The 86905-nt window shown below is 57.6% G+C and carries 77 protein-coding genes and 5 tRNA genes; 59 read left to right on the forward strand and 23 right to left on the reverse strand.

The genetic code is table 11. The features are described 5' to 3' along the window. Positions 1-64: 64 nt before the first annotated feature. Positions 65-140: transfer RNA gene (locus AB6V08_RS19420), tRNA-Trp, on the forward strand. Positions 141-238: 98 nt separating this feature from the next. On the opposite strand, the gene hdfR is transcribed toward AB6V08_RS19420, so the two are convergent. After that, positions 239-1060, reverse strand: coding sequence for an HTH-type transcriptional regulator HdfR (gene hdfR, locus AB6V08_RS19425; RefSeq protein WP_368544454.1), 822 nt, complete (start codon positions 1058-1060; stop codon positions 239-241). A gap of 118 nt (positions 1061-1178) precedes the next feature. On the opposite strand from hdfR, the gene AB6V08_RS19430 reads away from it, so the two are divergent. Then, positions 1179-1517 carry a DUF413 domain-containing protein gene (locus tag AB6V08_RS19430; RefSeq protein WP_368544455.1) on the forward strand — a complete coding sequence of 113 codons (339 nt, stop codon included), beginning with the start codon at positions 1179-1181 and terminating at the stop codon, positions 1515-1517. 29 nt (positions 1518-1546) lie between these two features. Here AB6V08_RS19430 and AB6V08_RS19435 read toward each other — a convergent pair whose 3' ends face one another. Continuing rightward, positions 1547-3067 carry a YifB family Mg chelatase-like AAA ATPase gene (locus tag AB6V08_RS19435; protein WP_368544456.1) on the reverse strand — a complete coding sequence of 507 codons (1521 nt, stop codon included), beginning with the start codon at positions 3065-3067 and terminating at the stop codon, positions 1547-1549. Positions 3068-3409: 342 nt separating this feature from the next. Between AB6V08_RS19435 and ilvL the strand changes: the two genes are divergently transcribed. The 7 genes from ilvL (at position 3410) to ilvA (ending at position 9960) form a co-directional block, all read left to right on the forward strand. Beyond that, on the forward strand, positions 3410-3508 hold the full coding sequence (gene ilvL / locus AB6V08_RS19440) for an ilv operon leader peptide (RefSeq protein ID WP_023620831.1): 99 nt from the start codon (positions 3410-3412) through the stop codon (positions 3506-3508). Positions 3509-3594: 86 nt separating this feature from the next. Further along, positions 3595-3645, forward strand: coding sequence for a peptide IlvX (gene ilvX / locus AB6V08_RS19445; RefSeq protein ID WP_368544523.1), 51 nt, complete (start codon positions 3595-3597; stop codon positions 3643-3645). A gap of 2 nt (positions 3646-3647) precedes the next feature. Further along, complete coding sequence (gene ilvG, locus AB6V08_RS19450) at positions 3648-5294, forward strand: acetolactate synthase 2 catalytic subunit (protein WP_368544457.1); 1647 nt, start codon at positions 3648-3650, stop codon at positions 5292-5294. After that, positions 5291-5554 (forward strand): acetolactate synthase 2 small subunit, encoded by a 264-nt coding sequence (gene ilvM, locus AB6V08_RS19455; protein WP_234674738.1) that lies wholly within the window; start codon positions 5291-5293, stop codon positions 5552-5554. The genes ilvG and ilvM overlap by 4 nt, the downstream gene beginning before the upstream one ends. 18 nt (positions 5555-5572) lie before the next feature. Further along, positions 5573-6502 (forward strand): branched-chain-amino-acid transaminase, encoded by a 930-nt coding sequence (ilvE, locus tag AB6V08_RS19460; protein WP_368544458.1) that lies wholly within the window; start codon positions 5573-5575, stop codon positions 6500-6502. Between the two features lie 60 nt (positions 6503-6562). Continuing rightward, on the forward strand, positions 6563-8413 hold the full coding sequence (gene ilvD / locus AB6V08_RS19465; protein ID WP_368544459.1) for a dihydroxy-acid dehydratase: 1851 nt from the start codon (positions 6563-6565) through the stop codon (positions 8411-8413). Between the two features lie 2 nt (positions 8414-8415). After that, positions 8416-9960, forward strand: coding sequence for a threonine ammonia-lyase, biosynthetic (gene ilvA / locus AB6V08_RS19470; RefSeq protein ID WP_368544460.1), 1545 nt, complete (start codon positions 8416-8418; stop codon positions 9958-9960). A gap of 11 nt (positions 9961-9971) precedes the next feature. On the opposite strand, the gene ilvY is transcribed toward ilvA, so the two are convergent. Next, on the reverse strand, positions 9972-10862 hold the full coding sequence (gene ilvY / locus AB6V08_RS19475; RefSeq protein ID WP_368544461.1) for an HTH-type transcriptional activator IlvY: 891 nt from the start codon (positions 10860-10862) through the stop codon (positions 9972-9974). A gap of 153 nt (positions 10863-11015) precedes the next feature. Here ilvY and ilvC point away from each other — a divergent pair, with 153 nt between their 5' ends. Continuing rightward, a complete protein-coding gene (gene ilvC / locus AB6V08_RS19480) occupies positions 11016-12491 on the forward strand; it encodes a ketol-acid reductoisomerase (protein WP_368544462.1) in 1476 nt (491 codons plus the stop codon). Between the two features lie 89 nt (positions 12492-12580). On the opposite strand, the gene ppiC is transcribed toward ilvC, so the two are convergent. Beyond that, a complete protein-coding gene (gene ppiC / locus AB6V08_RS19485) occupies positions 12581-12862 on the reverse strand; it encodes a peptidylprolyl isomerase PpiC (protein ID WP_368544463.1) in 282 nt (93 codons plus the stop codon). Positions 12863-12947: 85 nt separating this feature from the next. Here ppiC and rep point away from each other — a divergent pair, with 85 nt between their 5' ends. Next, positions 12948-14972: a DNA helicase Rep gene (rep, locus tag AB6V08_RS19490; protein ID WP_368544464.1), complete on the forward strand. Its 2025-nt coding sequence runs from the start codon at positions 12948-12950 to the stop codon at positions 14970-14972. Between the two features lie 51 nt (positions 14973-15023). Here rep and gppA read toward each other — a convergent pair whose 3' ends face one another. Beyond that, positions 15024-16508 (reverse strand): guanosine-5'-triphosphate,3'-diphosphate diphosphatase, encoded by a 1485-nt coding sequence (gene gppA, locus AB6V08_RS19495; protein WP_368544465.1) that lies wholly within the window; start codon positions 16506-16508, stop codon positions 15024-15026. A gap of 5 nt (positions 16509-16513) precedes the next feature. Next, positions 16514-17782 (reverse strand): ATP-dependent RNA helicase RhlB, encoded by a 1269-nt coding sequence (gene rhlB / locus AB6V08_RS19500; RefSeq protein ID WP_368544466.1) that lies wholly within the window; start codon positions 17780-17782, stop codon positions 16514-16516. Between the two features lie 144 nt (positions 17783-17926). On the opposite strand from rhlB, the gene trxA reads away from it, so the two are divergent. From trxA to AB6V08_RS19585, 17 genes are all read left to right on the forward strand, one after another. Next, positions 17927-18256 carry a thioredoxin TrxA gene (gene trxA / locus AB6V08_RS19505; RefSeq protein WP_014072297.1) on the forward strand — a complete coding sequence of 110 codons (330 nt, stop codon included), beginning with the start codon at positions 17927-17929 and terminating at the stop codon, positions 18254-18256. A gap of 340 nt (positions 18257-18596) precedes the next feature. Beyond that, positions 18597-19856 carry a transcription termination factor Rho gene (rho, locus tag AB6V08_RS19510; protein ID WP_001054528.1) on the forward strand — a complete coding sequence of 420 codons (1260 nt, stop codon included), beginning with the start codon at positions 18597-18599 and terminating at the stop codon, positions 19854-19856. A gap of 241 nt (positions 19857-20097) precedes the next feature. Continuing rightward, on the forward strand, positions 20098-21201 hold the full coding sequence (gene wecA / locus AB6V08_RS19515) for a UDP-N-acetylglucosamine--undecaprenyl-phosphate N-acetylglucosaminephosphotransferase (protein WP_368544467.1): 1104 nt from the start codon (positions 20098-20100) through the stop codon (positions 21199-21201). 12 nt (positions 21202-21213) lie between these two features. Further along, positions 21214-22260: an ECA polysaccharide chain length modulation protein gene (wzzE, locus tag AB6V08_RS19520; RefSeq protein ID WP_368544468.1), complete on the forward strand. Its 1047-nt coding sequence runs from the start codon at positions 21214-21216 to the stop codon at positions 22258-22260. Positions 22261-22318: 58 nt separating this feature from the next. After that, positions 22319-23449, forward strand: coding sequence for a non-hydrolyzing UDP-N-acetylglucosamine 2-epimerase (gene wecB, locus AB6V08_RS19525; protein ID WP_368544469.1), 1131 nt, complete (start codon positions 22319-22321; stop codon positions 23447-23449). Further along, positions 23446-24708 carry a UDP-N-acetyl-D-mannosamine dehydrogenase gene (gene wecC, locus AB6V08_RS19530; protein WP_368544470.1) on the forward strand — a complete coding sequence of 421 codons (1263 nt, stop codon included), beginning with the start codon at positions 23446-23448 and terminating at the stop codon, positions 24706-24708. Before wecB ends, wecC begins: the two co-directional genes overlap by 4 nt. Then, a complete protein-coding gene (rffC, locus tag AB6V08_RS19535) occupies positions 24705-25382 on the forward strand; it encodes a dTDP-4-amino-4,6-dideoxy-D-galactose acyltransferase (protein WP_368544471.1) in 678 nt (225 codons plus the stop codon). The genes wecC and rffC overlap by 4 nt, the downstream gene beginning before the upstream one ends. A gap of 4 nt (positions 25383-25386) precedes the next feature. Then, complete coding sequence (gene rffA / locus AB6V08_RS19540) at positions 25387-26517, forward strand: dTDP-4-amino-4,6-dideoxygalactose transaminase (protein ID WP_368544472.1); 1131 nt, start codon at positions 25387-25389, stop codon at positions 26515-26517. 1 nt (position 26518) lies between these two features. Further along, the gene (wzxE, locus tag AB6V08_RS19545) at positions 26519-27769 is read left to right on the forward strand and encodes a lipid III flippase WzxE (protein ID WP_368544473.1); all 1251 of its coding nucleotides are present in this window, start codon (positions 26519-26521) and stop codon (positions 27767-27769) included. After that, the gene (locus AB6V08_RS19550; RefSeq protein WP_368544474.1) at positions 27766-28845 is read left to right on the forward strand and encodes a TDP-N-acetylfucosamine:lipid II N-acetylfucosaminyltransferase; all 1080 of its coding nucleotides are present in this window, start codon (positions 27766-27768) and stop codon (positions 28843-28845) included. Before wzxE ends, AB6V08_RS19550 begins: the two co-directional genes overlap by 4 nt. Continuing rightward, positions 28842-30194: an ECA oligosaccharide polymerase gene (gene wzyE, locus AB6V08_RS19555; RefSeq protein WP_368544475.1), complete on the forward strand. Its 1353-nt coding sequence runs from the start codon at positions 28842-28844 to the stop codon at positions 30192-30194. Before AB6V08_RS19550 ends, wzyE begins: the two co-directional genes overlap by 4 nt. 11 nt (positions 30195-30205) lie before the next feature. Beyond that, positions 30206-30946 (forward strand): lipopolysaccharide N-acetylmannosaminouronosyltransferase, encoded by a 741-nt coding sequence (gene wecG / locus AB6V08_RS19560; RefSeq protein WP_368544476.1) that lies wholly within the window; start codon positions 30206-30208, stop codon positions 30944-30946. A gap of 197 nt (positions 30947-31143) precedes the next feature. Then, complete coding sequence (gene thrP, locus AB6V08_RS19565) at positions 31144-32529, forward strand: bifunctional threonine/serine APC transporter ThrP (protein WP_368544477.1); 1386 nt, start codon at positions 31144-31146, stop codon at positions 32527-32529. A gap of 102 nt (positions 32530-32631) precedes the next feature. After that, positions 32632-32708, forward strand: a tRNA-Arg gene (locus tag AB6V08_RS19570). Positions 32709-32775: 67 nt separating this feature from the next. Next, positions 32776-32851, forward strand: a tRNA-His gene (locus AB6V08_RS19575). A gap of 20 nt (positions 32852-32871) precedes the next feature. After that, a tRNA-Leu gene (locus AB6V08_RS19580) sits at positions 32872-32957 on the forward strand. Between the two features lie 43 nt (positions 32958-33000). Next, positions 33001-33077 (forward strand) — tRNA-Pro (locus tag AB6V08_RS19585). Positions 33078-33587: 510 nt separating this feature from the next. Here AB6V08_RS19585 and AB6V08_RS19590 read toward each other — a convergent pair. From AB6V08_RS19590 to hemC, 5 genes are all read right to left on the reverse strand, one after another. Beyond that, the gene (locus tag AB6V08_RS19590; protein WP_368544478.1) at positions 33588-34790 is read right to left on the reverse strand and encodes an MFS transporter; all 1203 of its coding nucleotides are present in this window, start codon (positions 34788-34790) and stop codon (positions 33588-33590) included. Positions 34791-34959: 169 nt separating this feature from the next. Next, a complete protein-coding gene (gene hemY, locus AB6V08_RS19595; protein WP_368544479.1) occupies positions 34960-36159 on the reverse strand; it encodes a protoheme IX biogenesis protein HemY in 1200 nt (399 codons plus the stop codon). 2 nt (positions 36160-36161) lie between these two features. Continuing rightward, complete coding sequence (hemX, locus tag AB6V08_RS19600) at positions 36162-37355, reverse strand: uroporphyrinogen-III C-methyltransferase (protein ID WP_368544480.1); 1194 nt, start codon at positions 37353-37355, stop codon at positions 36162-36164. Positions 37356-37376: 21 nt separating this feature from the next. Beyond that, a complete protein-coding gene (hemD, locus tag AB6V08_RS19605; RefSeq protein WP_368544481.1) occupies positions 37377-38117 on the reverse strand; it encodes a uroporphyrinogen-III synthase in 741 nt (246 codons plus the stop codon). After that, on the reverse strand, positions 38114-39055 hold the full coding sequence (gene hemC / locus AB6V08_RS19610; protein ID WP_368544482.1) for a hydroxymethylbilane synthase: 942 nt from the start codon (positions 39053-39055) through the stop codon (positions 38114-38116). Before hemC ends, hemD begins: the two co-directional genes overlap by 4 nt. Positions 39056-39403: 348 nt before the next feature. Here hemC and cyaA point away from each other — a divergent pair, with 348 nt between their 5' ends. Further along, a complete protein-coding gene (gene cyaA / locus AB6V08_RS19615) occupies positions 39404-41947 on the forward strand; it encodes a class I adenylate cyclase (RefSeq protein WP_368544483.1) in 2544 nt (847 codons plus the stop codon). Positions 41948-42038: 91 nt separating this feature from the next. Here the strand turns inward: cyaA and cyaY are convergent, their stop codons facing one another. After that, positions 42039-42359, reverse strand: coding sequence for an iron donor protein CyaY (gene cyaY / locus AB6V08_RS19620; protein ID WP_368544484.1), 321 nt, complete (start codon positions 42357-42359; stop codon positions 42039-42041). A gap of 135 nt (positions 42360-42494) precedes the next feature. Between cyaY and lptM the strand changes: the two genes are divergently transcribed. From lptM to corA, 8 genes are all read left to right on the forward strand, one after another. Continuing rightward, positions 42495-42698, forward strand: coding sequence for an LPS translocon maturation chaperone LptM (gene lptM / locus AB6V08_RS19625; protein WP_368544485.1), 204 nt, complete (start codon positions 42495-42497; stop codon positions 42696-42698). Between the two features lie 35 nt (positions 42699-42733). Further along, a complete protein-coding gene (gene dapF / locus AB6V08_RS19630; protein ID WP_368544486.1) occupies positions 42734-43558 on the forward strand; it encodes a diaminopimelate epimerase in 825 nt (274 codons plus the stop codon). Next, complete coding sequence (locus AB6V08_RS19635) at positions 43555-44262, forward strand: DUF484 domain-containing protein (RefSeq protein ID WP_368544487.1); 708 nt, start codon at positions 43555-43557, stop codon at positions 44260-44262. Before dapF ends, AB6V08_RS19635 begins: the two co-directional genes overlap by 4 nt. Next, positions 44259-45161, forward strand: coding sequence for a tyrosine recombinase XerC (gene xerC / locus AB6V08_RS19640; RefSeq protein ID WP_368544488.1), 903 nt, complete (start codon positions 44259-44261; stop codon positions 45159-45161). Before AB6V08_RS19635 ends, xerC begins: the two co-directional genes overlap by 4 nt. Continuing rightward, positions 45161-45877 (forward strand): 5-amino-6-(5-phospho-D-ribitylamino)uracil phosphatase YigB, encoded by a 717-nt coding sequence (gene yigB / locus AB6V08_RS19645; RefSeq protein ID WP_368544489.1) that lies wholly within the window; start codon positions 45161-45163, stop codon positions 45875-45877. The genes xerC and yigB overlap by 1 nt, the downstream gene beginning before the upstream one ends. 77 nt (positions 45878-45954) lie before the next feature. Beyond that, on the forward strand, positions 45955-48117 hold the full coding sequence (uvrD, locus tag AB6V08_RS19650; RefSeq protein WP_368544490.1) for a DNA helicase II: 2163 nt from the start codon (positions 45955-45957) through the stop codon (positions 48115-48117). A gap of 149 nt (positions 48118-48266) precedes the next feature. After that, on the forward strand, positions 48267-48323 hold the full coding sequence (gene ysgD / locus AB6V08_RS19655; RefSeq protein ID WP_212743980.1) for a YsgD/CorL family protein: 57 nt from the start codon (positions 48267-48269) through the stop codon (positions 48321-48323). A gap of 149 nt (positions 48324-48472) precedes the next feature. Continuing rightward, entirely contained in the window at positions 48473-49423 is a 951-nt protein-coding gene (gene corA / locus AB6V08_RS19660; protein ID WP_020882881.1) for a magnesium/cobalt transporter CorA, read from the forward strand. 76 nt (positions 49424-49499) lie between these two features. Here the strand turns inward: corA and rarD are convergent, their stop codons facing one another. Beyond that, complete coding sequence (rarD, locus tag AB6V08_RS19665; RefSeq protein ID WP_368544491.1) at positions 49500-50396, reverse strand: EamA family transporter RarD; 897 nt, start codon at positions 50394-50396, stop codon at positions 49500-49502. A 51-nt stretch (positions 50397-50447) separates the two neighbouring features. Beyond that, positions 50448-50915 carry an acyl-CoA thioesterase YigI gene (yigI, locus tag AB6V08_RS19670; protein WP_181621388.1) on the reverse strand — a complete coding sequence of 156 codons (468 nt, stop codon included), beginning with the start codon at positions 50913-50915 and terminating at the stop codon, positions 50448-50450. A 165-nt stretch (positions 50916-51080) separates the two neighbouring features. On the opposite strand from yigI, the gene pldA reads away from it, so the two are divergent. The 3 genes from pldA (at position 51081) to rhtC (ending at position 54552) form a co-directional block, all read left to right on the forward strand. Then, the gene (pldA, locus tag AB6V08_RS19675) at positions 51081-51950 is read left to right on the forward strand and encodes a phospholipase A (RefSeq protein ID WP_368544492.1); all 870 of its coding nucleotides are present in this window, start codon (positions 51081-51083) and stop codon (positions 51948-51950) included. A 90-nt stretch (positions 51951-52040) separates the two neighbouring features. Continuing rightward, positions 52041-53870 (forward strand): ATP-dependent DNA helicase RecQ, encoded by a 1830-nt coding sequence (gene recQ / locus AB6V08_RS19680; RefSeq protein ID WP_368544493.1) that lies wholly within the window; start codon positions 52041-52043, stop codon positions 53868-53870. Positions 53871-53931: 61 nt separating this feature from the next. After that, the gene (rhtC, locus tag AB6V08_RS19685; protein ID WP_368544494.1) at positions 53932-54552 is read left to right on the forward strand and encodes a threonine export protein RhtC; all 621 of its coding nucleotides are present in this window, start codon (positions 53932-53934) and stop codon (positions 54550-54552) included. On the opposite strand, the gene rhtB is transcribed toward rhtC, so the two are convergent. Continuing rightward, on the reverse strand, positions 54549-55169 hold the full coding sequence (gene rhtB, locus AB6V08_RS19690) for a homoserine/homoserine lactone efflux protein (protein ID WP_368544495.1): 621 nt from the start codon (positions 55167-55169) through the stop codon (positions 54549-54551). The two genes, rhtC and rhtB, sit on opposite strands and share 4 nt — an antisense overlap. 109 nt (positions 55170-55278) lie before the next feature. Here rhtB and pldB point away from each other — a divergent pair, with 109 nt between their 5' ends. From pldB to AB6V08_RS19705, 3 genes are all read left to right on the forward strand, one after another. Beyond that, complete coding sequence (gene pldB / locus AB6V08_RS19695; protein ID WP_368544496.1) at positions 55279-56271, forward strand: lysophospholipase L2; 993 nt, start codon at positions 55279-55281, stop codon at positions 56269-56271. Positions 56272-56296: 25 nt separating this feature from the next. Beyond that, the gene (gene yigL / locus AB6V08_RS19700; RefSeq protein ID WP_368544497.1) at positions 56297-57097 is read left to right on the forward strand and encodes a sugar/pyridoxal phosphate phosphatase YigL; all 801 of its coding nucleotides are present in this window, start codon (positions 56297-56299) and stop codon (positions 57095-57097) included. Between the two features lie 82 nt (positions 57098-57179). Continuing rightward, positions 57180-58079, forward strand: coding sequence for a carboxylate/amino acid/amine transporter (locus AB6V08_RS19705; RefSeq protein ID WP_368544498.1), 900 nt, complete (start codon positions 57180-57182; stop codon positions 58077-58079). Here the strand turns inward: AB6V08_RS19705 and metR are convergent. After that, complete coding sequence (gene metR / locus AB6V08_RS19710) at positions 57967-58920, reverse strand: HTH-type transcriptional regulator MetR (protein ID WP_368544499.1); 954 nt, start codon at positions 58918-58920, stop codon at positions 57967-57969. The two genes, AB6V08_RS19705 and metR, sit on opposite strands and share 113 nt — an antisense overlap. Before the next feature lie 235 nt (positions 58921-59155). Here metR and metE point away from each other — a divergent pair, with 235 nt between their 5' ends. Beyond that, positions 59156-61417, forward strand: a complete 2262-nt coding sequence (gene metE, locus AB6V08_RS19715; protein WP_368544500.1) for a 5-methyltetrahydropteroyltriglutamate--homocysteine S-methyltransferase — start codon at positions 59156-59158, stop codon at positions 61415-61417. Between the two features lie 7 nt (positions 61418-61424). Here metE and AB6V08_RS19720 read toward each other — a convergent pair whose 3' ends face one another. The 4 genes from AB6V08_RS19720 to AB6V08_RS19735 form a co-directional block, all read right to left on the reverse strand. Further along, a complete protein-coding gene (locus tag AB6V08_RS19720; protein WP_368544501.1) occupies positions 61425-62261 on the reverse strand; it encodes a PRD domain-containing protein in 837 nt (278 codons plus the stop codon). Positions 62262-62284: 23 nt separating this feature from the next. Next, positions 62285-63748 carry a glycoside hydrolase family 1 protein gene (locus tag AB6V08_RS19725; protein ID WP_368544502.1) on the reverse strand — a complete coding sequence of 488 codons (1464 nt, stop codon included), beginning with the start codon at positions 63746-63748 and terminating at the stop codon, positions 62285-62287. Next, the gene (locus AB6V08_RS19730; protein WP_368544503.1) at positions 63748-65559 is read right to left on the reverse strand and encodes a beta-glucoside-specific PTS transporter subunit IIABC; all 1812 of its coding nucleotides are present in this window, start codon (positions 65557-65559) and stop codon (positions 63748-63750) included. The genes AB6V08_RS19725 and AB6V08_RS19730 overlap by 1 nt, the downstream gene beginning before the upstream one ends. 180 nt (positions 65560-65739) lie before the next feature. After that, positions 65740-66546 (reverse strand): dienelactone hydrolase family protein, encoded by an 807-nt coding sequence (locus AB6V08_RS19735; RefSeq protein ID WP_368544504.1) that lies wholly within the window; start codon positions 66544-66546, stop codon positions 65740-65742. A 260-nt stretch (positions 66547-66806) separates the two neighbouring features. Here AB6V08_RS19735 and udp point away from each other — a divergent pair, with 260 nt between their 5' ends. The 9 genes from udp (at position 66807) to tatD (ending at position 75993) form a co-directional block, all read left to right on the forward strand. After that, entirely contained in the window at positions 66807-67568 is a 762-nt protein-coding gene (gene udp, locus AB6V08_RS19740; protein WP_368544505.1) for a uridine phosphorylase, read from the forward strand. Between the two features lie 1415 nt (positions 67569-68983). Next, positions 68984-70441: a DNA recombination protein RmuC gene (gene rmuC, locus AB6V08_RS19745; RefSeq protein ID WP_368544506.1), complete on the forward strand. Its 1458-nt coding sequence runs from the start codon at positions 68984-68986 to the stop codon at positions 70439-70441. 66 nt (positions 70442-70507) lie between these two features. Continuing rightward, complete coding sequence (gene ubiE / locus AB6V08_RS19750; protein ID WP_368544507.1) at positions 70508-71263, forward strand: bifunctional demethylmenaquinone methyltransferase/2-methoxy-6-polyprenyl-1,4-benzoquinol methylase UbiE; 756 nt, start codon at positions 70508-70510, stop codon at positions 71261-71263. Positions 71264-71276: 13 nt separating this feature from the next. Next, complete coding sequence (ubiJ, locus tag AB6V08_RS19755) at positions 71277-71882, forward strand: ubiquinone biosynthesis protein UbiJ (RefSeq protein ID WP_368544508.1); 606 nt, start codon at positions 71277-71279, stop codon at positions 71880-71882. After that, positions 71879-73519 carry a ubiquinone biosynthesis regulatory protein kinase UbiB gene (ubiB, locus tag AB6V08_RS19760; RefSeq protein WP_368544509.1) on the forward strand — a complete coding sequence of 547 codons (1641 nt, stop codon included), beginning with the start codon at positions 71879-71881 and terminating at the stop codon, positions 73517-73519. Before ubiJ ends, ubiB begins: the two co-directional genes overlap by 4 nt. 76 nt (positions 73520-73595) lie before the next feature. Continuing rightward, positions 73596-73850, forward strand: coding sequence for a Sec-independent protein translocase subunit TatA (gene tatA / locus AB6V08_RS19765; protein ID WP_368544510.1), 255 nt, complete (start codon positions 73596-73598; stop codon positions 73848-73850). A gap of 3 nt (positions 73851-73853) precedes the next feature. Then, positions 73854-74396, forward strand: a complete 543-nt coding sequence (gene tatB / locus AB6V08_RS19770; RefSeq protein ID WP_368544511.1) for a Sec-independent protein translocase protein TatB — start codon at positions 73854-73856, stop codon at positions 74394-74396. A 2-nt stretch (positions 74397-74398) separates the two neighbouring features. Beyond that, positions 74399-75169, forward strand: coding sequence for a Sec-independent protein translocase subunit TatC (gene tatC / locus AB6V08_RS19775; protein WP_368544512.1), 771 nt, complete (start codon positions 74399-74401; stop codon positions 75167-75169). Between the two features lie 41 nt (positions 75170-75210). Beyond that, positions 75211-75993, forward strand: coding sequence for a 3'-5' ssDNA/RNA exonuclease TatD (gene tatD / locus AB6V08_RS19780; protein WP_368544513.1), 783 nt, complete (start codon positions 75211-75213; stop codon positions 75991-75993). On the opposite strand, the gene rfaH is transcribed toward tatD, so the two are convergent. Beyond that, positions 75990-76481, reverse strand: coding sequence for a transcription/translation regulatory transformer protein RfaH (gene rfaH / locus AB6V08_RS19785; protein ID WP_368544514.1), 492 nt, complete (start codon positions 76479-76481; stop codon positions 75990-75992). The two genes, tatD and rfaH, sit on opposite strands and share 4 nt — an antisense overlap. Before the next feature lie 170 nt (positions 76482-76651). Here rfaH and ubiD point away from each other — a divergent pair, with 170 nt between their 5' ends. Both ubiD and fre read left to right on the forward strand, forming a co-directional pair. Beyond that, positions 76652-78157 carry a 4-hydroxy-3-polyprenylbenzoate decarboxylase gene (gene ubiD, locus AB6V08_RS19790; RefSeq protein WP_368544515.1) on the forward strand — a complete coding sequence of 502 codons (1506 nt, stop codon included), beginning with the start codon at positions 76652-76654 and terminating at the stop codon, positions 78155-78157. A gap of 30 nt (positions 78158-78187) precedes the next feature. Then, a complete protein-coding gene (fre, locus tag AB6V08_RS19795) occupies positions 78188-78889 on the forward strand; it encodes an NAD(P)H-flavin reductase (protein WP_368544516.1) in 702 nt (233 codons plus the stop codon). 166 nt (positions 78890-79055) lie between these two features. On the opposite strand, the gene fadA is transcribed toward fre, so the two are convergent. Both fadA and fadB read right to left on the reverse strand, forming a co-directional pair. After that, positions 79056-80219, reverse strand: a complete 1164-nt coding sequence (gene fadA, locus AB6V08_RS19800; RefSeq protein ID WP_368544517.1) for an acetyl-CoA C-acyltransferase FadA — start codon at positions 80217-80219, stop codon at positions 79056-79058. A gap of 9 nt (positions 80220-80228) precedes the next feature. After that, complete coding sequence (gene fadB / locus AB6V08_RS19805; protein WP_368544518.1) at positions 80229-82418, reverse strand: fatty acid oxidation complex subunit alpha FadB; 2190 nt, start codon at positions 82416-82418, stop codon at positions 80229-80231. A gap of 190 nt (positions 82419-82608) precedes the next feature. Here fadB and pepQ point away from each other — a divergent pair, with 190 nt between their 5' ends. The 4 genes from pepQ to hemG are packed head-to-tail and all read left to right on the forward strand — an operon-like array spanning position 82609 to position 86603. Then, a complete protein-coding gene (pepQ, locus tag AB6V08_RS19810) occupies positions 82609-83940 on the forward strand; it encodes a Xaa-Pro dipeptidase (RefSeq protein ID WP_368544519.1) in 1332 nt (443 codons plus the stop codon). Then, positions 83940-84554: an IMPACT family protein gene (locus tag AB6V08_RS19815; protein ID WP_368544520.1), complete on the forward strand. Its 615-nt coding sequence runs from the start codon at positions 83940-83942 to the stop codon at positions 84552-84554. The genes pepQ and AB6V08_RS19815 overlap by 1 nt, the downstream gene beginning before the upstream one ends. Before the next feature lie 40 nt (positions 84555-84594). Next, a complete protein-coding gene (trkH, locus tag AB6V08_RS19820) occupies positions 84595-86046 on the forward strand; it encodes a Trk system potassium transporter TrkH (RefSeq protein ID WP_368544521.1) in 1452 nt (483 codons plus the stop codon). An 11-nt stretch (positions 86047-86057) separates the two neighbouring features. Further along, the gene (gene hemG, locus AB6V08_RS19825) at positions 86058-86603 is read left to right on the forward strand and encodes a menaquinone-dependent protoporphyrinogen IX dehydrogenase (RefSeq protein ID WP_368544522.1); all 546 of its coding nucleotides are present in this window, start codon (positions 86058-86060) and stop codon (positions 86601-86603) included. Positions 86604-86905 lie beyond the last annotated feature (302 nt).

The following is an 86905-nucleotide window of genomic DNA, read 5'->3' on the forward strand; positions in this document are numbered from 1 at the left end:
CCGTTCCGCCACTTATTAAGACATTAAGCCTGCTCAACAAGCAGGCTTAATGGCAAGAAAATTTAGGGGCGTAGCTCAGTTGGTAGAGCACCGGTCTCCAAAACCGGGTGTCGCGAGTTCGAGTCTCTCCGCCCCTGCCATATATAATCCTTTGCTTCGGCAAAGGATTTTTTTTGCCTGAAATTTGGCGATTTTCCCCACTCAAAATAGCTACCCGCGTCCTTGCGGGTGATGAGTATCAATCCAACATGCTGATTTTAAGCAGATCTTTTATCTGTGATTGCTTGTCGCTGTTCTGCAACCAGATTGCGTAGAGCGGTCTTGAAAGCGTTGTGGAGTCGGTAACAGTGTGCAAATCAGGCTTGCTATCCGCCCAGCGGGTAGGTAGCCAGGTGCAACCTTTCAGGGAAGAAAGCTGCTGGCAGGCAATCTCCGCTGAGCTTGTCGTCAACTGAGGAACATCATCACTGGCGATCAATCCGACCTCGTGCTGCTGGAAATCAGGGCCCCATTCCAGGCGCAGATAATTAAGATCGGCCTTCATGGCTGAAGGCTCTGCGGCATAAAGGCCAAGGCTGAACTGCCCAACGATCTGGCTGCTAAATTCGTCCATTTTGGGGGCCTCTGTCGTGATCAGCAGATCCAGCTGTCTTTCATGCAATTGCTTAACCAAAGACTGGCGTTGCGCAATCCTCGCCTCAAACTGCAGATGGCTGTGCGAGCGGTACAGGCGCGTAAGCCATTGACTGAGCATACATTCCCAAAGCGATGAGCTGGCCCCTATCGAAAACTCGTTGTGCCTTGAGGTATGCGCCACCTCTTTACGCGCAGCTTGCCAGGTATTCATCAGGGTTTCTGCGTAGGGCAAGAGCTTCTCACCGGCAGGGGTTAAGCGAATATTGTTGCGATGACGGGTAAAAAGATTCACACCCAGCTGATTTTCCAGCTGGCGAATACGAAAACTAACCGCTGACTGCGTCAGGTAAAGGGCTTCCGCTGCTCGCCCGAAGTGGCGCGTCCTGCTCACTTCAAGGAAAGTTTTTAGCAATTCCGTATCCACATCTTTCTCCGCAAAATTATTTGTCGTTATGATTTAAATGTTTTGTTTTACACTCTGTCAAGCGTAACTAATACTCCGCGCCATAAATAGCTCGGCCAAAGAATTAGGAGCGTGTAGGATGGCGGAAAGCTTTACGACGATGAATCGTTTTTTCGACAATAAAAATTATCCACGCGGGTTCTCTCGCCATGGTGACTTCACCATCAAAGAGGCACAACTGCTTGAGCGTCATGGTTATGCCTTTAACGAGTTGGATCTGGGGAAACGTGAACCAGAAACGGAAGACGAAAAACAGTTTGTTGCCGTTTGCCGTGGCGAGCGTGAGCCGGTATCTGAAGCTGAACGTGTATGGGTGAAGTATATGGCGCGTATTAAGCGTCCTAAGCGTTTCCATACTCTGTCCGGTGGTAAGCCGCAGATGGAAGGTGCTGAAGACTATACCGAGTCTGACGACTAAAGATGAAGAAAGGGGCTAAGGCCCCTTTTTTACGCCAGCATCTTTTGCAGATGCAGCAGCAAGCGATCTATGGCGCGATAGCTAAGAGCCTCTTGCAGGTGTCGCCTTTCAATTCCCGGACAGCCTTCAATATCAGCAATCGTTCTGGAAACTTTCAACAAACGCTGCCACGCCCGTATTGAAAGTCCGAACCTTGCCAGCGTTTCCTCAAGCCAAACGGCATCTCCGTCTTCCAGCCGGCAGAATTGTCGAATCTCAGCATTATCAAGATGTGCATTGAGTTTGCTCTGGCGCTTGTACTGTTTCCCCTGGGCTTTGATGACCCGTTCACGCACCTCTACTGAGGATGTTCCCTGTCCATTGTTCTGGCTGAGCAGGCCCGGCGGCGGAAGGGGGATCTCCAGGGATAAATCGAACCGGTCGAGAAAAGGGCCGGAAAGCTTCCCAAGGTAGCGCAGCGTCTGCTCGGGCGAGCAGCGGTTATGATTGCCCTGATAATGACCCGTTGGGCTGGGATTCATGGCGGCAACGAGCTGAAACCTTGCCGGGTAGCTAATTTTGGCGCGCGTGCGAGAGATATGAATCTGCCCTGACTCAATAGGCTCCCGCAGCGCATCCAGCACGCGCCTTTCAAACTCAGGCAATTCATCAAGAAAGAGTATGCCGTTGTGCGCCAGCGAAATTTCACCGGGAGCGGGTATGCTCCCTCCGCCGACCATGGCGGTGAGCGAGGCGCTGTGGTGCGGCGAACGAAAAGGCCGACGCCGCCACTGCTTATGCAGCGACGTTGAGCTGACGAGGCTGAAAATAGCGGCGCTTTCCAGCGCCTCTCGATTATTCAAGGGCGGCAGCAGGCCGTTTAGCCGACTGGCCAGCATGGTTTTGCCCGTACCCGGTGGGCCAATCAGCAGCAGGTTATGCCCACCTGCGGCAGTGATCTCTAAGGCTCTCTTACCCTGCTCCTGGCCGATAATATCGCGGAGGTCGTCCTGGCTATCCGGCAAAATAACGTCAGCCTCAAGCGGTTCTTCAAGCTCATGCCGTCCTTCAAGATAGGCACAGACCTCCTGCAGGTGGCCCGCAATCAGGCACCCTTTTTCCGCTATGAGGCTTACTTCGGGAGAATTTTCATTTGCCACAATGATTTGTCTCCCGGCACTTATGGCTTCCAGTGCACCTGAGATCGCGCCGGGAACGCCTCTTAATGCGCCTGTGAGCGCGAGTTCACCGACGAACTCGTACGAGCCTAGCCTCGTGGTGTTCAGCTGCTCTGAGGCGGCGAGAAGCGCAATTGCGATAGGTAAATCATATCGCCCACCTTCTTTGGGCAAGTCAGCCGGAGCGAGATTGATCGTGATCTTCTTTGCGGGGAAGGTATAACCGCTATTGATGATCGCGCTGCGCACCCGATCTCTCGCCTCTTTTACCGTGGTCTCAGGTAGCCCTACGAGCGTGAGCCCCGGCAGTCCATTACTCAGATGAACCTCAACCGAAATCAGCGGCGCCTTTACCCCAATCGCGGCGCGGGTGTAGACAACAGACAGTGACATGCGTACCTCCTTGTCCTCTGACTATGCCATCGCAGAAGTTGGCGGATGAGTGCTTTTTTAACGATTTACGAGGCCTTTTCCCGTTTTTTAGGCGCGCAATGTAAACGTTGCATAACCCCGGAAGCGGCGTCGCAAAGCGTGAAAAAGCCTCGTTTGGCCTGTTTTAGCGGCTGTAAAAAAATGAAAAATATTCATTTTCTATTTTCCTCATATAAAACAATGATTTTTAGAAAAATCATTCGCAGGCTAAACATCCGCGTCATAAAAAAATCTTGTGTTTGGTTTAAAAACTGTGATAACTCTTTAGGCATTCCTTCGAACAAGATGCCAAAAGAACTGACAATGACAGCCCTTCTACTAGTGATTAGCCTGGTCGTGATTAGCGTGGTGGTGATTATTATCCCACCGTGCGGGGCTGCACTTGGACGAGGAAAGGCTTAAAAATCAAGCCTTAACGAACTAAGACCCCCGCACCGAAAGGTCCGGGGGTTTTTTTATGACTAAAAAACTAAAACGAGGAGCAGAGAATGGCCAGTAGCACAAAATTCTGTTTCTCCCGATTTATGACGGGGAACTAACTATGAATGGGGCACAGTGGGTTGTACATGCGTTGCGCGCACAGGGAGTCGAAACTGTCTTCGGTTATCCGGGGGGCGCAATTATGCCGATTTACGATGCACTGTATGACGGCGGCGTGGAACACCTCTTGTGCCGACACGAGCAGGGCGCAGCGATGGCGGCGATAGGCTATGCGCGTTCTACCGGAAAAACCGGCGTTTGCATGGCAACGTCTGGCCCGGGTGCGACCAACCTGATCACCGGTCTGGCCGATGCGCTGCTCGACTCCGTGCCCGTTGTTGCCATCACCGGCCAGGTCGCTTCGCCGTTCATCGGTACCGATGCGTTCCAGGAAGTGGACGTGCTCGGCTTGTCGCTGGCCTGCACCAAGCACAGCTTCCTCGTTCAGTCCCTCGAAGAGCTGCCGCGCGTGATGGCAGAAGCGTTCGAAGTCGCAAACTCTGGCCGTCCTGGCCCCGTTCTGGTTGATATTCCCAAAGATATCCAGGTGGCAATGGGCGATCTGGAGCCGCATTTCTCCACCGTCGAAAACGCTGACGCTTTCCCTCATGCGGAAGTGGAAGCGGCGCGGCAGATGCTTGCCGAAGCGCAAAAACCGATGCTCTACGTCGGCGGCGGCGTGGGGATGGCGCAGGCGGTTCCGGCGCTGCGCGAGTTTATCGCCGTCACGCAAATGCCTGCGACCTGCACCCTGAAAGGGCTGGGCGCGGTGGACGCTGACTACCCGTACTATCTGGGCATGCTGGGGATGCACGGCACCAAAGCGGCAAACCTCGCCGTTCAGGAGTGTGATTTGCTGATTGCCGTTGGCGCTCGCTTCGACGACCGCGTGACCGGCAAGCTGAACACCTTCGCGCCGAATGCCAAAGTCATCCACATGGATATCGACCCGGCGGAAATGAACAAGCTGCGTCAGGTACACGTTGCGCTGCAGGGCGATCTGAACGCTCTGTTGCCTGCTTTGCAGCAGCCTGTGGACATCAATGAATGGCGCCAGCACGCCGCGGATATGCGCGTTGAGCACGCCTGGCGCTACGACCATCCGGGCGAATCCATCTACGCGCCGCTGCTGTTAAAGCAGCTCTCCGACCGCAAACCGGCGGATTGCGTGGTGACGACCGATGTTGGTCAGCACCAGATGTGGTCGGCACAGCATATGACCTACACCCGCCCGGAAAACTTCATTACCTCCAGCGGCTTAGGGACGATGGGCTTTGGCCTGCCTGCGGCCGTGGGCGCGCAGGTGGCTCGCCCGAACGACACCGTCATCTGCATCTCCGGTGACGGCTCGTTCATGATGAACGTTCAGGAGCTGGGCACCGTGAAGCGCAAGCAGCTGCCGCTGAAAATCGTGTTGCTCGATAACCAGCGTCTGGGAATGGTGCGCCAGTGGCAGCAGCTGTTCTTCCAGGAACGCTATAGCGAAACAACCCTGACCGATAACCCCGATTTCCTCGTTCTGGCCAGCGCATTTGGTATCCCTGGCCAGCACATTACCCGTAAAGACCAGGTTGAAGCGGCTCTCGACACCATGCTGTCAAGCGAAGGGCCTTACCTGCTTCATGTCTCAATCGACGAGCTTGAGAACGTCTGGCCATTGGTACCGCCAGGTGCCAGTAACTCACAAATGCTGGAGAAATTATCATGATGCATCATCAGGTCGCCGTGCAGGCTCGCTTCAATCCGGAAACGTTAGAACGCGTTTTGCGCGTGGTTCGTCATCGTGGTTTTCAAATTTGCTCTATGAATATGGAGACAGCCACTGACGCCCAAAACATCAATATCGAATTAACCGTTGCCAGCCCTCGGCCGGTCGACTTACTGTTTAGTCAGTTAAATAAACTGGTAGACGTTGCACATGTTGCCATCTGCCAGAGCACAACCACATCACAACAAATCCGTGCCTAAGCGCGACAGGAAGAAAAAATGACGACGAAAAAAGCTGATTACATTTGGTTCAACGGTGAGATGGTTCGTTGGGAGGACGCGAAAGTCCACGTCATGTCCCATGCGCTGCACTACGGTACTTCCGTGTTTGAAGGTATTCGCTGCTACGATTCTCACAAAGGGCCAGTGGTGTTCCGCCATCGCGAACACATGCAGCGTCTGCATGATTCAGCCAAAATTTATCGTTTCCCGGTATCTCAGAGCGTTGATGAGCTGATGGAAGCGTGCCGCGAGGTGATCCGCAAGAACAACCTGACCAGCGCCTATATTCGTCCGCTGGTGTTTGTGGGTGATGTGGGGATGGGCGTGAACCCGCCAGCCGGTTATACCACCGATGTGATCATTGCCGCGTTCCCGTGGGGCGCTTACCTGGGTGCGGAAGCACTGGATCAGGGGATCGACGCAATGGTTTCTTCCTGGAACCGCGTGGCGCCAAACACCATCCCAACGGCGGCGAAAGCGGGCGGTAACTACCTCTCTTCTCTGCTGGTTGGCAGCGAAGCGCGTCGTCATGGTTATCAGGAAGGTATCGCCCTGGACGTGAATGGCTATATCTCCGAAGGCGCGGGTGAAAACCTGTTTGAAGTGAAGGATGGCATTCTGTTCACGCCGCCGTTTACCTCTTCTGCGCTGCCGGGCATTACCCGTGACGCCATCATCAAGCTGGCGAAAGATCTGGGTATCGAAGTGCGCGAGCAGGTACTGTCCCGCGAATCGCTCTACCTTGCCGATGAAGTGTTCATGTCCGGCACCGCGGCTGAGATCACGCCAGTGCGTAGCGTAGACGGCATTCAGGTGGGTGAAGGGCGCTGTGGCCCAATCACGAAACGTATTCAGCAAGCCTTCTTCGGCCTCTTCACCGGCGAAACCGAAGACAAGTACGGCTGGTTGGATCAGGTTAATCACTAAGTATAAATATGGGACGGCACGCACCGTCCCATTTGCGAGATAGACGGGAGTAAATAAGCCATGCCTAAGTATCGTTCCGCCACTACCACCCACGGCCGTAATATGGCGGGTGCCCGCGCGCTGTGGCGCGCCACCGGGATGACCGACGCCGATTTCGGCAAGCCAATTATTGCGGTGGTCAACTCCTTCACCCAGTTCGTTCCGGGCCACGTGCATCTGCGCGATCTGGGTAAACTGGTCGCTGAGCAAATCGAAGCGTCCGGCGGCGTGGCGAAAGAGTTCAACACCATTGCTGTCGATGATGGCATCGCGATGGGTCACGGGGGCATGCTTTATTCACTGCCGTCACGCGAGCTGATCGCCGACTCCGTTGAGTACATGGTTAACGCCCACTGTGCCGATGCGATGGTCTGTATCTCCAACTGCGACAAAATCACCCCGGGGATGCTGATGGCTTCCCTGCGCCTGAACATTCCGGTGATCTTCGTCTCCGGCGGCCCAATGGAAGCGGGTAAAACCAAGCTCTCCGACAAAATCATCAAGCTCGACCTGGTCGATGCGATGATCCAGGGCGCCGACCCGAAAGTGTCCGACGCGCAAAGCGACCAGGTGGAACGTTCCGCGTGTCCAACCTGTGGTTCCTGCTCCGGTATGTTCACCGCCAACTCCATGAACTGCCTGACCGAAGCGCTCGGTCTGTCGCAGCCGGGCAACGGCTCCCTGCTGGCGACCCACGCCGACCGTAAGCAGCTGTTCCTTAACGCCGGCAAGCGCATCGTTGAGCTGACCAAGCGCTATTACGAGCAGGACGATGCCAGCGCGCTGCCGCGCAGCATTGCCAGCAAAGCCGCCTTTGAAAACGCCATGACCCTGGATATCGCCATGGGTGGCTCCACCAACACCGTTCTGCACCTGCTGGCTGCCGCGCAGGAAGCGGAAATCGACTTCACCATGAGCGATATCGACAAGCTGTCCCGCAAGGTGCCGCAGCTGTGTAAAGTCGCGCCGAGCACCCAGAAGTACCACATGGAAGACGTTCACCGCGCCGGTGGCGTTATCGGTATTCTTGGCGAGCTGGATCGCGCCGGGCTGCTGAACCGCGAGGTGAAAAACGTCCTCGGTCTGACCCTGCCGGAGTCGCTTGATAAATACGACGTGATGCTCACCCAAGACGAAGCGGTGAAGAACATGTTCCGCGCGGGCCCGGCGGGTATTCGTACTACCCAGGCGTTCTCGCAGGATTGCCGCTGGGATACGCTGGATGACGATCGCGCCGAAGGCTGCATCCGCTCGCTGGAAAATGCGTACAGCAAAGACGGCGGTCTGGCGGTGCTGTACGGTAACTTCGCTGAAAACGGCTGTATCGTTAAAACCGCAGGCGTGGACGACAGCATCCTGAAGTTTACCGGTCCGGCAAAAGTGTATGAAAGCCAGGACGACGCGGTAGAAGCGATCCTCGGCGGCAAAGTGGTGGAAGGCGATGTGGTGGTGATCCGCTACGAAGGGCCGAAAGGCGGCCCGGGTATGCAGGAGATGCTCTACCCAACCACCTTCCTGAAATCGATGGGCCTCGGCAAAGCCTGCGCGCTGATCACCGACGGTCGTTTCTCCGGCGGTACGTCCGGCCTCTCCATCGGCCACGTCTCTCCGGAAGCGGCGAGCGGCGGCAACATCGCCATCATCGAAGATGGCGACCTGATCGAAATCGACATTCCAAATCGCGGCATTCAGCTCAAGCTGAGCGACCAGGAGATCGCTGCCCGTCGTGAAGCTCAGGAAGCGCGCGGCGATAAAGCCTGGACGCCGAAAGATCGCCAGCGTGAAGTCTCCTTCGCTCTGCGTGCCTACGCGAGCCTTGCCACCAGTGCGGATAAAGGCGCGGTGCGCGATAAATCTAAACTTGGGGGCTAATGATGGCCGAGTCACAACCCTTATCCGCCGCCCCTGAGGGGGCGGAATATCTGCGGGCGGTACTGCGCGCGCCGGTCTATGAGGCCGTGCAGGTGACGCCGCTGCAAAAAATGGAAAAGCTCTCTTCGCGCCTCGACAACGTGATCCTGGTGAAGCGCGAAGACCGCCAGCCGGTACACAGCTTTAAGCTGCGCGGCGCTTACGCGATGATGGCCGGGCTGACCGACGAGCAGAAAGCGCGCGGGGTAATTACCGCCTCTGCGGGCAACCACGCCCAGGGCGTGGCGTTCTCGTCTGCTCGCTTAGGGCTGAAAGCGCTGATCGTGATGCCCGTTGCGACGGCGGATATCAAAGTGGATGCGGTGCGTGGCTTCGGCGGCGAAGTGCTGCTCCACGGCGCAAACTTTGACGAAGCGAAAGCCAAAGCCATTGAGCTGGCGCAGCAGCAGGGGTTCACCTGGGTGCCGCCGTTCGATCATCCGATGGTGATTGCGGGGCAAGGCACGCTGGCGCTCGAACTGCTCCAGCAGGATGCGCATCTCGATCGCGTGTTCGTGCCGGTCGGCGGCGGCGGGCTGGCCGCTGGCGTGGCGGTGCTGATCAAACAGCTGATGCCGCAAATCAAAGTCATCGCCGTTGAGGCGGAAGACTCCGCCTGCCTGAAGGCGGCGCTGGACGCCGGGCATCCGGTGGATTTACCGCGCGTCGGGCTGTTTGCCGAGGGCGTGGCGGTTAAGCGCATTGGCGACGAAACCTTCCGCCTGTGTCAGGAGTATCTCGACGATATCGTTACGGTTGATAGCGACGCTATCTGCGCGGCGATGAAAGATCTGTTCGAGGATGTTCGCGCCGTTGCGGAGCCGTCGGGCGCGCTGGCGCTGGCGGGGATGAAGAAATACATCGCCCAGCACAATATTCGCGGCGAACGTCTGGCGCACGTGCTGTCGGGCGCGAACGTCAACTTCCACGGCCTGCGCTACGTTTCCGAGCGCTGCGAGCTGGGTGAACAGCGTGAAGCGCTGCTGGCGGTGACCATTCCGGAAGAGAAGGGCAGCTTCCTCAAGTTCTGCCAGCTGCTGGGCGGCCGCTCGGTTACCGAGTTCAACTACCGCTTTGCGGATGCCAAAGACGCCTGCATTTTTGTCGGCGTGCGCCTAAGCCGCGGTCTGGACGAGCGCAAAGAGATCCTCAGCCTGCTGCACGAAGGCGGTTACAGCGTGGTCGATCTCTCTGACGATGAAATGGCGAAGCTGCACGTTCGCTACATGGTCGGCGGGCGTCCGTCGAAGCCGTTACAGGAACGCCTGTTCAGCTTCGAGTTCCCGGAATCGCCGGGCGCGCTGCTCAAGTTCCTGCATACGCTCGGGACGCACTGGAACATCTCCCTGTTCCACTACCGCAGCCACGGTACGGACTACGGTCGTGTGCTGGCGGCGTTTGAGCTGGGCGAGCACGAGCCGGATTTCGAAACCCGGCTCAACGAGCTGGGCTACGAGTGTCACGATGAGACCCACAACCCGGCGTTCCGGTTCTTCCTGGCGGGGTAGGCCGGATAAGGTTAATGGCCAGGCAGTAAATTCCAGAACGCATCAATAAGCGGCTCATGCAGCCGCTTTTTTTGTGCGCACACGCCAAGCTCAAACGGCGTTTTTTCGTCGCTGCGCTCCAGAATCATCACGCGGTTGCGCACCGGTTCCGGGCTGTTTTCCAGCACCACCTCCGGTAGCAGCGCAACGCCGCAGCCGAGCGCCACCATCGACACCATCGCCTCGTGGCCGCCGACCGTGGCGTAAATCGACGGGTTGCTGATTTTGTGGCGGCGGAACCACAGCTCGATGCGGCGGCGCACCGGCCCCTGATCGGCCATGATAAACGGCACCGTTGACCAGTCGGGCTTTTCCACGGAAACCTGGTTACGTACCGGGCAGGGCAGCGCCGGCGCGATCAGCACCACCGCCAGATTTTCCAGCATCGAGAACGCCACCGCGCCCGGCAGCGTTTCCGGCTTGCCGGCAATCGCCAGATCCGCTTCGCCCGTCACCACTTTTTCCATCGCGTCGGCGGCATCGCCGGTGGTGAGCTTGATTTCAACCGAGGGATGCTCCGCGCGAAAGCGGTCGAGGATGGGCGGCAGGTGGCTATAGGCGGCGGTGACGGAACAAAAGATATGCAGCTCGCCGGAGAGGGACGGCCCCTGCTGGTCGATGGTGTGGCGCAATTGCTGATACTGCAACAGCGTCTGCTGGGCAAAGACGCGCAGCTCCTCGCCCGCTTCGGTGAGCGTCACGGTGCGGTTATCGCGCACAAACAGCGGCTGACCGAGGTCTTCTTCCAGACGCTGGATCTGGCGTGAGAGCGTGGAAGGGCTGACGTGCATGGCGCGCGCGCTGCGACCAAAGTGGCGGCTTTCCGCCAGATGCAGGAACAATTTCAGATCGCGTAAATCCACCGATTCAACTCTCTCTTTTTACATTGCAGAAATTGCAACGTGACGTTGTGAATATATCAATTTCCGCAATAAATTTCCTGTCATATAGTAAGTTCATTCTCGCATATGCGAACCGAACAATAAGCACCACAACACAACATCACGGAGTCCATCATGGCTAACTACTTTAATACACTGAACTTGCGCCAGCAGCTGGCGCAGCTGGGCAAATGCCGCTTCATGGCGCGCGACGAATTTGCCGATGGCGCGAGCTACCTTCAGGGTAAAAAAGTGGTCATCGTCGGCTGCGGCGCACAGGGCCTGAACCAGGGGCTGAACATGCGCGACTCCGGCCTGGATATCGCTTATGCCTTGCGTAAAGAAGCGATCGCCGAGAAGCGTGCGTCCTGGCGCAAAGCGACCGAAAACGGCTTCAAAGTAGGCACCTACGAAGAGCTGATCCCACAGGCGGATCTGGTGGTTAACCTGACGCCAGACAAGCAGCACTCCGACGTTGTGCGCTCCGTACAGCCGCTGATGAAAGACGGCGCGGCGCTGGGTTACTCCCACGGCTTCAACATCGTTGAAGTGGGCGAGCAAATTCGTAAAGACATCACCGTGGTAATGGTGGCGCCGAAATGCCCGGGTACCGAAGTGCGTGAAGAGTACAAGCGTGGCTTCGGCGTGCCGACGCTGATCGCCGTTCACCCGGAAAACGATCCAAAAGGTGAAGGCATGGCAATCGCTAAAGCTTGGGCTGCGGCAACCGGCGGCCACCGTGCGGGCGTTCTGGAATCTTCCTTCGTTGCCGAAGTGAAATCTGACCTGATGGGCGAGCAGACTATCCTGTGCGGTATGCTGCAGGCCGGTTCTTTGCTGTGCTTCGACAAGCTGGTGGAAGAAGGCACCGACCCGGCATACGCAGAAAAACTGATTCAGTTCGGCTGGGAAACCATCACCGAAGCGCTGAAGCAGGGTGGTATTACGCTGATGATGGACCGCCTGTCCAACCCGGCTAAACTGCGTGCGTATGCGCTGTCTGAACAGCTGAAAACCATCATGGCGCCGCTGTTCCAGAAACACATGGACGACATCATCTCCGGTGAGTTCTCTTCCGGCATGATGGCGGACTGGGCGAACGACGATAAAAAACTGCTGACCTGGCGCGAAGAGACCGGCAAAACCGCGTTCGAAACCGCCGCGCAGTACGACGGTAAAATCAGCGAGCAGGAGTACTTCGATAAGGGCGTGCTGATGATCGCGATGGTGAAAGCGGGCGTTGAGCTGGCCTTCGAAACCATGGTGGATTCCGGCATCATCGAAGAGTCTGCGTACTATGAATCACTGCACGAGCTGCCGCTGATCGCGAACACCATCGCCCGTAAGCGTCTGTACGAAATGAACGTGGTTATCTCTGATACCGCAGAATACGGTAACTACCTGTTCTCTTATGCGTGCGTACCGCTGCTGAAAGAGTTCATGACGACTCTGCAGCCGGGCGATCTGGGCAAGGCGATTGCGGAAGGTGCGGTTGATAACGCGCAGCTGCGCGATGTGAACGACGCCATTCGTAGCCATGAGATCGAGAAAATTGGTCAGAAACTGCGTGGCTACATGACGGATATGAAGCGTATCGCGGTAGCGGGTTAATCAGCGCGGGCTGATGCCCTCACACCGGCCCTCTCCCACAGGGAGAGGGAGAAACATCCAGGGCCTTCTCTTCGGGAAGGCCCTGTTGTTTATTTGCGGTACAGCACCTTAACGACGTGGTAGCCGAACTGGGTGTGCAGCGGGCCGACTGGCTCCAGCACCGGGCAGGAGAAGACCAGTTTATCGAACGCTGGCACCATCTGGCCCTGGCGGAATTCGCCTAAATCACCGCCGCGTTTGCCTGACGGACAAATAGAGTGCTTCTTCGCCAGTTTGCCGAAATCGGCACCGTTTTTAATCTGCTCCAGAAGATCCAGAGCCAGTTTCTCTTCTTTAACAAGGATATGCAGAGCTGCTGCTGTTTTTGCCATGATCGTGCCTTGAGTGGTATGGATTAGGCTCGCTATACTACCACGCTGTTATTCTCCCCTCCTGACTTTCATTGAGTGATCATTTATGCGTTTAAACCCCGGACAACAACAAGCCGTCGAATTTGTCACCGGACCCTGTCTGGTGCTGGCGGGGGCTGGATCCGGCAAAACCCGCGTGATCACCAATAAAATCGCCCACCTGATCCGCGGCTGCGGCTATCAGGCTCGCCACATCGCGGCGGTGACCTTTACCAACAAGGCGGCGCGCGAAATGAAGGAGCGCGTTGGCCAGACGCTGGGGCGCAAAGAGGCGCGCGGGCTGATGATCTCCACCTTCCACACCCTGGGGCTGGATATCATTAAACGCGAATACGCGGCGCTGGGGATGAAGTCCAACTTCTCGCTTTTCGATGACACCGACCAGGTGGCGCTGCTCAAGGAGCTGACCGAGGGGCTGATTGAAGATGACAAAGTTCTGCTGCAGCAGCTGATCTCGACGATCTCCAACTGGAAAAACGATCTGATGACGCCTGCCCAGGCGGCGGCGAGCGCTAAAGGCGAGCGCGACCGGATCTTCGCCCACTGCTACGGCCTGTACGATGCGCACATGAAAGCCTGCAACGTGCTGGACTTCGACGACCTGATCCTGCTGCCCACGCTGCTCCTGCAGCGCAATGAAGAGGTGCGCGAGCGCTGGCAGAACAAAATCCGCTATCTGCTGGTGGATGAATACCAGGACACCAACACCAGCCAGTACGAGCTGGTTAAGCTGCTGGTGGGGCAACGCGCGCGCTTCACCGTGGTGGGGGACGATGACCAGTCGATCTACTCCTGGCGCGGCGCGCGACCGCAAAACCTGGTGCTGCTGAGCAAAGATTTCCCGGCACTGCAGGTGATTAAGCTGGAACAGAACTACCGTTCGTCCGGGCGTATCCTGAAAGCGGCGAACATCCTGATCGCCAACAACCCGCACGTTTTCGAAAAGCGCCTGTTCTCCGAGCTGGGCTACGGCGCGGAGCTGAAAGTGCTGAGTGCCAATAACGAAGAGCACGAGGCGGAGCGCGTGACGGGGGAGCTGATCGCTCACCACTTCGTCAACAAAACCGAATATAAGGATTACGCGATCCTCTATCGCGGCAACCACCAGTCCCGCGTCTTTGAAAAGATGCTGATGCAAAACCGCATCCCGTACAAAATATCCGGCGGCACGTCGTTCTTCTCGCGCCCCGAGATAAAAGATCTGCTGGCCTATCTGCGCGTGCTCACCAACCCGGATGACGACAGCGCGTTCCTGCGTATCGTCAACACCCCGAAACGTGAGATTGGCCCGGCGACGCTGCAGAAGCTGGGCGAATGGGCGATGACGCGCAACAAAAGCCTGTTTACCGCCAGCTTCGATATGGGGTTAAGCCAGAGCCTGACCGGGCGCGGCTACGAGTCGTTAACCCGCTTCACCCACTGGCTGGGCGAAGTGCAGCGCCTTGCCGAGCGCGAGCCGGTGGCCGCCGTGCGCGATCTTATCCACGGCATCGACTACGAATCCTGGCTCTACGAAACCTCCGCCAGCCCGAAAGCGGCGGAGATGCGCATGAAAAACGTCAACCAGCTGTTTAGCTGGATGACCGAAATGCTGGAAGGCTCTGAGATTGACGAGCCAATGACCCTGACGCAGGTGGTCACCCGCTTTACGCTGCGCGACATGATGGAGCGCGGTGAAAGTGAGGAAGAGGCCGATCAGGTTCAGCTGATGACCCTTCATGCGTCGAAGGGGCTGGAGTTCCCTTACGTCTATCTGGTGGGCATGGAAGAGGGCTTGCTGCCGCACCAGAGCAGCATCGATGAAGACAATGTTGAAGAAGAGCGCCGTCTGGCCTACGTGGGCATTACCCGCGCGCAGAAGGAGCTGATCTTCACGCTGTGCAAAGAGCGCCGTCAGTATGGCGAGCTGGTGCGCCCGGAGCCGAGCCGCTTCCTGCTGGAGCTCCCGCAGGACGATCTGATCTGGGAGCAGGAGCGCAAAGTGATTACGGCGGAAGAACGGATGCACAAAGGCCAGGCCAACGTGGCGAACATTCGCGCCATGCTGGCGAAGGCCAAAGAGAAAGGATAATGATTTGTTGGCCGGGTAAGGCGAAGCCGCCGCCCGGCGATGTTCAGGGTATTACTTCACTTCGAGCACCCAGTGGACATAGCTCTGCCACTGGCACTCCTGATCGATAAGTTCCGCCCCCAGCGGGTGGCAGTCCAGCCATTTCTCCGGCAGCGTCAGCACCAGCTTTTCATCGTCTGCCACCAGGTTCATGGTCGGCAGCAAATCGTCACGGCGGCGGCTGGCAAACAGGATCGCCAGGCGCAGCAGACGGCACAGGTGCTCCGCAACGCGCGGCGGTACGGCGTTTTGCTGGTGGAGCGACGAGAGATCGACGGCGCTGGTCTGGTTCAACAGCAGCGTCGCCAGCAGCTTTTTCTGCGCCGGAGTAAAGCCCGGCAGATCAAGATTGCGTACCAGGTACGCGGCGTGGGCAGGCGCCTGTTTGAAATCAATGCTCAAACCCACTTCGTGCAGTGCGCAGGCGCTCAGCAGAAGATCGCGGCTCAGCGGCTCCAGATCCCAGCTTCCCAGCACCTGATCGGCAAACAGTGAAGCCAGTTGCGCGACGCGCTGGGCCTGATCGGTATCCACCATAAAGCGGCGCTGGACGTTACGCAGCGTGCGGCTGCGGATATCCTGATCGACCGACAGATGCAGCATCCCGTAGACCAGCCCTTCGCGCAGGGCGCCGCCCGCGAGGGTCATGCACTGAATGTTCAGCTCGGTGAAAATGGCGATAAGAATGGCGAGACCGCTTGGGAAGACCAGCGCGCGCTCGAGCGTCAGGCCTTCAATTTCAAGCTCTTCAAGACGACCGCACTGAATGGCGCGCTGCTTAAGCTGCTGGAGTTTGGCCAGCGTGATGCGCTCGTCCATCCCCTGTGCCATCATGATTTCCTGCAATGCCTGAACGGTGCCCGAGGCGCCAACGCAGACTTTCCAGCCGTGATAGCGCAGCTCCTCCATGACCGGGCGCAGCACGTCGCGCGCCGCTTTCTCGGCCTCGTCGAAATTCTCTTTGGCGAGATTCCTGTCGGTGAAATAGCGCTCAAGCCAGGTGACGCAGCCCATCGACAGGCTAAACAGCGAGGTGGCCTGCGCGCCCGTGCCGGTCACGAGTTCGGTACTGGCTCCGCCGATATCCACCACCAGACGGCGATCGTCACCCCCGGTGGTGTGCGCCACGCCCTGATAAATCAGACGCGCTTCTTCTTCGCCGCTGATGACCTGCACCGGGCAGCCCAGGATTTCCTGCGCTTTGGCAATGAAATCAACGGCATTAACGGCCAGACGCAGCGTCGCCGTGGCAACAACGCGGATTTGATTATGGGGAATATCCTGCAAACGTTCGGCAAAGAGTCGTAAGCACTGCCAGCCACGTTCCATGGCTTCGGGGGAGAGGTGGTTGTCGCTGCTCAGGCCCGCCGCCAGGCGGACCTTGCGCTTAATACGCGTCAGCGTTTGTATGCTTCCCGCCACCTCGCGCACAACCAGCATATGAAAACTATTGGAACCGAGATCAATTGCCGCATAAAGCGAGGTGGAACTGAGCATATTATTTAACCTGAACGACGACGATTACGCGGTGCACCACCGGAACGGCGCGGGCCATTGCCGGAACGAGCGCGAGTAAGGCGCTTAGGCGGTGGCAGTTCGCTTAACAGCGCTTCCGGATTGTACTTACTCTGCGGAATCGAGTGACCGATATAGGTTTCAATCGCCGGCAGGTTCAGCGCGTACTCTTCGCACGCCAGGCTGATTGAGTGTCCGCTTGCGCCTGCACGACCGGTACGACCGATACGGTGGACGTAATCTTCGCAGTCATCCGGCAGATCGTAGTTAAAGACGTGCGTAACGGCAGGAATATGCAGGCCGCGCGCAGCAACGTCGGTCGCGACCAGAATATCCAGGTCGCCACGGGTGAATTCTTCGAGAATACGCAGGCGTTTCTTCTGCGCCACATCGCCGGTCAGCAGGCCAACGCGGTGTCCGTCTGCGGCCAGGTGACCCCAGATATCTTCACAGCGGTGCTTGGTGTTGGCGAAGATGATGGCGCGATCCGGCCACTCTTCTTCGATAAGCGTTTGCAGCAGGCGCATTTTCTCTTCATTAGATGGGTAGAAGAGTTCTTCTTTAATGCGGTGACCGGTTTTCTGCTCGGGTTCAACTTCGACATATTCGGCGTTGTTCATCTGTTCGAACGCCAGTTCGCGAACGCGGTAGGAGAGGGTTGCAGAGAACAGCATGTTGAGGCGCTGATTTGCCGGAGGCATACGGCGGAACAGCCAGCGAATATCTTTGATGAAGCCCAGATCGTACATACGGTCTGCTTCATCCAGGACGACAACCTGGATAGCGCCGAGGTTAATGTGGTTCTGTTTTGCGTAGTCGATAAGACGGCCCGTGGTGCCGATCAGGATATCAACGCCGCTTTCAAGCACTTTCAGCTGCTTGTCGTAACCGTCGCCGCCATAGGCCAGTCCGAGCTTCAGACCAGTGGCCTGTGCCAGGGGTTCAGCGTCTGCATGGATCTGTACCGCCAGTTCTCGCGTCGGGGCCATAATTAGCGCGCGCGGCTGGTTAACTTTGCGGTCAGCAATCGCTGGATGAGAAAGTAAATAATGAAACGTTGACGTTAAGAACGCCATCGTTTTGCCAGTACCGGTTTGCGCCTGCCCTGCAACATCGCGGCCTGCCAGCGTCAGCGGCAGTGCGAGGGCCTGAATGGGCGTGCAGTTATGAAACCCTTTATTTTCAAGGGCTTCGATCACCTTTGGGTGCAGGGCGAAGTCGGAAAACTTCTGTTCTGTTAAATGTGTTTTGCTCATAGTGTGGTAGAATATCAGCTTACTATTGCTTTACGAAAGCGTATCCGGTGAAATAAAGTCAACCTTTAGTTGGTTAATGCTACATCAACACGTCGTTGATTGACGCGAAACCAACGCACCAGGCTTATTCCTGTGGAGTTATATATGAGCGATAAAATTATTCACCTGACTGACGACAGTTTTGACACGGACGTACTTAAAGCTGACGGGCTGATCCTCGTCGATTTCTGGGCTGAATGGTGTGGTCCTTGCAAAATGATCGCCCCGATTCTGGATGAGATCGCTGACGAATATCAGGGCAAACTGACCGTTGCCAAGCTGAACATCGACCAGAACCCGGGTACCGCGCCAAAATACGGCATCCGTGGCATCCCGACCCTGCTGCTGTTCAAAGGCGGCGAAGTGGCGGCGACCAAAGTGGGCGCACTGTCCAAAGGTCAACTGAAAGAGTTCCTGGACGCTAACCTGGCGTAAGGTTTCTCCGCTGCGCGTCCAGAGCGCCTAAATGATGTGGATCTCTGGACGCCCGGCTTTAGTCGTGCTAAGTTACTTGTGACTTCGTTTTAAACATATCTGTTGTTTGAATCTTGCTTTACCCGATACTTCCCGTTGTTGATAAAGACAGTGCGTGAAGTCGCTAAATTCCGGGCTTGTCACTCAATCCGTCTTGTCGTTTCAGTTCTGCGTTCTTTCCCTGTGACCAGACAGCGAACAGACATGAGTTGATGGCCGCTAAACAGGCATGGATGACCCTGCCATACCATTCACAACATTAAGTTCGAGAATCACCCCGAGTTTAAGAACCCACACCATTATGAATCTTACCGAATTAAAGAATACGCCGGTTTCTGAGCTGATCACTCTCGGCGAAAATATGGGGCTGGAAAACCAGGCTCGTATGCGCAAGCAGGACATCATTTTCGCCATCCTGAAGCAGCACGCTAAGAGTGGCGAAGATATCTTTGGCGACGGTGTGCTGGAGATACTGCAAGACGGATTTGGTTTCCTCCGCTCAGCAGACAGCTCCTACCTCGCCGGCCCCGACGACATCTACGTATCCCCTAGCCAAATCCGCCGTTTCAACCTCCGCACTGGTGACACCATTTCAGGTAAGATTCGTCCTCCTAAAGAGGGTGAACGCTACTTTGCGCTGTTGAAAGTTAACGAAGTTAACTACGACAAACCAGAAAACTCGCGCAACAAGATCCTGTTTGAGAACTTAACGCCGCTGCACGCGAACTCTCGCCTGCGCATGGAGCGTGGTAACGGGTCTACTGAAGACTTAACTGCTCGCGTTCTGGATCTGGCTTCTCCGATTGGTCGTGGTCAGCGTGGTCTGATTGTGGCACCGCCAAAAGCGGGTAAAACCATGCTGCTGCAGAACATCGCGCAGAGCATTGCTTACAACCACCCAGACTGCGTACTGATGGTACTGCTGATCGACGAACGTCCGGAAGAAGTGACCGAGATGCAGCGTCTGGTTAAAGGTGAAGTTGTGGCTTCTACCTTCGACGAACCTGCATCTCGCCACGTTCAGGTTGCTGAAATGGTTATCGAGAAAGCGAAACGTCTGGTTGAACACAAGAAAGACGTTATCATCCTGCTCGACTCCATCACCCGTCTGGCGCGTGCTTACAACACCGTTGTTCCGGCTTCCGGTAAAGTCCTGACCGGTGGTGTTGACGCCAACGCCCTGCACCGTCCGAAGCGTTTCTTCGGTGCGGCACGTAACGTGGAAGAGGGCGGCAGCCTGACCATCATTGCTACCGCGCTTATCGACACCGGTTCCAAGATGGACGAAGTTATTTACGAAGAGTTCAAAGGTACAGGCAACATGGAACTGCACCTCTCTCGTAAAATCGCTGAAAAACGCGTCTTCCCGGCTATCGACTACAACCGTTCCGGTACCCGTAAAGAAGAGCTGCTCACCACTCAGGAAGAGCTGCAGAAAATGTGGATCCTGCGCAAAATCATTCACCCAATGGGCGAAATCGACGCAATGGAATTCCTCATTAATAAACTGGCGATGACCAAAACTAACGACGATTTCTTCGACATGATGAAACGCTCGTAACGCAAATTACGCCAGCAAACGCCACGTTTTTACGTGGCGTTTTCGTTTTATGGGCTATACGTTATTACCACAGACTCCCAATTTTGACCTTTCGGTGCGACAATAAGATTATTCGCACAGTAAAAACATTAATAGCTTGAATAATAAACAAATGAAGTGGGAAGAGGTTTGCTTTATGCCTTCTGACTAAGCGCCATCATGGTTATACTTCCTTGACTGACATTTGTTGAGAACATCCATTGTGAACCTACTCGATACGTTTACTGAGCTAACCAGTATTTTTTTGTTTACCACATGCTTTTTGTTTCTTGCGCGCAAGGTGGCAAAATATCTGGGGTTAGTGGATAAACCCAACTTTCGTAAACGCCATCAAGGAATGATCCCACTTGTAGGCGGCATCTCCGTTTTCGCAGGAATCTGCTTCGCTTTCACGATCGCGGATTACTACATTCCCCACGTCAGGCTCTATCTTATCTGCGCCACCGTTTTGGTTGTGGTGGGCGCGCTCGACGATCGCTACGACATCAGCGTCAAAATTCGTGCTTTTGTGCAGGCCGCCGTCGGTATCGCCATGATGGTGGCGGCCAAACTGCATTTGAGCAGCCTCGGCTATATTTTTGGCCCCTGGGAGATGGTGCTCGGGCCGTTCGGCTATTTCCTCACGCTTTTCGCCGTGTGGGTCGCCATTAACGCTTTCAATATGGTCGACGGTATCGACGGCCTGCTGGGCGGGCTCTCCTGCGTGTCGTTCGCGGCAATCGGCATCATTTTATGGTTCGACGGTCAGTACAGCCTCGCCATGTGGTGTTTCGCCATGATTGCCGCCATCCTGCCTTATATTCTGCTGAACCTCGGCGCGCTGGGCCGTCGCTATAAAGTCTTTATGGGCGACGCGGGCAGTACGCTGATTGGCTTCACCATCATCTGGATTTTGCTGGAAACCACGCAGGGTAAAACGCACCCGATAAGCCCTGTGACGGCGTTGTGGATTATCGCCATTCCGCTCATGGACATGGTGGCGATTATGTATCGCCGTCTGCGTAAGGGGATGAGTCCTTTCTCTGCCGACCGTCAGCACATTCATCATTTGATCATGCGAGCAGGCTTCACTTCCCGTCAGGCGTTTGTGCTGATTACGCTGGCGGCTGCTATTCTTGCGGGGATTGGCGTAGCGTCTGAATATGCCCACTTTATCCCTGAATGGGTAATGTTGGTATTGTTCTTGCTAGCGTTTTCTCTGTACGGCTACTGCATTAAACGCGCATGGAAAGTCGCGCGTTTCATTAAACGTGTTAAGCGCAGGATGCGTCGAAACAGTGGTAATAATCCAACTTTAACTAAATAAACTGGGATCGTGATGACTCAACCGTTGGCGGGAGCTAAATCAGAGATGACCGAGAATGAGCTGGATATACGTGGCTTGTTCCGCGTTTTATGGGCGGGCAAACTGTGGATTGCGGGCGTTGCAATTGCGTTCGCGCTAATCGCGCTTGCTTACACCTTCTTTGCGAAACAGGAGTGGAGCGCAACCGCGATCACCGACAGACCAACGGTTAACATGCTCGGCGGGTTCTACTCCCAGCAGCAGTTCCTGCGTAACCTGGATATCAAAGCGAACCTGGCTTCACCAGACCAGGCTTCCGTCATGGACGATGCCTACCGAGAGTTTGTGATGCAGCTGGCGTCCTGGGATACCCGTCGCGATTTCTGGTCCCAGACCGATTACTACAAGCAGCGCATGGTCGGCAACAGCAAAGTCGACGCCGCCCTGCTCGATGACCTGATTAACAACATTCAGTTCACGCCAGGCGACGCGCTGCGCAACGTTAACGACAACGTGAAGCTTATTGCTGAAACCGCGCCGGATGCCAACAACCTGCTGCGTCAGTACGTGGCTTTCGCCAGCCAGCGTGCGGCCAGTCATCTTAATGACGAGCTGAAAGGCGCATGGGCGGCGCGTACCATCCAGATGAAAGCGCAGGTTAAGCGTCAGGAAGAGGTGGCAAAAGCCATTTTCGCCCGCCGCGTACATAATATTGAGCAGGCGCTGAAGATTGCCGAGCAGAGCAATATCTCCCGCAGCGAAACTGACGTGCCGGCGGATGAGCTGCCGGATTCCGAGATGTTCCTGCTGGGTCGTCCAATGCTGCAGGCGCGTCTGGAAAACCAGCAGGCGGTAGGCCCGGAGTTTGACCTCGACTACGATCAAAACCGCGCGATGCTGAACACCCTGAACGTCGGTCCGACTCTGGATCCACGTTTTCAGACCTATCGTTATTTGCGCACGCCGGAAGAACCTGTAAAACGCGATAGCCCACGCCGTGCGTTCCTGATGATTATGTGGGGAATTGTCGGTGCGCTGACTGGCGCAGGCGTGGCGTTAACACGTCGCCGCGTAAACTAAAAAGGCCGTCCACGATGAAGGCGTCACCGCCTTCATCGGCTAATCGAAGAGAATCGATGTGAAAGTACTAACCGTATTTGGCACCCGGCCGGAGGCCATTAAGATGGCTCCTCTGGTACATGCGCTGGCCAGGGACCCTGATTTTGAAGCGAAAGTGTGCGTCACTGCCCAGCATCGCGAGATGCTCGACCAGGTGTTATCCCTCTTTTCTATCGTCCCGGATTACGATCTGAATATTATGAAACCGGGGCAGGGGCTGACGGAAATTACCTGCCGTATTCTGGAAGGGTTAAAGCCTATTCTGGAATCATTCAAGCCGGACGTTGTGCTCGTTCACGGCGACACCACCACCACCGTGGCGACCAGCCTGGCGGCGTTTTATCAGCGTATCCCGGTAGGGCACGTTGAAGCCGGCCTGCGCACGGGCAATCTCTATTCCCCGTGGCCGGAAGAGGCAAACCGCACCCTCACCGGACACCTGGCGATGTACAACTTCGCGCCAACGGAAAACTCCCGCCAGAATTTGCTGCGCGAGAATATCGCCGACAGCAAAATCTTTGTCACCGGCAACACGGTCATCGATGCCCTGATCTGGGTGCGCGACCGCGTGCTGGCGAGCGATAGCCTGCAAAGCCAGCTTACCGCGCGCTATCCGTTCCTGAACAACGGCAAGAAAACCATTCTGGTCACCGGCCACCGTCGCGAGAGCTTCGGCCGCGGCTTTGAGCAGATTTGTCACGCGCTGGCGGAGATCGCCGCCGCAAACGACGATGTGCAGATTGTCTATCCGGTTCACCTCAATCCCAACGTCAGCGAGCCGGTGAACCGCATTCTGGGCCACGTAGAAAACGTGTTCCTGATTGAACCGCAGGACTACATGCCGTTCGTCTGGCTGATGAATCACGCCTGGCTGATCCTGACGGATTCCGGCGGCATTCAGGAAGAGGCGCCATCGCTCGGCAAACCGGTGCTGGTGATGCGTGAAACCACCGAGCGTCCAGAAGCGGTGAAAGCCGGGACGGTACGTCTGGTGGGAACGGACTCCCGTCGCATTGTCGACGAGGTCACGCGCCTGCTGCACGATGAAGAAGAGTATCAGGCGATGAGCCGGGCCCATAACCCGTATGGCGATGGGCAGGCTTGTGGTCGTATTTTGCACGCACTTAAACACAATCGGGTATCGCTATGAGTTTTACTACCATTTCTGTCATTGGTCTTGGCTACATCGGGCTGCCGACCGCGGCGGCCTTTGCCTCTCGTCAAAAACAGGTTGTGGGCGTCGATATCAACGCGCGTGCGGTGGAAACCATTAACCGTGGCGAAATTCATATCGTGGAGCCGGATCTCGACAGCGTGGTGAAGACCGCCGTTGAGGGCGGTTTCCTGAAAGCCAGCACCACGCCGGTAGAAGCCGATGCCTACCTGATTGCCGTGCCAACGCCGTTCAAAGGTGATCACGAGCCGGACATGGTGTACGTCGAAGCGGCGGCAAAATCCATTGCGCCGGTGCTGAAAAAAGGGGCGCTGGTGATCCTGGAGTCAACCTCTCCCGTCGGCGCGACCGAGCAAATGGCGCAGTGGCTGGCGGAAGCCCGTCCCGATTTAAGCTTCCCGCAGCAGGCGGGCGAGCAGGCTGATATCAACATCGCCTACTGCCCGGAGCGCGTGCTGCCGGGTCAGGTAATGGTTGAGCTGATTAAAAACGACCGCGTGATTGGCGGCATGACCCCGGTCTGCTCCGCGCGTGCCAGCGAGCTGTACAAAATTTTCCTTGAAGGCGAATGCGTGGTGACCAACTCCCGCACCGCCGAAATGTGCAAGCTGACGGAAAACAGCTTCCGCGACGTCAACATCGCCTTTGCGAACGAACTGTCGCTGATTTGCGCCGATCAGGGGATTAACGTCTGGGAACTGATTAGCCTCGCGAACCGACATCCGCGCGTGAACATCCTCCAGCCAGGGCCTGGCGTGGGCGGTCACTGCATCGCCGTCGACCCGTGGTTTATCGTGGCGCAAAACCCGGACCAGGCCCGCCTGATCCGCACCGCGCGTGAAGTGAACGATAGCAAGCCCCACTGGGTGTTGAACCAGGTAAAAGCGACGGTTGCGGATTGCCTGGCTGAGAGCGGCAAGCGCGCCAGCGAGCTGAAAATCGCCTGCTTCGGCCTGGCCTTCAAGCCCAACATCGACGATCTGCGCGAAAGCCCGGCGATGGAAATCGCCGAGACGATCGCCGCCTGGCACAGCGGTGAAACGCTGGTGGTAGAGCCGCACATTCACGAGCTGCCGGCCAAACTGGCGGGGCACTGCACGCTGACGGCGTTAGACGACGCGCTGGCAAGCGCTGACGTGCTGGTGCTGCTGGTGGATCACAAAGCCTTTAAGGCGATCCCCGGCGACGCGGTGCGCCAGCAGTACGTTGTTGATACCAAAGGCGTGTGGCGTTGAGCGACCTGCGCGGGGTCATTGACGCCCTTGAGTGGGAAAGTCACTTTTTTGGCCTGCCGTCGGCGATAGTGCGCCTGCGCGACGATGCGCCAACGCTTTCTCCCGCCGATTTCGCCCCGTGGCAGCGCGTGCAGGCCAAAATTCCTGCCGGGCGCGCCGACCTGCTGGACGCGCTCCAGCTGCAGGGCTTTCAGCTGGTCGAGGGGGAAGTGGATCTCTCTGTCCCCGTCACCGGACACGCTTCTCCGGGCGCGGAACGAGCAACCGAACGGGACATCCCTGCGCTGCGCGAGATGGCGGCGCTGGCGTTTGCCCAGAGCCGCTTTCGCGCCCCCTGGTATGCGCCGCAGGACAGCGGCCGCTTCTACGCCCAGTGGGTTGAGAACGCGGTAAAAGGCACCTTTGACCACGTCTGCCTGGTGTTCCGCGCTGCGGACGGTCAAATCCAGGGATTTGTCTCTCTGCGTCAGCTCAGCGAGCAGGACGCGCGCATCGGTTTGCTGGCCGGGCGCGGCATGGGCGAAAAGCTCATGCAGGCGGCCCTGCACTGGGCGCAGCAGCAACAGCTTTCGACTCTGCGGGTGGCGACCCAAATGGGCAACACCGCCGCGCTTAAACGTTATATCGCGAGTGGCGCCAACGTCGACGCAACCGCTTACTGGCTATACAGGTGACAAGATGATTCCATTTAACGCGCCTCCCGTTGTAGGCACCGAACTCGACTACATGCAATCTGCGATGGGCAGCGGCAAGCTCTGCGGTGACGGCGGCTTTACCCGCCGCTGCCAGCAGTGGATGGAGCAGCGTTTTCGCAGCGCGAAAGTCCTGCTGACCCCGTCCTGCACCGCCTCGCTGGAAATGGCCGCGCTGCTGCTGGATATCCAGCCGGGCGACGAAGTGATCATGCCGAGCTATACCTTCGTGTCCACCGCGAACGCCTTTGTGCTGCGCGGCGCGAAGATCGTGTTTGTGGACGTCCGCCCGGACACCATGAACATCGATGAAACGCTGATTGAAGCGGCGATCACCGACAAAACCCGGGCGATTGTCCCGGTGCATTACGCGGGCGTGGCCTGCGAAATGGACACCATTATGGCGATCGCCAAAAAGCACGACCTGTTCGTGGTGGAAGATGCTGCGCAGGGCGTGATGTCGACCTACAAAGGCCGGGCGCTCGGGACTATCGGCCATATCGGCTGCTTTAGCTTCCACGAAACCAAAAACTACACCGCGGGCGGTGAAGGCGGCGCAACGCTTATCAACGACCGTGCGCTGGTTGAGCGCGCGGAGGTGATCCGCGAAAAAGGCACCAACCGCAGCCAGTTCTTCCGCGGGCAGGTGGATAAATACACCTGGCGCGACATCGGCTCCAGCTACCTGATGGCCGATCTCCAGGCCGCCTACCTGTGGGCGCAGCTCGAATCCGCCGAGCGTATCAACCAGCAGCGCCTGACGCTGTGGCAAACCTATTACGACGCGCTCGAGCCGCTGGCTAAAGCGGGGCGCATTGAGCTGCCGACCATTCCGGAAGACTGCGTTCACAACGCCCATATGTTCTACATCAAGCTGCGCGACAACGATGACCGCTCGAAGCTGATTGCCTGGCTGAAAGAGGCGGAAATCATGGCGGTGTTCCACTACATTCCGCTGCACTCCAGCCCGGCGGGTGAGGCCTTTGGCGTGTTTGCCGGTGAAGACCGTTACACCACAAAAGAAAGTGAGCGTTTGCTACGTCTGCCGCTGTTCTACAACCTCGCGCCAGTTAACCAGCGCACGGTGATCAATACGCTTCTGAGCTACTTCGGCTGATATGTCTCTGGCAAAAGCATCCGTGTGGACCGCCGCGTCCACGCTTGTAAAAATTGGCGCCGGCCTGCTGGTCGTCAAGCTGCTGGCCGTGTCATTTGGCCCTTCCGGCGTCGGGCAGGCGGGGAATTTCCGTCAGCTGGTGACGGTGCTCGGCGTGCTGGCTGGCGCGGGCATTTTTAACGGCGTCACCAAATTCGTTGCCCAGCATCATGACGATGCCGCGAAGCTGCGCACGGTGGTGGGCACCTCATCGGCGATGGTGCTGGGCTTTTCAACGCTGCTGGCCGCCGTGTTCCTGCTGGCGGCCGCGCCTATCAGCCAGGGGCTGTTTGGTCACGACCATTATCAGGGGCTGGTACGACTGGTCGCGCTGGTACAGATGGGCATCGCCTGGGCGAACCTGCTGCTGGCGCTGATGAAAGGGTTTCGCGATGCCGCCGGAAACGCGCTGGCGCTGATTATCGGCAGCCTCATCGGCGTTATCGCCTACTACTTTTGCTATCTCCTCGGCGGCTACGAGGGCGCGCTGTTAGGCCTGGCGCTGGTGCCGGCGCTGGTGGTGGTGCCCGCCGCGTTTATGCTGATGCGCCGGGGCACTATCCCGCTGCACTACCTTAAGCCGCAGTGGGACAAGGCGCTGGCGGGGCAACTGGGCAAATTTACCCTGATGGCGCTGATTACCTCCGTCACCATTCCGGTGGCCTACGTGATGATGCGAAACCTGCTGGCGGCGCACTACAGCTGGGATGAGGTGGGGATCTGGCAGGGCGTGAGCAGCATTTCCGACGCCTACCTCCAATTTATAACGGCTTCCTTTAGCGTCTATTTGCTGCCAACCTTATCGCGCCTGACCTCCCGGCACGATATAACCCGCGAGATCGTCCGCTCCCTGCGCTTTGTGCTTCCCGCTGTGGCGGCCGCCAGCTTTACCGTCTGGCTGCTGCGTGATGTTGCTATCTGGCTGCTCTTTTCAGCGAAGTTTACCGCCATGCGCGACCTGTTTGCCTGGCAGCTGGTGGGCGATGTACTGAAAGTAGGCGCTTACGTTTTCGGTTATCTGGTGATAGCCAAAGCCTCGCTGCGGTTGTATATCCTGGCGGAGATTAGCCAGTTTACGCTGCTCACTGCGTTCTCTCACTGGCTGATCCCTGCGCACGGCGCGCTGGGGGCGGCTCAGGCCTATATGGCAACTTACATTGTTTATTTCGCTGCCTGTTGCGGCGGTTTTTTACTTTGGCGTAAACGCGCATGACTGCACTGATTCACATCCTGGGATCGGATATCCCACACCACAACCAGACCGTGCTGCGGTTCTTCAACGACGAGCTGGCCGCGGGCAGTTCAGATGCCCGCGAGTTTATGGTTGTTGGCCGGGACGACGCCGCGAGCGCGGAATTTCCGGCGCTCAACATCACCTTCTGGCCGGACAAGGCAGCGCTGGCGAAAGCGGTCGTGGCTAAAGCAAAAGCCAACCGCGAGCAGCGCTTTTTCTTCCACGGTCAGTTCAACACCGGCCTGTGGCTGGCGCTGTTAAGCGGGGGGATCAAGCCGGCCCAGTTCAGCTGGCACATCTGGGGCGCGGATCTGTATGAAGTCTCTCGCGGCTGGAAATTCCGTCTTTTCTATCCGCTGCGCCGCATGGCGCAGGGTCGCGTGGGCTGCGTGTTCGCCACCCGCGGCGATCTCAACTACTTCGCGAAACAGCACCCGAACGTGCGCGGCGAGCTGCTCTACTTCCCGACCCGCATGAACCCGGCGCTGAACAACATGGCTAACGACGCGCGACGTGACGGCAAGCTGACGGTGCTGGTGGGCAACTCCGGCGATCGCAGCAACGAGCACGTCGCCGCGCTCAGGGCGGTGCATCAGCAGTTTGGCGATACGGTTAACGTGATTGTGCCGATGGGCTACCCGGCCAACAACGCGGCCTACATCGACGAGGTTCGCACCGCCGGGCTTGCCCTGTTCAGCGCGGAGAATCTGCAAATTCTCAGCGATAAGCTGGCGTTTGATGATTACCTCGCGCTGCTGAGAAAATGCGACCTGGGCTATTTCATCTTCGCCCGCCAGCAGGGGATTGGTACGCTGTGCCTGCTCATTCAGGCCGGCATTCCGTGCGTGCTCAACCGCGAAAACCCGTTCTGGCAGGACATGGCGGAGCTGCATCTTCCGGTGCTGTTTACCACGGATACGCTCAATGAAGAGGTGGTGCGGGAAGCGCAGCGCCAGCTGGCGCTGGTGGACAAAAATGCCATCGACTTCTTCAGCCCTAACTACCTCACGCCGTGGCATCGCGCGCTGCGTATCGCATCGGGAGACAATGCATGAGCCAGTTGCAATTCAGCGGCTTGTTGGTGATTTGGCTTCTGAGCACCCTTTTTATCGCCACGCTCACCTGGTTTGAATTCCGCCGGGTGCGCTTTAACTTCAACGTCTTCTTCTCGCTGCTGTTTCTGCTGACGTTTTACTTCGGCTTCCCGCTGACCAGCATTCTGGTGTTCCGCTTCAACGTGGGAGTGGCCCCGCCGGAGATCCTGATGCAGGCGCTGCTGTCGGCGACCTGCTTCTACGCGGTCTATTACGTCACCTATAAAACGCGCCTGCGCTCGGCAAAAGAGAATGCGCCGCGCCGGGCGCTGTTTACCATGAACCGGGTCGAGACGCATCTCACCTGGATAATGCTGATGACCATCGCCCTGGTGAGCGTGGGCATCTTCTTCATGCATAACGGCTTCCTGCTGTTCAAGCTGCAGTCCTACAGCCAGATTTTTTCCGCTGAAGTCTCCGGGGTGGCGCTCAAGCGCTTCTTCTACTTCTTCATCCCGGCGATGCTGGTGGTGTTCTTTTTACGCCAGGACAGCAAGGCCTGGCTGTTCTTCCTGGTCAGTACCGTGGCGTTCGGCGTGCTGACCTACATGATCGTGGGCGGCACGCGCGCCAACATCATCATCGCGTTCGCCATCTTCCTGTTTATCGGCATCATTCGCGGCTGGATCTCGCTGTGGATGCTGGCGGCGGCGGGGGTGTTCGGCATCGTGGGCATGTTCTGGCTGGCGCTGAAGCGCTACGGTCTGAACGTGGCGGGCGATGAGGCGTTTTACACCTTCCTGTACCTCACCCGCGACACCTTCTCGCCGTGGGAGAACCTGGCGCTGCTGCTGCAAAACTACGACAAGATCGAGTTCCAGGGGCTGGCGCCGATCGTCCGCGACTTCTACGTCTTTATCCCGACCTGGCTGTGGCCGGATCGTCCGGGCGTGGTGCTGAACACCGCCAACTACTTCACCTGGGAAGTGCTGAACAACCACTCGGGCCTGGCGATTTCACCCACCCTGATTGGCTCGCTGGTAGTGATGGGCGGCACCTGGTTTATCCTGCCGGGTGCGGTAGTGGTGGGAATGATTATTAAATGGTTCGACTGGCTCTACACCCGCGGAATGGAAGAGACAAACCGCTATAAGGCGGCGATTTTGCACAGTTTCTGTTTTGGTGCCATTTTCAATATGATCGTACTGGCGCGCGAGGGGCTGGATTCATTCGTGTCGCGCGTGGTGTTCTTCATGGTAATTTTCGGCTTCTGCCTGCTGCTGGCAAAACTGCTGTACTGGCTGTTTGACAGCGCGGGGCTGGTGCACAGGCGCCAGTCCGCGGGCAGCAGACCGCTTTCGCAAGCCTGAGTAAGGATGTTATGACTGACAAGACTACCGCGCCGTATTACGCGCTGCGCGGCCTGCAGCTTATCGGCTGGCGTGATATGCAACACGCGCTGGATTATCTGTTTGCCGAAGGGCAGATGAAGTCGGGCACGCTGGTGGCCATCAACGCGGAAAAGATGCTGGCGATAGAAGACAACGCTGAAGTGCGAAGCCTGATTGAGGCCGCGGAGTTTAAATACGCCGACGGCATCAGCGTGGTGCGTTCGATTCGTAAAAAATACCCCGGCGTGCAGGTTTCACGCGTGGCGGGCGCCGACCTGTGGGAAGAGCTGATGGCGCGCGCAGGAGCGGAGGGCACGCCGGTGTTCCTCATCGGCGGCAAGCCGGAGGTGCTGGCGCAAACGGAGCAAAAGCTGCGCAGCCAGTGGAACGTGAACATTGTCGGCAGCCAGGACGGCTATTTCAAACCGGAAGACCGTCAGGCGCTGTTTGAACGGGTGCGCGACAGCGGCGCGAAGATTGTCACCGTGGCGATGGGCTCTCCGCGCCAGGAGATCTTAATGCGCGACTGCCGCCTGGTCTGCCCGGATGCGCTGTACATGGGCGTGGGCGGAACCTATGACGTCTTCACCGGCCACGTTAAGCGCGCGCCGAAGGTGTGGCAAAACCTCGGGCTGGAGTGGCTGTATCGTCTGCTGTCCCAGCCGACGCGCATCAAACGCCAGGCGCGCCTGCTGCGCTACCTCACCTGGCACTACACCGGAAAATTGTAATCAAAATGTAGCGCGATATTCTATTCGCGCTGCAACTCCCCTGCAAAACTGCTGCGTATCTGTGCAATACATTCATTTTTTTAATGCATCGTTTGCCATTTGGCAGATTTTAAGAAACCATTCGCACCGTATTTCAGTACCCCTAAAAAATAATAACCGGCACAAAGCCGGGAAACAGCAAACACAACCGAGGATTTATGGCAGAGAAAAAACCTGAGCTTCAGCGTGGGCTGGAAGCTCGTCACATCGAATTGATAGCGCTGGGCGGCACTATCGGGGTGGGCCTGTTTATGGGTTCCGCCAGTACGCTTAAATGGGCGGGCCCGTCCGTACTGCTGGCGTATATCATCGCCGGATTGTTCGTCTTCTTCATCATGCGCTCGATGGGCGAAATGCTGTTCCTTGAGCCGGTCACCGGGTCATTCGCCGTCTACGCGCACCGCTACATGAGCCCGTTCTTTGGCTATCTCACGGCCTGGTCGTACTGGTTTATGTGGATGGCGGTGGGCATCTCGGAAATCACCGCCATCGGGGTCTACGTGCAGTTCTGGTTCCCGGACATGGTCCAGTGGATACCCGCGCTGATCGCCGTGGGGCTGGTGGCGCTGGCGAACCTTGCCGCCGTGCGCCTGTACGGTGAAATCGAGTTCTGGTTCGCGATGATCAAGGTCACCACCATTATCGTGATGATCGTCGTCGGGCTGGGCGTCATCTTCTTCGGCTTTGGCAACGGCGGACACTCCATTGGCTTCGGTAACCTGACCGAGCACGGCGGCTTCTTCGCGGGCGGCTGGAAGGGCTTCCTGACGGCGCTGTGTATTGTTGTCGCCTCTTATCAGGGCGTGGAGCTTATCGGCATCACCGCCGGGGAAGCGAAAAACCCGCAGGTCACCCTGCGCAGCGCGGTAGGCAAAGTGCTGTGGCGTATCCTGATTTTCTACGTGGGCGCAATCTTCGTTATCGTAACCATCTTCCCGTGGAACGAAATCGGCACCACCGGCAGCCCGTTCGTACTGACCTTTGCCAAGATTGGCATCACGGCGGCGGCGGGTATCATCAACTTTGTGGTGCTGACGGCGGCGCTGTCCGGCTGCAACAGCGGCATGTACAGCTGTGGACGTATGCTTTATGCGCTGTCCAAAAATAACCAGCTGCCAGCGGCGATGAGCAAAGTCTCCCGCGCGGGCGTGCCGGTAGCGGGCGTGGCGGTGTCGATTGTTATCCTGCTGATTGGCTCGTGCCTGAACTACATCATTCCGAACCCGCAGCGCGTGTTCGTCTATGTGTACAGCGCCAGCGTGCTGCCGGGGATGATCCCGTGGTTTGTGATCCTGATTAGCCAGCTGCGGTTCCGCCAGGCGCACAAGCAGGCGATTGCCAGCCATCCATTCCGCTCGATCTTGTTCCCGTATGCGAACTATTTAACGATGGCCTTCCTGATTTGCGTATTAATCGGGATGTACTTTAATGAAGATACGCGCATGTCGCTGTTTGTCGGGATGATCTTCCTGGCCGCCGTGACCGCCGCGTATAAACTCTTTGGCCTTGGACGCCGCGCCACCACGCATAAAGTGGAGGAATAAGCGGCAAAATGTGCAAACCATAACCAAACGCGCATTTTTTTCTAAAAAGCACTAGACAGCGGGGACGGAGGTACGTAATATCCAGCCCCGCAACGGCGCTAAGCGCCCGTAGCTCAGCTGGATAGAGCGCTGCCCTCCGGAGGCAGAGGTCTCAGGTTCGAATCCTGTCGGGCGCACCATTTACCCGGTGCTGGAGCTGCGGTGGTCTGAGAAGTAGTCAGTACCGCGTGAATAGAATTATCAGTGGTGGCTATAGCTCAGTTGGTAGAGCCCTGGATTGTGATTCCAGTTGTCGTGGGTTCGAATCCCATTAGCCACCCCATTATTTAAAAGTTGTGAAATGCGAAGGTGGCGGAATTGGTAGACGCGCTAGCTTCAGGTGTTAGTGTCCTTAGGATGTGGGGGTTCGAGTCCCCCCCCTCGCACCACGACTTTAATGAATTGAACTAAAAATTCAAAAAAGCAGTACATCGGCGAGTAGCGCAGCTTGGTAGCGCAACTGGTTTGGGACCAGTGGGTCGGAGGTTCGAATCCTCTCTCGCCGACCAATTTTGAACCCCGCTTCGGCGGGGTTTTTTGTTTTCTGCCCTTCCTTACAAGTCTGTTGCCATTTCCCGACAATATTTACCCCCGCTGTCGTCATTCAGTGACATCTAACGCATTGAAATATATAAATTTGTTCTGCTTGCAAGATTGCTGTCGCTTCCAGGCAACACTTTGCAGACGCACATGCCGTTCAACCCCGCCAGATATCGGCCAGATTAGCGAAAAATCCTTTTATCTTAGAAAGTTGCATGAATAAGAACTCTCTGCTGCAACTCTGGCATATAACGTGCAATAATATACGTGTAGATGCTCATTCCACCTCTTATGTTCGCCTCCGGGCCTCATAAACTCCGGAATGACGCAGAGCCGTTTACGGTGCTTATCGTCCACTGACAGATGTCGCTTCGGCCTCATCAAACACCATGGACACAACGTTGAGTGAAGCACCACTATGTTGTCTTATAGACCTGTTTTAACGCCTGCTTTTATAGCAGGCGTTTTTTTATGCCTTATTACCGGTAGCGCGCCATAACGAGGGCAACGCAGAGCAGGGCGCTGGCAGAAACCCCGTACAGCGCCGCAATCGCGCCGAACGACGTCGCAGCCAGCGCGGCGATGCCGGTAAACAGCGATGCGCTGATCGTCTGCCACCGCCAGGCTTTCCCGCTGGCGGACGAGGTATGAATAGCCTGAAAGCTGCTCAGTACGCCAAAGGTTCCCGCCGCAAAAACAACGTTCGATGCCAGATGCGCGATGAAGATCATCCCCAGCGCTTTTCCCTCCGACAGGTGCGGTATCAGGCCATACGCGAGCAGAAACACGCTCATGCACATCAGCAGCAGGCGGTTTTTAGACGCGTATCGCGCGAGGCTGTCTCTTTTTAGCAGCATCGGGCCGCAGAGCTGCCCCAGGCTGCGGGCAAAAAGGAGCGGTAGCGCGAGGCTGGCGGCATCCGTAGGATGCAGCTGCTGCGCCACTGCCGGGAGCAGCGCCATCGCCGGAGAGCCCACGGCGGCGAGCGCGGGCAGCAGCAGCAGGCTGCGCTTTTGCCTTACCGTAAGCGACCGCCAGCGCAGCCTCGCCGTCGGGCTATCCTCTGCTGACGCGGGGAGGTCCCGCAGGCCAACGGCTTTACCTGCCAGATACAGCATCAATAACGATCCCGCAAAGCTGGCCGCATCGATTGCCAGCAGCGAGAGAAGGGGGATTTTCTGGAACAGCACCACGCCCAGCCCCGTGCCTAACAGCACCTGAGAGGCAAAGATCACATTCTCCAGGCAGGTGGCCGCCGGGAGCTCATGTTCCGCGAGCCCGCGCTTGAAGAGTAGCGTCAGCGCGGGCCAGCTCATGCCGCTCAGTAGCGCTTCGGTAGACTGGATAGCGAGTAACGCCGGTACGCTGTGATAATGCACGCCGAGCAGCGGAAAGAGCAGGGCGATGAGCCCCAGCAGCTCCGTCAGCATCAGGATGCGCAGAGGCGAAAACCGCTGGCACAGCGTTTCCCCGATCAGGCTGCCGATAAACCCCGGCACGGTGGCAAACAGATACGCGAGGGTGAGCAGGGCGGCGGGCGCCTGCCACTGCAGCAGCAGGCCAAAGACAACAATCTGCGTTAACCCGTTTCCCAGTGAGGAAAAGATAAAGGCGCAGGCCATCATGCGCAGCCAGCGATGGCAGCGCAGCGCTTCAATAAGCGCATATAAAAGCGAGTTCATGAAGACATCCTTTCAAAAACGATTTAGTCCACGCTGCAAGCTGCGCGTGTGTGAAAAAAGGTTAATGAAAAGAGTTGGCTACATTGGCGGGTTCTTTTGGCGTTGTGTTGACAAGAATGTAGCAGGAGATCGGGGATAAAAAAAGGAGGCCTGCTGGCCTCCTGATGCGTTACGGCTGGGTGCCGTTGTTTTGCAGCGTCAACAGCAGCCCGTCACGCCGCATGGCTGCGGCCTCTTCCGGCTTGTGCAGCTTGTCGAGCGTGTCGGCAAGCCACGCGTAGTCAAACGCGTCCGGACGCTGCTTCAGCGCGGCGCGGAAGGCCAGGCTCGCTTCCTGCCATTCGCCGTGTTTAAACAGCGACTGGCCGAGCGTGCTCCACAGCAGCGGGCGATCGCCCACGGTTTTGATCTGCTGGCGCAAGACTTTTTCCAGCTGCTCCGGGTTGTTGGTCTTCAGGCGCGGGATCACCATCACCAGACGATCGTCGTACTGGCGCTTCAGGCCGTCGAGGAGGATCTCCTGCGCGGTGTCATGATCGTCACACTCAATCAGATGCTCTGCCATCGCCACCTGCAGGGGAACCTGCTGGCGCGTTTTGCGGCTCTGATTCTTCCACCAGGTTTTCAGGCCGTCGCTGCCCAGGTCGGCACGCGCCTGATCCATCAGGCCAATCCATGCGAGGCGCTGAAGCTCATCGCGATGCTCGTCATCGCCCACGTCGGCTTTCGCCATTGACGGGATGATGTCCAGCAGCGAGCCCCACGCGCCGGTGCGGATATAGGCCTGTTCGGCAAGACGCAGCACTTCCGGGTGACGCGGCGCGATCTCCAGCAGGCGATCGACGCCGTGGCGCGCGGCGTGGTTTTCGTTACGGGCGAGCTGCAGGCGCACGCGGGTAATTTCAACCGGGATCTGATCGTTAGACGCCAGCTCAGACGCGCGCTCAAGGTGCTGATTCGCGCGGGCTTCGTCCCCGCGCTGCTGCGCGGCTTCGGCGGCCAGCAGGTAGTTCACCACCGGCTGCTCGGCATGATCGGCATTTTTCGACATCAGCTTTTCAACCTGCTGATAGTCGCCTTCGGCCAGCTTCAGCAGCGCCTGTTCGGTCTGCTTGCGGGCGCGGCGGCGTTTACGCCCCACGAACCAGCCGCGGGTGTGCGCGCCGGTGCGGAAGATGCGGCGCAGGATCCATTCAATGGCAAACAGCACCACCACGCCGAGGATCAGGATGATTGCCAGACCCGTGACGCTGGTTTCGATGTTGTAGTTGTCGGTCTGGATCAGAACGTAGCCCTGATGACCGGCGATCATTGGCCCGAGAACAATCCCGGCGATCAGCAGTAAGAAGAGTAAAAGCACTTTCAACATGATCACTCTCCCTGTGGTGCGCTTTCAGGCGCGGGCGCGGCGGCAGGAGCCGGTGCAGTCGGTTCAGCCGGAACGCCAGGCTGCGCCAGCAGGTTACGCACGCGGGTCTGCATCAGCTTTTCCAGAATCGGCTGGCTGGTCAGTTTATCCGGCACGTTCATGGTGATGTTCTGCTGGGTGAGCTTATCGATGTCTTCGAGGAACGCCGTGGTGGTGGCGTCATCGGTGTTGTAGTAAGCGCGTACCCACGTAGAGACATTATCCAGCGCCTGCTTGTAAGTCTCTTCCTGATGGCGCGGCACCGCCTGCGCGGCGACCAGCAGACGTGAGCGGATGTTCTCGCGCAGGTAAACGTCCTGGTTCGGGGCCAGCAGCGGGACGGCGGTTTCATCACGACGGCGAACGGTGATGAAGCTGTCCATAAAGTTCTGCCAGCTTTTTTGCAGGTTGATGCGCCACTCGCTCAGGGAGCTGGAGAGCTCGGTGCCGTCGGAGTCCATCGGGGAGTCGTCGTCGTTGTTATCGGCGAGCTGCAGGTTATCAATCTGGTTTGAAAGCTGATTCACCTTGAGGATGATGCCGTCGTAATCCACCTGCGATACCGCCGAGAGGCTGGCGATATCTTCGGTGATGGCGCGACGCGCGGTAATCAGGCTCGGGTCGTTCATGTCGGCCAGGCTCGCGTCGGCGCTTTTCAGCAGCGCGGCGGCGGTGGTGACGTCCTGATCGCTCCACAGCTTACGCCCGGCGAGCTTCACCAGGAAATCGGCCTGCGAGAGCAGCCAGGTTTTGGCATCGGTGCCGGAAATGGTCGCCACTTTCTGCTGCACTTCATCCAGCTGTTTGGTCAGCTCTTCCTGCTTGCTGTTGGCGTCCGCCAGGGCGGTGGCCTGCTGTTTGATAATGCCTTCAAGCTCGGTTTTCTGCGTTTCTTGCGCTTTTTGCAGAGCGGTAAGCTGGTTGACCAGCGCATCGCTGGTGGCCGTCTGGTTGGTGCCCTGCTGTTTCACCAGACCGTAAAGACCCACCCCTGCCGCCAGCGCAATGGCGATGGCAATCGCGCTGAGCGCGAGGCTGGTTTTGTTGCTGCCGTTTTTCTTCTCAACGGTATTCTCAGTCGTTTCTGGCTGTGGCGTCAGATCCACAGTCTCCCTGGTCTCTTCAACCACGGCGGAGGATTTTTCGTGTTCCGTCATTATGGCTTCCCATTCTGAGAGTTATTGTAATGCGCGCAGCAGCGCATCGTTGTCGGCGTTATCAGCGATCCGAATATCTTGCCAGCCCAGTTCCCGGGCGTGGTTCGCCAGACGCTCACTGACGACCAGAAGCCGACAGCGGAGTAACCAGTTTTCGCGATACCATTGCGGAATGAGCGACCACAGCTGTTGCAGCATTTCGCCGCTGGTGACCACCAGCGTGTTCACGCCGCGCATGTGCCAGCGCATCGCCTCTTGCGCGCCATCATAGTGTTTTGCGTTGCGCTGGTAGCATTCGCAGAACGTCACGTCAGCGCCGCGCTCACGCAGGGTTTCGCCGAGCAGTTCGCGCCCGCCGTTGCCGCGTAAAACCAGCGCGCGCTTTCCGGCAATGGTTTGTAATTCAGGTAATTGTAGCAAGACTTCGCTAATTTCCCGATCTAACGGGTAGCGTATATTTATCCCGCTTACGGTATGCAGGGCCAGCGCGGTGGTACGCCCGATGGCGAAATAGTGGGGCAGCGTTGGCCAGCTTTGCCCTGCCTGCTGCAGCTGCGCGTGGGCAAATTCCACCGCATGCTGCGACAGGGCAAAGAGCAGATCGCCTTCCTGCAGGGTATTCATCTGGTCGACGAGCGAGGGCAGCTCCCGACCGGGGGAGAATTCAATTAACGGAAAACTCCAGGCCACCTGCCCCAGTGCGCGCAGACGGCTCACTAACTGCTCTCCTGCGGGAGAAGGGCGGGTGACAAGAATACTCATTCAGGGGGTTCTCCGTTATAAACGTCTGCCAGAATTTCGCGCGCGCCGTTGTCGAGTAACTCTTCGGCCAGCGATACGCCAAGCTGCTCGGCGTCCTGCGGCTTACCGCGACGCTCGCCGCGCACCATCTGCGAACCGTCCGGTGCGCCCACTAACGCGCGCAGCCACAGTTCACCATCGGTTAATTCAGCATAGCTGCCAATTGGCACCTGGCAGCCACCTTCGAGGCGGGTATTCATCGCGCGCTCGGCTTTTACGCGCGTGGCGGTGTCGTCATGATTGAGCGGCGCGAGCAGCGCGCGGGTGCGCGCGTCATCCAGACGACACTCAATGCCGACGGCGCCCTGGCCTACGGCGGGCAATGACAGCTCGGGCGGCATGGCGAAGCGAATACGTGACTCCAGCCCCAGGCGCTTCAGGCCCGCAACCGCGAGGATAATGGCGTCGTAATCGCCGTTATCCAGCTTGCTCAGACGCGTGCCGACGTTGCCGCGAAGGGAACGAATCACAAGGTCCGGGCGACGTTCTGCCAGCTGACACTGGCGGCGTAAACTTGACGTGCCAACCACGCTGCCCGCCGGCAGCGCGTCGAGGGAGTCGTACTGGTTTGAGACAAACGCGTCGCGCGGATCTTCGCGCTCGCAAATGGTCACCAGCCCCAGCCCTTCCGGGAACTCCACGGGCACATCCTTCATGGAATGCACGGCGATATCGGCGCGATCTTCAAGCAATGCCAGTTCGAGCTCTTTGACAAACAAGCCTTTTCCGCCCACTTTCGCCAGAGGGGTGTCAAGGATCACGTCACCGCGCGTCACCATAGGCACCAGCTCGACGCGCAATCCGCCGTGGCAGGCTTCAAGGCGCTGCTTAACATATTGTGCCTGCCATAGCGCGAGTGGGCTTTGGCGTGTGGCAATTCTCAAAACATTGTCTAACATGCTTGTTACCGTCATTATCAATCACTAACCATCCTAACATTGTTGACACTCGGATGGCAGTTTTACGGTTGATGAAGCGGAGAGGGACAGGGCGGCGGTTTCGTCAGCCACAGCCGTATTCAGGAATTTACACGTACAGAACGGTGCTACACTTGTATGTAGCGCATCTTTCTTTACGGTCAATCGGCAAGGTGTTAAATTGATCACGTTTTAGCCCATTTTTTCGTCTGTACCACCATAAAGATAAGGGCGAAAAAGGGTAACGGTTATCTTTTTGAAATACTGCGGGCTAGCCATTATTCGATTCAGGAATAGTTTGCGACTCCCGGAAACATCAGGCGATACGTCTTGTACCTCTATATTGAGACTCTGAAACAGAGACTGGATGCCATAAATCAACTGCGTGTGGATCGCGCGCTTGCTGCCATGGGACCTGCTTTCCAACAGGTTTACAGTCTTCTGCCGACATTATTGCACTATCACCATCCGCTGATGCCGGGATACCTCGATGGTAACGTTCCCCAGGGCATTTGCCTTTTCACGCCTGATGAAACCCAACAGCACTATCTGAACGAGCTGGAACTCTACCGCGGAATGCCGCCGCAGGAATCGCCAAAAGGCGAACTGCCGATCACCGGCGTTTACTCTATGGGGAGTACCTCATCGGTAGGACAAAGCTGTTCCTCTGACCTGGACATCTGGGTCTGCCATCAATCCTGGCTCGACAACGAAGAGCGCCAGCTGTTGCAGCGTAAATGCAGCCTGCTGGAAAGCTGGGCGGCCTCGCTTGGCGTGGAAGTGAGCTTCTTCCTGATTGATGAAAACCGTTTCCGCCATAATGAAAGCGGCAGTCTGGGTGGTGAAGACTGCGGCTCGACCCAGCACATCCTGTTGCTGGATGAGTTTTACCGTACCGCCGTTCGTCTGGCCGGGAAGCGTATTCTGTGGAATATGGTGCCGTGCGATGAAGAAGAGCATTACGACGACTACGTGATGTCGCTGTACTCGCAGGGCGTGCTGACGCCAAACGAATGGCTCGATCTCGGCGGCCTTAGCTCCCTGTCCGCCGAAGAGTACTTTGGCGCGAGCCTGTGGCAGCTTTATAAGAGTATCGACTCGCCGTACAAAGCGGTGCTGAAAACCCTGCTGCTCGAAGCCTACTCCTGGGAATACCCAACGCCGCGTCTGCTGGCGAAAGACATCAAACAGCGCCTGCACGACGGGGAAATTGTCTCCTTCGGGCTGGATGCGTACTGCATGATGCTGGAGCGCGTCACCGAATACCTGAAAGCCATTGACGACACCACGCGTCTTGACCTGGTGCGTCGATGTTTCTATCTCAAAGTTTGTGAAAAGCTGAGCCGCGAACGCGCCTGCGTTGGCTGGCGTCGTGAAGTGCTCAGCCAGCTCGTTAAAGAGTGGGGATGGGACGAAGAGCGCCTGTCGATGCTCGACAACCGCGCCAACTGGAAAATCGATCAGGTGCGTGAAGCGCACAACGAACTGCTCGATGCGATGATGCAAAGCTACCGTAACCTGATCCGCTTTGCGCGCCGTAACAACCTTAGCGTTTCCGCCAGCCCGCAGGATATCGGGGTGTTGACCCGTAAACTGTACGCCGCGTTTGAAGCGCTGCCGGGTAAAGTGACGCTGGTTAACCCGCAGATTTCGCCGGACCTGTCTGAACCGAATCTGACCTTCATCTACGTGCCGCCGGGCCGCGCGAACCGCACCGGGTGGTATCTGTACAACCGTGCGCCAAGCATGGATTCGATTATTAGCCATCAGCCGCTGGAATATAACCGCTATCTGAACAAGCTGGTGGCCTGGGCGTGGTTTAACGGCCTGCTGACGTCCCGCACGCGCCTGTTTATCAAGGGCAACGAGGTGGTCGATCTCGCGAAGCTGCAGGAGATGGTCGCGGACGTGTCGCACCACTTCCCGCTGCGCCTGCCTGCGCCGACGCCGAAAGCGCTCTACAGCCCGTGTGAAATTCGCCATCTGGCGATTATCGTCAACCTTGAGTACGACCCGACGGCGGCGTTCCGCAATCAGGTGGTGCATTTTGACTTCCGCAAGCTGGACGTCTTTAGCTTCGGCGAGCAGCAAAACTGCCTGGTGGGCAGCGTTGACCTGCTGTACCGCAACTCGTGGAACGAAGTGCGTACCCTGCACTTTAACGGCGAGCAGGCGATGATCGAAGCGCTGAAAACCATTCTCGGCAAGATGCACCAGGACGCCGCGCCGCCGGACAGCGTGGAGGTGTTCTGCTACAGCCAGCACCTGCGCGGCCTGATTCGTACCCGCGTGCAGCAGCTGGTGTCTGAGTGCATTGAACTGCGTCTTTCCAGTACGCGTCAGGAAACCGGGCGTTTCAAAGCGCTGCGTGTCTCCGGGCAGACCTGGGGCCTGTTCTTCGAACGCCTGAACGTATCGGTGCAGAAGCTGGAAAACGCGATTGAGTTCTACGGCGCGATTTCACACAACAAGCTGCACGGTTTGTCCGTGCAGGTGGAAACCAACCACGTCAAGCTGCCGCAGGTGGTGGACGGATTCGCCAGCGAAGGGATTATTCAGTTCTTCTTTGAAGAGTCGGGTAACGACGCCGGTTTCAATATCTATATTCTTGATGAAACCAACCGCGCCGAGGTGTATCACCACTGTGAAGGCAGTAAAGAGGAGCTGGTGCGCGACGTCAGCCGCTTCTACTCGTCGTCCCACGACCGCTTTACCTACGGCTCAAGCTTTATCAACTTCAACCTGCCGCAGTTCTACCAGATTGTGAATGTGGATGGCCGCGCCCAGGTGATCCCGTTCCGTACTCAGGCCATTGCGCCTGCGGTGCCCGCCAACCAGGATACCGCGCCGCTGTTGCAGCAGTATTTCTCCTGATGCCTTTTGCCCGGTGGCGGCTACGCCTTACCGGGCCTACAGCAGCTTGAGCTCGTAAGCCGGGTAAGCGCAGCGCCACCCGGCACAAAAACTACCTGAAACTCACGTCCTCGCCTGCCTGCGCGGTCGCCGCCTGCTCCAGCAGATCCCAGAAGGTTTCGCCGCTACGGTCGCACACCCATTCGCCTTCTTTCAGATCGAAATGGTATCCGCCCTGTTTGGTGGCCAGCCAGACCTGGTGAAGCGGCTCCTGACGGTTAATAATGATTTTGCTGCCGTTTTCGAAGCTTAGGGTCAGCACGCCGCCGTTGATCTCACAATCGATATCGCTGTCGCCGTCCCAGTCGTCCAGGCGCTCTTCGATGGTCATCCACAGGGTGTCGGCAAGGCGATGGAATTCACTGTCGTTCATGGTTTTGTTCCTGTTTTTCGTGATGGCGGCAGTATAACGCTAAATAATTCCCGTTGCAGGAAAGCGGCAAACTCTTGCTTTTGTGTCTTCTCCTGCGATGATAGAAAACAGATTTGAGCTTATGGGCAACTTATAATGAAAAACGCTTTTCGAACGCTCGCCGTTCTCGTCACTCTGTTTAGCCTGACCGGCTGTGGGCTGAAGGGGCCGCTTTACTTCCCGCCAGCGGATAAAACCGCACCGCCACCGACCAAACCGGCGCCGAGCACCATTGAATCCACGACGCCGGACACGAACGATCGCGGCAACGATGGTGGCCCGACTCAGGTTAATATCTGACAATTTCGTTCTGTACCCGCGCAATGGAGCAAATGATGCAGTTCTCAAAAATGCATGGCCTTGGCAACGACTTTATGGTCGTCGACGCGGTAACGCAGAATGTCTTTTTCTCACCAGAGCTGATCCGCCGCCTGGCGGATCGTCATCTGGGCGTGGGGTTCGATCAGCTGCTGGTGGTTGAGCCGCCCTACGATCCCGATCTCGATTTCCACTACCGGATCTTCAACGCCGACGGCAGCGAAGTGTCGCAATGCGGCAACGGCGCGCGCTGTTTTGCCCGCTTTGTGCGCCTGAAAGGGCTGACCAACAAGCGCGATATCCGCGTGAGCACCGCCAACGGACGCATGGTACTGAGCGTCACCGACGACGAGCTGGTGCGCGTCAACATGGGCGAGCCCAACTTCGAGCCTTCCGCCGTGCCGTTTCGCGCTAACAAAGCGGAAAAGACCTATATTATGCGTGCGGCCGAGCAGACAGTATTGTGCGGCGTGGTCTCTATGGGTAACCCACACTGCGTGATTCAGGTCGATAATGTAGAGACCGCCGCGGTTGAAACGCTGGGGCCGGTGCTTGAGAGCCACGAGCGTTTCCCCGAGCGTGCGAATATCGGTTTTATGCAGGTCGTAAAACGCGAACACATCCGTCTGCGCGTATTTGAACGCGGCGCGGGTGAAACCCAGGCCTGCGGCAGCGGCGCGTGTGCGGCGGTGGCCGTGGGGATCGCTCAGGGGTTACTGGCAGAAGAGGTTCGCGTGGAATTGCCGGGCGGTCGCCTTGATATCGCCTGGAAAGGACCGGGTCATCCACTCTTTATGACTGGCCCGGCGGCACATGTCTATGACGGGTTTATCCATCTATGAAACAACCAGGGGAAGAACTGCAGGAAACGCTCACGGAGCTGGACGACAGAGCCGTTGTTGATTACCTGCTGAACAATCCTGAGTTTTTTATCCGCAATGCGCGCATCGTTGAACAGATGCGCGTGCCCCATCCGGTGCGCGAGTCCGTGTCGCTGGTCGAATGGCACATGGCGCGCTCGCGCAACCACATCAACCAGCTCGAAGAGAACATGACGCTGCTCATGGAGCAGGCAAGTAACAACGAAAGCCTGTTCTATCGCCTGCTGCACCTCCAGGCGCGTCTGGCCTCTGCGCACAGTCTTGAAGAGTTCCTCAGCCGCTTCCACCGCTGGGCGCGCGAGCTGGGACTGGCGGGCGCAACAATTCGCCTCTTCCCCGACCGCTGGCGCATTGGCGCGCCGTCTGGTTTCACCCATCTGGCGATCAATCGTCAGGCGTTTGAACCGCTGCGCATTCAGCGACTTGGACAGGAACGCCACTATCTTGGGCCGTTAAACGGACCAGAGCTGCTGGTGGTGTTGCCGGAAGCCAAAGCCATCGGCTCTGTGGCGATGTCCCTGATGGGGCGCGACGGTGATTTAGGCGTAATGCTGTTCACCAGCCGCGACGCGCATCACTATGAGCAAGGGCAGGGCACGCACCTGCTGCAGGAGTTAGCGCTGATGTTGCCTGAGCTGCTGGAGCGCTGGATTGAGCGGATATGACGGACGTCCTGCTCGCAAATGACGTGACGCGCTTTCTGCGCTATCTCGGCGTGGAGCGTCAGCTTAGTCCGATAACGCTGCTTAACTATCAGCGTCAGCTTGATGCCATCATGCAGATTGCCGACGAGATCGGCCTGAAGAGCTGGCAACAATGTGACGCTGCCACCGTGCGGGCTTTCGTGGTACGCAGCCGCCGCAAAGGGTTAAGCCCGGCGAGCCTGGCGCTCAGGCTGTCGGCGCTGCGCAGCTTCTTCGACTGGCTGGTCAGCCAGGGCGGATTGAAAGCCAACCCGGCCAAAGGGATCGCCACGCCAAAAGCCCCGCGCCATTTACCGAAAAATATCGACGTCGACGACGTGAATCGCCTGCTGGATATCGATCTTAACGATCCGCTGGCGGTACGCGATCGCGCGATGCTGGAAGTGATGTACGGAGCGGGCCTGCGTCTGTCTGAGCTGGTGAACCTCGATCTCAAACACCTCGATCTGGAGTCCGGCGAAGTGTGGGTGATGGGCAAGGGCAGCAAAGAGCGCCGCCTGCCGATTGGCCGCAATGCGGTGTCGTGGATTGAGCACTGGCTGGATCTGCGCGGGCTGTTTGGTGCAGAAGAGAATGCGCTGTTTTTGTCGAAGCTTGGCAAGCGCATTTCGGCGCGCAACGTGCAGAAGCGCTTTGCGGAGTGGGGCATTAAGCAGGGGCTGAACAGCCACGTTCACCCGCACAAGCTGCGCCACTCGTTTGCCACCCACATGCTTGAGTCGAGCGGCGACCTGCGCGGGGTTCAGGAGCTGCTGGGCCACGCCAATTTATCGACCACTCAAATCTATACCCATCTTGATTTTCAACACCTTGCCTCGGTGTACGACGCGGCGCATCCACGCGCCAAACGGGGGAAATAATGCGTTTTTACCGCCCATTAGGTCAGATTTCAGCGTTGACGTTTGATCTGGATGACACTCTTTATGACAACCACCCGGTGATTTTGCGTACCGAGCAGGAGTCGCTGGCGTTTGTGCAGAACTACCATCCTGCGCTGAAAACGATGCAAAACGCGGATTTCCAAAAGCTGCGCCAGGCGCTGCGGGAAACCGAGCCGGATATTTATCACGATGTTACGGAATGGCGCCGCCGCGCGGTGGAAAAGGCGATGCTCAACGTCGGCCTGAGCGCCCGTGATGCCGCCATTGGCGCTGAGGCGTCGATGGAGAACTTCGCCAAATGGCGCAGCCGCATCGACGTGCCCCAGGAAACCCACGACACCCTGAAAGCGCTGGCTGAAAAGTGGCCGCTGGTGGCGATCACCAACGGCAACGCCCAGCCGGAGCTCTTCGGCCTCGGCGACTATTTTGAGTTCGTGCTGCGCGCGGGCCCGCACGGGCGCGCGAAGCCGTTCAACGATATGTACCATCTGGCGGCGGAAAAACTCGACCTGCCGCTCGGCGAGATCCTGCACGTGGGCGATGACCTGACAACGGACGTTGCCGGGGCGATCCGCTGTGGAATGCAGGCCTGCTGGATCAAACCTGAAAACGCCGATCTGATGCAGGCCCGGGACAGCCGCCTGCTGCCGCACATCGAAATTTCGCGGTTGGCATCCCTCACCACGCTGATATAATCACCAGTACTTCTGTATAAATTAACAGTGTGCCCGGTGGCCTTCGGTCGCCGGACACCCTTTTTGTGGCGGTGCCAATGGACGTTTCTTACCTGCTCGACAGCCTTAATGACAATCAGCGCGCTGCGGTTGCCGCATCGCGTACCAACCTGCTGGTGCTGGCTGGGGCGGGCAGTGGTAAGACGCGCGTGCTGGTTCACCGTATCGCCTGGCTGCAAAGCGTGGAAAATTGCTCGCCGTACTCCATTATGGCGGTGACCTTTACCAATAAGGCGGCGGCGGAGATGCGCCACCGTATCGCGCAGCTGATGGGCTCCAGCCAGGGCGGCATGTGGGTCGGCACCTTCCACGGCCTGGCGCACCGCCTGCTGCGCGCGCACCACATGGACGCCAACCTGCCGCAGGACTTCCAGATCCTCGACAGCGAAGACCAGCTGCGCCTGCTTAAGCGCCTGATCAAAGCGATGAACCTCGACGAGAAGCAGTGGCCGCCGCGTCAGGCGATGTGGTACATCAACGGCCAGAAAGACGAAGGGCTGCGTCCGCACCACATTCAGAGCTTCGGCAACCCGGTCGAGCAAACCTGGCAGAAGGTTTATCAGGCCTATCAGGAAGCCTGCGACCGCGCCGGGCTGGTGGACTTCGCCGAGCTGCTGCTGCGCGCCCACGAGCTGTGGCTCAACAAGCCGCACATTCTGCAGCACTACCGCGAACGCTTCACCAACATTCTGGTGGACGAATTCCAGGATACCAACAACATTCAGTACGCGTGGATCCGCCTGCTGGCGGGCGATACCGGCAAAGTGATGATTGTGGGCGATGATGACCAGTCGATCTACGGCTGGCGCGGCGCGCAGGTTGAAAACATCCAGCGCTTCCTGAACGATTTCCCCGGCGCTGAAACTATCCGTCTGGAGCAGAACTACCGTTCGACCAGCAACATTCTGAGCGCGGCTAACGCCCTGATTGAAAACAACAACGGGCGTCTGGGTAAAAAGCTGTGGACCGACGGCGTCGACGGCGAACCGATCTCCCTTTACTGCGCCTTCAACGAGCTCGACGAAGCGCGCTACGTGGTTAACCGCATCAAGACCTGGCAGGACAACGGCGGCGCGCTGGAGCAGTGCGCCATTCTCTACCGCAGCAACGCCCAGTCGCGCGTGCTGGAAGAGGCGCTGCTGCAGGTGAGTATGCCGTACCGCATTTACGGCGGCATGCGCTTCTTCGAACGTCAGGAAATTAAGGATGCGCTCTCGTATCTGCGCCTGATTGCCAACCGCAATGACGATGCCGCCTTCGAGCGCGTGGTGAACACCCCGACGCGCGGCATCGGCGACCGCACCCTGGACGTGGTGCGCCAGGCGTCGCGCGATCGCCAGCTCACGCTCTGGCAGGCGTGTCGCGAGCTGTTACAGGAAAAAGCCCTCGCCGGACGCGCGGCCAGCGCGCTCCAGCGTTTCATCGAGCTGATTGATGCGCTGGCGCAGGAAACCGCCGATATGCCGCTGCACGTTCAGACCGACCGGGTGATCAAAGATTCCGGCCTGTGGATGATGTACGAGCAGGAGAAGGGCGAAAAGGGCCAGACCCGTATCGAGAACTTAGAGGAACTGGTGACGGCAACGCGCCAGTTCAGCTACAACGAAGAAGACGAAGATTTGATGCCGCTCCAGGCGTTCCTTTCCCACGCGGCGCTGGAAGCGGGCGAAGGGCAGGCGGACACCTGGCAGGACGCGGTTCAGCTTATGACCCTGCACTCCGCCAAAGGTCTGGAGTTCCCGCAGGTGTTTATCGTCGGCATGGAAGAGGGGATGTTCCCGAGCCAGATGTCGCTGGACGAGGGCGGGCGTCTGGAAGAAGAACGCCGTCTGGCCTACGTGGGCGTGACGCGTGCAATGCAAAAGCTCACCCTGACCTACGCCGAAACCCGCCGTCTGTACGGCAAAGAGGTGTATCACCGCCCGTCGCGCTTCATCGGTGAACTGCCGGAAGAGTGCGTGGAAGAGGTGCGTCTGCGCGCCAGCATCAGCCGTCCGGTTAGCCATCAGCGAATGGGCACGCCGATGTCGGAAAACGACACCGGGTACAAGCTCGGCCAGCGCGTGCGCCATGCGAAATTTGGCGAAGGCACCATCGTGAATCTGGAAGGCAGCGGCGAGCACAGCCGCCTGCAGGTCGCGTTCCAGGGGCAGGGGATCAAATGGCTGGTAGCCGCCTACGCGAAGCTCGAAACTGTGTAACATTCAGAAAAATATCATTATTTTGTAATTATCTGCTAGCCTTATACGTTGAGGGTCAATTATTGGTCTTCAGCGTCCCGTTGCGTGTTGACGCCGCAGTTAATGCTGGCGTAACATGCGCGCACGATTACGCTAAGAGGACATTCGCCTTGGACACACCCAGTAGATACTGGCTCAATTCCCTGTCATCCAGGAACAACTCCTAAGGCTATCTCCTCTTGCTGATGGCCTTAGTGGTTGTCAGCGACTCTGTATTCCCGTCGCGCTGAGTCAGGCTGTTTAATGGTCTGAAACCCAATTTGTTTCTGTGTGCCCACCGAACTGTCCGATATTTTTTGCATTGGGAGTCCCGGTCATGTTGAGCGCATTTCAACTCGAAAATAACCGACTGACTCGGCTTGAAGCCGAAGAGTCACAGCCCCTCATTGATGCCGTATGGGTGGATCTGGTCGAGCCGGACGACGATGAACGCCTTCGCGTACAATCCGAGCTGGGGCAAAGCCTGGCAACCCGTCCAGAACTGGAAGACATCGAAGCATCCGCCCGTTTTTTTGAAGACGAAGACGGCCTGCACATTCACTCCTTCTTCTTCTTTGAAGATGCCGACGATCACGCGGGTAACTCCACCGTGGCGTTTACCATCCGCGATGGCCGCCTGTTTACCCTGCGCGAGCGTGAACTGCCCGCGTTTCGCTTGTACCGTATGCGCGCCCGCAGCCAGGCGATGGTCGACGGCAACGCCTATGAGCTGCTCCTCGACCTGTTCGAAACCAAAATCGAACAGCTGGCGGACGAAATCGAAAACATCTACAGCGATCTGGAAAAGCTGAGCCGCGTCATCATGGAAGGTCATCAGGGTGATGAATACGACGAAGCGCTCTCCACGCTGGCAGAGCTGGAAGATATCGGCTGGAAGGTGCGTTTGTGTCTGATGGATACCCAGCGCGCGCTGAACTTCCTGGTGCGCAAAGCGCGTCTGCCGGGCGGTCAGCTGGAGCAGGCGCGCGAGATCCTGCGCGATATCGAATCCCTGCTGCCGCACAACGAATCCCTGTTCCAGAAGGTGAACTTCCTGATGCAGGCGGCGATGGGCTTTATCAACATCGAGCAGAACCGCATCATCAAGATCTTCTCGGTGGTATCCGTGGTGTTCCTGCCGCCTACGCTGGTGGCGTCCAGCTATGGGATGAACTTTGAGTTTATGCCGGAGCTGAAGTGGAGCTTTGGTTACCCGGGGGCGATTATCTTTATGATCCTCGCCGGGCTGGCGCCGTATCTCTACTTTAAGCGTCGTAACTGGCTTTGAGAATCTGGCGGGTGGCGCTGCGCTTACCCGCCCTACGAATGAATTCCCTCTCCCGGTGGGAGAGGGTTAGGCAACATCACAACCCTTTGCGCACTCTGCGCTGGGTATAAATCGCATCCGCGACAAATATCGCCAGCGCCACCCAGATAAACGCGAAGGTCAGCATCTTATCCGCGCCCGGCACTTCCCCGTAGAACACCACCGCGAGCAGGAACATCAATGTCGGCCCGATGTACTGGAAAAAGCCCAGCGTTGACAGGCGCAGGCGCGTTGCCGCGCCGGTAAAGCACAGCAGCGGAATGGTGGTAACAACCCCGGCGGCAATCAGCAGCAGGTTGAGCGACATCGGGTTCTGCCCCATGTGGCTGGTGGCGCTGTCGGCGATGCCAAAGAGATAAATCGCCGCTACCGGCAGCAGCCATAAGGTTTCAAACAGCATCCCGGTCTGGGCTTCCACGGCGATTTTCTTACGCACCAGCCCGTAAAACGCGAAGCTAAACGCCAGGCCCAGCGCGATGATCGGCAGCGAGCCGAAGGTCCACAGCTGCACCAGCACGCCGCACAGGGCGAGGATCACCGCCAGCCACTGCATGCGGCGGAAGCGCTCTCCGAGGAAAATCATCCCCAGCACGATGTTCACCAGCGGGTTAATGAAATAGCCCAGGCTGGCTTCCAGCATATGGTGGTTATTCACCGCCCAAATGAAAAGCAGCCAGTTACCGCCAATCAGCACCGCGGAAAGGGCCAGCAGGAAAATCTTCTTTGGCGTTTTGAGCAGCGTTTTCACGCCGGACCACTGACGGCTCACGCTCATCAGAGCAATCATGAAGAAGAATGACCAGATAACGCGGTGGGTAAGGATCTCGTCGGCCGGTACGTAAGCGATTAGCTTGAAGTACGCCGGCGCGATACCCCAAATAAAATAAGCGGCCAGAGCGAGTAGTACGCCCTGCCGCGTCTGTTTAGCATCCATCGGGAAAATCCGTTACAAAAAAGTGAACTCACTTTACCCGATTTTAGCGCCTCAACCCACCATATAAGTGGCGGTTGCGCTGGCGATATAAACCTGCTCTTCGTTATGCAGTTCAACGCGGGCGACCGCTACTTTGTTGCCCGCGCGCAGCAGGCTGCTGGTGGCGGTAAAGCGGTTTCCCCGTCCAGGGCGCAGGTAGTCGACGCGCAAATCGATGGTGCCCATCCGCGACAGGCGCTGGCGCAGTTCGTCTTCGTTGATGGTGTCATGACGCGTCAGCGTACTGCCCACGCAGACCAGCCCTGCGGCGACGTCCAGCGCCGAGGCAATCACGCCGCCGTGCAAAATGCTTTGCGCCCAGTTGCCTACCATCATCGGCTGATTGTTAAAGCTGAGCTGGGCAAAGGCCTTCTCGTAGCGCTCCAGCTCCAGCCCCAGCGCGCGGTTAAACGGCATGTGGTACACAAAAATCTCGCCCACGAGTTTCAAGGCTTCTTCGGCAGTAAGCGTGGCTGACATGAGAAATGACGTCCTTATTGTTAATGAAATGTTGATTTTATGCTTCGCGCAGAAGGATTTCCACTTTCAGAAACCAGGATGAAGACGTTACGGCAGAAGTCTGTAGAATGTCTCGCCATAACAATTTATCTCATTAACGCTTTTTTCCTCAGGAGAACACCACCAATGCGGACGTATCTGGGTTGGTTACTGGCGGCGGTTGCGCTGCCCTTCACAGCATTTGCGCAGGAAGCGACGATCAAGGAAGTTCACGATAAGCCGGCTGTTCACGGCAGTATTATCGCCAACATGCTTCAGGAGCACGACAATCCGTTTACGCTCTACCCTTACGACACCAACTACGTGATTTACACTCAGACCAGCGATATCAATAAAGAGGCGATAAGCTCCTATAACTGGTCTGATAACGCGCGTAAGGACGAGGTGAAGTTCCAGCTTAGCCTGGCGTTCCCGTTCTGGCGCGGCATTCTGGGGCCAAACTCGGTGTTCGGTGCCTCTTATACCCAGAAATCCTGGTGGCAGCTCTCTAACAGCGGTGAATCTTCCCCGTTCCGTGAGACCAACTATGAGCCGCAGCTGTTCCTCGGCTTTGCGACGGATTACGAGTTCGCAGGCTGGACGCTGCGCGACGTGGAGATGGGTTATAACCACGACTCCAACGGTCGCTCCGACCCAACCTCGCGTAGCTGGAACCGTCTTTACACCCGCCTGATGGCGCAAAACGGCAACTTCATGGTGGAAGTGAAGCCGTGGTACGTGGTGGGCGACACCGATGACAACCCGGATATCACCAAATACATGGGTTATTACCAGCTCAAAATCGGCTACCAGCTGGGCGACGCGGTGCTGAGCGCCAAAGGCCAGTACAACTGGAACACAGGCTACGGCGGCGCCGAGCTGGGCTTAAGCTACCCGATGACGAAGCACGTGCGCATCTATACGCAGGTCTACAGCGGCTACGGCGAGTCGCTTATCGATTACAACTTCAACCAAACCCGCGTTGGCGTGGGCGTGATGCTGAACGATATTTTCTAGGCCGCTCGAATGTTTTTGCGTTAAACGTTGAAGTTTCTCTCTCAGGCGCTGAAAATAGCGCCTGTTTTGTTTCTGGCAGATGGGGTTAATGTGGCGCAGGCGGAAGTATTGAATCAGGAATCGCTGGCTAAACAGGTTTTGCATGAAACCTTTGGCTATCAGCAGTTCCGCCCTGGCCAGGAAACCATCATCGATACCGTGCTGGAAGGCCGCGACTGTCTGGTGGTGATGCCTACCGGCGGCGGTAAGTCCCTCTGCTATCAGGTTCCCGCGCTGGTGCTTAACGGCCTCACGGTCGTGGTGTCGCCGCTCATTTCACTGATGAAAGACCAGGTCGATCAGCTGCTCGCCAACGGCGTGGCGGCGGCCTGTCTTAACTCCACGCAGACCCGCGAACAGCAGCAAGAGGTGATGGCGGGCTGCCGTACCGGGCAGATCCGCCTGCTGTACATCGCGCCAGAGCGCCTGATGCTGGATAACTTCCTCGACCACCTGGCGCACTGGAATCCGGTGCTGCTGGCGGTGGATGAAGCGCACTGTATCTCCCAGTGGGGGCATGATTTCCGTCCGGAATATGCCGCCCTCGGCCAGCTGCGACAGCGCTTCCCCGAGCTGCCGTTTATGGCGCTCACCGCCACGGCGGACGACACTACCCGTCAGGACATCGTGCGCTTGCTGGGGCTGAAAGACCCGTTTATTCAGGTCAGCAGCTTCGACCGCCCGAACATCCGCTACATGCTGATGGAAAAATTCAAGCCGCTGGATCAGCTCTTACGCTACGTGCAGGAGCAGCGCGGCAAGTCCGGCATCATCTACTGCAACAGCCGCGCGAAGGTGGAAGACACCGCCGCGCGTCTACAGAACCGCGGGTTCAGCGCGGCGGCCTATCACGCCGGGCTGGAAAACCACATTCGTGCCGACGTGCAGGAGAAATTCCAGCGCGACGACCTGCAAATCGTGGTCGCGACCGTGGCGTTCGGGATGGGGATTAACAAGCCCAACGTGCGCTTTGTGGTGCATTTCGACATTCCGCGCAATATCGAATCCTACTATCAGGAAACCGGACGCGCCGGGCGTGACGGCCTGCCCGCAGAGGCGATGCTGTTTTACGATCCGGCGGATATGGCGTGGCTGCGCCGCTGCCTTGAAGAGAAGCCGCAGGGTCAGCTGCAGGATATCGAACGCCACAAGCTCAACGCGATGGGCGCGTTTGCCGAAGCGCAAACCTGCCGCCGTCTGGTGCTGCTCAACTACTTCGGCGAAGGGCGTCAGGAGCCGTGCGGCAACTGCGATATCTGCCTCGACCCGCCGAAACAGTACGATGGCCTGCTGGATGCGCGTAAGGCGCTCTCGACCATTGGGCGCGTCAATCAGCGCTTCGGGATGGGCTACGTGGTGGAAGTGCTGCGCGGGGCCAATAACCAGCGTATTCGCGATTTAGGCCACGACAAGCTGCCGGTCTACGGCATTGGCAAAGAGCAGAGCCATGAACACTGGGTCAGCATTATCCGCCAGCTCATCCATCTGGGCTTTGCCACCCAGAATATCGCCCAGCACTCTGCGCTGCAGCTGACCGAAGCGGCGCGCCCGGTTCTGCGCGGTGAAGTTGAGCTTAAGCTCGCCGTTCCGCGCGTGATCGCCCTCAAGCCGCGCGTGATGCAGAAATCCTACGGCGGGAACTACGATCGCAAGCTGTTCGCCAAACTGCGCAAGCTGCGTAAAGCCATCGCCGACGAGGAGAATATCCCGCCTTACGTGGTGTTCAACGACGCGACGCTCATCGAAATGGCCGAGCAGATGCCGCTCAGCGCCAGCGAGATGCTCAGCGTTAACGGCGTCGGCACGCGCAAGCTCGAGCGTTTTGGTAAAGAGTTTATGGCGCTTATCCGCTCTCACGCCGACGGAGATGATGAGGAGTAGTCAGCCGGGCTAAAAAGTGCCAGGATGATGACTCACTGAATTATTTCCCCGCGAGTTAATTATGTTAATGCTATTTCTCACAGTGGCGTTGGTGCACATCGTTGCGCTGATGAGCCCTGGCCCTGACTTTTTCTTCGTGTCGCAAACTGCCGTCAGCCGCTCCCGCAAAGAGGCGATGATGGGCGTACTGGGTATCACCATGGGCGTTATGGTGTGGGCGGCGGTGGCGCTGCTTGGCCTGAACCTGATCCTCGCGAAAATGGCCTGGCTGCATAACATCATTATGGTCGGCGGCGGCCTGTACCTGTGCTGGATGGGCTACCAGATGCTGCGCGGGGCGCTCAAGAAAGAAGAGAAAAAAGCCGAAGAGCCCAAAGTCGAGCTGGCGACCAGCGGCAAAAGCTTTATCAAAGGGCTGCTGACCAACCTGGCGAACCCGAAGGCGATTATCTATTTCGGCTCCGTGTTCTCGCTGTTCGTCGGCGACAGCGTCGGCGCGGGCGCGCGCTGGGGGATTTTCCTGCTGATCGTGGTAGAAACCTTCGCGTGGTTCACCATCGTGGCAAGCCTGTTTGCGCTACCGGCGATGCGCCGCGGCTATCAGCGCATCGCGAAGTGGATTGACGGCTTCGCCGGCGCGTTGTTCACCGGCTTCGGCATCCACCTGATCATCTCTCGCTAAGCATGACGCGCTGACGCAAGCAGCGCGCCAACCAGCACAAACAGCGAACCGAACACCTTATTCAGGGCCTTCATCTGTTTAGGCCCTTTGATCCACGCCGCAATCCGCTGCGCCAGGGTCGCATAGCCAATCATCACGATAATATCGACGATAATGGTCGTCGCGCCGAGCACCACGTACTGCATCACCTGCGGCTGATGCGGCACGATGAACTGCGGGAACAGGGCGGCGAGAAAGACGATGCTTTTCGGGTTGGTCAGGTTCACGAACACCGCGCGCTTGAACAGGTGCCCGCGCGACTGCGTCTGGGCGAGCGTGTTCAAATTAATCGAGCCTGCCGCGCGCCACTGCTGAATACCCAGCCAAATGAGGTACGCCGCACCGGCCCACTTCAGCACTTCGAACGCCAGCACCGAGCGGGAGAACAGCGTCCCCAGACCGATCCCCACCAGCACGATGTGAATGCCCAGCCCGGCCTGCAGTCCGGCAATGGATGCCACTGCGCCGCGATAGCCGTGGTTGATGGAGGTGGTCATGGTGTTGATGGCGCCAGAGCCCGGCGAAAGGCTGAGGATGATGGATGTCAGAAGGTAGGCGAACCACCATTCGAAGGTCATTTGAATCTCCCTGATCGTCTGTTTTTATGCCACAATACGCTATTGTTGAGTCATTTTGTGACCTGTCACGAAAAAACGATTTTCCTTGGCTTACGGGGGTGGAAACCCGATGTTTCAGCAGAAAAAGGATTGGGAAACACGAGAAAACGCTTTTGCCGCGTTCTCTATGGGCCCGCTTACCGAGTTCTGGCGGCAGCGTGAGGAAGATGAGTTTATTGGTGTCGGTGATGTTCCGGTACGCTTTGTGCGCTTCCGGGATGAGAAAAACGATCGCGTTATTGTGGTCTGCCCGGGGCGTATTGAAAGCTACGTGAAGTACGCCGAGCTGGCCTATGACCTGCACCATCTCGGCTTTGACGTGCTGATCATTGACCACCGCGGGCAGGGGCTTTCGGGGCGAATGCTGCCGGATACCCATCGCGGCCACGTTGAGCAGTTCAGCGATTACGTTGAGGATTTGGCCGCGTTCTGGCAGCAGGAAGTTCAGCCCGGCCCGTGGCGCAAGCGTTATATCCTCGCGCACTCGATGGGCGGCGCAATTTCTACGCTCTTTTTGCAGCGCTATGAGCATCAGTGTGATGCCATTGCCCTGACCGCGCCGATGTACGGCATTGTGATACGTTTTCCCGACTGGATGGTACGCCATTTACTCGACTGGGCTGAGGGCCATCAGCGCATTCGTGAAGGGTATGCCATCGGAACCGGGCGCTGGCGGGCATTGCCTTTCGCCATCAACGTATTAACCCACAGCGCGCAGCGTTATCGCCGCAACCTGCGTTTTTATGCCGATGAACCCCGACTGCGGGTGGGCGGCCCCACCTGGCACTGGGTGCGGGAAGGCATTCTTGCCGGCGAGCAGGTGCTGGCAGGGGCGGGCGATGACGACACGCCAATGCTCTTGATTCAGGCGGAAGAGGAGCGTGTGGTGGATAACCGCATGCACGACCGCTTTTGTGAACTGCGCGCCGCCGCCGGTTCCCCTTGCGAAGGGGGTAAACCGCTGGTCATAAAAGGCGCGTACCATGAGATCCTTTTTGAAAAGGACGCCATGCGCTCAGTCGCGCTCAACGCCATCGTCGAGTTTTTCGACAGGCATAACTGATTTTCTATTGAGGTTAAATTTCCCTATGTACCAGGTTGTTGCGTCTGACTTAGATGGCACGCTGCTTTCTCCCGATCACACCTTGTCGCCCTACGCGAAAGAAACCCTGAAACTCCTGACAGCCCGCGGCGTGAACTTCGTGTTTGCGACGGGCCGCCACCACGTGGACGTGGGGCAGATCCGCGATAATCTGGATATCAAAGCCTATATGATCACCTCCAACGGTGCGCGCGTTCACGACACCGATGGCAACCTGATCTTCACCCATAACCTCGATCGCGATATCGCCGCCGATCTCTTCGGCGTGGTGAACAACAACCCGGACATCTTGACCAACGTGTATCGCGACGACGAGTGGTTTATGAACCGCCATCGCCCGGACGAAATGCGCTTCTTCAAGGAAGCGGTCTTCAACTACAGCCTGTACGAGCCGGGCCTGCTGGAGCCAGAAGGGATCAGCAAAGTGTTCTTCACCTGCGAAAGCCACGAACAGCTGCTGCCGCTGGAGCAGGCGATCAACGCGCGCTGGGGCGACCGGGTTAACGTCAGCTTCTCCACGCTGACCTGTCTCGAAGTAATGGCGGGCGGCGTGTCCAAAGGTCACGCGCTGGAAGCGGTCGCGCAGCGTATGGGCTTTGAGCTGAAAGACTGCATCGCCTTTGGCGACGGCATGAACGACGCCGAGATGCTCTCCATGGCGGGCAAAGGCTGCATCATGGAAAACGCGCACCAGCGCCTGAAAGATTTACACCCGGAGCTGGAAGTGATCGGCACCAACGCGGACAACGCAGTGCCAAAATACCTGCGCAAGCTGTTCCTTGAATAATCTTCATTCGGTTATTTATTGTTCAGTTGTCAACTAAAGAGTTCGCTACAATGCCTGTCCTTCTTTCTGAGAGACAAGCATTGTGGCGCTACTCATTATCACCACCATCCTGTGGGCCTTCTCGTTTAGCCTGATTGGCGAATACCTTGCCGGTTCGGTCGACAGCTATTTCTCCGTGCTGATGCGCGTGGGGCTGGCGGCGCTGGTGTTCCTGCCGTTCCTGCGTACCCGTGGGCAGACGCTGAAAACCCTCCTGCTGTATATGCTGGTGGGCGCGATGCAGCTTGGCATCATGTATCTGTTCAGCTTCCGGGCCTACGTCTACCTGTCGGTCTCTGAATTCCTGCTCTTTACCGTGCTCACGCCGCTCTACATCACCCTGATTTACGACCTGCTGAGCAAGCGCCGCCTGCGCTGGGGATACCTGCTGAGCGCCGCGCTGGCGGTGATTGGGGCGGCGATTATTCGCTACGACAAAGTGAGCGATCACTTCTGGACCGGACTGATGTTCGTCCAGCTCGCCAACATCAGCTTCGCCATCGGCATGGTGGGCTATAAACGCCTGATGGAAACCCGCCCGATGCCGCAGCACAACGCGTTCGCCTGGTTCTACATGGGCGCGGCGATTGTGGCGGTGGCGGCCTGGTTTATGCTCGGCAACCCGCAAAAGCTGCCGACTACCACCGTGCAGTGGGGCATTCTGGTCTGGCTGGGCGTGGTGGCGTCAGGGCTGGGATACTTCATGTGGAACTACGGCGCTACGCAGGTAGACGCCGGTACGCTGGGGATCATGAACAACGTTCACGTGCCTGCGGGGCTGCTGGTGAACCTTGCCATCTGGCAGCAACAGCCGCACTGGCCGAGCTTCATTATTGGGGGGACGGTGATCCTGGTTTCACTGTGGGTGCATCGCCGCTGGGTCGCTCCGCGCTCCGCACAAACGGCAGATGGTCGCACGCGTGGTTCCGCGCTGAGCGAATAAACGCTTCGGTAATCGGCTGACGCTGCTCGCCATCGCGAACGGCGGCGTACAGCCGGCTCCACAGTCCTTCACCCAGGGTTTTGGTCACCACCAGACCCTGGCGTTCAAAACTCTCCACCACCCAGTGCGGCAGCGCCGCGATCCCCATCCGGGCCGCCACCATCTGAATCAACAGCAGGGTGTTATCCACGCTTTTCAGCTGCGGGCTAACGCCTGCCGGTTGCAGGAAGTGACGCCAGATATCCAGGCGGCTGCGCTGCACCGGATAGATCAGCAGCGTTTCTGTCGCCAGGTCTTCCGGAGTAATGCGCGTTTTGGTTGCCAGCGGATGATCCGGCGCCAGCACCAGGCGCACTTCGTAATCAAACATCGGCGAATAGTGCAGGCCGCTGCGCGGCAGAATGTCCGAGGTCATCACCAGATCCAGCTCGCCCTGCTGCAGCGACGGCTGCGGGTCGAAGGTCACGCCGGATGTAAAGTCCATCTCCACCTGCGGCCACTTCTGGCGGAAGTTCTCAAGCGCCGGGGTCAGCCACTGAATACAGCTGTGGCACTCAATGGCGATGCGCAGTTTGGTCTGCTGCGGCTCGTTGCACGACTGCAGCGCGCTGGCAATTTGCGGCAGCACCTGATTCGCCAGCTGGAGCAAAATCTCGCCCTGCGGCGTAAAGCGCAGCGGCTGGCTCTTGCGCACGAACAGACGGAAGCCAAGGCGTTGTTCCAGATCGCTGAACTGGTGAGAAAGGGCGGACTGGGTCTGGTGCAGGGCTGTCGCCGCCGCCGCAAGAGAGCCGCAGTTCCGCAACGCTTGTAGCGTTTTCAGGTGTTTAATTTCGATCATGAAAGTCCTTCACTTCGCCATGAACATTTTGCGCTTGAGGAATATACAGTAACTGCCAATTATGGATGTGTAAACATCTGGACGGCTAAAATCCTTCGTCTTTTAAATTTACGGCGCGTTGGCTGCGTTTCTCACCCCGGTCACTGACTCCAGTAAGCGCCCGGAGATGAGCAAACTTGCCGCCTTCCCTGAATTCAAAATCCAAAGGATTTACAATTAACGAGAGGAAGAAAACATGACTATTCGCAGCCACACCCTCGGTTTCCCTCGCGTCGGGCTTCGTCGCGAGCTGAAAAAAGCACAAGAGAGCTACTGGGCGGGTAACGCCACGCGTGAAGAGCTGCTGGCGGTGGGCCGCGAACTGCGCGCCCGCCACTGGGATCAGCAAAAGCAGGCGGGTATTGACCTGCTGCCGGTGGGCGATTTCGCCTGGTACGACCATGTTCTGACCACCAGCCTGCTGCTCGGCAACGTGCCGGCTCGTCATCAGAACAAAGATGGGTCAGTTGATATCGACACCCTGTTCCGTCTGGGACGCGGCCGCGCGCCAACCGGGGAGCCCGCGGCGGCGGCGGAAATGACCAAGTGGTTTAACACCAACTATCACTACATGGTGCCGGAGTTCGTCAAAGGCCAGCATTTCAAGCTGACCTGGACCCAGCTGCTCGACGAAGTGGACGAAGCGCTGGCGCTTGGGCATCAGGTGAAACCCGTTCTGCTGGGGCCGGTCACCTACCTGTGGCTCGGTAAAGTGAAGGGCGAGGCGTTCGACCGCCTGAGCCTGCTGAAGGATATTCTGCCGGTCTACAAACAGGTGCTGAGCGAGCTGGGCAAGCGCGGCATTCAGTGGGTGCAAATCGACGAGCCTGCGCTGGTGCTGGAGCTGCCGCAGGCATGGCTCGACGCCTTCAAGCCGGCCTACGACGCCCTTACCGGCCAGGTGAAGCTGCTGCTGACCACCTACTTCGAAGGCGTCACGCCGAACCTCGATGCTATTACCGCGCTGCCGGTTCAGGGCCTGCACGTTGACCTGGTTCACGGTAAAGACGACGTTGCCGAACTGCACAAGCGACTGCCCGCCGACTGGCTGCTCTCCGCCGGGCTGGTCAACGGCCGTAACGTCTGGCGCGCCGATCTCAGCGAGAAATACGCGCAGATCAAAGACATCGTCGGCAAACGCGAGCTGTGGGTGGCCTCTTCCTGCTCCCTGCTGCACAGCCCCATCGATCTGAGCGTCGAAACCCGCCTCGATGCGGAAGTAAAAAGCTGGTTTGCCTTCGCCCTGCAAAAATGTGAAGAGCTGGCGCTGCTGCGCGATGCCCTGAACAGCGGCGATACCGCCGCGATTAACGCATGGAGCGCACCGATTCAGGCGCGTCGCCACTCGGCTCGCGTGCACAACCCGGCGGTGCAAAAACGCCTGGCGGCAATCACCGCTCAGGACAGCCAGCGGCAGAACCCTTACGCGGTTCGTGCCGAAGCCCAGCGCGCCCGCTTCAGCCTGCCCGCATGGCCGACGACGACAATCGGCTCCTTCCCGCAGACCACCGAAATTCGCGGCCTGCGTCTGGACTTCAAAAAGGGCAATCTGGATGCGGCAAACTACCGCACGGGCATCGCCGAGCATATCAGGCAGGCGATTGTCGAGCAGGAGCGTTTAGGCCTGGACGTGCTGGTTCACGGTGAAGCCGAGCGTAACGACATGGTGGAGTACTTCGGTGAACACCTGGACGGCTTCGTCTTTACCCAGAACGGCTGGGTGCAGAGCTACGGCTCCCGCTGCGTGAAGCCGCCGGTGGTGATCGGCGACGTTAGCCGCCCGGAAGCCATCACCGTGGAGTGGGCGAAGTACGCCCAGTCGCTGACCGACAAGCCGGTGAAGGGCATGTTGACCGGCCCGGTGACCATCCTCTGCTGGTCGTTCCCGCGTGAAGACGTAAGCCGCGAAACCATCGCGAAGCAGATTGCGCTGGCCCTGCGTGACGAGGTGGCGGATCTGGAAGCCGCAGGCATTGGCATTATCCAGATTGACGAACCGGCCCTGCGCGAAGGCCTGCCGCTGCGCCGCAGCGACTGGGATGCCTATTTAACGTGGGGCGTGGAAGCGTTCCGCATCAACGCCGCGGTGGCAAAGGACGACACGCAGATCCACACCCACATGTGCTACTGCGAATTTAACGACATCATGGATTCGATTGCCGCGCTGGACGCCGACGTGATCACCATCGAGACCTCGCGTTCCGACATGGAGCTGCTGGAGTCCTTCGAGGAGTTCGACTACCCGAACGAAATCGGGCCGGGCGTGTACGACATTCACTCCCCGAACGTGCCGAGCGTGGAGTGGATCGAAGCCCTGCTGCAAAAAGCCGCGCAGCGCATTCCGGCCGAGCGCCTGTGGGTGAACCCGGACTGCGGCCTCAAAACCCGCGGCTGGCCGGAGACCCGCGCGGCGCTGGCGAACATGGTGCAGGCGGCGCAGAACTTACGTCAGGGTTAACCCCGGCCTACGCCTGCCCGTCCATCAGCCGGCTAATGTGAATGCTTAACCACGTCAGCTCATCCTTCGGCAGGGTGAGCTGATGTTTTTCCTGCACGTAGTCGCGGATCGTCCACGCCACGGTCATCGCGTCCGGGCGATGGCGCATCAGCTCCTGATAAAAATCCTCGGTTTCGCTCAGCACTATTTTCCCCGCCAGCACCCGCTCGGCGAAATAGCGCAGATGGGTAATAAAGCGCATGTAGTTCACCGACTGCGTATCAACGGTCTTGCCCAGCTTGTAGCGCACAATCTCGGCGATACGGTTTACCAGCGCCACCTGCTGGTGGGCGTTACCGTCGTCGTCCGGGCTGCTGGCGTTAATCAGATGAAAGGCGATATTCACCGCCTCGTCTTCCGGCAGCGCCACCGCAAACCGCTCGTTCACCGCCGCGCGCGCCAGCAACCCCACGCCGTACTCCTGGGGATAGTAGCGCTTCACTTCCCAGCTCAGCTTATTGAGGATGACCTGCCCGCTGCGGCAGCGCTCCACGGCAAAGTGCAGATGCTCCGCAAGGGTGAATAGGAGAACAGAATTGAGCTTATCCCCGCAGTGGCTGCGCGCGAGGGTAAGAATGTCGTGGCTGATGTCAAAAAAGGCCGCAGGAATGGTGTCCGTCAGGGATAAAAAATGGCGGGACTTGAGATCGCTCAGCGGCAGAAACACTTTCTCCACCTGCGCCATATCGATGCTGGTGCCCGGCTTCGCGCCAAAGCCGATCCCCTTGCCGAACAGGATCATCTCCCGCTGGTCGTGGTCGACCAGCAGCATACTGTTGTTAAGCGATTTCTTTATCGTTATCACGGTTATTCCTGCGCCACGGCGGGCTAGCTCATGTCAGCGCCATTGCTGGCAATCACTTTTTTGTACCACCAGAAGGAGTCTTTTCTCAGGCGCTTGCGCGTGCCGTTGCCCTCGTCGTCCTGGTCGACATAGATAAACCCGTAGCGTTTGGACATCTGCGACGTGCCCGCGCTGATAATGTCGATGCATCCCCAGGTGGTGAATCCCATCACATCTACGCCTTCATTGATAGCTGCCAACGTTTGTTCGAAGTGGGCGCGGAAATAGTCGATGCGATAGCCGTCGTGGATCTCGCCGTTTTCCACCACGTCCTTCGCCCCAAGCCCGTTTTCAACGATAAACAGCGGCTTCTGGTAGCGGTCGTACAGCTCAAGCAGGGAGATCTTCAGGCCAACCGGGTCAATCTGCCAGCCCCATTCCGAAGCGGGCAGGTAGGGGTTTTTCACGCCCAGAACCGTATTGCCCGGGATGCGCTCCGCGTCCGGCTGCGTGGATTCGGTCATCGACATATAGTAGCTAAAAGAGACAAAATCGACGGTATATTGCTTTAAAATGTGGCGATCGTCGGCCTGCATCTCGATCTGGATATCGCGACGCGCCAGATCGCGCAGGATCAGCGGCGGATACTCGCCAAAGACCTGAACGTCCGCATAGAAGTAGTTCTCCAGATTCTTTTTCAGCGTCGCCTCAACGTCCTCCGGGCGGCAGCTGTGCGGGTAGGTGGTGAGCTTGGTCAGCATACAGCCCACCTGGCTGCCGGGGATTTTGGCGTGGCAGTCGCGCGTCACCAGCGCAGAGGCAACAAACTGGTGGTGCAGCCCCTGATAGATATCCTGCTGCGCCTTGCCCGGGGCGCTTTTCTCTTCCCGGATGCCCGCCGTGGTAAACGGGTGGCGGTGAATGCTGTCGATCTCATTGAAGGTTAGCCAGTAGCGCACCAGGTCTTTATAGCGATCGAAGCAGACGTTGCTGAAGCGCACGAAGGCGTCCACCACGTTGCGGTGCACCCAGCCGTTGTATTTTTCGCTCAGCGCCAGCGGCATCTCGTAGTGCGAGAGCGTCACCAGCGGCTCGATGTTGTGGCGGCGCAGCTCGCGAAACATCTCTTCGTAAAACTGCAGGCCCGCCTCGTTTGGCGCGGCATCTTCCCCGGTCGGGAAAATGCGCGACCACGCGATCGACACGCGCAGCACCCTGAAGCCCATCTCGGCGAACAGGGCGATGTCCTCTTTGTAGTGATGATAAAAATCGATGCCGCGGCGTTTCGGGTAGAGCGCGTCGTTTTTGCCTTCAAACGCGTCGCGGATGTTCTCGTCCGTCAGCGCCATATGGCCGCTGTAATCCTTCACGGACAGGTTCGGTTTCCAGGTGATGGCATCGGCTACGGACGGGCCTTTGCCGTCAACATTCCATGCGCCTTCGGCCTGATTAGCGGCTATCGCACCGCCCCATAAAAAACCTTGCGGAAACGGGAGGGATTTTTCCATTACACGGACTCCTTAAGGGTCATGATGATATGAGGATTTTTGTTTTTATCGTCGGTATTACCTGGTGTCAGCGAGAATCGCTCGCCGTTAGTGACGACCATCATCACCACCGGATCCAGCCCGGCGGCGGTAATGGCGTCGAGGGAGAATTCAATCAGCGTATCGCCGCTCTTCACGTGCTGGCCTTCTTTCACCCGGGGTGAGAAGCCCTCGCCCTGGAGCCGGATGGTGTCGATTCCGATATGGAAAATCAGCTCAACGCCCGCGTCGGTAAGCAGGCTCAGCGCGTGCCCGCTGTCGAACACGTTCACCACCGTGCCGTCCGCCGGGGCGCGCAGAATGCCCTGAGAAGGCACAATCGCAATGCCGTCGCCCATAATCTTGCGCGAGAAGACGTCGTCATTGACGTTCTCCAGGGGAATAATTTGCCCTTCAACCGGACGGGTGAACGTGAGTTCGTCGGCGTTTTCCGTCGCCCGGTCGCGCCAAAGGACAAAGGCGCTGATAAAGGCCACGGCGAACGACAGCCCCGCCCCGGCAAAGGCCCAGACGATGTTCATCGGATCATCCGGTGAGACAAACATTGAGATGCTGGCGAGCCCCGGCCCGACGAGCGCGAAGGCCTGGATTGCCATCCAGCCGATAAACGCGCCGCCCACGACGCTGCCGAGGATCACGCTGTAGAGCGCTTTTTTATTGAGTAAGGTGACGCCGTACAGCGCGGGCTCGGTAATGCCGAACAGCGCGGAAATCCCGGCGGAGAAGGCGGTGGACTTCAGCACCTTGTCTTTGCTTTTGAGCGCAATCGCCAGGCACGCGCCGGACTCGGCGATGTTGTGCGCCAGCGAGGCGGGAAGGTAGAGCATCTCGCGCCCGAACTGGCTCATCGAGGCCACCGCGTAGGGCAGCATCGGCTTGTGCATGCCCGCGGCCACCATAAAGGGCAGGGCGGCGGCGAGCAGCCCGGTCGCCACAAAGCCCAGCTTGCCGTAGAGCCATAAAATTACCGTTGCCAGCCCGGCGCCCAGCTCATAGCCGAGCGGCCCGAGGATCAGCAGCGTGACGGGTACGGTCACCAGCAGCGAGAGCATCGGCGAAAGGAAGATGCGCAGCGCGCCGGGGGAGTAGCGGTTAAACAGCTTTTCGGTTTGCGCGTAAAACAGCACGCACAGGATCGCGGGAAACACCTGCGAGGCGTAGGCCACGTTGCGCAGGTCAAACGACATAAACGCCGCGCCATCCGCGAGCTGTTTGGTCATGGCGGGCAGCACCATCACCGACACCGCAGAGACCGCGACCAGCACGTTGACCTTCAGCTTCATGGCGGTGGTGATCGCCACCAGGATCGGCAGGAAGTAGAGCGGCGCGGAGCCGATGTTATCCAGCACCTTGTAGGTGGAACTGTCGCGGCTCAGCCAGCCCAGTACGTCCAGTAGCAGCAGCAGGGATTTCAGCACCCCGCCGCCGGCAATAGCGGGCACCAGCGGCTGGAAAACGCTGATCACGAAGTCGACAGCCTGCGCGCCGCGGCTGACTTTGGCGCGCGCAGGCTGCCCGCCGCTCTGCGGGGAGCCAACCAGCGAGCGCACCGCGTCATACACCTGTACCACCTCGTGACCAATAATCACCTGGCACTGCACGTTCACGCGTACCCCCAGCACGCCGTCGATAGCGCCGAGCGCGGCTTCGTTGACCTTGCCGTTGTCGTACAGGCTCAGGCGCAAGCGCGTCGAGCAGTGTTCAATGTGTTCGATATTCTCAGCGCCACCGACCTGGGCGATGATATCCAGCGCAGTCTGCAAGTGGTTCATGTTCTGGCCCCTGTCTCCAGAGCAAAAAAAAAGACCTGAAGCCCCACTCCACTCGAAAGAGGAGAGGGGCTTCAGGTCTTGCCTACGGATCGTAGTTACACGCCTGTGGGTTTTATATCGTCCAGATTGTGATTAAAAGTCAAACAGTCACGGCGCCCGGCGCGTCGAAATGTGAGCCGCTTAACTCTTTTTACCGCCGTACTGCCGGAACCACTCCAGCATCCGCTGCCAGCCGTCCGCCGCCGATTCCTGGTGATAGCTCGGGCGATAGTCGGCATTAAAGGCATGTCCCGCATCGGGATAGACAATAATTTCCGCTTTGGCGTTGGCCGCGCGCAGAGCGTGGCGCATGGATTCCACGGTATCAAGCGGAATACTGGTATCCTGGGCGCCGTACAGGCCCAGCACCGGGGCGTTGAGATCGACGGCGATATCCAGCGGCTGCTTCGGTGAGTTCAGCGTTTTTTCGCCCACCAGCTTGCCGTACCACGCCACGGCAGCCTTGAGCTGCGGGTTATGGGCGGCATAGAGCCAGCTAATGCGGCCGCCCCAGCAGAAGCCCGTGACCATCAGACGATGCGGGTCGCCGCCGTTGCGGGCAGCCCAGCTTGCAACATGGTCCAGATCCGCCAGCACCTGTGCGTCCGGCACTTTGGTCACCAGGTTGGCGAACAGCGTCGGAATATCGCTGTAGTCGTTCGGATCGCCCTGACGGAAATAGAGCTCCGGCGCGATAGCCAGATAGCCCTCCAGCGCCAGACGGCGGCAAACGTCACGAATGTGCTCATGTACGCCGAAAATTTCCTGTATCACAATCACGACGGGCAGCGGGCCCTCGGCGGACTTCGGGCGAGCGTGGTAAGCCGGCATATTATCCCCCTGCGAGGGAATAGACGTCTCACCCGCGCTGATGGCCTCTTCCGGGGTAGACACAATGGTTGAAGCATGGGGGGCAGCAGCAGGTGCAAAACCGATTTTGTCAGTCATGGCATTCTCCGTACCAATGATGAGTTAGCGCAAAGGTAAATATAGTCACTCTGTTAACAACTCACATTGCCTGATACGGTCTATCTTTTGTGCAACAGACCGCGATATAAGATTGTTAATGTGATGTTAGTCACTAATTTATGGAAATTAACTGCAACCATTTTCATTCATGGTGAGATTCATCACGAAAATTCACGCTTTGCTTCTGTAAAGTACCTTTTTACTTCTCCTGACTAAACCGACCCACAGAGGAGTCACCTATGTCTAAGTCTGATGTTTTTCATCTCGGCCTCACTAAAAACGATTTACAAGGGGCTACGCTCGCTATCGTCCCTGGCGATCCAGAGCGTGTGGAAAAGATCGCCGCGCTGATGGATAAGCCGGTTAAGCTGGCATCCCATCGTGAATTCACCACCTGGCGCGCAGAGCTGGACGGCAAAGCGGTTATCGTCTGCTCGACTGGTATCGGCGGCCCGTCTACCTCTATCGCCGTTGAAGAGCTGGCGCAGCTGGGTATTCGCACTTTCCTGCGTATCGGCACCACCGGCGCCATTCAGCCGCACATCAATGTGGGTGACGTGCTGGTGACGACCGCATCCGTGCGTCTTGACGGCGCGAGCCTGCACTTCGCCCCAATGGAATTCCCGGCGGTCGCTGATTTCGAATGCACCACCGCGCTGGTTGAAGCCGCGAAATCCGTTGGCGCAACCACGCACGTTGGCGTCACCGCCTCTTCCGATACCTTCTACCCGGGCCAGGAGCGTTACGACACCTTCTCCGGTCGCGTGGTGAGCCGCTTCAAAGGCTCCATGGAAGAGTGGCAGTCTATGGGCGTGATGAACTACGAGATGGAATCTGCAACGCTGCTGACCATGTGCGCAAGCCAGGGTCTGCGTGCCGGTATGGTGGCGGGCGTGATCGTCAACCGTACCCAGCAGGAGATCCCGAACGCAGAAACCATGAAGCAGACCGAAAGCCATGCGGTGAAAATCGTGGTCGAAGCGGCTCGCCGCCTGATCTAGTTCCCGCTTCTGAGATAAAAGGCCGACACGTTCGGCCTTTTTTTTTGCGTAGCGCACGCTAATAGAAGGGTGAAAGACACTCAACTTATTTATTCAACTTAGATCGCTTCCTCCTCGATTTAAAGTAAGAAACTATTTTAATAACTGATTTTATAAAAGAAATGAGTTCATTCAGGGTTCTTATGTATTCTAAAAACATATTTTTTATCAATAGTGATTTCTTTTTCAATCATCATGTTCGCGAAAGTGAACCGCTCTGCGTTAATGGTTTCTCACAAGACAAATATTTTTTTGCCAGATAGTTTTTTAAGAGTTCAACACTTAATTGTAGGTTTCATGGCGCTTAAATCTGCAAACCAGAGATAAAGGGATCCACACAACATAATGTTCGCACGTAAAAATCCCCTCGCCCCTTTGGGGAGAGGGTTAGGGTGAGGGGAACATACGGCTCTGGTGGTTGTTCCGTTCACCTTACGTTCTCTGCTTCTCTATTATCACAACACTTGTGAACGTGTCAGGGCGGCTCAGTCGCCGCCGCCCTGACAACCCGGGCTCCCGGCGAGAAAATCGCCGCTTCGCGGTGCCCTCAGCGTTTGCTCCAGGCTTATCGGGGACGGGCGGATGAAACGTCCCTGTAAAGCCGCCCTCGACGCGCATCCATGCGCGTCGCCCCGGCCTTCCGTAAACGCTTCGGCGATTTTCAGCCAGAACAGGGTGTCGCTGTAACTTATTTATTTCAATGCCAAATCTTTATCGCTCCATGAGATGAAAATCAGGGGGGGATCTTTCAGCACCAGACAGGTCGTCCCTTTTAGTGTCAAGATCAACTCGTTTAAGCTCGTTTTTAGGGCATAGAGAAACGTAACGGAAGAAACTCGGTGAAACTCGCCAATAAACTACCTATTCGAGGTAATTAGCCTATAAAGCCCAATGGCTAAGTCTAAGAATCTCAAAATGGCGATAATTCTATGAAAATACTCAGAAAACATGATTTAATCCTTAAGGTTGTTCTTTAAATCGCGCATCATGTTCTCGAAAGTGAACCGCTCAGGGTTATAAGTTTTAAAAAAAATCTTTTTACGAGCTTCGATAAAATGAAATATAAGCAGCACCTATTAATTGGCTGGGTTATATAATTCGTATCGATTCATCTCCCCGTAAAAGCACATTGCCCTTTGTAAAATTGAGTTATTTAAGAAGTCTGAAAAATAACCTCAACCAAAGAGGTGCGCCCCATATATAGAAATTATTGAGTCGCTCCTGCGAATACTGATAATTCCCTTTTGATTCCTGATCCGACCTTTATGCTAAAGAGGTTTTTTTGCGTAGCGCCTCGCAGGAAAACCCTTTCAAACTGGACGTTTATACAGCACAATTCTATTTTGTGCGGGTAAAACGTTGATGCAGGGGGCAATGTGGATATCTCAATCCTGATGTATGCGGTGATGGCGCTGGTGGGCGTGGTAATTGGCTGGCTGTTTTCCAGCTATCAGCACGCGCAGCAAAAAGCCGATCAGCTGGCAGAACGCGAGGAGATGGTCGCGGAGCTCAGCGCGGCAAAACAGCAGCTTGCCCAAAGCGCACACTGGCGCGACGAGTGCGAGCTGCTCAACAACGAACTGCGCAATCTGCGCGATATCAACACCTCGCTGGAGGCCGATCTCCGCGAAGTCACCACCCGCCTTGAATCCACCCAGCTGCACGCCGAAGATAAAATCCGCCAGATGATCAACAGCGAGCAGCGCCTGAGCGAGCAGTTTGAAAACCTCGCCAACCGCATTTTCGAACACAGCAACCGCCGCGTTGACGAACAAAACCGCCAGAGCCTGAACGGACTGCTCACCCCGCTGCGCGAACAGCTGGACGGCTTTCGCCGTCAGGTGCAGGAAAGCTTTGGTCAGGAAGCCCGGGAGCGACACACGCTGGCGCACGAAATTCGCAATCTGCAGCAGCTAAACGCGCAGATGGCGCAGGAGGCGGTCAACCTGACGCGGGCGTTAAAAGGCGACAACAAAGCGCAGGGCAACTGGGGCGAAGTGGTGCTGACCCGCGTGCTGGAGGCCTCCGGCCTGCGCGAAGGGTACGAATACGAAACGCAGGTGAGCATCGAAAACGATGCCCGCTCGCGGATGCAGCCGGACGTGATTGTGCGCCTGCCGCAGGGCAAGGACGTGGTGATCGACGCCAAAATGACGCTGGTCGCTTACGAGCGTTACTTCAATGCCGAAGACGATTACACCCGCGAGTCGGCGCTCCAGGAACATATCGCCTCGGTGCGTAACCACATTCGTCTGCTGGGCCGCAAAGACTATCAGCAGCTGCCGGGGCTGCGCTCGCTGGACTACGTGCTGATGTTTATCCCGGTTGAACCGGCCTTTCTCCTTGCGCTCGACAGACAGCCCGAACTGATAACCGAAGCGCTGAAAAATAACATTATGCTGGTCAGCCCGACCACGCTGCTGGTGGCCCTGCGAACCATTGCAAACCTCTGGCGCTACGAGCATCAGAGCCGCAACGCCCAGCAGATAGCCGACCGCGCCAGCAAGCTGTACGACAAAATGCGCCTGTTTGTGGACGACATGTCTTCGGTCGGGCAAAGCCTCGATCGGGCGCAGGAAAACTACCGTCAGGCGATGAAAAAGCTCTCGTCCGGGCGCGGCAACCTGCTCGCCCAGGCAGAAGCGTTTCGCAGCCTCGGGGTGGAGGTAAAACGCGAGATTAATCCGGAACTGGTGGAACAGGCCACGGCGCAGGATGAGGAATACCGGCTGCGCGAAGGCGCGGATGAGCAAAATAGACGCAATGAAGACAACGATTTAGCGTCGGAATTATCACCAGCCGAACAGCCGGATCGTTTCTTTCACGGTGGTTGAACCATAGGGCAAACGCGCCCAATCTGTTACACTTCACGAACATTTGACTGATAAGCAGGCTCTGAGATGGCTGACGATTCACAAGACACAACGCACTTTGGCTTTCAGACTGTCGCCAAAGCGCAGAAAGCTGACATGGTGGCCCACGTATTTCATTCCGTGGCGGCGAAGTACGATGTGATGAATGACCTGATGTCATTCGGCATTCATCGCTTGTGGAAACGCTTCACTATTGACTGTAGCGGCGTGCGTCGCGGGCAAACGGTGCTCGACTTAGCCGGTGGCACGGGCGACTTAACGGCGAAGTTCTCCCGTCTGGTTGGGGAAACCGGTCGCGTGGTGCTGGCAGATATCAACGACTCCATGCTGAAAATGGGACGCGAGAAGCTGCGTAACATCGGCGTTGTGGGTAACGTGGAATATGTGCAGGCGAACGCCGAAGCGCTGCCGTTCCCGGACAACACCTTTGACTGCATCACCATTTCGTTTGGCCTGCGCAACGTCACCGATAAAGACAAAGCGCTGCGCTCCATGTACCGCGTGCTGAAGCCAGGCGGACGCCTGCTGGTTCTCGAATTCTCCAAACCGATTATCGAGCCGCTGAGCAAAGCCTACGATGCATACTCATTCCACGTTCTGCCGCGCATCGGTGAGCTGGTGGCAAACGACGCCGAAAGCTATCGCTATCTGGCGGAATCCATCCGTATGCACCCGGATCAGGACACCCTGAAAGCGATGATGCAGGATGCAGGACTTGAGAACGTTGAGTACTTCAACCTGACGGCCGGTGTCGTCGCGCTGCATCGCGGTTACAAGTTCTGAGTGGAGGTATTCCATGCCCTTTAAACCTTTAGTGACCGCTGGCATCGAGAATGTACTGAATGCCTTTCTGTATCGCGCGCCCGCGTTGAAAACCGCGCGTCAGCGTCTGAACGGAAAGGTGCTGCGCATTGTGCTGAAAGAGTTCTCGACGCCGCTGGTACTGGTCTTCGGCGAACGCCAGCTTGACGTGCTGGGCGAGTGGGAAGGCGAAGCCGACTGCTCGGTCATCACCCACATGAGCGTACTGCCGAAACTGCGCGATCGCCAGCAGTTGACCGCGCTTATCCGCAGCGGTGAGCTGGAGGTTGAAGGTGATATCCAGGTCGTCCAGAACTTCGTCGCGCTCAGCGATCTGGCGGAGTTTGACCCGGCTGAACTGCTTGCGCCGTACATTGGCGATATCGCCGCCGAAGGGCTAAGCAAAGTCTTCCACGGCGGTACGGCGTTTCTGCGCAAAACCGTTCAGCGTCAGCAGCGCTACGCCGCAGAGGTAATAACCGAAGAGTGGCGTATGGCCCCCGGCGCGCTTGAAGTGGCGTGGTTTGCGGAAGAGACCGCTGCTGTTGAACGTGCGGTTGACGCACTCACCAAACGGCTGGAAAAACTGGAGGGCAAATGACGCCTGGTGAAATTCGGCGCCTCTACTTTATCGTCCACACCTTTTTGAGTTACGGGCTCGACGAGCTTATCCCCAAAATGCGTATCACTCTGCCGCTTCGTATCTGGCGGCGGATGTTGTTCTGGATGCCCAATCGCCACAAAGAGCAGCCTCTTGGCGAACGTCTTCGTCTGGCATTGCAGGAGCTTGGCCCGGTGTGGATCAAGTTCGGGCAGATGCTCTCCACCCGCCGCGATCTCTTCCCGCCGCAAATTGCCGATCAGCTGGCGCTGCTGCAGGATCGCGTTGCCCCCTTTGACGGCGCGCGTGCAAAAAAGCAGATTGAAGCCGCAATGGGCAACATTCCCGTCGAAACCTGGTTTGACGATTTTGAAATTAAGCCGTTGGCGTCCGCGTCTATCGCACAGGTTCATACCGCGCGCCTGAAAGAGAACGGCAAAGAGGTGGTCATCAAGGTGATCCGCCCGGATATTCTGCCGGTCATCAAAGCCGACATGAAGCTTATCTACCGCCTGGCGCGCTGGGTTCCTCGCCTGCTGCCGGACGGCCGTCGCCTGCGCCCGCTGGAAGTGGTGCGCGAGTACGAAAAAACGCTGATTGACGAGCTAAACCTGCTGCGTGAATCGGCCAACGCCATTCAGCTGCGCCGCAACTTTGAAGACAGCCCGATGCTCTACGTGCCGGAAGTCTATTCCGACTATTGCAGCGAAAACATGATGGTCATGGAGCGCATCTACGGCATTCCGGTATCGGATGTGGTGGCGCTGGAAAAACAGGGCACCAACATGAAGCTGCTGGCCGAGCGTGGTGTGCAGGTCTTCTTTACCCAGGTCTTCCGCGACAGCTTCTTCCATGCGGACATGCACCCCGGCAACATCTTCGTCAGCCATGAGCACCCGGAGAACCCGAAATACATCGGTATCGACTGCGGTATCGTCGGCTCGCTGAACAAAGAAGATAAACGCTACCTCGCGGAAAACTTTATCGCGTTCTTTAACCGCGACTACCGCAAGGTGGCCGAGCTCCACGTCGATTCTGGCTGGGTTCCTGCGGATACCAACGTCGAAGAGTTCGAATTTGCGATCCGCACCGTCTGCGAGCCGATTTTCGAAAAGCCGCTCTCCGAGATCTCTTTCGGCCACGTGCTGCTGAACCTGTTTAACACCGCGCGCCGCTTCAATATGGAAGTGCAGCCGCAGTTAGTTTTACTTCAGAAAACATTACTTTACGTTGAGGGCGTAGGCCGTCAGCTCTATCCTCAGTTAGACTTGTGGAAAACAGCGAAACCTTTCCTCGAATCCTGGATTAAGGATCAGGTCGGCATTCCGGCGCTGGTGCGCTCTCTGAAAGAGAAAGCGCCGTTCTGGATCGAAAAAATGCCGGAAATCCCTGAGCTGGTTTACGACAGTTTGCGTCAGAGCAAGAACCTTCAGCACAGCATGGATAAAATCGCCCGCGAACTTCAATCCAGTCGCGTTCGTCAGGGGCAGTCCCGATATCTGTTTGGGATTGGCGCCACGCTGCTGCTGAGCGGGACGCTTTTGCTGATCAATCGCCCGGACTGGCAGATGATGCCCGCCTGGCTGATGGCCGCGGGAGTTGTGGTTTGGCTCGCTGGCTGGAGAAAAACGCGCTGAATTTGCGTCGCTATCGCCGGGTCGCATACGTATAATGCGACCTGATTAATTAATCATCTATCACTGAGGAACATGTATGGGTGGTATCAGTATCTGGCAATTATTAATCATTGCCGTCATCGTCGTGCTGCTGTTCGGCACCAAAAAGCTCGGCTCCATCGGTTCCGATCTCGGCGCGTCTATCAAAGGCTTCAAGAAAGCGATGAGCGATGATGACGCTAAGCAGGAAAAATCCAGCCAGGACGCTGATTTCACTGCTAAATCCATTGCCGACAAGCAAGAAGAAGCCAAAAAGGAAGACGCTAAACGCCACGATAAAGAGCAGGTGTAAGTCGTGTTCGATATTGGTTTTGGTGAGCTGCTGCTGGTCTTTGTTATTGGCCTGATTGTGCTGGGTCCCCAGCGTTTGCCGGTTGCGGTGAAAACCGTTGCGGGCTGGGTGCGCGCGCTGCGTTCGCTTGCGACCACGGTACAAAACGAGCTGGCGCAGGAGCTTAAGCTGCAGGAGTTTCAGGACAGCCTGAAAAAGGTTGAGAAGGCGAGCATGGAAAACCTGACGCCGGAGCTGAAAGCCTCCATGGATGAACTGCGCGAAGCGGCAGAGTCCATGAAGCGTTCTTACAGCATTAACGATCCTGAGAAAGCGAGCGATGAAGCGAATACCATCCATAACCCGGTGGTAAAAGACAGCGAAGCGCAGCGCGAAGGCGTAACGCCTGCCAGCGCAGAGCATCAGGCTACCGCACCGGAACAGACGCCGCAGGAGCCTGAAGTGAAAAAACAGGCGCAACCGGAAGAACCCGTTGTGAAAGCGGCTGAACCTAAGCCCGCCGCGCCCGTTTCCGAATCATCCCCCTCGTCGAGTGATAAAGCGTAAACATGGCAGTAGATGATACTCAACCGCTCATTGCGCACCTCATTGAGCTGCGTAAGCGCCTGTTAAACTGCATTATTGCAGTTTTCCTCATTTTCTTATGCCTGGTCTATTTCGCTAATGACATCTACCAGGTGGTGTCCGCGCCGCTGATTAAGCAAATGCCGCTGGGCGCAACGATGATCGCAACGGACGTTGCCTCACCGTTCTTCACCCCTATCAAGCTGACCTTCTGGGTATCGCTGATTGCCTCCGCGCCAGTGATCCTGTACCAGGTCTGGGCATTCGTTGCGCCAGCGCTGTACAAGCATGAACGCAAGCTGGTGATCCCGCTGCTGGTCTCCAGCTCGCTGCTATTCTACATCGGCATGGCGTTCGCCTATTTCGTCGTCTTCCCGCTGGCCTTTGGCTTCCTGACGCATACCGCGCCGGAAGGGGTGCAGGTGTCGACCGACATCGCCAGCTATCTCAGCTTCGTCATGGCGCTGTTTATGGCGTTTGGCGTGGCCTTTGAAGTGCCGGTCGCGATTGTGCTGCTGTGCTGGGTGGGCGTGACCACGCCGGACGATCTGCGCAAGAAGCGTCCGTACATCCTGGTCGGGGCATTCGTGGTCGGCATGCTGCTGACGCCGCCGGACGTCTTCTCTCAAACGCTGCTGGCAATACCGATGTACTGCCTGTTTGAAGTCGGCGTGTTCTTCTCGCGCTTCTATGTCGGGAAACGACGCCCGCAGGAAGACGAAGACGACGCGTCTGAGAAGACCACTGAAGAATAAAACCAGCCGCCCGTCAGGGCGGTTTTTACATGGGAAACCGCATGTTTGATATCGGCCTTAACCTCACCAGCACCCAGTTTGCCAAAGACCAGGACGATGTCGTGGCTCGCGCCTTCTCTGCGGGCGTCAAAGGCCTGCTGCTGACGGGAACCAACCTTCACGAAAGCCAGCAGGCGCAGCAGCTTGCCCGACGCTATGAACGCTGCTGGTCCACGGCGGGCGTGCATCCCCATGACGGCAGCAGCTGGAACGAGCAGAGCGCCGACGCGCTTCGCGCGCTGGCAAATACGCCGGAAGTGGTCGCGATTGGCGAGTGCGGGCTGGACTTCAACCGCAACTTCTCCACCCCTGCCGAGCAGGAGCACGCCTTCAGCGCACAGCTTGCGCTCGCCGCCGAGCTGGAAATGCCGGTGTTTATGCACTGCCGCGATGCCCACGAGCGTTTTCTGGCCCTGCTGGAACCCTGGCTGGACAAGCTGCCGGGCGCGGTGCTGCACTGCTTTACCGGCTCCCGTCAGGAAGCGCAGGCATGTCTGGAACGCGGGCTGTATCTGGGCATCACCGGCTGGGTTTGCGACGAACGCCGCGGGCTGGAGCTTCGCGAGCTGCTGCCGATTATCCCTGCCGATCGTCTGATGATTGAAACGGATGCGCCCTATCTGCTGCCGCGCGACATGAAGCCCAAACCCGCTTCACGACGTAACGAACCGGCGTATCTGGTGCATATTCTTGAAAGCGTAGCGCGCTGGCGCGGCGAAGATCCGCAGTGGCTGGCGGCGCAAACCGATGACAACGTGCGCCGCGTGTTTGGCGTGCAGTTTTAAAGCTTGCGGAAGTCGGTATTTTTGACGCTTTGCAGCACCTGCTTGTTCAGCAGATTAAGCAGCAGCATGGAGCGGGCTTCCCCGTCTGGCTCGGAGAAAATAGCCTGTAGCCCTTCGAATGCGCCTTCGGTGATCACCACCTCGTCGCCGGAGTAGGGGGTTTCCGGGTCGGTGATGTCCTCGGGCTGTTGATACACCGAAAGCTGGTGGATCACCGTAGAGGGCACGGTTGCCGGGTGTGAACCAAAGCGCACGAAATGGCTGACGCCGCGGGTCGCGCTGATGGTGGTGGTGTGGATCACTTCCGGGTCGAATTCGACGAACAGGTAGTTGGGGAACAGGGGTTCGCTGACCGTCGTGCGCTTACCACGCTGCATTTTTTCAAGCGCGAGCACGGGCATCAGACAGTTCACAGACTGACGTTCAAGATGTTCTTGCGCGCGCTGAAGTTGCCCGCGTTTGCAATACAGTAAATACCAGGCCTGCATAATCACTCTTTCCCATAGTTCGGGGCGCAAGCATATCAAAACCCTGGCGGGATCGCTAAGGTGATTATAATGGCCAAAAGTGGAGTAAGACGCGGAAGTTCACGCTAATTTAACAAAATTACAGCATCACGCAGTCTTACGCCGTATAATGAAGCGCTTACAGAGAGGCCATGACTAACTGCATGAAATACCACGATCTACGCGACTTCCTGGCGCTGCTGGAAAAGCAGGGCGAACTCAAACGCATTACGCTTCCTGTTGATCCATATCTGGAAATGACAGAAATCGCCGACCGCACCCTGCGTGCCGGTGGCCCCGCGCTGTTATTCGAAAACCCTAAAGGCTATTCCATGCCGGTGCTGTGCAATCTGTTTGGCACACCTCGCCGCGTGGCGCTGGGGATGGGGCAAGAGGACGTCACTGCGCTGCGTGAAGTGGGAAAACTGCTGGCCTTTCTGAAAGAGCCGGAGCCGCCGAAAGGCTTCCGCGATCTGTTCGACAAACTGCCGCAGTTTAAGCAGGTGCTGAACATGCCAACCAAACGCCTGCGCGGTGCGCCGTGCCAGCAGAAGGTGCTGGAAGGCGATGCCGTCGATCTGACGAAAATCCCGATTATGCAGTGCTGGCCGGAAGATGCCGCACCGCTCATCACCTGGGGGCTGACCGTGACCCGCGGCCCGCACAAAGAGCGTCAGAATCTTGGGATCTACCGTCAGCAGCTGATTGGCAAAAACAAGCTCATTATGCGCTGGCTGTCGCATCGCGGTGGCGCGCTTGATTTCCAGGAGTGGTGTGCGCAACACCCGGGCGAACGCTTCCCGGTGTCCGTGGCGCTGGGCGCCGACCCGGCCACCATTCTTGGCGCGGTCACGCCGGTTCCCGACACGCTGTCGGAATACGCCTTTGCAGGCCTGCTGCGCGGCACGAAAACCGAAGTGGTGAAGTGCATCTCCAACGACCTGGAAGTGCCGGCCAGTGCGGAGATCGTTCTGGAAGGCTACATCGAGCAGGGCGAACTGGCGCCGGAAGGGCCATACGGCGACCACACGGGCTATTACAACGAAGTGGATAACTTCCCGGTGTTTACCGTTACGCACATCACCCAGCGTGAAGATGCGATTTATCACTCGACCTACACCGGTCGTCCACCGGATGAACCTGCGGTACTGGGCGTGGCGCTGAACGAAGTGTTCGTGCCTATCCTGCAAAAGCAGTTCCCGGAAATTGTTGATTTCTACCTGCCGCCGGAAGGATGTTCCTATCGCCTGGCGGTGGTAACCATGAAGAAGCAGTATGCGGGGCACGCAAAACGCGTAATGATGGGCGTATGGTCTTTCCTGCGCCAGTTTATGTATACCAAGTTTGTTATCGTCTGCGATGATGACGTCAACGCCCGCGACTGGAACGACGTTATCTGGGCCATTACCACGCGTATGGACCCGGCTCGCGATACGGTGTTAGTGGAAAACACGCCGATAGATTATCTGGATTTTGCCTCGCCGGTTTCCGGGCTTGGCTCAAAAATGGGACTGGATGCCACAAACAAATGGCCTGGCGAAACCGACCGTGAATGGGGTCGCCCGATCAAAAAAGATCCTGACGTGACCGCGCGTATTGACGCGATCTGGGACGAGCTGGCCATAATGAATAACGGTAACGCTGAGAACGACCGTTAAGCCCAATAGACTTCCCGACAGAGAGAGCGAATGACAACCTTAAGCTGTAAAGTGACCTCGGTAGATGCCATCACCGACACCGTATATCGCGTCCGTTTAGTGCCTGAAGCGGCATTCTCTTTCCGCGCGGGTCAATACCTGATGGTCGTGATGGATGAGCGTGACAAGCGTCCTTTCTCTATGGCCTCTACGCCTGCCGAGCAAGAATTTATCGAGCTTCATATCGGCGCGTCTGAGCTTAACCTGTACGCGATGGCGGTGATGGATCGCATTCTGAAAGAGCGTGAAATCGTTGTTGATATCCCGCACGGTGAAGCCTGGCTGCGTGAAGACGACGAACGCCCGCTGATCCTGATTGCGGGCGGAACCGGCTTCTCCTACGTGCGTTCCATTCTGTTAACGGCGCTTGCCCGTAACCCGAACCGCGATATCACCATCTACTGGGGCGGCCGCGAAGAGAAGCATCTTTACGACCTGTCCGAGCTGGAAGCGCTGAGCGTGAACCACCCGAACCTGCGCGTCGAGCCGGTTGTCGAGCAGCCGGAAGAGGGCTGGCGCGGGCGTAGCGGTACGGTGCTGACGGCGGTGCTGCAGGATCACGGCACGCTGGCAAACCACGATATCTATATCGCGGGTCGTTTTGAGATGGCGAAGATTGCGCGCGACCTGTTCTGCAATGAACGAAATGCGCGTGAAGACCGCCTCTTCGGCGATGCGTTTGCGTTTATCTAAGTCAACGAAATAAAAAACCCGCCCCTGACAGGCGGGAAAAACGGCAACTAAACTGTCTCTCTTCGTGATTACGGCGAGATACCTTTCGTAGGCCGGGAAAGCGCAGCGCCTCCCGGCAACAGCCCGATGTCGCGAGGCTTATCGGGCCTACGATACTTTTCCTGATTTACACTCTCTCGAACACCGTCGCGATCCCCTGACCCAGCCCGATACACATCGTCGCCAGACCAAACTGGGCGTCTTTGCGCTCCATCAGGTTAATCAGCGTGGTGCTGATACGCGCTCCGGAACAGCCCAGCGGGTGACCGAGGGCGATCGCGCCGCCGTTGAGGTTGATCTTCTCGTCGATCTGCTCCATCAGTCCCAGATCTTTAATGCACGGCAGGATCTGCGCGGCGAAGGCTTCGTTCATTTCGAACAGGTCGATATCGCTGGCGGTCAGTCCGGCTTTCTTCAGCGCCAGCTTCGACGCCGGAACCGGGCCGTAGCCCATGATGGACGGATCGCAGCCGACCACCGCCATCGACCGGATGCGGGCGCGCGGCGTCAGGCCGAGCTCGCGGGCGCGGCTTTCGCTCATGACCAGCATCGCCGCCGCGCCATCGGAAAGCGCAGAAGAGGTGCCTGCGGTCACGGTGCCCGTGACCGGATCGAACGCCGGGCGCAGCGTGGAAAGCGCTTCAACCGTGGTTTCCGGGCGGATCACTTCGTCGTAGCTAAACTGCTTCAGCACGCCATCGGCATCGTGACCGCCGGTTGGGATAATTTCATTCTTAAACGCGCCAGACTGCGTGGCGGCCCAGGCGCGGGCGTGAGAGCGCGCGGCAAAGGCATCCTGCATTTCACGGCTGATGCCGTGCAGGCGGGAGAGCATCTCAGCGGTCAGCCCCATCATGCCGGCGGCTTTCGCCACGTTACGGCTCATGCCCGGGTGGAAATCAACGCCGTGGCTCATCGGCACATGGCCCATGTGCTCCACGCCGCCAACCATGCAGGCCTGCGCATCGCCGGTCATGATCATGCGGGCGGCGTCGTGCAGCGCCTGCATGGAGGAGCCGCACAGGCGGTTTACGGTCACCGCCGGAACGGAATGCGGGATCTCCGCCAGCAGCGATGCGTTGCGGGCGATGTTAAAGCCCTGCTCCAGGGTCTGCTGCACGCAGCCCCAGTAGATATCGTCGAGCGCCGCTGGGTCCAGCGCCGGGTTACGCGCCAGCAGGCTGCGCATCAGGTGCGCGGAGAGATCTTCCGCGCGAACGTTACGGAATGCGCCGCCCTTTGAACGGCCCATCGGGGTGCGAATCGCATCAACAATGACAACCTTTTCCATTGTGACTCCTTAAGCCGTTTTCAGCTCGCCAACCGGACGGGCTGGCTCAACTGCTGGATAGTAGGGTTCGTTATGACGCGCTTTGTTACGCAGGCCTTCAGGCACGTCGTACAGCGGGCCGAGGTGCTGGTACTGCTGCGCCATATCGAGATACTTCGCGCTGCCGAGCGTGTCCAGCCAGCGGAACGCGCCGCCGTGGAACGGCGGGAAGCCGAGGCCGTAAACCAGCGCCATGTCCGCTTCTGCCGGACTGGCGATGATGCCTTCTTCAAGGCAGCGCACCACTTCGTTGACCATCGGAATCATCATGCGAGCAATAATCTCTTCGTCGCTGAAGTCGCGTTTTGCCTGGCTGACTTCCGCTAACAGGCCGTCCACGGCCGCATCTTCTTCTTTCTTCGGCTTGCCTTTGCTGTCTTCTTTATAGCGCCAGAAGCCCAGACCGTTTTTCTGACCGAAACGACCGGCGTCGAACAGCGCGTCAATCGCGTCGCGATAATCTTTCTGCATCCGCTGCGGGAAGCCCGCCGCCATCACCGCCTGAGCGTGGTGCGCGGTGTCGATGCCCACCACGTCCAGCAGATACGCCGGGCCCATCGGCCAGCCGAACTGCTTCTCCATCACCTTATCGATCTTGCGGAAGTCCGCGCCGTCGCGCAGCAGCTGGCTGAAACCGGCGAAGTAGGGGAACAGCACGCGGTTAACGAAGAAGCCCGGGCAGTCATTCACCACGATCGGCGTTTTGCCCATTTTGCTGGCCCACGCCACCACTTTGGCGATGGTGTCGTCGGAGGTTTTTTCCCCACGGATCACTTCAACCAGCGGCATACGGTGAACCGGGTTGAAGAAGTGCATCCCGCAGAAGTTTTCCGGGTGCTTCAGCACGCTCGCCAGTTCGCTAATTGGAATCGTTGAGGTGTTAGACGCCAGAACGTTGCCTGGACGAACCTTCTCTTCGGTTTCCGCCAGTACCGCTTTTTTGACTTTCGGGTTCTCAACCACGGCTTCAACCACCACATCCACACGGTCAAAGCCGCAATATTCCAGCGTTGGCTGAATGGTGGAGATCACGCCTGAAAGCTTCAGGCCGTCGATCTTCCCGCGCTCCAGCTGTTTATTCAGCAGCTTGGCCGCTTCGGTCATGCCCAGCGTCAGGGATTTTTCGTTGATGTCCTTCATTACCACCGGCACGCCTTTCCAGGCTGACTGATAGGCAATGCCGCCGCCCATAATGCCTGCGCCCAGCACCGCCGCGTGTTTTGGCGTTTCAACGTTTTTGGTGAGCTGCTTGGCTTTGCCCTTCACGAACTGATCGTTGAGGAAAATGCCGACCAGCGCGCGGGCTTCGTTGGTGTGCGCCAGCGGGACAAAGCTCTGATTTTCGAGCTTAAGTGCGTCGTCACGGCCCAGACGCGCCGCCGCTTCGATGGTTTTCACCGCGGTAATCGGTGCCGGATAGTGCTTGCCCGCCGTCTGCATCACCATGCCTTTGGCGATGGTAAAGCTCATGGTGGCTTCGATTTTGCTGAGCTTTAACGGCTCCAGCTTCGGCTGACGTTTGGCTTTCCAGTCCAGATCGCCGTTAATCGCCTGGCGCAGGACGGCAATTGCCCCCTCGACCAGTTTTTCAGGTTTCACTACGCCGTCCACCAGGCCAATCTTCAGCGCCTGGTCAGCGCCCACGTCTTTACCCGCAGCAATAATTTCCAGCGCGCTGTCGGCACCCAGCATACGCGGCATACGCACGGAGCCGCCAAAGCCCGGCATAATGCCCAGCTTCGTTTCCGGCAGGCCGATGCGCAGGTCTGGCGTCGCCAGACGATAGTCGGTCGCCAGCACGCACTCGCAGCCGCCGCCCAGCGCATAGCCGTTCACGGCCGAGATTGTCGGCACTGGCAGATCTTCCAGGCGGTTAAAGACGCTGTTCGCAAAGTGCAGCCACTGGCTCAGCTGTTCTTCCGGAACGAGGAACAGCGACAGGAATTCGGTGATATCGGCACCGACAATAAAGGCCGCTTTGTTAGAGCGCAGCAGCAGCCCTTTTAAATCAGATTGCTTTTCAAGTACTTCCAGCGCCTGGCCAAGACTGGCCACCGTCGCGGTATCGAGCTTGTTCACTGAGCCGGGGGCATCGAACACCAGTTCGGCAATGCCATCTTCCAGCCAGTTGAGGTACAGGGTGTCGCCTTTGTAAAGCATGTCAGTCTCCTGAATCCAGCAATTGGATCTGGTCATACCAGATGAAACGGAGTGTGGGATTTATGTTAATAAAATGCAAATTAGTCATTAAGAAATTGCTGCATTGATCACGCTCGGCGGAAATCACGCAGTCCGGGGCAGGTGTGCTAAGATGCGAAGACTTGAGCGCAGAAAAACGAAAGGAAAAACAATGGACTCACTGGCTTCAATCTATAAAAATCATATTGTTACCTTACAGGAACGTACCCGCGATGTACTGGCTCGTTTTAAGCTGGATGCCCTGCTGATCCACTCCGGCGAGCTGATGAACACCTTCCTCGACGACCACGCCTATCCGTTTAAGGTTAACCCGCAGTTTAAAGCCTGGGTGCCAGTGACCCAGGTGCCAAACTGCTGGCTGCTGGTGGACGGCGTGAACAAGCCGAAACTGTGGTTCTATCTGCCGGTGGATTACTGGCACAACGTAGAGCCGCTGCCGACCTCCTTCTGGACAGAAGAAGTGGACGTGATTGCGCTGCCGAAAGCCGACGGCATTGGCAGCCAGCTACCTGCTGCGCGCGGCAACATGGCGTATATTGGCCCGGTGCCGGAGCGTGCGCTCGGTCTGGATATTGCCGCGGACAAGCTGAACCCGAAAGGGGTGCTGGACTACCTGCACTATTACCGCGCTTACAAAACCGATTATGAACTTTACTGCATGCGTGAAGCGCAAAAGACCGCGGTAAACGGCCACCGCGCGGCGCATGAAGCGTTCCAGTCCGGCATGAGCGAGTTCGATATCAACCAGGCGTACCTGACCGCAACCGGTCATCGCGATACCGACGTGCCTTACAGCAACATCGTGGCGCTCAACGAACATGCCTCGGTTCTGCACTACACCAAACTCGATCACCATGTGCCGTCCGAAATGCGCAGCTTCCTGCTGGATGCGGGCGCTGAATACAACGGCTACGCCGCTGACCTGACCCGTACCTGGGCGGCAAACGCGGATACCGATTTCGCACAGCTGATTAAAGACGTTAACGACGAGCAGCTGGCGCTGATTGGCACCATGAAAGCGGGCACCAGCTACGTCGATTACCATATTCAGTTCCATCAGCGCATCGCCAAACTGCTGCGTAAGCATCAGATTGTGAAAGACATGAGCGAAGAGGCGATGGTCGAAAACGATCTGACCGGGCCATTCATGCCGCACGGCATTGGACACCCGCTGGGATTGCAGGTGCACGACGTTGCCGGCTTTATGCAGGACGACACCGGTACGCACCTGGCCGCGCCGTCTAAATACCCGTACCTGCGCTGCACCCGTATTCTGGAGCCGCGCATGGTGTTGACCATCGAGCCGGGCATCTACTTTATTGAATCCCTGCTGGCGCCGTGGCGTGAAGGCCAGTTCAGCAAGCACTTCAACTGGGAAAAAATTGACGCGCTGAAGCCGTTTGGCGGCATTCGTATCGAAGACAACGTGGTTATCCACGAAAACAGCATCGAAAACATGACGCGAGATCTGAAGCTGGCCTGATGGAAAGCTGGCTGATACCGGCACAGCCGGTCACCTTCGTTGAGGAAATCAAGAAAAGCCGCTTTATTACGCTGCTGGCACACACCGACGGCGTCGAGGCGGCGAAAGCCTTTGTTGAGTCCGTTCGCGCGGAGCACCCTGACGCGCGACACCACTGCGTGGCGTGGGTCGCCGGTCCGCCGGACGACTCGCAGCAGCTTGGCTTTTCTGACGACGGTGAACCGGCAGGCACCGCCGGTAAACCCATGCTTTCTCAACTGATGGGAAGCGGTGTGGGAGAGATAACCGCCGTGGTGGTTCGCTACTACGGCGGCATTTTGCTCGGCACGGGCGGGCTGGTAAAAGCCTATGGCGGCGGGGTGCAGCAGGCGCTTAATCTGCTGAATACCACCCGCAAAACGCCACTCACCGAATATACTTTGTTATGCGATTACGCCCAGCTGTCGGGTATTGAAACCCTGCTTAAGCAATTTAACGGCGTGATTGCGCACAGTGAATACCAGGCAACGGTGCAGTTGCGCGTGGCGCTTCCTCAGGCAGAGCTGGCTGCTTTTTCAGCAAAACTGGCTGATTTTAGTCGTGGTTCGTTGCAATTACTGCCGATTGAAGAATAATCCCCACCTCACTTTTTGAATACCAAAGGAAGCGGCAGAGATGCATTTTCGTGCCATTACCCGAATCGTTGGACTGCTGGTCATACTCTTTTCCGGGACGATGATTCTCCCTGGACTGGTGGCACTTATCTACCGGGACGGTGCGGGGCGTGCATTTACCCAGACGTTCTTCGTGGCGCTGGCGATTGGCTCGCTGCTGTGGTGGCCGAACCGCCGCGAGAAAGGCGAGCTGAAATCCCGCGAAGGGTTCCTGATTGTGGTGCTGTTCTGGACGGTGCTGGGGAGCGTGGGTTCGCTGCCCTTTATCTTCTCTGAACAGCCTAATCTCAGCATCACGGATGCCTTCTTTGAATCTTTCTCGGGCTTAACCACCACCGGGGCCACCACGCTGGTGGGGCTCGATTCCTTACCCCACGCGATCCTCTTTTATCGTCAGATGCTGCAGTGGTTCGGCGGTATGGGGATCATCGTCCTGGCCGTCGCCATTCTGCCTATTCTGGGCGTCGGGGGGATGCAGCTCTACCGCGCTGAAATGCCGGGGCCGCTGAAAGACAACAAGATGCGCCCGCGAATTGCCGAAACGGCGAAAACGCTGTGGCTGATTTATGTCCTGCTGACGGTCGCCTGCGCGCTGGCGCTGTGGTTCGCCGGGATGCCCGCGTTCGATGCAATCGGACACAGCTTCGCGACCATCGCTATCGGTGGCTTCTCCACCCATGACGCCAGCGTGGGCTACTTCGACAGCCCGACGATTAACACCATTATTGCCATCTTCCTGCTTATCTCCGGCTGTAACTACGGTCTGCACTTCTCTTTATTAAGCGGACGCAGCCTGAAGGTCTACTGGCGCGATCCGGAATTTCGCATGTTTATCGGCGTTCAGCTGACGCTGGTGGTGATCTGCACCCTGGTGCTGTGGTTCCATGACGTCTACAGCTCGGCGGTAACGACGCTAAACCAGGCCTTCTTCCAGGTGGTGTCGATGGCGACCACGGCGGGCTTTACCACTGACAGCATCGCCCGCTGGCCGCTGTTCCTGCCGGTGCTGCTGCTGTGCTCGGCGTTTATCGGCGGCTGTGCCGGGTCGACGGGCGGTGGCCTGAAGGTGATTCGTATCCTGCTGCTGTTCAAGCAGGGGAACCGCGAGCTGAAACGTCTGGTACACCCGAATGCGGTCTATAGCATTAAGCTTGGCAACCGTGCCTTGCCGGAACGTATCCTCGAAGCGGTGTGGGGCTTCTTCTCCGCCTACGCGCTGGTCTTCATCGTCAGTATGCTGGCGATCATCGCGACCGGGGTGGATGATTTCTCCGCTTTCGCTTCCGTTGTCGCAACGCTTAATAACCTCGGCCCGGGGCTGGGCGTGGTGGCGGATAACTTTGCCAGCATGAATCCGGTGGCGAAATGGATCTTAATTGCCAATATGCTGTTTGGTCGTCTTGAGGTCTTTACGCTGCTGGTGCTGTTTACCCCAACATTCTGGCGCGAGTAAGGGAGTCTTTGGTGAAAACATTAATTCTATTCTCTACACGGGACGGGCAAACGCGCGAGATTGCCTCTTATCTGGCGTCTGAATTAAAAGAGCTCGGCGTTTACGCCGACGTCGTGAACCTGAACCGTACCGAAGAGATTACGTGGCAGGATTACGAGCGCGTGGTGATTGGCGCGTCTATTCGCTACGGGCATTTCCATCCGGCGCTGGATCGTTTTGTGAAAAAACACGCCGCCACGCTGAACGCGCTGCCCGGCGCGTTCTATTCGGTGAACCTGGTGGCGCGCAAAGCTGAGAAGCGCACGCCCCAGACGAACAGCTATACCCGCAAGTTTTTGCTTAACTCACCGTGGCAGCCCGATCTCTGCGCCGTCTTCGCCGGCGCGTTGCGTTATCCGCGCTATCGCTGGTATGACCGCTTTATGATCCGCCTGATTATGAAAATGACGGGGGGGGAAACGGATACAGATAAAGAAGTGGTTTATACCGACTGGGCGCAGGTCGCCAGTTTTGCCCGTGAAATCGCGCATTTAACGGGCGATTCGAAGGTTAAATAAGCGTAAAGTTTGAAAAGTGAGCGAACGAAAAGTTTTTTTAATATTATGCTTGTCACCGCCGAAGAACTCCCTATAATGCGCCTCCACTGACACGGAACAACGGCAAACAAGCCGGGTCAGCGGGGTTCAGCGATGAACACCGACAGAGAAAAGCGAAAATAAATGCTTGACTCTGTAGCGGGAAAGCGTAATATGCACACCCCGCGCCGCAGCGAAAACGAAGCGGCACTGCTCTTTAACAATTTATCAGACAATCTGTGTGGGCACTCAAAGTGACATGGATTCTTAAATGTCTTCGGACA

This window comes from Enterobacter soli (assembly GCF_964208575.1).
Lineage (GTDB): Bacteria > Pseudomonadota > Gammaproteobacteria > Enterobacterales > Enterobacteriaceae > Enterobacter > Enterobacter soli_A.

Coding starts and splice junctions, on each gene's coding strand:
- AB6V08_RS19430 (WP_368544455.1), top strand. CDS start 1,179: ATGGCGGAAAGCTTTACGACGATGAATCGTTTTTTCGACAATAAAAAT.
- AB6V08_RS19435 (WP_368544456.1), bottom strand. CDS start 3,067: ATGTCACTGTCTGTTGTCTACACCCGCGCCGCGATTGGGGTAAAGGCG.
- ilvL (WP_023620831.1), top strand. CDS start 3,410: ATGACAGCCCTTCTACTAGTGATTAGCCTGGTCGTGATTAGCGTGGTG.
- ilvG (WP_368544457.1), top strand. CDS start 3,648: ATGAATGGGGCACAGTGGGTTGTACATGCGTTGCGCGCACAGGGAGTC.
- ilvM (WP_234674738.1), top strand. CDS start 5,291: ATGATGCATCATCAGGTCGCCGTGCAGGCTCGCTTCAATCCGGAAACG.
- ilvE (WP_368544458.1), top strand. CDS start 5,573: ATGACGACGAAAAAAGCTGATTACATTTGGTTCAACGGTGAGATGGTT.
- ilvD (WP_368544459.1), top strand. CDS start 6,563: ATGCCTAAGTATCGTTCCGCCACTACCACCCACGGCCGTAATATGGCG.
- ilvA (WP_368544460.1), top strand. CDS start 8,416: ATGGCCGAGTCACAACCCTTATCCGCCGCCCCTGAGGGGGCGGAATAT.
- ilvC (WP_368544462.1), top strand. CDS start 11,016: ATGGCTAACTACTTTAATACACTGAACTTGCGCCAGCAGCTGGCGCAG.
- ppiC (WP_368544463.1), bottom strand. CDS start 12,862: ATGGCAAAAACAGCAGCAGCTCTGCATATCCTTGTTAAAGAAGAGAAA.
- rep (WP_368544464.1), top strand. CDS start 12,948: ATGCGTTTAAACCCCGGACAACAACAAGCCGTCGAATTTGTCACCGGA.
- gppA (WP_368544465.1), bottom strand. CDS start 16,508: ATGCTCAGTTCCACCTCGCTTTATGCGGCAATTGATCTCGGTTCCAAT.
- rhlB (WP_368544466.1), bottom strand. CDS start 17,782: ATGAGCAAAACACATTTAACAGAACAGAAGTTTTCCGACTTCGCCCTG.
- trxA (WP_014072297.1), top strand. CDS start 17,927: ATGAGCGATAAAATTATTCACCTGACTGACGACAGTTTTGACACGGAC.
- rho (WP_001054528.1), top strand. CDS start 18,597: ATGAATCTTACCGAATTAAAGAATACGCCGGTTTCTGAGCTGATCACT.
- wzzE (WP_368544468.1), top strand. CDS start 21,214: ATGACTCAACCGTTGGCGGGAGCTAAATCAGAGATGACCGAGAATGAG.
- wecC (WP_368544470.1), top strand. CDS start 23,446: ATGAGTTTTACTACCATTTCTGTCATTGGTCTTGGCTACATCGGGCTG.
- rffA (WP_368544472.1), top strand. CDS start 25,387: ATGATTCCATTTAACGCGCCTCCCGTTGTAGGCACCGAACTCGACTAC.
- wzxE (WP_368544473.1), top strand. CDS start 26,519: ATGTCTCTGGCAAAAGCATCCGTGTGGACCGCCGCGTCCACGCTTGTA.
- AB6V08_RS19550 (WP_368544474.1), top strand. CDS start 27,766: ATGACTGCACTGATTCACATCCTGGGATCGGATATCCCACACCACAAC.
- wzyE (WP_368544475.1), top strand. CDS start 28,842: ATGAGCCAGTTGCAATTCAGCGGCTTGTTGGTGATTTGGCTTCTGAGC.
- wecG (WP_368544476.1), top strand. CDS start 30,206: ATGACTGACAAGACTACCGCGCCGTATTACGCGCTGCGCGGCCTGCAG.
- thrP (WP_368544477.1), top strand. CDS start 31,144: ATGGCAGAGAAAAAACCTGAGCTTCAGCGTGGGCTGGAAGCTCGTCAC.
- AB6V08_RS19590 (WP_368544478.1), bottom strand. CDS start 34,790: ATGAACTCGCTTTTATATGCGCTTATTGAAGCGCTGCGCTGCCATCGC.
- hemY (WP_368544479.1), bottom strand. CDS start 36,159: ATGTTGAAAGTGCTTTTACTCTTCTTACTGCTGATCGCCGGGATTGTT.
- hemX (WP_368544480.1), bottom strand. CDS start 37,355: ATGACGGAACACGAAAAATCCTCCGCCGTGGTTGAAGAGACCAGGGAG.
- hemD (WP_368544481.1), bottom strand. CDS start 38,117: ATGAGTATTCTTGTCACCCGCCCTTCTCCCGCAGGAGAGCAGTTAGTG.
- hemC (WP_368544482.1), bottom strand. CDS start 39,055: ATGTTAGACAATGTTTTGAGAATTGCCACACGCCAAAGCCCACTCGCG.
- cyaY (WP_368544484.1), bottom strand. CDS start 42,359: ATGAACGACAGTGAATTCCATCGCCTTGCCGACACCCTGTGGATGACC.
- lptM (WP_368544485.1), top strand. CDS start 42,495: ATGAAAAACGCTTTTCGAACGCTCGCCGTTCTCGTCACTCTGTTTAGC.
- dapF (WP_368544486.1), top strand. CDS start 42,734: ATGCAGTTCTCAAAAATGCATGGCCTTGGCAACGACTTTATGGTCGTC.
- AB6V08_RS19635 (WP_368544487.1), top strand. CDS start 43,555: ATGAAACAACCAGGGGAAGAACTGCAGGAAACGCTCACGGAGCTGGAC.
- xerC (WP_368544488.1), top strand. CDS start 44,259: ATGACGGACGTCCTGCTCGCAAATGACGTGACGCGCTTTCTGCGCTAT.
- yigB (WP_368544489.1), top strand. CDS start 45,161: ATGCGTTTTTACCGCCCATTAGGTCAGATTTCAGCGTTGACGTTTGAT.
- uvrD (WP_368544490.1), top strand. CDS start 45,955: ATGGACGTTTCTTACCTGCTCGACAGCCTTAATGACAATCAGCGCGCT.
- corA (WP_020882881.1), top strand. CDS start 48,473: ATGTTGAGCGCATTTCAACTCGAAAATAACCGACTGACTCGGCTTGAA.
- rarD (WP_368544491.1), bottom strand. CDS start 50,396: ATGGATGCTAAACAGACGCGGCAGGGCGTACTACTCGCTCTGGCCGCT.
- yigI (WP_181621388.1), bottom strand. CDS start 50,915: ATGTCAGCCACGCTTACTGCCGAAGAAGCCTTGAAACTCGTGGGCGAG.
- pldA (WP_368544492.1), top strand. CDS start 51,081: ATGCGGACGTATCTGGGTTGGTTACTGGCGGCGGTTGCGCTGCCCTTC.
- rhtC (WP_368544494.1), top strand. CDS start 53,932: ATGTTAATGCTATTTCTCACAGTGGCGTTGGTGCACATCGTTGCGCTG.
- rhtB (WP_368544495.1), bottom strand. CDS start 55,169: ATGACCTTCGAATGGTGGTTCGCCTACCTTCTGACATCCATCATCCTC.
- pldB (WP_368544496.1), top strand. CDS start 55,279: ATGTTTCAGCAGAAAAAGGATTGGGAAACACGAGAAAACGCTTTTGCC.
- yigL (WP_368544497.1), top strand. CDS start 56,297: ATGTACCAGGTTGTTGCGTCTGACTTAGATGGCACGCTGCTTTCTCCC.
- metR (WP_368544499.1), bottom strand. CDS start 58,920: ATGATCGAAATTAAACACCTGAAAACGCTACAAGCGTTGCGGAACTGC.
- metE (WP_368544500.1), top strand. CDS start 59,156: ATGACTATTCGCAGCCACACCCTCGGTTTCCCTCGCGTCGGGCTTCGT.
- AB6V08_RS19725 (WP_368544502.1), bottom strand. CDS start 63,748: ATGGAAAAATCCCTCCCGTTTCCGCAAGGTTTTTTATGGGGCGGTGCG.
- AB6V08_RS19730 (WP_368544503.1), bottom strand. CDS start 65,559: ATGAACCACTTGCAGACTGCGCTGGATATCATCGCCCAGGTCGGTGGC.
- AB6V08_RS19735 (WP_368544504.1), bottom strand. CDS start 66,546: ATGACTGACAAAATCGGTTTTGCACCTGCTGCTGCCCCCCATGCTTCA.
- udp (WP_368544505.1), top strand. CDS start 66,807: ATGTCTAAGTCTGATGTTTTTCATCTCGGCCTCACTAAAAACGATTTA.
- ubiE (WP_368544507.1), top strand. CDS start 70,508: ATGGCTGACGATTCACAAGACACAACGCACTTTGGCTTTCAGACTGTC.
- ubiJ (WP_368544508.1), top strand. CDS start 71,277: ATGCCCTTTAAACCTTTAGTGACCGCTGGCATCGAGAATGTACTGAAT.
- ubiB (WP_368544509.1), top strand. CDS start 71,879: ATGACGCCTGGTGAAATTCGGCGCCTCTACTTTATCGTCCACACCTTT.
- tatA (WP_368544510.1), top strand. CDS start 73,596: ATGGGTGGTATCAGTATCTGGCAATTATTAATCATTGCCGTCATCGTC.
- tatC (WP_368544512.1), top strand. CDS start 74,399: ATGGCAGTAGATGATACTCAACCGCTCATTGCGCACCTCATTGAGCTG.
- tatD (WP_368544513.1), top strand. CDS start 75,211: ATGTTTGATATCGGCCTTAACCTCACCAGCACCCAGTTTGCCAAAGAC.
- rfaH (WP_368544514.1), bottom strand. CDS start 76,481: ATGCAGGCCTGGTATTTACTGTATTGCAAACGCGGGCAACTTCAGCGC.
- ubiD (WP_368544515.1), top strand. CDS start 76,652: ATGACTAACTGCATGAAATACCACGATCTACGCGACTTCCTGGCGCTG.
- fre (WP_368544516.1), top strand. CDS start 78,188: ATGACAACCTTAAGCTGTAAAGTGACCTCGGTAGATGCCATCACCGAC.
- fadA (WP_368544517.1), bottom strand. CDS start 80,219: ATGGAAAAGGTTGTCATTGTTGATGCGATTCGCACCCCGATGGGCCGT.
- fadB (WP_368544518.1), bottom strand. CDS start 82,418: ATGCTTTACAAAGGCGACACCCTGTACCTCAACTGGCTGGAAGATGGC.
- pepQ (WP_368544519.1), top strand. CDS start 82,609: ATGGACTCACTGGCTTCAATCTATAAAAATCATATTGTTACCTTACAG.
- AB6V08_RS19815 (WP_368544520.1), top strand. CDS start 83,940: ATGGAAAGCTGGCTGATACCGGCACAGCCGGTCACCTTCGTTGAGGAA.
- trkH (WP_368544521.1), top strand. CDS start 84,595: ATGCATTTTCGTGCCATTACCCGAATCGTTGGACTGCTGGTCATACTC.